This window comes from Marinobacter sp. EVN1 (assembly GCF_000475375.1).
In the GTDB taxonomy this organism is placed as follows: domain Bacteria; phylum Pseudomonadota; class Gammaproteobacteria; order Pseudomonadales; family Oleiphilaceae; genus Marinobacter; species Marinobacter nauticus.
Window position 1 is genome coordinate 396,996 of record NZ_AXCB01000070.1, and the last position, 115,343, is coordinate 512,338.

The window sequence follows — 115,343 nt, forward strand, 5'->3', positions numbered from 1 at the left end:
CCGGCATCCTCATAGGGGGTAAGCGAACAGATGTGGAAGCCGCATCGTTGGTAAAAACCAGTGGCATGTTCCTGGGCTGAGAGCCGGAGTTCCTGGTAACGGCCGGCAGACTCGGCGATCAGGTGCCTGAGCAGGGCTTCTCCAACACCTTTGCCCCGGGCTTCCGGTAACACGGCCATGCGGCCGATGTAGCCGGTTTCTTCCAGGGCGGAAAACAGGCGGGCGGTGGCCACGGGTTGGTTGGACGCATCGACGGCAAGATAATGATCAGCAATCTCGTCGCTGTCATCCCACTCAAGCTCTGGCGGCACCTTCTGCTCATCGATAAACACCCGCTGGCGAATCTCGCGAACCGACCCGGGTGCCAGTTGCCAGCTGTATTTGCGAAATCTCAGATCCATGGCTTACTCGAAATAGATCGAGCCCTGGTTGTAGAGGTTGGTCAACAGCCCCAGCAACGCTTCGTCGCCGGCAAATTCTGCCAGTGTCGCCATGTCAATACGGGAGCGGGCGCAGAGCAGGGGAGCCAGCGGACGGGCGTCGCCCTTGAGCAGGAATTGTTCGCCATCAACAAACAGAGCGGTCTCGTTGTCCAGCTCATGGTAGGCGAAACGGGAGCCTTCATTCCAGCGCAGTTGTTCACCGGCCCGAATGGCTTCGGCCAGATCTTCGGCCTCCGCCGGCTCCTCGGCTGGAACGACGATGTCCATGCTTTTGGGGGCGGTGGCGAACTGCCCGAACCAAAGGGCCAGATTACGCCGATCACCGAGTTGCTCCCGAATTACCGCGTCGAGACGTTCAACCACGTCGGCGCCGATAGTCCCGGGGTTCTCCTGAACCTGAAGGTCAGGGTCATCCAGATGTTCAGCCGCTTTTTCCTTCTGGCTCAGGTAGTCGGTAAAGCTGGTCAGTACGTCGTCGACCGTAGGTGCCCGAAAACCCACAGACAGGGTAATGCAGTCGTCTTCCGCCACCCCATGATGGCCAACGCCTGGTGGCAGGTAAAGCATGTCACCCGGCGCCAGGGTCACAGTTTCTTCGCCGTCCCAACTGCTCAGAATCCGTAAGGGTGTACCTTCTACCCGTGGCGATCTGTGGTCACAGTGTCCGCCGAAGGTCCAGCGGCGGTGGCCCTGGGCCTGCAGCAGAAACACGTCATACATATCGTAGTGGGGCCCAACGCTACCGCCTGTCGGTGCGTAGCTGGCCATAATGTCGTCCAGCCGCCAGTTAGGGATGAACCGGAAGTTGTCGAGCAGATCAGCAATTTCCGGTACCCAGTGGTCCAGGCCCTGGACCAGCAAGGTCCAGTCCTGCTCCGGCAGCTCGCTGAAACGATCCGGAGTGAACGGGCCATTGTGAAGCTGCCAGGGTTTTCCGGCATCGTTCTCGATGACGATGCGGGATTCAACGGCTTCTTCGCAGGCCAGTCCGGCCAGCTCATCCTGGCTGACCGGGCACTGAAAACCGGGAAACGCCTGGCGGATAACCAGTGGCTTTTTCTGCCAGTAGTCGCGCAGAAATTCATTGGCTGTCAGCCCGCCAAGCATATCCATGGTGTTGCTCCTGCCTAGATGTCTTTGGCCTGGTCGATCGCGTTACCGATGTAGTTGTCCGGGGTCAGGGCGCGCAGCTCGGCCTTCGCCTGTTCCGGGATCTCCAGGGTTTCCACGAAATTCTTTATGACTTCGGGCGTCATGGCCTTGCCGCGGGTCAAGTCCTTGAGCTTTTCGTAGGGTTTCTCGATGTTGTAACGGCGCATCACGGTCTGAATCGGCTCCGCCAGTACTTCCCAGGCGTTGTTCAGGTCTTCGTTCAGACGGGCCGGGTTGATTTCCAGCTTGCCCAGACCTTTGAGGGTGGCTTCGTAGGCAATCAGGCTGTGGGCAAAGCCAACGCCCAGGTTGCGCAAAACGGTGGAGTCGGTCAGGTCACGCTGCCAGCGCGAAATCGGCAGCTTGGCTGACAAATGGCCGAAGAGGGCATTGGCGATGCCGAGATTACCTTCAGAATTCTCGAAGTCGATCGGATTCACCTTGTGGGGCATGGTAGAAGATCCGATTTCACCGGCCACCGTTTTCTGTTTGAAATAGCCCAGGGAGATGTAGCCCCAGATGTCCCGGTCCAGGTCGATCAGGATGGTATTGAAGCGAGCAATGGCATCATAGAGTTCGGCGATGTAGTCGTGGGGTTCGATCTGGGTCGTGTACGGGTTCCAGTCGAGGCCCAGGCTCTCAATGAATTCTTCGGCGTTGGCAGCCCAGTCCACGTCCGGGTAGGCAGACAGGTGGGCGTTGTAGTTACCCACCGCACCGTTGATCTTGCCCATGATTTCCACTTCGCGGATCTGCATCAGCTGGCGGCGCAGGCGATAGACCACGTTGGCCAGTTCCTTGCCGACCGTGGTCGGGGAGGCGGTCTGACCGTGGGTGCGGGACAGCATGGGCTGTTCAGCGTGCTCCCGGGCCAGCTCGGCCAGCTTTTCGACCAGGTTTTCCATGGCCGGCAGCAGGCCGTGATCCAGGCCTTCGCGCAGCATCAGACCATGGGACAGGTTGTTGATGTCCTCTGAGGTGCAGGCAAAGTGAACAAATTCGGTCACCGCGTGCAGCTCAGGCACGTCGGCAATTTTTTCTTTGATCAGGTACTCAACCGCTTTGACGTCGTGGTTGGTGGTTCGCTCGATTTCCTTGATTCGCTCAGCATCGGCCAGACTGAACTCGTTGACCATCTTGTCCAGAAACGCATTGGCTTCGGCGGAAAACGCGGGCACTTCGGTAATCGCCGGATGGGCAGCCAGTTTCTGCAACCAGCGGATTTCGACGGTTACCCGGTTACGGATCAGGCCGTATTCACTGAAAATACTGCGAAATACACTGACTTTGCTGCCGTAGCGGCCATCGACCGGAGAAATAGCGGTCAGGGCGGTGAGTTCCATCGAAAACCTCTCAGTTCATCAAAGAAAAAGCGGGACAGGAAAATGAAGCTGCTAATGATACACCAGCCGGCTCGCTGAATCAGCGCAGCAACTCCCGGGCATGGCTGATGACCTTCTTGCGGGTGAAAATGAGTTGCCAGCGGTGGCCGCCACTTTGCCTCCACAGCACGGCAGATCGGATGCCGGCCAGCAACAGGGCCCGTACCTTGTCTGCATTTTCATTACGCTGGAGTATCTGCGGGTTGCCGGTTACCTGAATGCGCAAACGGAAGGTGCTGATGGTGTCGGCATAGATCGAGGCGAGATTGCCCAGAAGGTTGCTGTGACTGTAACCGAAATGGCTGGCGGTATGCCGGGCCTGCTCGATCCTGTTCCCGATAACGTCCAGCATGTCCGGGGAGCGTTTGAGTTTGGCTTCAAGCTGGATCAGGTTGAACACGTACCGCAGGATTTCTACGTCCTGAGGTTGGCCGTGCTGGGCCAGTACCGTTGAAAGTACCGTCAATCCTTCCCGTATGTCAGACAATTCGCCGCCGTAGACATCCAGGGTGGAGGCTGGATTGGTTGCAAACAGTGAGCGAATGCAGGTTTCCAGGCTGTCTTCATTGCAGTTGCCGTTATGGGCAATCTGCTGCACCAGGGTCGCAGCCTGACACAGGCCGGCCAGCGCCAGGGTCTGGTCATGCAGGGAGCGGCTCATGTGTCAGATCCTTCACTTGCCAGGCGCTCAAGTCTTGCAGGTAAAGCTTCGTTATCGCGCCAGGTTTGCTCAATAACACCGCCGCCCAGGCACACCTCACCTTGATAGAAAACCACGGATTGACCGGGAGTTACGGCACGCTGGGCGTCGTCGAAGATGACCTTCACGCCACCGTCTATGACGGTAACCTCGCAATCCTGATCCGGTTGGCGATATCGGGTTTTCGCCTTGCAGCGGAACTTCTGTGCCGGAGGTTCGCCGGCAACCCAGTCAACAGGGCCCGAGACCAGTCCCCGCGAAAACAACAGTGGGTGATGCTTGCCCTGGACGGCAATCAATACGTTCCGGTTGAGATCCTTTTCTGCCACATACCAGGGGTCGTCGCCAAACTCCGCAAGACCGCCAATGCCAAGGCCCTGACGTTGCCCGATGGTGTGATACATCAGGCCTTGATGTTTGCCAATCACCGTGCCGTCGGGCGTTTCAATGTTGCCGGGCTGAGCGGGCAGGTACTGTTTCAGAAAATCGGTAAACTTCCGTTCCCCGATAAAACAGATTCCTGTCGAATCTTTTTTATCGTGAGTAACGAACCCTTGCTCTTCAGCAATCCGGCGAACCTCCGGCTTTTCCAGTTCGCCCACCGGAAACAGGGTGCGGGCGATGCGCTGGCCGGAGACGGCATGGAGGAAGTAACTCTGGTCTTTGTTGGGGTCCAGCCCCTTGAGCAACTGGGCCTTGCCGCTACCATCGTTGAGCGGGCGCTGGCGTGTGTAATGGCCGGTCGCGATATAGTCGGCGCCCAGAGTAACGGCGTAATCCAGGAATGCCCGGAATTTTACTTCCTTGTTGCAGAGGATGTCCGGATTGGGGGTTCGGCCGGCACTGTATTCCGACAGAAAATGCTCGAATACCCGGTCCCAGTACTCCGCGGCGAAGCTGGCGGTGTGCAGTTTGATGCCGATGGCATCGGCAACAGCCTGGGCATCTGCCAGATCAGTCATTGCAGTACAGTATTCGGTCCCGTCGTCCTCGTCCCAGTTTTTCATAAACAGGCCTTCCACCTGGTACCCCTGATCTTTCAGGAGCCAGGCCGCAACGGAGGAATCCACGCCGCCGGACATGCCGACGATCACGCGGGTGTGCTCGGGGGATTGGGGCTCAGTATTCTGGGTCATTTCGTCTGGGAACCGGTCAAAAGCGCGAATTTTAACATCATCCGGTGATTACGTCTGTCCATCCACAACCACATCAAGGGGGAATTTGCGTCCGTTTCGGTAATCCTCGATGCACTGGAGCACCAGGGGGCTTCGAAGCTGGTCACCGAGTTTCCGGATTTCCTCCGGCGTCAGCCAGTGTGGGCCGATGATGCCGGTATCCAGCTTGTCGGTGGCGTGCCGGAGGGCTTTGGCGGCATAACAGAACCGGTAGTAGGTGACACCATTGGCGGGGGCCTTGTAGGTGTAGATGCCGAGGAAATAAACCGGTTCTATCTCCCACCCGGTCTCTTCGAGGGTTTCCCGGCGTACGGCATCCAGAATGGCCTCGTTCTCCTCGATATGGCCTGCGGGTTGATTGAAAACCACCTTCCCGCCACTGACTTCCTCAACCAGAAGAAACCGGCCCTGATCGTCTTCAACAACCACCGCCACGGTGGCATGGGGTTTCCAGGTCATGATCGGTGACGCCTCCTTTTGGGCCTGGTTGATAGTTTCGGGGGAGTGTCGGGCAGATTGACCGTAACACTTCGGTATTCGCCGGGCTTCAGGTTATCCAGGGTCCAGTCCCCGATGCGGACCCGGATCAGTCTCAAGGTAGGGTAGCCCACCGCCGCCGTCATTCGGCGAACCTGCCGGTTTTTGCCTTCGGTAATCGTCAGCGCCAGCCAAGTGGTAGGCACATTCTGTCGAAATCTCACCGGCGGATTGCGGGGCCACAGGTCGGGTGTTTCAAGTCGCTCCGCTCTGGCCGGCCGCGTGATTCCGTCTTTCAACACGACACCTTTGCGAAGCTTGTGCAGGGCCTCGTCTGTGAGCTCACCTTCGACCTGAACCCAGTAAGTCTTGGGCATTTTGTTGGTGGGCGATGCGATACGATGCTGTAACGCGCCCTGGTCGGTGAGCAGTAAAAGCCCTTCGGAATCGTAATCGAGTCGACCGGCCGGATAAACGCCGGGTTGGTCAATCCAGTCGGCTAGGGTAGCTCTGGGATGGCTGGCGCGCTCGTCGGTAAACTGACTCAATACGTGAAACGGCTTGTTGAAGAGAATCAGCTTCGCCATAGGTGAAGTCCTGTGCCGGAAATGCGCGAAAGCGCCAAGACTACTGCAATCACCGTTGATTAAAAAGCACGAAGCCTCACCACCGGCAGAACCGGCGGGAAAAGGAAAGAAATGGCAGGCTGCCGGCGTTGGCTGAGGGCTTCAGGCAACGCCTGGCATCAGCCGTTTACAGCACGGGGCGTGTAGCTCTCGTTGCTGTTGCTGGATTGAGCCGCCTGATCCGACGAATTCGATGCCGTTTTTGCCCCGGTCTCTCTGGACGGAACCTCGTCCGGGACAATGTTGATGGCGTGAACGCCCTTGTCGCTGGGCTTCTTGTCGAACGTTACCGTCTGACCGGCCTTGAGGGTTTTGTAGCCATCCATCTGGACTGAGGAGAAATGGGCAAACAGGTCATCGCTGCAGCCATCTTCAATGATGAAGCCGTATCCCTTGGCATTATTGAACCATTTGACTTTGCCTCTTGGCATGATGAACTCCCCTGTTCCTTTGCTGTCACTTTGGGAGGCGCTGACTGCTCCTCTGTTTTGGTGCCCGTGTATGGCGGGCGAGTTCCAGAGGCTTGGCAGGTGCTCCCTTATTATTGGTTTTGTGTGTTGAATTCACAGCGCCCTGGTGGCGCCGGAACTGTTGCCAACAACGTGAAACCGGTATTGGATGTGGCTTTGGGTTACACGCTGAAGCATGAGTTTACATTCTTTAACAATGCACATTAACTGTCGGCCAAACCGGCGCCCGAGTCAAGTGCCGGATACTGCGGAACAGGTGGTTCTGGCAGGTCTGGAAGCGGTATCATGTTCGTATTGATAAACAACGCACGCTTGTGGGCAGTGTTGGCTTGAAAACACGCTGCCACGCATCCACATTTAAGTCAGGAACCGAATAACCGGTATATGGAACCATGCGGACAATTGAGAATTCTCTACTAGTATTCAATCAGGGGGAGGATGAACAACCCGGTCGCCATGAGGGGGTCAGTGTTGCGCCGGAGAAGCCTGCCCTGAAGCGCCCGGCGCGTTACCGGGTTGTGCTCCTAAATGATGATTACACACCCATGGATTTTGTGGTGGACGTACTGATGAAGTTCTTCGCCATGAACGAAGAAAAGGCGACGCAGGTGATGCTGCTCGTCCATACGCAGGGAAAAGCCGTATGTGGGGTATATACCCGAGACATCGCGGAAACAAAGGCAGCACAGGTGAACCAGTATTCCTCGGAATGCGAACATCCGCTCCTTTGCGAGATTGAACGTGCGGACTGACAGACGTTGGGGTGGCCCATGCTGAGTAAAGATCTGGAAATTACGCTGAATACGGCCTTCAAAAATGCGAGGGACAAGCGTCATGAATTCATGACGGTAGAGCATTTGTTGCTGGCCCTTCTCGACAACGAATCGGCAGTGGGTGTCCTGAAAGCCTGTGGTGCAGACCTGAAGCGCCTTGAGGAAGAGTTGGTAGAGTTTGTGGACTCCACCACCCCCCTGATCCCTAGCTCCGACAGTGAGCGCGAAACCCAACCCACTTTGGGGTTCCAGCGGGTACTGCAGAGAGCGGTATTCCATGTGCAGTCGTCTGGCAAGAAGGAGGTAACCGGAGCAAACGTACTGGTAGCCATCTTCAGTGAGCAGGAAAGCCAGGCGGTTTATGTGCTGAAAAAACAGAATATTGCTCGGATTGACGTGGTTAATTTCGTATCCCATGGTATCTCCCGGGTTCAGGGAGCAGAAGACCAGGAAGGCGCGGATCACGCTGCCCAGGACGAAGCAGCGGAAGAGGGCGGTCATTCCCGTCCGCTGGAGAGCTACGCCACTAACCTCAACGAACAGGCACGGCAGGGTCGTATTGATCCGCTGATTGGCCGTGAGCATGAGGTTGAGCGGGTGGTACAGATTCTGGTTCGCCGCCGCAAGAACAACCCCTTGCTGGTGGGCGAGGCCGGCGTTGGCAAGACAGCCATTGCCGAGGGTCTGGCCAAGAGGATTGTGGACGGGCAGGTGCCGGAGATTATTTCGGATGCCGTCGTCTACTCACTGGATATGGGCGCGTTACTGGCCGGTACCAAGTATCGTGGCGATTTTGAAAAACGCCTCAAGGGCCTTTTGAGTGACCTGAAGAAGCAGAATCATGCCATTCTGTTCATCGATGAGATCCACACCATCATCGGTGCCGGATCTGCGTCGGGCGGCGTGATGGATGCCTCCAACCTGCTTAAACCTATGCTCAGTTCAGGCGAACTCCGTTGCATTGGTTCGACCACGTTTCAGGAGTTCCGCGGTATTTTCGAGAAAGACAGCGCCCTGGCGCGTCGCTTCCAGAAAATTGATGTCAACGAGCCGAGCGTTGAGGACACTTACCAGATCCTCAAGGGTCTCAAGCCGAACTTCGAGAAACATCACGATCTCAAGTACACCGACAAGGCGTTGCGGGTAGCCGCAGAGCTGGCAGACCGGTACATCACCGACCGGCACCTGCCGGACAAGGCCATCGACGTGATCGACGAAGCCGGTGCACGGCAGCGGCTGCAGCCGGAAGACAAGCGTAAGAAGACCATTGACGTGACCGACATCGAAGACGTGGTCGCCAATATTGCGCGAATTCCGCCGAAGAATGTTTCCACCAGCGACAAGGATCTGCTGCGCAATCTTGAACGCGATCTGAAAATGGTGGTGTTCGGTCAGGATCCGGCGATCGAATCCCTGTCAACCGCCATCAAGCTGGCGCGGGCAGGCCTGAAAGCGCCTGAGAAGCCGGAAGGTGCCTTCCTGTTTGCCGGGCCGACCGGTGTCGGTAAAACGGAAGTCACCAAGCAACTGGCGAAGGTGCTGGGCATCGAGCTTGTTCGCTTCGATATGTCAGAGTACATGGAGCGTCATACTGTCTCACGCCTGATTGGTGCACCTCCGGGCTATGTCGGCTATGACCAGGGCGGCCTGCTGACCGAAGCGGTCAACAAGCATCCGCACTGCGTGTTGCTGCTGGATGAGATCGAGAAGGCGCATCCTGAAGTCTTCAACCTGCTGCTGCAGGTGATGGACCACGGTACCCTGACGGATAACAATGGCCGTAAGGCGGATTTCCGCCACGTGATTCTGGTGATGACCACCAACGCGGGCGCTGAAAGCATGGCCCGCCGCTCGATCGGCTTCAATGAGCAGGATCACAGCACCGACGGCATGGAGGTGATCAGCAAAACCTTCACGCCGGAGTTCCGCAATCGACTGGATGGCATTATCCAGTTCGCCGATCTGCAGAAGGACACCATCACTCACGTGGTGGACAAGTTCCTCACCGAGCTTCAGGCTCAGCTGGACGAGAAGCACGTTGTGCTTCACGTTGATGATGCGGCCAAGCTCTGGCTGGCGGAGAAAGGTTACGACGTAACCATGGGTGCCCGACCGATGGCGCGGCTGATCCAGGACAAGATCAAGCGCCCGCTGGCGGAGCAGATCCTGTTCGGTCGGTTATCGGAGCACGGCGGTGATGTATTCATTCAGCTCAAGGACGACGAGCTGACCTTTGATTATGAGGACGAGCCGGCCGAGGCGGTCTGACCTCACCGAACCTCATGGAACCGCTGGCCGGGCCACCCGTCCAGCGGTTTTTTTGTGTCCGATCGTTCCTGGCCCTGAATACCCGTTGGCCATATTCTGCATAAAACATTGGCGGAACCGTCAATTCATTGGTCGTGAACATCTGTCATTTTTGTAGGTGTCCGCGGCCCGACTCGCGGTATGCAAACAACAATAAGGATGCAGCCGTTGATGACTAAGAATATCCCTTCAATTTTTGCGTTATTGGCATTTGTTTCTATTGCTGTGGCAAGTCCTGCAAAAGCCTCAACTGACCCCAAAGCGTTCTGCGTGTTTGATGTTGCCGGGGCCAGCGGATTTGTTTACCAGTTGCTTCGGGAGTATCAGCGAAGTGCACTTCAGAACAGAGTGCTTCTGAACATGCAGCCCTATACCGATGAAGATGCGGCGGTCAGGGATTTTCGGGAAGGCCGCTGTGATCTCGTTGCCGTAACCGATATGGGAGCCCGGAACTTTAACGATTTTACCGGCTCGATCAGCGCAATCGGTGCCATACCATACTACGAAGATCTTCGGGTTCTGTTGTACGGCCTGTCGCGACCAAGGCTCGAACCTTATTTAACGCAGAATGGCTATCAAATGCTTGGAGTGGCGCCAATGGGCGCTGCTTATCTATTCGTGAAAGACAGGGCGATTGATCATGTAGATGCACTCAAGGGCAAGCGCTTCAGTGTTTTCCAGGGACATCACGATGCCCGCCATATGGTTAGTTTCGTTGGTGCTGAGCCGGTTGAGGCCAAAATTTCCAATTTTGCCAATCTGTTCAATTCCGGCGCGGTGGACATCAGTTATGCACCCGCGGCGGCGTGGGAGGTGTTGGAGATGTTTCGCGGCGCAGGTGAAAACGGGGGAATAGTTCGTTATCCGGTTGGTCAGGTGACAGTTCAGCTCTTTGCCAGGGAAGGAACCTTTACCGACGGCTTTGTTCGTGATTCCCGAAAGACGATGGCCCGTTTGTATCCCGAAGCCATCCGGATCATCCGCCAGTTCGAAGAGCGTGTCCCCGAGGACAGGTGGATCGATATAGCTGCCAAAGATAAGCGGGATTATCAGGAAATGCTCAGGCAGGTCCGGCTGGATCTGTTGTCTTCATCGGACCCGGAATCCCGGTTAGCGGCCGCGGTGTATCACGAGGACATGATGACCATCCTGAGAAAAATCCGCTGCTACACGAACCCCGGGGGTCGTGAGTGCTCGGATCAGAACCGGGAATAACGGATGGTATTAATCAAAAAAGCCCCGCATTTGCGGGGCTTTTCAGATGTCAGCCTGGCCGATTAACGGGCGCGGTAAACGATGCGGCCCTTGCTGAGGTCGTAGGGAGTCAGCTCAACCTTGACCTTGTCACCAGTCAGAATGCGGATGTAGTTCTTGCGCATTTTTCCGGAGATGTGTGCAGTCACAACGTGGCCGTTGGACAGCTCAACGCGGAACATGGTGTTGGGAAGGGTGTCGATAATAACGCCTTCCATTTCAATGACATCTGATTTCGCCATTCAGTAGAAACCTCGTTCGGAATACTTTTCGGTGATTTTAAATTGCGCAATTCTGCCTGAATTCTCCACGTTTGGCAAAACTCAGTCGGTCGACATCTCGCGCCAGTGGCCATCCCGCAAGGCCTCAATGGGTTTAAATCGGGTTTTATAGTTCATTTTCCGACATTCTTTTATCCAGTACCCCAGATACAGATGCGGCAATTCCCGCCGTTTGGCTTCCTCAATCTGCCAGAGCACTGCGAAAGTGCCCAGGCTCCGGTGCTCCAGTTCCGGCGCGAAGACGGTGTAGATGGCCGAGAGGCCATCATCCAGCAGGTCGACGGCTGCCAGTCCCACCAGGTCACCATCAAGAGACATTTCGAGGAACCAGGAGTCGGTAGCCCCCTCCACGAGGAACGAGGTAAATTGTTCTCTTGAAGGTGGATACATGTCACCGTCGCGATGACGCTCCTCTATATAGTGGGCATACAGCCGGTAATAGCGTTCACTGAATGCTGCTGGCACCAGCTTGCAGTCGAGGTCGGCATTTTTGCGAAGCACCCGGCGTTGATTCCGGTCTGGCTCGAATTGGCCTACCTGCAGGCGTACCGGAACACACGCGTTACAGCTTTCGCAGTGCGGACGGTAGTAATGTGAGCCGCTGCGACGGAACCCCAGTGCGGTTAACTGGCTGTAGAGCTTTCTGTCGATGTGGGCGCGAGGGTCCACAAACATGGTGGTCGCTTCACGGTCTGGCAGGTAACTGCAATCGTGAGGAGGGGTGGCAAAGAAAACGAGCGTTCTGAGATTACTCATTTCACCTCCGGGCAGGGCCATTGCCAGCTGAAGTCCCAGTCTGGCTGGTCCGGTTTCCGATCGACACATGCCCTGAGTATAGATAAAAACTCCGCCCTCGGAATACTGCGCGCGCCCATCGTCAGCAAGTGGTCGCTCTCTACCTGGCAATCCATGAGCTGGTAACCCCATTCGCCGAGCTGGTGGGCCAGATGCACCATCAGTACTTTGGAGGCGTTGGTTTCCAGTGAAAACATGGATTCGCCGAAGAAACAGCGGCCGATAGCCAGACCGTACATGCCGCCTGCGAGCTCATTGTTGCGATTCCAGACTTCAATGGAGTGGGCGATACCACGTTTATGCAGCTCGGTATACGCTGCCATCATGTCGTCAGTAATCCAGGTGCCCTCAGCGCGGGTGTTTGCGCAGAGCCGAATGATGCGGCCAAAGCATTGATCGGTGGTGATATGGAATCGACGCTGGTTCAGCGTCCGGCGCAGGCTCCGGGAGATGTGGATGTCAGAGGGAAACAGCACGCAACGAGGGTTCGGTGACCACCAGAGAATGGGCTGGTCGTCACTGAACCAGGGGAAAATGCCATTCCGATAGGCCAGAATCAGGCGTTCCGGAGACAGGTCGCCACCCAGGGCAAGCAGTCCATCGGGATCCTCCAGCGCTTCTTCTGCGGGAGGAAACCAGAATTGATCAGGATCCAGCCAGGGTAGCGACGTCATTCTGCTCCTGAGTAGTTAGCCTTGTTGATCAAGAAACTTTTCGGCGTCGAGCGCAGCCATGCAACCAAACCCGGCGGACGTCACAGCCTGCCGATAGACGTGATCGGCTACGTCGCCAGCCGCGAACACGCCTGGAATGCTGGTCTGGGTGGCCATGCCGTCGAGGCCGGAGCGAATCCGGATGTAGCCGTTAGCCATATCCAGTTGCCCTTCAAACAGGCTGGTATTCGGCTTGTGGCCGATCGCGATGAATACGCCGGCCAGCTCCAGATCCTGGGTGCTGCCATCTTTGGTGTTCCGGATGCGCATGCCGGTAACACCGGTGCCATCGCCGAGCACTTCGTCCAGGGTGTGGTCCCAGATGATGTTGACGTTGCCGTTTTCTGCTTTCTCGAAGAGTTTGTCCTGAAGGATCTTCTCGGCCCGAAGCTTGTCACGGCGATGAACCAGGGTCACTTCATCAGCGATGTTCGAGAGATACAGCGCCTCTTCCACAGCGGTATTGCCGCCGCCGATAACCGCGACTTTCTGCTTGCGGTAGAAGAAGCCGTCACAGGTGGCGCAGGCCGACACGCCCTGACCCTTGAACTTCTCTTCCGACTCAAGCCCCAGATACATGGCAGAGGCGCCAGTGGCAATGATCAGAGCGTCGCAGGTGTATTCGCCGTTGTCGCCTTTGAGCCGGAACGGGCGGTTGTTCAGGTCAGCTTCGTTGATGGTGTCGTACACGATGCTGGTTTCAAAACGCTCGGCGTGCTTCTGCATGCGCTGCATGAGCTCGGGGCCCTGAACGCCGTCATTGTCGCCCGGCCAGTTGTCTACGTCAGTGGTGGTGGTCAGCTGGCCGCCAACTTCGATACCGGTGATCAGGGTCGGGTTCAGGTTGGCGCGCGCGGCATAGACTGCAGCGGTGTAGCCGGCCGGGCCGGAGCCAAGAATGATCAGTCGGGAATGTCGGGTTTCGCTCATCTGTGTCTCACTGAAATGAAGTATGCGTATTCGACGGCTCTCCTCTGTCCCTGCGGAGGGCAGAACAGGAACCGCTCATCTGAAATCTGGCAAAAGGCTAACATGAAATGACCGGACTGCCATTTGTTTACGCCAATGCGGCTTATAAAACCTTGCTATGTGGTCAGACCCGGATTATTCAAGCACCGATACGGTCGTTAACAGCTGGCGCACGCGCTCCCGGGCTTTACCGGATTCTCCCTGTTCCAGCCGGTGCTCGGCTAAGGCGGGGAAGACGGCCTGCACGTCGTCGGGCAGTACGTGATTACGACCTTCCATCAGTGCCCATGCTTTGGCGGCTCTCAGCAGGCCGAGGCCCGCCCTCGGGGACAAGCCGTAAAGCAATCCGGGCATGCGCCGGCTCTGCTCAAGAAGGCGTTGCAGGTAATCCAGCAAAGCCGGGCTGGCGGATACCTTTTCCACGGCCTGCTGCAAGGCCACCAGCTCATCGTGCGGGAGTATGGCCTGCAAACGATCGGTAAGGTGTTTGCGGTCTTCGCCCTCCAGCAGCTCCCGTTCCGCTTTCGGGTCGGGGTAGCCCAACCGAAGGCGCATCAGAAACCGGTCAAGCTGGGATTCAGGCAGGGGAAAGGTGCCGCCTTGCTCTATCGGGTTCTGGGTTGCGATCACAAAGAACGGGGTAGGTAGTGGTCGGGTTTCCCCCTCAATGGATACCTGCCTTTCTTCCATGGCTTCCAGCAGGGCGCTTTGGGTGCGCGGTGACGCGCGGTTGATTTCGTCTGCCAGAACCACCTGGGCGAAGATGGGGCCGGGGTGAAACACGAGCCCGCCGGCCTGCTTGTCATACATGGAGTAGCCGAGGACGTCTGCAGGCAGCAGGTCATTGGTGAACTGGATTCGCTGATAGCTTAACCCCATGATTTTTGCCAGCGCATGGGAGAGGGTGGTCTTGCCCATGCCCGGAATATCTTCAATCAACAGGTGGCCGCGGGCAAGCAGGCCGCAGAGCGCCAGACGAACCTGATTCTCCTTGCCCAGCAGTACCTTGTTAAGGGCGCTGACGACCGTGTCCATTTTCTGTTTCATGCCGGTTTCAGTCCCTTACCCGTTTCAGAATGTCGCCGTAGGCATCGATGCGCCTGTCCCTGAGGTACGGCCAGATTCTCCGGATGGATTCGGTGCGCTGGCGGTTCAGGGTTACCGACAGGATACACTCGTCAGTCTCGTTGCCGCGGGCCAGAAACTCGCCCTGAGGGCCACAGATGAAACTGTTCCCCCAGAACCGGATGCCATCGCTTTGGCCGGAAGGATCTGACTCGGTCCCAACGCGATTCGGGGCGATAACCGGAAGGTTGTTGGCTACCGCATGGCCACGCTGAACGGTCACCCAGGCGTCCAGTTGCCGGGCCTGTTCGTCTGGATCGTCGGTCACATCCCAGCCAATGGCGGTCGGGTAGATCAGTATTTCCGCGCCGGCCAGTGCCATCAGCCGGGCCGCTTCCGGGTACCACTGGTCCCAGCACACCAGCACGCCCAGTTTGCCAACCGACGTCTGGATAGGTGTAAACCCACTGCGACCATCGTTGAACGTGGCATCGCCGGGGGTAAAGTAGAATTTCTCATAAAAGCCCGGGTCGTCCGGGATGTGCATTTTCCGGTACAGCCCGGCCAGGCTGCCATCGGTGTCGAACACCACAGATGTGTTGTGGTAAACGCCATTCATGCGCCTTTCAAAAATAGAACCCACAAGCACAACGCCTAATTCTTTTGCGAGACCAGACAGATAGTTGCTGGTGGGCCCGGGAATGGGCTCGGCAAGCTCAAAAATGGCGGTGTCTTCGGTCTGGCAGAAATACTGGGTGGCGTGCAGCTCCTGCAGGACAATCAACTGCGCGCCATCCGCCGCAGCCTGCCGTATCAGGCGTTCGGATGTCGCGAGACTCTGGTTCTTGTCGGGACTGCAGGTTTGCTGAATGGCGGCGACCTTCAGGTTGGAGCTGGTGTTCGTGCTGGTCATACCGTTACCACCCCCGCAGGAATTTGCATGGTTACGCAGTGCAGACTGCCGTGTTGGTAAATAAGCGGGCGGCAGTCAATCGGAATAATCTCCCGGTCTGGGAAGATGCCCGCCATGATGCGGACGGCTTCTTCGTCCTGCGGCACATCGTAGACTGGCAGCAGAACTGCGCCGTTGATGATCAGGAAGTTGGCGTAGGTCGCTGGCAACCTTTCGCCGTCCTCATCGTAAATCGGGTCGGGCCAGGGCAGGGGCGTCAGGCGATAGGGGGTGCCGTCGGCCTGACGGAATTCCTGCAATTCTTCTTCCATCGCCGCCAGGGCGCTGTAGTGCTCGTCCGCAACATCCGGGCAGGTCACATAGCAGATATGATCAGGCGCGCAGAACCGTGCCAGGGTATCGATGTGGCTGTCGGTATCGTCGCCCGCCAGATATCCGTGGTTGAGCCAGAGAATACGATCGACCCCGAGGACCTCCTCCAGCAATTGCTCGATAGCCGTCCGATCCATGGATGGGTTTCTGGACGGAGTCAGCAGGCACTCGCTGGTAGTGAGCAAGGTGCCGGCGCCATCGGATTCTATAGAGCCGCCTTCCAGGACAAAATCCACTGGCTGCAGTGGGTGTTTGCCGAAAACGCCCGCGTTCGCCAGGTGCCGGTTGAGGGCATCGTCTTTTTCCCAGGGAAATTTGTCTCCCCAGGCATTGAACCGGAAGTCCAGCAGAGCGGGGCCGTCAGCGGTATCCACGGTGATGGGGCCGTGGTCCCTGGCCCAAGTGTCGTTGGCCGGGGCTGGCACAGTGATTACGCGACCTGGTAACCCGTTGCCTTCGGCATAAGCGTTCAGCTGCTGGCCAAGTTGCTGGAGACGTGCCACGAACTCGCAGCTGATCACCAGGTGTTCAAAACGGAGGACCGCTTTGGCAATGGCCTCGAACACGGGCTCCACGTCGGCCATGCGCTTTGCCCAGTCGGTTCCGGGATGAGGCCAGGTCAACATGACTGCGCTTTGGGAAGCCCACTCCGCAGGCAACGTACGTCTGGAAGTCACTGTATAAGTCACCTTGGTTTGCAAAAGCCGCCATTCTATCTGAGCAATGCAGCCCGTGCATTGTCATTCCTTGGCCGGTGTTTGATGAAGCGGGTGTTTATCAGTCTTTGTGTTGCTTTGCCACTGCATGTATTACGCGGTTACCTTCGAAATAGACGACAAAATCCTGATAATGCCACTGACTGATGGGGGGTTCTCCGACCGGGCCTTTGATGTTCTGGGGGGCGCCCCAGCGATTTCGGACGGAGTCTTCACTCATGCCGTTCGCGGGCAGGCTGATCTGGCTTCTGTCGGCCTGGCTGCCGACCGGTACCCTCAGTTCCTCAGCAAGGGCCAGTGGCGCTGAGCCGGCGAATACAGCCGTAGCCAAAACGGCGGCAGCCATCACATTGCGGTAGTTTGTCATAGAGGAGTCTCCAATAATGCATGATTACTGCGCACTGTCTGCGGCAGATGAATAAAACGTAATATCCCGAAAAGCTTAGCAAAAGTCAGCACTTTTTCAGTATCTTACTCTTTTTGGCGTTGCCGAATCTGCCAACGCATCACATGCCGGGCAATTTGCTGACGGTCGCTGTCATCCAGTTCAACAAACAGCGTGTGAACCCGTGTGCCGCCTTGGTTGTCGTGCTCGGTATCCAGTACTTCAGCAATGGCTCTTGGCTGGTATAGCTCTGGTGGTAGAGTCATCCGAATGGCCAGTCGGTCACCCGCGCCAAAGGTTGCTGTCGGCCAGCGGAATGAGAGGCCGCCCTCACTCAGGGTTACATCCTGCCAGTCCTCCGGTTGCAACGGATTTTGCTCAAAGGCGATAATGCGCGCCAGCGTATCGACCTTGCTGTTCAGGGATTTGACCAGCCCGGCCAGCAGGCGGTCGCGCTCAGCCAGGCTTGCCAGGTGTGCACGTACGTCCTGGTCCAGCCTCCGGAACTCGGCTTTCAGGGCTTCCAGTGGAGAGTTATTGAACGGATCGTCGCCGGGATGGGCGTCGTCCAGGCGGCGTACCTCAAGCCCGATACGGTCGTCTATCCGGAAGAACTCCCGGCGCTCCCGCTGGCTGTCTCCGCTCGGTGGCGTTTTATTCTGGCTTGGCATCCTGTCTCCGGACGGGTTTTTATTGATTATAGAACAGTTTAGCAGTTTCCCAACGGCTGGTAAGAGGCCTGGCAAATCTCCGGGCCAGGTAATGATCGAGGCCAGCGGGGATTCAATAATCGACGGACCGCAAGGTAGCGACAGGCACCCCTACATGTTCAGACCCTTATCGTTTTATATTGGCCTGCGATATACCGCCGCCAAACGACGTAATCACTTCATCTCCTTTATCTCCCTGACCTCAATGATTGGCCTGATGCTGGGCGTTGCGGTATTGATCATCGTGCTCTCGGTCATGAACGGGTTCGATCGCGAACTCAAGCAGCGCATTCTTGGGATGGTGCCTCATGCCACGATTCAGGGGGCTTCCGGTCCCCTGGAGAACTGGCAGGAGATTGACCAGAAGGTTGAAGCCTACCCGCGAGTGCTGGCGGCCGCTCCCTTTATCCAGGGCCAGGGCATGGTAACCGGTGGTGGAAACGTCCGGGGCGTGATGCTCAACGGTGTCCTGCCGGAGCAGGAGGCCAGCGTTTCGATTATCGAGAACCATTTCATCGAAGGCAGCCTTGAGGAGCTTCGGTCCGGGGAATTCGGAATCATCATTGGCCGGTTGATGGCAAACAGCCTTCGACTGGGGGTAGGCGATAAACTCACGGTGGTATTACCGGAAGCCTCGGTAACGCCGGCCGGCGTGTTGCCCAGGCTCAAGCGCTTTACCGTCAAGGGTATTTTCAGCGTTGGTGCTGAGCTTGATGGGAACTACGCGCTGATTCATATGGATGATGCGGCGCGTTTGATGCGTACCGGTGGCCGCGCGGAGGGTATCCGGCTTTTAATGGATGACCTGTTTGCGGCGCCCAAAGTTGTCAATGATGTTGCCCGGACCCTGGGAGGCCGCTATTACGTATCGGACTGGACCCGCACCCATGGCAACCTGTTTCAGGCAATCCGCATGGAAAAAACCATGATCGGGTTGCTGTTGATGTTCATTGTCGCTGTGGCGGCCTTCAACATTGTGTCAACGCTGGTCATGGTGGTGACCGACAAGACCGCTGATATCGCCATCCTGCGAACCATGGGCGCCACGCCCGGGCGCATTATGAGGATCTTTATCATCCAGGGTGCCGTGATTGGTGTGTTTGGCACGCTCACAGGTACTGCATTGGGGATCTTTGGCGCTCTGAACATCAGCGGCTTCATTTCCTGGCTCGAATCCGCACTGGGGCATCAGTTTCTCAGCGCTGATGTTTATTTCATCAGCTACCTGCCGTCGCAGCTCCAGTTGCAGGATGTACTGATTATCAGCGGTGCGGGCCTTGCCATGAGCCTGCTGGCAACTATTTATCCGGCCTGGCGTGCGTCGCGGGTCGAACCGGCGGAGGCATTGCGTTATGAGTGACGGGCAGACGACATCTCTGGTGATTGATTGTCAGAAGGTTACCCGCACCTACAGTGAAGGGCCGGAAACATTGACGATTTTCTCGGACATCTCACTTCAGGTTAAGGCCGGCGAGACGGTTGCCATTGTGGGCAGTAGCGGGGCAGGGAAAACCACCTTGCTGAACCTGCTGGGCGGTTTGGATCGCCCTTCCTCCGGGCATATCCGGATTTGTGGCAAGGATATTCATCAGCTATCGGAAGCAGGCCGGGCGAGGTTCCGGAATCAGCACCTGGGGTTTGTGTATCAGTTCCATCATCTGCTGCCGGAATTTACCGCACTTGAGAACGTCATGTTGCCCTGCGCGCTGGGTGGCATGGCACCCAGGCAGGCCCGCCCGAAGGCGGAGCAACTGCTGCAACGGGTGGGGCTGGGTGAGCGGCTCAGGCACAAACCCGGCGAGTTGTCCGGTGGTGAGCGTCAGCGGGTAGCGATCGCCAGAGCGCTGGTTAACAGCCCGGAGTGTGTGTTAATGGATGAGCCTACCGGCAATCTGGATGAGCACACAGGGGAGGGTATCCGTGCCCTGATCGGCGACCTGCGTGATAATTCCGGGACGTCATTCATCATGGTTACCCACGACATGACCATGGCCCGGAGCCTGGGAAGGGTGCTGCGACTGGAGCAGGGGCGATTGGTTCAGGAGGCCTGATTGCTCGCGGGCGTTCGCTTGTTGCGCTGGCGACGCCGTAATTGCCATTCAGTGCGGATCTTGCGGCGCCATAGATACTGGATGATCAGGTAAGCGACGCAGGCGGTCACCGTGGCCAGAACCAGAGAACCCAGGTACAACGGCACGCCGATATCGATCAACCTGTGGCTGATCCAGTCCCAGGAAAGCTCGAATTCGAACGCCAGAACCGGCCGATTGAGTATCCAGGCCCCCACCTTGTAATTGAAGTAGAACATCGGGGGCATGGTCAGCGGATTGCTGATCCAGACCAGAACCACGGATAAAGGCAGGTTGGCGTTAAACCAGATGGCGCAGAATGCGGCTGCCAGCATCTGGAAAGGCATCGGAATAAAACAGAACCAGACGCCCACCAGGAAGGCCCTGGCAACACAGTGCCGGTTGATGTGCCACAGGTTGGGTTCATGGAGGATATCGCCCAGAAAACGCAGCGATTGCATCGACTGCACCTTTTCAGGGGTGGGCAAATACCGTTTCATGAACTTCTTCGGCATAGGAAGTTCGGCCTGTTTCCTGGCTTTGAGTAATCACTGGAGCCCAGAGGCTGCCAGCGCTATCGAAAATCGGAGGACAAGGATTGTCCGAAAACCCAGTTTCCAACCGGGTCAGCAGGCTCGGTGTTGGACTCGCCAGCATTCTCGCCTTCTCTTGCGGCGTTATCTTACTGTATCGGCTCGCAACCTTGCCACCATATCCATGGCTGTTTGTGCTGGTTGGGTTAATGTTGCTGGCTATGGCCTGTCGATACCAGCGCATACAGAGGCTCGGGCCCGTGGTGGTTGCTGCGACGCTGGGGTTGGTCTGGGCCGGCTGGAATGCCGATATGAGACTGGCCGAGCGCCTGCCTTCGGAGTGGGAAACCAAGCGCATTGTGGTTTCCGGGTATCTCTGTGATTTGCCGACGCCGGGAAGCTTTGACAGTCTGAGATTCGGATTCTGTGTCCTGCACTGGCAGGCACCTGGCGTGTCGGTAGATAACAACTTGCCCCGCGTCCTGCGACTATCCTGGTACGGCAGGGAGGGGCGCAGGCTACCCGACCATCGCCTGACACTGGAGGTCACTCTCAAGCGTCCTCAGGGCAACCTGAACCCAGATGGGTTTCGCTACGAAGACTGGTTGTTCCGTCACGGCTATCGGGCGACCGGTTCCGTTAAACAGGTCTCTGCGGCACCGGAGCTGTCATGCGCACTGCAATGTCAGTACCACGCCTGGCACTGGCGAGCATCAAAGAGGTTGCAGCATTGGTTTGGTGAAGCGGAATACTACCCCCTGATTGCGTCTCTGCTAATGGGTAACCGGGGTTCTCTGGAAGATCATCACTGGCAGGTACTCAAGTTGACCGGCACCATTCATCTGGTGGCTATTTCTGGTTTGCATCTGGGTCTGGTGGCGGTCGGAGTTGGTCTGTTGGCGCGCTGGGGTTTGCTATTGCTGCCGGTTGGTGGTCTGAGTGAGCAGGGGCGGCGTTCTCTGGTTTTTCTGGTGGTTGTTCTCAGCTGCCTTGTCTATTCGCTATTGGCCGGTTTTACCGTACCAACCCGGCGGGCCCTGGTGATGGTGGTTGCCGGCGGCTGGTATTTGCTCAAGGCAAGACAACAGAGCGGCTGGCGACCCTTTGTGCTGGCTCTGGCAGTGGTGCTTCTGATGGATCCGTTTGCGCCTCTGGACCAGGGTTTCTGGTTGTCTTTTGGAGCTGTCGGGGTGCTGCTGGCGGTATTTTCAGGGCGTCTGGGGTCGTCGGGTTGGTTATCGGCTTTGTTGATAGCCCAGTTGGCGGTCTTTGTCGGGTTGTGGCCAATGTTGATGCTGGTGCATCAGGGCCAACCTTTTGCAGGCTTCGCGGCCAACCTGTTGGCGGTGCCCTGGGTGTCTTTTGCCGTCATGCCGGTACTGTTCCTGGGGGCCATCATCGCCCTTTTTTCCGGGGGTTGGCTCCTGCCCTGGGTGTCGGCCGGGTTTGACCTTGTCCTGGGGGCGCTATGGTGGTGGCTGGAGCTGGTGGCCCGGTTCCCGGCAGGACAGATGCAGCCTCTGCCGCTGCCATTGGCAGCGGGTTTGGCGTTGCTGGCGCTTTGGGGGATTCGCTGGAGGGACTGGCGATGGCGGGCATTGCTGGGCGTTACCTTCCTGTTGCTCAGTGTTCCCTGGTCAGGTACGGGAGCAGGCAATTCCGTGGCACGGGCACCTGAAGTCCGGGTGTTGGATGTGGGTCAGGGGCTGTCGGTTGTGGTTCGCGCCGGTGGCCGGGTGATGGTGTATGACACCGGGCCCGAAGTTACGGGCGTCTACTCCGCCGCCGATTCGGTGCTGGTGCCGAATCTTCGGGCAATGGGCGTCGAGGTTATTGATCTGCTGGTCTTGAGCCATGCGGATAATGACCACGCCGGCGGTCTCGAGACGTTGTCTGAGCACTTCGCGATCAAAAGGGTGATTTCCGGAGAGCCTGCTCTTATTACCGGGCGGGTGCCGGTGACGGTGGAAGGTTGTCGCCCGGGGAATATCCGGTGGCCGGGTCTGGTGATGTCGCTGTGGCAAAATCCGTTGCCTGCGGACGGGAATGACGCTTCGTGCGTGATACGCGTGTACCACCCGTCCAGCAACAGCGATTTCGTATTGACCGGGGACATCAGCCGGAAGGTTGAGCAACTGATGCTCGGTGGCGGCGGCCCAGAGTGGCTTGAGAACCGCGTTGCGCAGCGGGTGGTGCTGGCGCCACACCATGGCAGCAAAACCTCATCTTCAACACGCTGGGTGCAGGCGGTGGCGCCGGATCGGGTGATCTATACGGCGGGCTACCGGCACCATTTCGGGCATCCGCATGCGGAAGTAACCGGTCGATACCGCGCCAGCGGTGCAGTGCCATTGAATACGGCCTGCTCCGGCCAGATCACACTCAGGTTCACAGATTCAGGTCTGCTTATGAGTGAGCTCTGGAAGACGCAGCCTTTCTGGATAGCGTCTCCGGGGCTTGCCAGGAGTGAATGTAAAATACCGTGACAATCCGGGTGTGGCCTGCACCGGCAGCTATGCTAAAGTAGCGCGGCTTGTAACTAATCAGGGAGATCAAGCGTGTTCGAGCTGTTGAAAGCCGGTGGCATCCTGATGGTGCCCATTGTTGCCTGTTCCATCCTGGCACTTGCCATCATTCTGGAACGAATCTGGACCTTGCGGGCCTCTCGGGTTGCGCCCCCGCAGTCTATTAACGAGCTCTGGCGCTGGATCAAAAAAAAGGAGCTTAACGGCCGCAAACTGAAGGCGCTGCAGGCATCCTCTCCGCTTGGCCGAATATTGGCCGGCGGCCTGATCAACGCCAAGCATGGTCGCGAGATCATGAAAGAAAGCATCGAACACGAGGCCAGCCAGGTTATCCACGAGCTGGAGCGTTTTCTGAATCCCCTGGGTACTATCGCCACAATCACGCCGCTGTTGGGCCTTCTGGGTACCGTTATCGGGATGATCAAGGTGTTTGCCGAAATCCAGTTGGCCGGCGTTGGCAATGCCGGTAACCTGGCCGGAGGCATTTCCGAGGCATTGATTACCACCGCGGCTGGCCTGAGTGTCGCCATTCCTGCTCTGGTCTGTCACCGCTATTTCATCCGTCGCGTGGATGAATTGGTCGTCAACATGGAACAGGAAGCCATCAAACTGGTGGAAGTGGTCCACGGAGACCGCGAAATCGACGTTGAAGGAGCCTGAACGCCGTGAAGTTCAAGCGTCAACGAAGCCAGGAAGTCGGGGTAGATCTGACGCCACTGATTGATGTGGTGTTCCTGCTGCTGATTTTCTTCATGGTGTCGACCACATTTACCCGGGAGAGCCACCTGCAGGTGGAGCTTCCGGAAGCCAGTGCAGAGCCGGCAGCTCCGTCTGAAGTCTGGCAGATTGATGTGGTGATTAACGCCGAGGGCCAGTACTTTCTGAATGACCGCCCCCTGGTCAATAATCGCCGGGAAACCCTGGAGCGTGGTGTCAGTGAACTGGCTGAGGGCGACAACAGTCTGCCGTTCATTATCACTGCAGATGCCCGAACCCCCCACGAATTTGTGGTGCGGGCCATGGATGTTGCCGGTCGCCTGGGTTTTGCCAAGCTGAGCATAACCACAGAGCGGGAGGCTGAGAGCCAGTGATGCAAACAAGGCCGGAGCCGCTCAATACGCCACCTGCCGGTAGCTGGACCACCTACAAACGCCTGCTCAAGTACGTCAAGCCCTTCTGGTTTGCGTTCTCCCTCGCCGTGTTCGGAAACATCATTTACGCCGCTGCATCCACCGGGATGGCCGCGGCGATGGAATATGTGATCACGGCGATCGAGAATCCGTCCGACCAGAACCGGATGTTGCTGACCGGGCTGATTGTGGGTGTTTTCGCCTTCAGAGGCGTTGGTACGTTTTTTAGCCAGTATTTTATCAGTTACGTCGGGCGAAACGTGATCAACGCCTTGCGCAACGATGTGTTTGATCGCCTGATGTCTTTGCCGTCCCGGTACTATGATGAAAATGCATCCGGGCGTCTGGTCTCGAAGCTCACCTTTAACGTTGAGCAGGTCGCTGATGCTGCGACCAATGCGGTGACTATCACCCTTCGCGAAGGCCTGACCATACTGGGTCTGCTCGGCTTTATGCTGTACACCAACTGGAAGCTGACCCTGATTTTTCTTACTGCCGGTCCGGTCATTGGTCTGGTCGTGAATTATGCCAGCAAACGGTTTCGTCGAATCAGTAAGCGTATTCAGGGCTCCATGGGCGATATCACCCATGTGGCCTCCGAGTCGATCACCGGATACCGGGTGGTGCGCACCTTCGGAGGCGAAGATTATGAACGGGAGCGGTTTCGTGAGGTCAGTGCCCGAAACCTGAAACAGAGCCTGAAAATGGCTTCTACTCAGGCGATCAGTGTCCCGGTCATTCAGGTGCTGGTGGCTTTTGCTATCGCCGCGCTGGTGTGGACCATGCTTGCGCCGGAGATTCGGGGTGAGATGTCGACTGGTCAGCTGATTGCGTTCATCACCGCGGCGACGACCATGGCCAAGCCCATTCGCCAGGTCACTTCCGTGCACGCCAAGATTCAGAAGGGTGTGGCGGCTGCATTTGATGTGTTCGAGACCATGGATGAAAAGCCGGAAGAGGACCCAGGCTCCTACAACCCGCAGCGGGTCAAAGGCGACATCACATTTGACCAGGTGTCTTTCCGATACCGGGATCAGCTCGACAATGTGCTTGAAGGGATAACCATCGATATTCCGGCCGGCCAGAGCGTTGCACTGGTGGGCCGGTCAGGCAGTGGTAAGTCGACCATGGTTAGCCTGTTACCCCGTTTCTACGAGTACACTGGGGGAGCTATCCGCATTGATGACCATGAACTGAAGGAGTTTTCGCTTCAGTCCCTGCGTGCCCAGATTGCTCTGGTGAACCAGAACGTGGTGCTGTTCAACGATACCATTGCCGCCAATATTGCCTATGGCGCCTTGCGCGACTGCAGCCGGGAGGAAATCATGGAAGCGGCTGAGAAGGCCCATGCGCTTGAGTTTATCAACCGCATGCCGGAGGGGCTCGATACCATGATCGGCGACAATGGCGTGATGCTTTCCGGCGGCCAGCGCCAGCGCCTTGCGATTGCACGGGCCATCCTCAAGGACGCACCGATCCTCATTCTGGATGAGGCGACATCGGCTCTGGATACAGAATCCGAGCGCCATATTCAGGAGGCGCTGGAAACCGTTATGCAAGGCCGTACCACGCTGGTGATCGCACACAGGCTATCCACCATTGAGAAAGCCGACCGAATTCTGGTCATGGATAATGGCCGCATTGTCGAATCCGGCAGTCATGGTGAGCTGCTGGCTGCGGGGGGTGCCTACGCCCAGCTGCATCAGATTCAGTTCAGCGAGCACGCATGAGTACCAGCCTGGTTGACCGGCTTTGGTACGGGCAGGGCAGACCTCTTGCCCTGCTCACACCACTGGCCTGGTTGTATCGGGCGGTGTCTGAGTCCAGACGCCGAAAGGCCTGGCATGCGCGCAATGAATCGCTGCCGGTGCCGGTTGTGGTGGTGGGCAATATCACCGCTGGCGGGACCGGCAAGTCGCCTCTTACTGCCAGTCTGGTTCAGTGCATGAATCAACACGGCTGGAAACCGGTGATTCTCAGCCGTGGCTACGGTGGTAAGAGTTCTCAGTATCCCTTGCTGGTCGCTGACGGGACCCCGGCGGGTGTCTGTGGTGATGAGCCTCTGATGCTGGCCCGGGCCACCGGATGCCCCGTTGTAGTGGACCCGGATCGCTGTCGAGGGGCCCGTTGGGCGCTGGAGAATGGCCTGGGCGATGTGTTGATCTGTGATGATGGCCTGCAACACTACCGCCTGCCCCGGGATATCGAACTGGCTGTATTCGATGCCCGGCGCGGTACCGGAAATGGTGCCATCATTCCGGTAGGCCCGCTGAGGGAGCCGGTTGAGCGCTTGAACAGTGTCGACTTTGTCGTTCTTAACGGAGCTGAGTTTCCTGAGGCCGGAGAGACCATAGAGAGTTTTGCCGGCGTTGATCATCCGGAGATTCATGCCATGGAGCTGGTGCCTTCGGCTCTGGTGAACCTGAATTCCGGTGAGACCCTGTCTCCGGAGCAGCTCAAAGGCAAGCCGGTACGGGCAGTAGCGGGTATTGGTAATCCCGGTCGATTTTTCGAAACCCTCCGGAACCTTGGCGCCCACGTGAATGAAGTTCCCTTTCCCGACCATCATCATTTTCGCCCCGAAGACCTGGCGTCCGGTGCTCTTGAATGGTTGGTGATGACGGCCAAGGATGCGGTGAAGTGCCATGGCTTTGCGCCGGACAACGCCTGGGTCTTGACGGTTCAGGCCCGGTTGTCGGAACCTTTTGAACAGCATTTTCTGGAACGGCTCAGAGCCAGCTCTGGCCAGTTGCAAACTGATATCAGCGAGGAATCGAACCATGGATAAGAAACTGCTGGCCATGCTGGCCTGCCCGGTGTGCAAGGGAGAGCTCAAGCTCAACGACGCCCGTACCGAGTTGATCTGCTACCAGGATGCCATGGCGTTCCCCATTCGTGAGGGGATTCCGGTTATGCTGGCGGTTGAAGCCCGCACCCTCAGCACAGACGAGCGCCTCGACAAACACTGAGTCACCCGCAGGACGCAACCATGTCATTTACCGTTGTCATTCCCGCTCGATACGCTTCCAGCCGTTTGCCCGGCAAACCTCTGGCCATGATTGCCGGCAAGCCGATGATCCAGCATGTCTGCGAGCGGGCGAATGAGAGCCGCGCCAGCCGCGTGGTGGTCGCGACCGACGATGCCCGTATCGAGGAGGCGTGTCTTGGTTTTGGTGCAGAAGTCATCATGACCTCGCCCCATCATGCCAGTGGCACAGACCGCCTTGAAGAAGTGGCGAGGAAGCTGCAGCTGGATCCGGATCATCGCGTGGTCAACGTTCAGGGGGACGAGCCTCTGATACCGCCTGAACTGATCAATCAGGTTGCCGATAACCTTGAACAGTACCAGGAGGCCGCCATCGCAACACTGTGCGAGCGGATTCACGATGCCCGCCAGGTGTTCAACCCCAATGTTGTGAAAGTGGTCTTCGATGCCCGGGGCATGGCTCATTATTTCAGTCGGGCACCGATTCCCTGGGCCAGGGACTTCTGGCCAGCGGGGGCTGCTACCCAGGACGTGGACCTTCCGGATGGCATCGGCTATTTCAGGCACATTGGCATCTATGGTTATCGTGCCAGTGTGCTCAGTGAGTTTGTTACCTGGCTGCCGGCCCCCACCGAACGGGTGGAATCCCTGGAACAGTTGCGGGCACTCTATAACGGCGCTCTTATTCATGTGGATGTGGCGGACCGGCCTCCTGCTCCGGGGGTAGATACCGAAGAGGATCTGGCCCGTCTGCGGGCGCTGATGGAAAAAGGGGGTGCCCGTGGCTGATCGTGTAAGCGTGCTGTTTGTCTGCCTGGGCAATATCTGTCGTTCTCCCAGTGCTGAGGGCGTTTTTCGCCACCTCGCCCGGGAACAAGGCCTGTTCGGCAGACTGCATATTGATTCCTGCGGCACCGGCAACTGGCATATCGGTAAATCTCCGGACGAGCGGGCAACTGCCGCCGCGGCGCGCCGTGGTATCGACATCAGCGACCTTCGTGCCCGCCAGTTCCGTGCAGAAGATCTGGATCAATTTGACTATGTGCTGGTGATGGATCGGTCTAATCTCGCGGATGTTCGAGAGGTCTGGCACCAGAATGGGGGCACGGAGCCGCGCTTGTTTCTGGATTACGGTGACTCCCGGTTGGCCGAGGTGCCGGATCCTTACTACGGCGGAGAGGATGGATTTGAGCACGTGCTTGATCTGATTCATGACGCCAGTTCCGGCCTCCTGGACGAAATCCGGGGGCGGCTGGCTTGAGTCAGGATCTGCAGATTCAGGAGTGGGCCAGCCTTCAGGGATTGAATACCCTGGCTGTGCCGGTAACGGCCCGATACCTGGTGGAAGTCGAAAATCCGGATCAGCTCAAACAGGCGCTTTCCTGGGCCTGTAACCACGAACAGTCCATTCTGGTACTGGGCGGTGGCAGTAATCTGGTGTTTGCCGGCGATTATCCCGGCCTGGTCATCCGGATGGCACTGCGTGGCCGAAGCTGGGAGCAGGTAGACGATCACGGCGCGGTGCTGGTGTTGAAAGCCGGTGAGAACTGGCACGAGGCTGTGCTTTACGCCGCCCGTTCCGGTTATCGCGGGGTCGAGAACCTGGCGTTGATCCCGGGCACCGCCGGTGCCGCCCCGGTACAGAACATCGGGGCTTATGGCACCGAATTGGGTGACTGTCTTGACAGTGTCACGGTACTGAACCGCCAGACTCTGAAGGTTGAAACCCTGCCTGCAAGCGCCTGCGAATTCGGTTATCGCGACAGCCTGTTCAAGCACCGGCCAGGCCTCTACATCATCCTTGAAATCCGGCTCCGGTTGTCCCGTAATGCGCCTTTGAAGGTTGCTTATCGGGATCTTCAGGATTACTTTGGCGACGTTAACGAGGCTGAGTTAACACCCCTGGCGGTGGCCGAGGGCGTGATGGCCGTCCGTCATCGCAAACTGCCGGATCCTGCGGTATTGCCGAATGCGGGCAGTTTCTTCAAGAACCCGGTAATCGGATTGCCCCAGTTCCGGGAGCTTCAGGCCCGGTTTCCGGACGTTGTGTTCTATCCTGCTGATAGTCAGGTCAAACTGGCGGCAGCCTGGCTTATTGATCAGGCCGGATGGAAAGGGTTTCGTAACAGCCGGGTCGGGGTCCACAACCGCCAGGCGCTGGTGCTGATCAATCATTCCGGTGGAACTGGCCAGGATGTACTGTCCCTGGCTGATGACGTGCGCCAGTCTGTGCTTGAGAAATTCGGCGTTGAGCTGGAAATGGAGCCGGGGATTGTGGGCAACGCCTGATCTGCGGAGACGTCGTTAACACACCGGAAGGCTGGGGACAGCCTTCCGGTGTGTATGGTTCAGGGTTACAAGCCGCCTTTGGGCGATGCCTTCACCAGGAACGACAGAGCCTCATCCACAGGAATGTCCTGTTTTTCCTCGTCCCGTCGACCCTTGTATTCCAGGGTTCCGGCGCTCAGGCCGCGTTCTGAGACCACGAAGCGGTGGGGGATGCCAATCAGCTCCATATCTGCGAATTTCACACCCGGGCGTTCGTTGCGGTCATCCAGCAGAACATCGTAGCCAGCCTGGCGAAGCTGTTCGTAAAGCTTGTCGCCAGCCTCGGCCACCACCGGAGATTTGTGACCATTCAGGGTAACAATGGCCACCTCGAACGGTGCGATGGCATCCGGCCAGATGATGCCCTTCTCGTCGTGGTTCTGCTCGATGGATGCCGCGACGATGCGGGAAACGCCAATACCATAACAGCCCATTTCCATAATCGAAGTCTTGCCGTGTTCATCCAGAACCGAGGCGTTCATGGCCTTGCTATACTTATTGCCCAGCTTGAAAATGTGGCCAACTTCAATACCGCGACGGATCTCCAGTGTGCCGTTCCCATCCGGGCTGGCATCGCCCTCGACCACATTGCGAAGATCTTCCACACGGCTGATTTCGGCATCGCGTTCCCAGTTTACGCCAGTCAGGTGATAATCATCCTTGTTGGCGCCGCAGACAAAATCTGCCAGGTGTGCTGCGCTGCGATCCACGATAACCGGCACCGGCAGCTTGACCGGGCCGATGGAGCCTGGCTTGCAGCCGATGGCTTTTTCGATTTCCTCGTCGGTTGCCATGGTCAGCGGCTCGGCAATGCCGGGGAGGTTCTCAGCCTTGATCTCATTCAGGGTGTGATCGCCGCGCAGAATCAGGGCCACCAGGCCGGATTCACCATTCTCATCCGCCTCTGCCTTTACCAGCAGTGTTTTCACACTGCGCTCAGCCGGCATGCCCAGGAACTGGGAAACTGCGTCGATGGTGCGTTGACCCGGTGTGTGAACCTCTTTCAGTTCCTCGCCGGGGGCAGGGCGCTCGCCGGCAGGTGCTACCGCTTCGGCTTTTTCGATGTTGGCGGCGTAGTCACCGCTGGTGCTGAATACGATGGCATCTTCGCCAGAGGAGGCTAGCACGTGGAATTCATGGGAGGAGCTGCCACCAATGGAACCGGAGTCCGCCTGTACCGGACGGTAGTCGAGCCCCAGTCGGTCGAAAATGTTGCAGTAGGTCTGGTGCATCACCTTATAGGTTTCATCCAGGGATTCCGCGTTCAGATGGAACGAGTAGGCATCCTTCATGATGAACTCGCGGGCGCGCATCACGCCAAACCGCGGGCGGCGCTCATCGCGGAACTTGGTCTGGATCTGGTAGAAGTTGGCCGGCAGCTCTTTGTAGCTTTTCAGTTCGTTCCGGATCAGATCGGTGATAACTTCTTCATGAGTGGGGCCAAAGCAGAAATCGCGGCCATGGCGGTCGTTCAGGCGCAGCAGTTCTCCACCGTACTGTTCCCAGCGGCCGGATTCCTGCCACAGCTCGGCGGGTTGTACCGCCGGCATCAGAACTTCCTGGGCGCCGCTCTTGTCCATTTCTTCACGGACGATTCGCTCCACCTTACGCAGGGTGCGCAACCCTAACGGCAACCAGGTGTAAAGGCCGGCGGCCAGTTTACGGATCATGCCCGCCCGCAGCATCAGCTGATGGCTGATAATCTCGGCGTCGGAAGGGGTCTCTTTCTGGGTAGCTATCAGGTAACGGCTCGCTCGCATCGTGTCTTCCGCTGTCATCAGAAAAGTGGGAGTCAGACTAATTGGCAAGGCGGGATGCCCGCCACAGCCTTTCATTGTCGTAGAGTGGGCGTTATTGTACGGAGCCTGCATCACAAGGTACAGATAATGACTGACGAATCCATCGATGTGTCACCCCGCCGGCGCCCGGTTCAGGCCCGCAGCCGGGAACGGGTGAACACCATACTGCAGCATGCTGCCGGGATCTTTCACGAGCAGGGCGTCGACAGCACCAGTATGTCGGCCATCGCCCGGCAGTCCGGCATGTCTCTGGCATCGCTTTACCGCTATTTCCCGAATAAAGCGGCGATTGTCAACGCTATTGCGGAGCGACATGTTGAGAAGATGGAGCAGGCGCTGAGGGTCAAGCTCCCGCAGCTGAGCCTGAGCGACGCGGTGGATGTCCTGATTGATCTGTTTTACGACTTCTACCGCACCGAGCCCGCCTATTCCGCGATCTGGAGCGGTGTGGAAGCCATGCCGGAACTGAGGCAGTTGGATCTTCGCGAACTCTACAGCAACGCCCGGGACCTGGATGCCCGTCTGCAGGAGGAGTATCCCGATTTGCCGGCAGATCGCCGCTGGACAGCCAGTTTGCTGTTACCCCGTTCTGCGGGCACGATTCTTCGGCTGGCGGCCACCCTGCCGGATGAGCAGGGCGTATTGTTGGTACAGGAAATGAAAACCATGGCCCGCGCTTATCTGGACAACCTGGTGGCTCAGGACAAATAGCCCAGCGGCAGTGCGGTGCTGTCGATGACGCGCCGGAGAACAAAGCTGGAGTGAACACCGCTAACACCGGGAATACGGGTTATCCTGTTCAACAGGAAGTGGTGGTAGTGGTCCATATCCGGCACGACCACTTTGAGCATGTAATCCGCACTCTGACCAGTGATCAGATAACACTCCTGAACCTCCGGGTATTCCCCCACCTGTTCCTCAAACGCGGCAAAGCGCTCTGGTGTATGCCGGTCCATGCCAATGAGAATAATGGCGGTGAGCGACAGCCCCAGTTTTTTGTGATCCAGAATGGTGACCGTTCGCACGATAATGCCCGCCTCCTCGAGGGCGCGAACTCGCCGAAGGCAGGGGGAAGGGGATAGGCCGACCTTCTCGGCCAGTTGCTGATTGGTCAGTGAGCCGTCTTTTTGCAATTGTTCGAGGATTTTTCGGTCGAGCTTGTCAATTTTGACAAGCGTTTTCTCGGTATCGGGCATTTTCTGTCTCTTATTAAAGATTTTATGAAATTATATGGCATTATCTGGTTGTGCGGCCAGAAAATGGCAACCAAATAGCTCGCTCCAGCCTTTACACTGTGTGTGTTCCAATCACTGTTTGATATCGGAAGGAATTTTCATCATGGCTTTTGACCATCGCAAATACGTTGCTTTCCAGCCGGTCGCCAAGAAAGACCGTCGCTGGCCCGATCAGGTTATCCAGAAAGCCCCGGCCTGGTGCGCTGTAGATCTTCGGGACGGCAACCAGGCCCTGGTCAAACCCATGTCTGTTGCCCAGAAGCAGCGCTTATTCGATTTGCTGGTCAAGCTGGGTTTCAAAGAGATCGAAATCGGTTTCCCGGCAGCCAGCCAGCCGGACTTTGATTTCTGTCGCAAGCTGATCGAAGAAAACAGGATTCCGGATGATGTAAAGATCCAGGTGCTGACCCAGGCTCGCCCTGAATTGATCGAGCGGACTTACCAGGCCCTTGAGGGTGCCAAGCGGGCGATTGTTCACGTTTACAATTCCACCTCGACCGTGCAGCGTGAGCAGGTGTTCGGGCTGGACCGGGACGGTATCCGCGATATCGCGGTCCACGGCGCCACCATCGTGCGGGATATCGCCGCCCGCTATCCGGACACGGAGTGGACCTTCCAGTATTCGCCGGAGAGTTTTACCGGTACGGAGCTGGACTTTGCGGCCAGTGTGATTGATGCCGTCAACGATGTCTGGCGCCCGGACCAGGGGCAACCGGTTATCATTAACCTGCCGGCGACTGTTGAAATGGCAACGCCCAATGTCTTCGCAGATCAGGTGGAGTGGATCTGTGACAACATTCGCTATCGGGAGCACATCAGCATCAGCCTGCATACCCACAATGACCGGGGCTGCGCGGTGGCCGCTGCCGAACTCGGCGTGATGGCCGGGGCAGACCGGGTGGAAGGCACCCTGATGGGCAACGGCGAGCGCACCGGTAACATGGACCTGGTCACCATGGCTATGAACCTGTATTCCCAGGGGATTGACCCTACCCTGGATCTGTCCGGCATGGCCGAAATCACCGAAGTGGTGGAGGCGTGCACCGAAATTTCCACTCATCCGCGTCATCCCTATGCCGGTGAGCTGGTCTTTACCGCTTTCTCCGGCAGCCATCAGGACGCCATTCGCAAGTGTCTCTCCCGTCGGAAAGAGGGCGATGCCTGGAACGTGGCTTACCTGCCCATCGATCCGTTCGATGTCGGTCGCCGATACGAGGAAGTGGTTCGTATCAACAGTCAGTCCGGCAAAGGCGGCGTCGCTTACGTACTCGAGCGCGACTACGACATTACCTTGCCGCGGTGGCTGCAGATCGAGTTCAGCAAGGTGGTTCAGCGCGAGGCTGAAACCAATGGGGGCGAGATCGACTCACACACCATTCACCGTTTGTTTGAAGAGCGATATCTGAAGGTGCACAGCGATTGGGCTCTTCGCTCCTATGACCTGCATCGGGATGACAATGGGGTGCGGGCCGAGGTGGTTGTTGGGGGTGATGCCTCGCCGGTTACCCTTGAAGGTCGTGGGTTGGGAGCCGTTGAGGCCGTTTCCGATGCACTGTCCCGGCAGTTTGGGGTCTCGGTGGCGGTTGAAGCCTATGATGAGTTTGCGCTGGGCGAGGGTACCAATGCCAATGCTCTGGCATGCATACGGCTCACAGCCAATGGCAAGCACTGCAGTGCGGCAGCCCTGGCAGAGGATACCTCCTCGGCAACGTTGCAAGCTCTGTTCTCGGCTGTAGCCCAGGTGCTCGATGATAGTCGGTCCGAGTCTATTTCTGCAGAAGCAGCCGAGACTGCCTGAACGGATAATCCCTTAAACAAACAGAAAGGCCGGTAATCCCAGGATTACCGGCCTTTCTTGTTTCTGCCCGTGAGGGACATCAGGACGTTAACATAACGGCTTAGAGCGGCGTTACGTTTTCGGCCTGCGGGCCTTTCGGGCCCTGGGTTACGGTGAACTGTACCTGCTGACCTTCGGCCAGAGTACGGAAACCGTTTGCGTTGATTGCACTGTAGTGAACGAAAACGTCACTGCCGCCTTCCTGGGCGATGAAGCCAAAGCCCTTGGATTCGTTGAACCACTTTACGTGGCCGGTTTTGGTATCGGACATCGATCTTTCCTGTCTTACTGATAATTTTCCCTCACGGGACCTTCTTTCGAGCTGGGACATCCGGAGCGCACTGAGGAAGGGGCAACGAAAAGCCAAGGGCAGGACGTTGTAACGCATTCGCCAAATAACGCTGCAGAAGTACACAGCAATTTTCAGTATAGACCGACTTTGAAAGGCGTCAATTGTTTTTTTTATGATCAGCAAGTGTTTTTTAATTGATAAAAAACAATAGGTTGTAATCAAAGTGAAACCCGGGGCTGCTCTTGATCAAGAGCGCCCCGGGTGTTCTGTGGCTCAGCGGATGGAGGTTTGATCAGCGACCGAATTTCTCGCTGATTTCTTCCAGAATGGCCGGGTCATCGATGGTGCTGGGTACCGTGTACTCCTCCCCATCGGCAATCTGGCGAATAATACGTCGCAGGATCTTGCCGGAGCGGGTTTTGGGTAAACGGTCAACAACGATAGCCCGGCGGAAACAGGCAATAGCCCCGATCTTCTCGCGAACCATCTCTACCAGCTCCTCCTCCAGTTCATCCTGGTCAATGGTGGCGCCATCTTTGATCAGCACCAGGCCAACCGGAATCTGACCCTTCATATCGTCATGAGCGCCCACTACGCAGCATTCCGCGATCGCCGGATGGGATGCAACGACTTCTTCCATCTCGCCGGTAGAGAGCCGGTGCCCGGCGACGTTAATTACATCATCCGTCCGCCCCATGATGAAGACATAGCCGTCATCATCGATAAAACCACCGTCGCCGGAGCTGTAGAAGCCAGGGATTGGCTTGAGGTAGCTGTTCTGGAAGCGCTGGTCGTCGCCCCATACGGTCATCAGGCAGCCCGGGGGTAATGGCAGTTTGACTGCAACCTGGCCCTGTTCGCCCGCGGGTACCTGGCTGCCTTCCATGTCCACTACCTGAACGTTGAAGCCGGGTGAGGGTACGGTTGCAGAGCCGGGTTTCGTAGTCATCATTTCAATGCCGACCGGGTTGCAGCAAATGGCCCAGCCGGTTTCAGTCTGCCACCAGTGATCAAGGATTGGCAGCCCGGTGTGCTCCTTCAGCCACTCATAGGTGGGCGGATCCAGGCGCTCGCCGGCCAGGAAAATCCGTTTGAGGGAGGAAACATCGTAGCGGCTCAACTGATCTGCTTCCGGGTCTTCCTTGCGCACTGCACGGAATGCGGTGGGCGCGGTAAACAGCATATTGACCTTGTGGTCCTGAACCACACGCCAGAATGCGCCGGCATCCGGGGTTTTTACCGGTTTGCCTTCGTAAAAAATGGTGGTGCAGCCAGTAAAGAGAGGCGCATAAACAATGTAGCTGTGGCCCACCACCCAGCCAACATCTGAGGCCGCCCAGTAAACGTCGCCGGGTTTGGCATCGTAGACCAGCTTCATGCTGTAAGTGAGGGCAACGGCATGGCCACCGTTGTCACGGACAACACCTTTGGGTTTTCCAGTGGTTCCGGAGGTGTAGAGAATATAAAGCGGGTCGTTGGCCTTGACGGGTACCGGATCAGCCGGGGTGGCGTTGGCCACGATCTCGTTCCAGTCAAAGTCTCGGCCTTCCTGCATGGTTGCCTTGACCTGCGGCCGCTGGAATACCACGCAGGCTTCCGGTTTGTGGCTTGATTGCTCAATGGCCTTGTCTACCAGCGGTTTGTATTCGATCACCTTGGTAACTTCGATGCCGCAGGACGCGGTAATCAGGGCCTTGGGCTTGGCATCTTCAATGCGAACGGCCAGTTCGTGTGCGGCAAAACCGCCGAAGACCACCGAGTGGATAGCACCCAGCCGGGCGCAGGCCAGCATGGCGATGGCTGCCTGAGGAATCATCGGCATGTAGATGATGACGCGGTCACCTTTTTCGACTCCGCGGGCGCGCAGGGCGCCGGCAAACAGGGCGACTTCATCGCGCAGTTCGTTGTAGGTGAATGACTGCTTGGTATTGGTGACCGGGGAGTCGTAAATCAGGGCTTTCTGGTCGCCTCGGCCGGCACGGATATTGGCATCGAGAGCAACGTCGCTGGTGTTCAGTTCCCCGTCTGGAAACCACTCGCCGTGGCCGTTATCGAGGGCGCGCCAGATCGTATTCGGTGCTTTGATCCAGTCGATGTACTGCGCCTGCTCGCGCCAGAAATCATCCCGCTGGTCAATGGACCGGCGAAATTCGGAGTTGTAGCTCATTGTGCTCCACCTCAGTTGTGCGTGTTGTTGTTTTATCGTTGTTATTGACAACTTTAGGAGCTTTGAAATCCGGGGCTAGTAGACCATAGGCGTAGTCGCCAGGCTCTGCGGCACTATTCCGACGAAGAATTGATCTCCGTCACCCGGGCCGACACCGAGCCGCGTCCAAGTCTTGCGGTAATCTGATCGCCGGTTTCCAGGTCGCCGGCCTTGCGAACAATACGGCCCTGGTCGTCCCTGACGATGGCGTAGCCTCTTCCGAGGGTGGCCAGAGGGCTGACAACATGAAGGGTTTGTGCAATATGCTGTAATCGCTCGTCTTTTTGGCGCAGCTGGTGACGGGTCGCGAGTGTCAGGCGCTCCTCGAGACGTTGGGTCTGTTCTTTTACCGTTTTCAGGGTTCGGCGTGGGGATTGTGCGCTCATCCTTTGAAGCAGGTAATCGGTTTTCTGCTTCTGCTGGTCCAGTCTGTCACGGATCGCCTTGTTCAGCCGCAGCTCAAGCTCATCCATGCGTTGCGCCTTTTCCAGTAGTTCCCGTCGAGGATCCCGGAGCCGGGCAGACAGGTGCCCCAATTGGTTATGCAGTCTTTGCAATAACCGGCGTGCAGACAGGCCAAGCCGCCCCTTGTGCTCGGCCAGGCGGCGGAGCCAGTCCTGCTGGTCGGGCGAGATCTTTTCAGCGGCGGCCGACGGCGTGGGAGCTCTCAGGTCCGCGACAAAATCAGCAATGGTGACGTCAACCTCATGGCCAACGGCGCTGACGATCGGGATGGGGCAGGCGGCAATGGCCCGCGCGACGGCTTCTTCGTTGAAGCACCACAAGTCTTCCAGGGAGCCGCCACCCCGGCCGATGATCAGGACATCGGCCAGACCATGCTGCTGCGCCCGGTCAATGGCCTGGACAATATCTGCGGTGGCCGGCTGGCCCTGGACGGCGGTGGGATAGAGCGTGACCGGAATAGCCGGGCAGCGCCGCTTGAGTACCGTCAGAATATCGTGGATGGCGGCGCCAGTTGGCGAGGTAACCACACCAATATGTCTGGGCGTGGCGGGAATCGGTTTCTTTCGGGCCGGGTCAAACAGGCCTTCGCCCTGGAGCCTCGCTTTGAGGGCCTCGAAAGCCTGCTGGAGGGCACCGAGGCCGGCGGGTTCGAGGTGTTCCACGATGATCTGGAAATCGCCGCGGTTCTCGTACAGGGTCACCTTGCCGCGAATCCGGATCTGATCTCCTTCCCGGGGTAAGGTGCGGATGCGCTGGTTGGCACCACGGAACATGGCACAGCGGATCTGGCATTTCTGATCCTTGAGTGAGAAATACCAGTGCCCGGAGGATGGTCTTGAAAAGCCGGAGAGTTCCCCCTCCACCCAGACCTGCATAAAGCTTGTTTCCAGCAGATGGCGCGCCTGGTGGTTGAGCTCACTGACTGTGAGTGCTCGTGGGCGGGTGTCCGGATAAGGGGTGCTCACAGGGCGGGCTCCAGGATTATTCATAAGCAATAGCCGAAAGAGATGGCCAAAAATAACGGAAATTCAAAAAGATGCAACCAAATGGCAAAAACCGCGCGGTTTACTGTCCTTACGCACCACTTTATAATAGATCGATTAAGGATTTTGCTTTGTCGCACCGCCGCGGGTGCGGCACGGAAATTCCCAACTTAGCATGTTCAAAAGGCGGATCCCAATGCTGCGTATTGCCGAAGAAGCCCTCACGTTTGACGACGTTCTGCTCGTGCCCGGATATTCTGAAGTTCTCCCTCACCAGGTCGACCTGAAAACCCAGCTGACCAAGGGTATTACCCTGAATATTCCGCTGGTGTCGGCGGCCATGGATACGGTAACCGAGGCGGAGCTGGCCATTGCCATGGCCCAGGAAGGCGGTATCGGTATCATGCACAAGAACATGACGGTGGAGCAGCAGGCGGCTGCTGTCCGCAAGGTCAAGAAGTTCGAAAGTGGTGTGGTCAAGGATCCGATCACCGTATCTCCGGGTACCACCGTACGTGAGCTGGTCGATATCACCATGGCCAACAATATCTCCGGCCTCCCGGTTGTCGATGGCAATGACCTTGTCGGTATCGTGACTGGCCGTGATATCCGTTTTGAAAGCCGCATGGATACCCCCGTCCGGGACATTATGACGCCCAAGGACAAGCTTGTTACCGTCAAGGAAGGCGCCGATCTGGAAGAAGTAAAAGAGCTTCTGCATCGTCACCGCATTGAAAAAGTTCTGGTGGTAAACGATGAGTTCCAGCTTCGTGGCCTGATCACGGTAAAAGACATTCAGAAAGCCAAGGACTATCCGCTGGCGTGCAAGGACGAGCAGGGGCGCCTGCGAGTTGGCGCGGCGGTCAGCACCGGTGGTGACACCGAAGCTCGCGTAGCCGCACTGGCAGAAGCCGGGGTGGATGTGATCGTGGTGGATACCGCCCATGGCCATTCCAGGGGCGTGATCGATCGGGTTCGCTGGGTGAAACAAAACTACCCGGATGTTCAGGTCATTGGCGGCAATATCGCCACCAGTGATGCTGCCATCGCCCTGGCCGAAGCTGGCGCAGACGCCGTGAAGGTAGGTATTGGCCCCGGTTCCATTTGTACCACCCGGATCGTCGCCGGCATTGGTGTGCCCCAGATTTCTGCGGTTTCCAATGTCGCCGCTGCCCTGAAGGACCGCGGTGTGCCACTGATTGCAGACGGCGGTATCCGCTTCTCCGGAGACATCGCCAAGGCCATTGCTGCTGGCGCTCACTGCGTCATGATCGGCAGCCTGCTGGCAGGCACCGATGAGGCTCCGGGTGAAGTCGAACTGTTCCAGGGTCGCAGCTACAAAGCGTATCGCGGCATGGGCTCTATCGGCGCCATGGGGCAGGGTTCCAGCGACCGTTATTTCCAGGATGCCAGCAAAGGCATCGAGAAACTGGTGCCGGAGGGCATTGAGGGCCGCGTGGCCTGTAAAGGCCCGATGCGTAATATCGTGCATCAACTGGTTGGCGGTATCCGGGCCTCCATGGGCTACACCGGTAGCGCCACCATGGACGAAATGCGTACCAAGCCCGAGTTTGTTCGCATTACCAATGCCGGTATGCGTGAGAGTCACGTCCACGATGTGACCATCACCAAAGAAGCGCCCAACTACCGAATCGGTTAATCTTTGCCTGATCAGACGCGGCCCGGTTTCCGGGCCGCGTTGTTTCTTTACAGCCCGAGGACTCCATGGCCCAGAACATTCACGACCACCGTATCCTGATTCTCGATTTCGGTTCCCAGTACACCCAGTTGATCGCTCGTCGCGTTCGTGAAATCGGGGTTTACTGCGAGATCAAGGCATTCGATATCACCGATGACGAACTTAACGAGTTCAATCCCAAGGGTATTATTCTGGCGGGCGGCCCGGAATCGGTCACCCAGCTCGGTGGCCCGCGTGCCCCGGAAGGTCTGTTCGATCGTGGTATTCCGGTGCTGGGTATCTGCTACGGCATGCAGACCATGGCAGAGCAGCTTGGCGGTCGGGTTGCCAGTTCCGAGAAGCGGGAGTTCGGTTATGCCCAGGTGAAGGTTCGTGCCAAGGGCCCGCTGCTGGCAGACATTACCGACCACCTGACGCCGGCTGGTGATTCCCTGCTGGACGTCTGGATGAGCCACGGCGACAAAGTGGTCGCCATGCCGGAAGGCTTCGAGCTGTTGGCCTCCACTGAGAGCGCGCCGATTGCTGCCATGCAGGACCTGAGCCGCAACCTGTACGGCGTTCAGTTCCACCCGGAAGTGACTCACACCCTGCAGGGCAAGCGCATCCTCGAGCACTTTGTCCTGACCATCTCCGGCTGTGAGGCTCTGTGGACCCCGGCCAAGATCGTCGACGATGCCGTTCGGCAGATTCGCGAGCAGGTGGGTTCCGACAAGGTGCTGTTGGGCCTGTCCGGTGGTGTGGATTCTTCGGTTACGGCGGCGTTGTTGCATAAAGCCATCGGTGACCAGCTTACCTGCGTGTTCGTGGACAACGGCCTGCTGCGCCTGCACGAAGGCGATCAGGTGATGGACATGTTTGCCAGTAACATGGGCGTTAAGGTTATCCGTGTAGACGCTGAAGACCTGTTCCTGTCCAAGCTCAAGGGCGTGAACGATCCGGAGCAGAAGCGCAAGATCATCGGTAATACCTTTATTGATGTGTTCGATGCGGAAGCCGCGAAGATCACGGATGTGAACTGGCTGGCCCAGGGCACCATCTATCCGGACGTGATTGAATCCGCTGCGTCCAAAACCGGTAAAGCCCATGTCATCAAGTCCCACCATAATGTGGGTGGCTTGCCGGAAACCATGAAGATGAAACTGGTAGAGCCGCTGCGCGAGCTGTTCAAGGACGAAGTCCGCAAGATCGGCCTCGAGCTTGGCCTGCCGTACGACATGGTCTACCGCCACCCGTTCCCGGGGCCGGGGCTGGGGGTTCGTATCCTCGGCGAGGTCAAGAAAGAGTATGCGGACATTCTGCGTCGTGCCGACGCGATCTTCCTGGAAGAACTGCATCGTGCTGACCTGTACCACAAGACCAGCCAGGCCTTTGCCGTGTTCCTGCCGGTGAAATCCGTGGGTGTAGTGGGTGATGCCCGCCGCTACGAATACGTGATCGCGATCCGTGCCGTGGAAACCGTGGACTTTATGACCGCACGCTGGGCGCGGCTCCCGTACGAACTGCTGGAAACCGTATCCAACCGGATTATCAACGAGATTTCCGGTGTATCACGGGTGACCTACGATATTTCGTCCAAGCCGCCCGCAACCATTGAATGGGAATGAGTCGGGCAGGCTAGAGCCGGAAGGCGGCAAGCAGGGATGCTTGCCGCCTTTTTTCGTTTTCAGGTCGTCATTCGGCGGTCAGCAACATCTTGACTGCTTTCTCCTTCGCCGCCTGGCTGAAGATGTCGTAGGCTTTTTCGATATCGTTGAGCTTGAGGCGGTGTGTGACCAGGTCCTCCGGCTTCACATCGCCACTCTCGACGACCTTCATCAGCACCGGAATGGTGTTGGTGCTCACCAAGCCGGTGCGTACCGTGATGTTTTTGATCCACAGGTCCTGCAGCCGGAATTCCACGCTTTTGCCGTGTACGCCGATGTTCGCGATGTTGCCGCCAGCGCGAATGATGCTCTGGCAGATATCGAAGGTCTCAGGTATGCCGACCGCCTCCATGGCAACGTCTACACCCTCACCGTTGGTCAGTTCTTTGATGGTTTCGATGGGGTCTCGGGCGATGGTGTCTGTGGCCCCCAGCATCCTGGCCATTGCCAGGCGGTTCTCGTCCGGATCAATCATGATGATACGCGCCGGTGAGTAGAAGCGGGAGGTCATTACGGCGGCCAGTCCGATGGGGCCGGCGCCGATGATGGCGACTGTGTCCCCCAGTTTGACTTCGCCGGCGAGAGCGCCAATCTCGTGTCCTGTGGGCAGGATGTCGCTGAGCATCACCGCGGCAGCTGGGTCCATTCCTGAAGGCAGGTGGTACAGGCTGTTGTCGGCATGGGGGATGCGTACATACTCGGCCTGGGTGCCATCGATCAAATGCCCCAGAATCCAGCCGCCGTCCCGGCAGTGGGCATAGATGCCGCGCTTACAGTAGTCGCAACGCCCGCAGGAGGTGACGCAGGAAATCAACACTTTGTCGCCAACCTTGATGTTACTTACTCCGTCACCCACTTCTTCGACCACTCCCACGCCTTCGTGGCCGAGAGTGCGACCTTTCGTGACCGCTGGCACATCGCCTTTCAGGATGTGCAGGTCGGTGCCGCAAATGGTGGTATGGGTGATGCGCACCACGGCATCTGTGGGTTTCTCGATTGCAGGCTGTGGCTTGTCTTCCCAGCTACGCTTTCCTGGTCCGTGAAATACCAATGCTTTCATAATGTTCTCTCCTTGAAGGATCTGCGGCTGCAGATGCGATTCAGGTCCTTGTAAGTCTTGCACGGACTGCACTGATTGAAACATGACGTATGTCAGTATAGGCCCCGAAAGGTAAAACGGTATGACAGTTGTCTGAGTAAAAAATCTTCTTTCAGTGCGGGTGCGCCCGGGGCCGTCGCTTGGTTAAGACGGCGAATAATGGTATTTTCGTGGCGCTTTCGGGGTTGGCCACTATCGTAGTTGTATAGGGCGCTATCAGTAGAGCCGCATTTATGTCGGATTCACCAAAGAATGATCAATACTGGATGGCCCGTGCACTGATGCTGGCGGAGCGGGCGGCCTCGATAGGCGAAGTGCCCGTTGGCGCGATTGTTGTCCGTGATGGTAAGGAGCTGGGCGTGGGTTACAATGCGCCCATTACCGGTTGTGATCCCACAGCCCACGCGGAGATTCGGGCTTTGCGGGATGCCTCCGCCAGGGTGGGGAACTACCGGCTGACCGGGGCAACTTTATACGTCACCCTTGAGCCTTGCACCATGTGTGTGGGCGCCATTGTGCACAGCCGAATCAGCCGCCTTGTTTATGGTGCCCGCGAGCCCAAAGCGGGTGCGGTAGAATCTGCCCGGCGTACGCTGGACGAGGCCCACCTTAACTGGCAAGTAGAAGCGGAAGGCAGTGTCCTGGAAGGCGAGTGCGGCCAGGTTATCAGTGATTTTTTCAGCCGGCGGCGGGCAGAGATTCGGCGGCGGCGTAAACAGAATTCAGGGAAGGAGTAACTCTGCGTGAAAGTACTTGTTACCGGCGGTGCCGGATATATCGGCAGTCACGTTGTGCGTCAGCTGGCGGCGGCAGGTCATGACATTGTCGTTTTTGATAACCTGTCTACCGGTTATCGCTGGGCCGTGACCGCCGGCGAGTTGGTGGTGGGCGACCTTGCCGATGAGCAAGCCCTCAGTGCGGTTTTTTCGCAGCATAAGTTCGAGGCGGTACTGCACTTTGCCGCCAATATCGTGGTACCGGAATCCGTTTCCAACCCCCTCAAGTACTACAGCAACAACACCCGGAACACCCTGAATCTTCTCAAGATGGTTGAGCACTATCAGGTTCCCTACATGGTGTTTTCCTCCACCGCAGCGGTTTACGGTATGCCCGAGCAAACCGTACTGACGGAAGACCTGCCGCTGGCTCCCATCAACCCCTACGGCGCCTCGAAAATGATGAGCGAGCGCATGATGATGGACCTCGCCGCTGCCAGCAGTCTGAATTACGTGATCCTTCGCTATTTCAATGTGGCCGGCGCCAACCCGGACGGCTTGTTGGGGCAGGCAACGCCGGAGGCAACGCACCTGATCAAGGTAGCCTGCGAGTGCGTGACCGGGCAGAGAGACGGCATGAGCGTGTTTGGCACTGACTACGAGACCCGTGACGGCACCTGTGTCCGCGACTACATCCATGTGGAAGATCTGGCCAAGGCCCATGTTATGGCGCTGGATTATATGGCCAAAGGTGGAGAGTCCCAGGTACTCAATTGCGGTTATGGCCGTGGTTTCACCGTGCGTGAAGTGATCGATGTGGTGAAAGCCGAGTCCGGCGTTGATTTCCTGGTACAGGAAACCGGACGCCGAGCCGGCGACCCGGCTGCGCTGATGGCCGATAACACACGGATCAAGAATGTTCTGGGCTGGCAGCCGGATTTCGATGACCTGAATACCATTGTGCGGACCGCACTGGCCTGGGAAAAGATCTGGCAGCAAAAGAAAGCAGGCCACTGACAGTTTTTATTCTAAATTTTCAGGAAGAGTTGCATGAAGATTACGATTTTCGGAACCGGTTATGTCGGCCTTGTGACTGGCGCCTGTCTGGCGGATGTCGGGCACCACGTGCTGTGCATGGATGTGGACCAGGGCAAGATCGAAAAACTGAAGAACGGCCAGATTCCTATTTACGAGCCAGGCCTGGACAACATCGTCAAGCACACCGTTGAGGCTGGTCGCCTGGCATTTACCACGGACACCGAGGAAGCGGTCAAGCACGGTACCCTTCAGTTTATCGCCGTTGGCACGCCACCGGATGAAGATGGTTCTGCGGACCTTCAGTATGTTCTGGCAGTGGCGAAATCCATTGGGCAGCACATGGAGGATTACAAGGTGGTGGTGGACAAGTCCACCGTACCGGTCGGGACTGGCGACAAGGTAAAGGCGGCGGTTCGTGCCCAGCTGGACAAGCGGGGGTTGGAACTGGATTTTGATGTGGTGTCCAATCCGGAATTCCTGAAAGAAGGTGCTGCCATCAACGATTTCATGAAGCCGGACAGGATTGTGGTCGGCACCGAGAGCGAAAAGGCGGCGGATTTGTTGCGGGAAGTGTACTACCCGTTCAACCGCAACCACGATCGCATGATCTTCATGGACATCCGTTCTGCTGAGCTGACCAAGTACGCGGCCAATGCCATGCTGGCCACCAAGATCAGCTTCATGAACGAAGTGGCAAACCTGGCCGAGCGGCTGGGCGCGGATATTGAAGAAGTGCGCCGGGGTATCGGTTCTGATCCGCGTATCGGTTACCACTTTATCTACCCGGGTTGCGGTTACGGCGGTTCCTGCTTCCCGAAAGATGTGCAGGCCCTGGCCCGCACCGCCCGAGACTGTGATTACGAATCCAAGCTGCTGAATGCCGTAGAAGCCGTCAACTATGCCCAGAAGCACGTGCTGTTCGACAAGGTCTCGCACTACTTTCAGGGTGATCTGAAGGGCAAGACCGTGGCGCTCTGGGGTCTGGCGTTCAAGCCCAACACAGATGACATGCGCGAAGCATCTTCCCGCACCCTGATGGAAGATCTCTGGAAAGCTGGTGCGAAGGTGCAGGCTTTCGATCCGGAAGCCATGGAGGAAACCCAGCGCATCTACGGGGATCACGACGGACTGACTTTGTGCGGTACCAAGGAACAGGCGTTGAAGGGTGCTGACGTATTGGTGATCTGCACCGAGTGGAAAGAGTTCCGCTCACCGGACTTTGATGTGATTGCCTCCACCTTGAGTGAGCCGGTGGTGTTTGACGGCCGCAACCTGTACGAGCCGGAAATGCTGGAGCGTCATGGCCTGATCTACTACGCCATTGGCCGCGGCCGTAACCAGTTCCATTCAGCGGTCTGACGGCCGGGGAGGGGTGTTGATGTTCCAGCTTCATGAGCGTTTGGCGGCGGATACCTACAAGCTGGGAGAGAGTCGTCTTTGCGATATCTTGCTGATGAACGACAGCACCTGGCCCTGGATCATTCTGGTGCCCCGGGTATCCGGCATCCGGGAAATCTACCAGTTGGCGAGCGAACAGCAGCAACAATTGCTGGCGGAGTCCTCGGTGCTGAGTGAGGGGATGATGGATCTGTTTGCGGGAGACAAGATGAATGTGGCAGCGCTGGGCAATATGGTGCCCCAGTTGCACTTGCATCATATTGTCCGCTATCAGGGCGACCCGGCCTGGCCGGGCCCGGTGTGGGGCAAGCAGCCTCCTGTACCTTACACAGAAGAGCAGCTAGCCAGTGTGAAAGCAAAGCTGCAGCCGCTACTTGAGCAACTTGCCTAAGATTTAGTAGCTCAATCCAGACCCTGCTGCCACTGGACCAGGGTCTGGGAACCCACCAGAATCATTCTCAGCTCGGTTTTCAATTTCTGCTTGAGTTCTTCTCGCTCTTCCGGGGTTGCATCCAGCGCCTCGGCGCCTTGATTGAAGACCAGTGTGACCATGGCTTCGGCGACAATCCTGGCTTCCGCCAGGGGTTTGTTCTGTTCGTCGGCAAACCGGCCAAGATCGTCGGCCAGCTCCGTTACGAAATGGTCGATTTCTGCTTTCACCGCCGTCCGGAAAGGCTTGGATACGCCGGTGCGCTCCCTCAGCATCAGGCGGAACAGGTTGGCGTTATTACCCAGGTACTCCATGAAGGTGTCCACCGAAGTGGAAATCGCACTGCCGTCCCGGGCAATACGTTTACGGGCCTGGCGCATCAGCTGCCGCAGGGCCACGCCGCCTTCGTCCACCAGGGCCAGGCCAAGCTCGTCCAGCTCGGCGAAGTGCCGATAAAAGGATGTGGGGGCAATGCCGGCCTCCCGGGCGACTTCCCGCAAACTCAGGCTGCCAAAGCCCCGATCTGCGCTCAGTTGGGCGAGGGCAGCGTCCATCAGTGCTCGACGGGTTTTCAGTTTCTGTTCCGCTCGGGTGGCCAACGTCTTACTCCATGGTCCGGTCAAACCATGCATTCTAGCCCCCGGTTTTTTGATAGTCATCCCGATGCCGGATATCCGGTGTCAATTCTGTTTCGGGACGCCTGATTTTCAAAGTCATTGTGTTTATAATGGGCGGCTTTTCGGCTATAGCCGCCCAAATTCTTTGATTCAACGCGAACACATTCAGAACGAACGGGAACCGATATGCGCAGCCATTATTGCGGTGGGATTAACGAATCTCACATCGATCAGGAAGTCACACTCTGCGGATGGGTACACCGCCGCCGTGACCACGGTGGGGTCATCTTTCTGGATCTGCGAGATCGGGATGGCATGTCTCAGGTTGTGGTCGATCCGGACACCCCTGAAAGTTTTGCTCTGGCGGAGAAAGTCCGCAGCGAATTTGTTATCAAGGTGACCGGCCGCGTTCGTCGTCGCCCCGCGGGTACCGAGAACAACAACATGCCCACTGGCCAGGTCGAGCTGTTGGGCAAAGAGCTGGTCATTCTGAACGCAGCCGCCACCCCGCCGTTCCCGCTGGATGAGCACGTCGACGTGGGCGAGGATGTTCGCCTGCGCTACCGTTTCGTAGATCTGCGTCGCCCGGAGATGATCAACCGTCTGCGGTTCCGTTCCCGTGTGACCAGTTACATCCGGAACTTCCTGGACAGCCGCGGATTCATGGATGTGGAAACCCCGATCTTGACCCGTGCCACCCCGGAAGGTGCCCGTGACTACCTGGTACCGAGCCGTACCCACGAAGGTTCCTTCTTCGCTCTGCCACAGTCGCCGCAGCTGTTCAAGCAGTTGCTGATGGTGTCTGGTGTAGATCGCTACTACCAGATTGCCAAGTGTTTCCGCGATGAAGATCTGCGTGCCGATCGTCAGCCCGAGTTTACCCAGGTGGACATCGAGGCTTCTTTCATCGATGAAGAAACCCTGATGGGCCTGAACGAGGAAATGATTCGTTCCCTGTTCAAGGATGTGCTGGATGTTGAGCTGCCGGAGTTTCCGCGCATGCCGTATTCTGAAGCCATGCAGCGTTACGGCAGCGACAAGCCGGACCTTCGTATCCCTCTGGAACTTCAGGATGTGGGTGATCTGGTGGAAAGCGTGGACTTCAAGGTGTTCGCTGGTCCCGCCAAAGATCCGAAAGGCCGTGTCGCCGCCCTTCGCGTGCCCAAGGGTGCCGAGCTGACCCGTAAACAGATTGATGACTACACCAAGTTTGTTGGTATCTACGGTGCCAAGGGCCTGGCCTACATCAAGGTAAACGAACTGGCCAAGGGTGCCGAAGGCCTGCAGTCGCCAATCGTGAAATTCCTGGGTGACGACGTTGCGCTGGCCATCATGGAGCGCGTAGGTGCGGAAGATGGCGATATCGTCTTCTTCGGCGCTGATAAGGCTACCGTCGTGAATGAAGCCCTGGGCGCCCTGCGTATCAAGGTAGGACACGACCTCAACATGCTTACCTGCGAGTGGGCACCAATGTGGGTTGTAGACTTCCCGATGTTCGAGGAGCTGCCGGATGGCAATCTGACCGCCATTCACCACCCGTTCACGGCGCCGTCCTGCAGTCCGGAAGATCTGGCAGCAGACCCGGCGAACGCCTTGTCCCGTGCCTATGACATGGTGCTCAATGGTACCGAGCTGGGCGGTGGTTCTATCCGTATCCACGACGAGAAAATGCAGGAAGCGGTGTTCCGTATCCTGGGTATCGGAGAGGAAGAGGCTCGTGCCAAGTTTGGCTTCCTGCTGGATGCCCTGAAATTTGGTTGCCCGCCTCACGGTGGTCTGGCCTTTGGTCTGGATCGTCTGGTGATGCTGATGACCGGTTCTTCGTCAATCCGCGACGTCATCGCTTTCCCGAAAACCCAGAGCGCCACCTGTCTGATGACTCAGGCGCCGGGCGAGGTAGACGAGAAGCAGCTGAAGGAGCTGCATATTCGTCTGCGCCGTTCTGCTAAAGCCGTTGAAGGCAACAAGGCAGAAAATAAAGAGTAAAGGCACGATGCCGGAGGTGGCGCGCCATCTCCGGCACGGCCAGACTCTCTCACTTCCGAGGGCAGGCGGATGGCAATCATCCTGGGGGTAGACCCCGGCTCCCGCATCACCGGTTACGGTCTTATTCGTTCTGAAGGCCGGCTTCTTGAGTACCTCGACAGTGGCTGCATCCGAGTAGGTGAAAAGCCAATGGCGGAGAGGCTGCAGACTATTTTCCACAGTCTCGCCGTGCTGATTGGCGAATATCGCCCGGAGGAGTTCGCTATTGAGCAGGTGTTCATGGCGCGCAACCCGGACTCGGCCCTGAAGCTCGGTCAGGCAAGGGGAGCTGCAATCGTCAGTGCCGCCAACAGCGGCCTGGCAGTCCATGAGTATTCTGCCCGGCAGGTGAAGCAGGCGGTGGTGGGTACTGGTGGAGCGGATAAATCCCAGGTGCAGCACATGGTGCAGGCGCTTCTGGGGCTGTCCCGAAAACCACAGGCGGATGCCGCCGATGCCCTGGCCATTGCCCTCTGCCATGCCCATATGAACCAGAGTGTATTACGTATGGCCAGGACCGGAGGTAAGGTCAGAAGCGGCCGCGTACGCCAACCATAAGCGGCGGTTTGCCGCGACAGGAGAGCCCGTTTGATTGGTCGAATCCGAGGAATGCTGATTGAAAAGTCTCCCGGGCAGGCGCTGGTGGAATGTTCCGGCCTGGGTTACGAAATTGACATTCCCTACACCACGTTTTTTCATCTGCCCGAGACCGGGCAGGAAGTGACCCTTCATACCCATTTCGCCGTTCGTGAAGACGCCCAGAGCCTTTATGGTTTTGCCTCCCGTCTGGATCGAAATCTGTTCCGGCTGCTGATCAAGGTTAACGGTGTTGGCCCCAAACTTGCGGTGGGCATTCTGTCGGGCCTGGATGCACAGCAATTCATCCGCTGTGTCGAGGCTCGGGACGCGAATTCGCTGGTCAAACTGCCCGGTGTCGGCAAAAAAACGGCCGAGAGGCTGTTGATTGAAATGGCCGACAGGATAGGGCAGCTGGAAGGGCAGTTCGTCCCGTCTCAGCTCGATGTGCCGACTGGAGCCGGGGCGGCTACCGCGAATCAGGCTGGGCCTGACCCTCGGGAGGAGGCTGAGGCCGCATTGATTGCGCTTGGCTACAAGCCCCAGGAGGCGGCCAAGGCGATCAGCAAGGTGGCCGGCCCGGATATGAACAGCGAAACGCTGATACGTCTGGCCCTGAAGAATATGATTCCCGCCGGGTAACAACCCGGCGTTTTTGTGTCGGCTATGGCCACAGAACCATGACACCAATGTGTATAGAGCGTAACGTGACTCACAAGCGCCCCTTTGTACAATTGGTGCAACCTGACTTACAGGGTGAGCCAGCGGGCATGTTGTTTATTCCCAGCAAGCGGATAATGCCATGATTGAATCGGACCGATTGATATCGGCCAAGGCCGGAGAATATGAGGAAGTGCATGATCGGGCCATCCGTCCGACGTTGCTTTCCGAGTATGTGGGCCAGCCTACGGTACGCGAACAGATGGAGATTTTTATCTCCGCTGCCCGGGGCCGCCAGGAAGCGCTGGATCATGTGCTGATTTTCGGCCCTCCCGGGCTTGGTAAAACCACTCTGGCCAACATCATTGCCAATGAGATGGGTGTCTCGATCAAGACGACGTCCGGCCCGGTACTGGAAAAGGCCGGAGACCTGGCTGCCATGCTCACCAACCTCGAGGAAGGTGACGTCCTGTTTATCGACGAGATTCATCGCCTGAGTGCGGCGGTGGAGGAAGTGCTCTATCCGGCCATGGAAGACTATCAGCTGGATATCATGATTGGTGAAGGGCCAGCTGCACGGTCTATCAAGCTGGATCTGCCGCCGTTTACGCTGGTGGGGGCAACCACACGTGCTGGTCTGCTGACGTCTCCGCTGCGAGACCGGTTCGGCATTGTCCAGCGCCTGGAGTTCTACAATCATCAGGACCTCACCCATATCATTACCCGTTCGGCCCGGCTGTCGTCGGTGGAAATCGACGAGGCAGGGGCGTTCGAGATTGCCCGTCGGTCCCGGGGAACGCCAAGGATTGCCAACCGGTTGTTGCGGCGAGTCAGGGATTTTGCCGAAGTGCGCTCCAACGGCCATATCACTGCGGATATCGCCGACCAGGCACTCAACATGTTGAAAGTGGACAGCCAGGGGTTCGACCACATGGACCGTCGCTTGTTGCTCGCCATGATCGAGAAATTTGATGGTGGCCCGGTGGGTGTGGAGAGTCTGGCGGCCGCAATCAGTGAGGAGCGGGGTACCATTGAGGACGTACTGGAGCCATTCCTGATTCAGCAGGGATACATGGTGCGTACACCGAGAGGGCGTATGGTGACGTCGAATGCCTACCAGCATTTCGGAGTAGTGCCGCCCAGATCCGGCCGGGAGGACGACCTTTTTGAGTGATCCCTCTGCCAGCTTTGAACTGCCGGTTCGGGTCTACATAGAAGATACGGATGCCGGTGGCATTGTTTTTCATGCCAAATACCTGCACTACATGGAGCGTGCCAGAACGGAGTGGGTCCGTAGCCAGGGCGTTGGGCTTCGTGCGGGGCTGGAGCACAATATCAGTTACGTGGTGCAAAAGATGAATCTGCACTTCCGGATGCCCGCGAAGCTGGATGATCAGTTGCTGGTTACAGCTGAACTGAAAGCCGCATCCCGGGTCTGGATGGGCTTTCGGCAATGCGTGTATCGGGCGGATGATCGGCAGTTACTGTGTGATGCAGACGTCCGTGTGGCCTGTGTTGCACTGGATACCGGCAAACCCCGGCGTCTTCCGGAAAATATGCAGGAAATTCTTAAGAATTTCGTATAATTTGTTGAAAGATTTACAAAACTACTTGGGAGTGAACAGTGGAAACGGAACTGTCAGTCTGGCATCTGATTGCGAATGCAGGGATATTGGTGCAGTTGGTCATGCTGTTGCTGATGCTGGCATCGGTCGTCTCCTGGGCACTGATTTTCCAGCGCCTGCAGGTCTTCCGGAAAGCCCGTCAGGCTCAGCTGGAATTTGAGGACCGGTTCTGGTCCGGCATGGATCTGGGCCAGCTCTACAAAGAAGTGAGTGCGGAGCCAACGCCGTTTTCCGGTATGGAGTCTGTGTTCCGGGCAGGGTTCAAAGAGTTCTCCCGCCTTCGTCAGCAGAGCCGGGATGCCGACGCCGTGATGGAAGGTACCCAAAGAGCCATGCGCGTGGCTTTTTCCCGGGAGCAGGAGCGCCTGGAAACCCATCTGCCGTTCCTGGCCACGGTCGGTTCCACCAGTCCCTACGTTGGCCTGTTCGGCACCGTGTGGGGCATCATGAACTCCTTCCGCGGTCTGGCGCAGGTGCAGCAGGCCACGCTGGCTACGGTGGCGCCGGGTATCTCTGAGGCGTTGATTGCCACGGCCATGGGCCTGTTCGCGGCCATCCCTGCGGTCATTGCCTATAACCGGTTCTCGGCCATGTCCGACGCCTTGCTGAAGAACTATGAAACCTTTGCGGAAGAGTTTTCCAGCATTCTGCATCGCCGGGTCCACAACAGCGATCAGGCCGCAGCATAAGTTGCCATCTGGCGGTAACAGGAGTGTAGCGAGATGAAAGGTATGGGAATGATGCCTCAGCAACGGCGCAAGCCGATGTCTGAGATCAACGTAGTCCCCTACATCGATGTGATGCTGGTGCTTCTGGTGATCTTCATGGTGACGGCACCGATGCTCACCCAGGGCGTGAAGGTGGATCTACCGGAGACAACCTCCGATCCGATTCAACAGGACAAAGACGTGGAGTCCATCACCGTGTCTGTCGATAGCAATGGCGCCTACTATCTGGAAGTGGGTGACGACGCCAGCGAGCCGATGGCGCTGGACGAGGTGCGCGACCAGGTGGCAAAGATTCTGTCCCAACGGAGCAACGGTGAAGTGCTCGTCCGGGGCGATGAGTACGTGGACTACGGTGTGGTGGTGCGCCTGATGGCTGAGCTGCAGGCTGCCGGGGCCACCGGGATTGGCCTGATTACCGACGCGCCCAATGATAATCAGTAATTGGATGATGGTGACATTTTGAAGGGCCACAAGCGGGACATCGTCAGTACCGGAAAAGCTCCTCTGAAATCGCCGGTGGCGGTCTCGGTAGGGCTGCACCTGCTGGTGTTCGGTATTGCTCTGGCCGGGTGGTCGTGGAATACGCCACCAGAACCGGAGCCCAGAAGTATTTCGGCCCGGCTGATCAGTCCTGAACCAAGGCCGACACCGGTGGTGGAAGAGCAGGACGAGGCGGATAAAGAGCAGGAGCGCAAGCAGGCACAGGCGCGCGAGCAGGAAGAAGCTGAACGCCAGCGCCAGGCTGAAGAAAAAGCCCGGCAGGAGGCGGAACGGAAGGCTCAGGAAGAAGCTCGCAGGCGCGAAGAAGAGCGTCGTCAGCAAGAGGCGCAGGCAAAGGAGCTGGCAGAGAAGCAAGCCAGAGAGCGTGAAGCGGCGCGCCAGAAAGCGGAAGCCGAAGCCAAAGAGCGGGAACGGCAGAAAGCTGAGGAAGAGCGCAAGCGGCAAGAAGAAGCTAAACGCCGGGCCGAGGAAGAAAAGCGCCGTCAGGAAGAGCAGCGAAAGAAAGAAGAGGCTGAACGCCAGCGCCGCGAAGAGGAAGCTCGCAAAGAGGCGGAGCGGAAACGTCTTGAGGCTGAGAGGCGCCTGCGTGAACAGCAGCTGGAAGCGCTGGCGGATCAGGCCAGGCAAGAGCGTGAAGCGGAAGCCCGCCGCCAGCAGGAAGCCGCGGCAGCGCGCGCAAGAGAAGCACAGATGCAGAGCGAGAGTGATAAATACCAGGCGTTGATTCGCGAGCGGTTAAAGCAGGCGTGGTATCCGCCGTCCTCAGCGAATGAAAACATGACGGCGAGGTTGCAGATCACACTGTTGCCCACCGGTGAACTGGCCAGTGTGAAGTTGGTCGGTAGCAGTGGCAACACTGCGTTTGATAACTCGGCCCTGAGTGCGGTCCGATCATTGAACCGCTATCCCATTCCGGATAATCGTGACACGTTTGAGCGTTATTTCCGCCAGTTCATGATTGAATTCAACCCGCAAAGACTGCGGTGAGGTTGACAATGTTTATGAAAAGCAGATCCCGTTGCTCTGGTAGCTTTCTGAAGACACCGGTTATTGCCTGCCTGGTGCTGTTTTTGACGGCATCCCTGGGCGCCCGGGCGGAACTGTTGATCCGCATTACCGAAGGTGCGGGGTCGGCCATTCCGATTGCCGTTGTACCGTTCGCAGAGAGTGGCAGTATGCCCGCCGGGGACAAGGTGGGCAGTATCGTGCAGGCAGATCTGACCATGAGTGGTGAGTTTCGCCCGCTAGAACCATCGAAAATGCTGAGCCTTCCCTCTGAACGCTCCGAGGTGTATTTCCGGGACTGGCGCATGCTGGGACAGCGCTATGTGCTGGTAGGTCAGTTGACCCGCAATGGCGATCGGATTCAGGCCCGCTACGAGTTGTTTGATGTTAACCAGGAGAAGCGGATTCTTGGTGAAACGGCGGCAGTTCCTGCCTCTAACCTGCGATCGCTGGGCCACCACATCAGTGACCGGGTGTATGAGGCTATTACCGGAGCTCCCGGTGTATTCTCCACCAAGCTGGCTTACATCACCGTGTCTGGTGAGGGCGAGCAGACCCGTTACCGGCTTCAGGTCAGCGATGTGGATGGTAAGCGCTCCAAAGTCCGGTTGGAAAGCCGGGAGCCGATTCTGTCACCGGCCTGGTCGCCGGATGGAAAGAAACTGGCCTATGTTTCCTTTGAGACGGGCAAGCCGGTTATTTTTGTCCACGAACTGGCTACCGGTGAGCGCCAGAAGGTCGCAGACTTCCCGGGGCTGAACTCGGCACCGGCCTGGTCGGCCGATGGCCGTTCCCTGTTGATGACGCTTTCCCGTGACGGTAACGCCGAGATTTACCGAATGGACCTTGCCAGCCGCAATCTGACGCGTTTGACCGACCATTGGGCGATTGATACCGAAGCCGCATGGGACCATGCCGACCGGGGTATCTACTTTACCTCTGATCGCTCCGGTGGTCCGCAGCTCTATCACATGGAACGCCCGGGGGCTGAGCCGCGTCGAATTACCTTTGGCAGTCGCTACAACGCAAGGCCGCGACCGAGCCCCACGGGTGACTATGTCTATTACGTTCATCAGCGCGACAGTGCCTTCCATATTGCCAGAACGAACCTGGAGACCGGCGAAGAGACGGTTATTACCCGCACCGGCTCCGATGAATCACCCAGTGTGGCTCCCAATGGCAGGTTGCTGATCTACGCAACCCGTCAGAACGGGGAAGGCGTACTGACCGTGGTATCCGCAGACGGAGGTGCGGCGTATAGCCTGCCGGCCTCCGAGGGCGAAGTGCGGGAGCCGGCCTGGGGGCCGGTTACCCGCTGAAAATGTACTGAACTGAATTAATTCAACGAAGACCTGAAAAGAGGAAATAACGTGATGAAGATGTCTTTCTCTACAAAAGCGTTTGCCATGCTCCTGTCCGCCGGCCTGGTTGCTGGTTGTAGCTCCACCGGTGAGAACATGGAAGAGGGTGCTTACGGTTCTGACGTGGCCGCGATTGATCAGGATGGCGGTTCTACCGTTTACGGTGGTGCGGATGGCTCCGGCGTTTCCGCCTCCGAGCTGACTGATGACGAGCGCCGGGCCGCTCAGGAGCAAGCCGAGCAGGAAGCCCTGCGTGACATCACCACCTTCTACTTCGATTTCGATACGTCCGAAATCAAGCCGGACGCCCGTGACGTGCTGGTTGCCCACGCTCGCTACCTGGCGGACAACCCGCGTCAGCAGGTACGCCTGGAAGGTCATGCGGATGAGCGTGGCACCAAGGAATACAACCTGGCTCTGGGTGAGCGCCGCGCGAATGCCGTACAGCGCTTCCTGATCGTAAACGGCGCTTCCCGTGGCCAGATTGAAACCGTAAGCTATGGTGAAGAAAAGCCGGCCGTGCGTGGTTCCACTGAAAGTGCCTGGGCACAGAACCGTCGCGTAGAGCTGGTATTCCAGTAAAACCGACCTAGACGGACGTATCCATGAGAAAACAGCTCATGGCGGCCGTGCTGATCCCGCTGGGCCTTGGCCTGGCGGGAGTCGCCCATGCACAGTCGTCCACACCCGCATTCCAGAACAACAGCTCCGAGGCCCAGCGTAAGGCTGGCAACAACCAGGCCACGGCAGAGCTGTTCTACATGATTCAGCAACTGCAGCGCGAAGTGCGAGACCTGCGTGGCCAGGTTGAAGAACAGCAGCACCAGATTGGTCGCCTGCAACAGCAGGGCAGGGACCGCTATGTGGATCTGGATCAGCGGATACTGGAGCTGTCCAAGGCCGTCGAGTCCGGGGCCAGTGCTGCACAGCAGCCGGCTGCAGCGGGAGCTTCAGCAGACAGTGGAAGACTGAAGCCGACCCGGGTGTATCGTTCGCCGGAACCGGAAGAGCAGAAAACCTATAACGACATTATCGACCTTATCCGCAACAAGAAAGACTACGACACGGCGATAACCCGCCTGTACGAGTTTGTGGATACCTATCCCGAGGGCGACCTCACCGTTAATGCCTATTACTGGCTTGGTGAAGTCTATCTGGCGAAACCCCAGTTGGAGCAGGCCCGTCAGGCTTTTACCATCGTTGCGACGCGCTATAGTGATCATCGCAAGGCGCCGGACGCTGTGTACAAGCTGGGGGTGACTCTGGATCGCCTGGGCGAAAAAGACGAGGCACGGCGTCGGATGACCTCCGTTGTCGAACAGTACCCCGATTCAGGGGCGGCAGAGTTGGCGAAGAAGTATCTTGATTCCGCCCAGGGTTGATCGGTATCTGGTCAACTTGCACGGATCTTGATCGGTCATTGAAAAAAGTTGGTCGACCATGAAAAAAAGGGGTTGATCACCAAAAAAATATCAGTAATATGTGCGCCTCGTTTGGGTCGTTAGCTCAGTTGGTAGAGCAGTTGGCTTTTAACCAATTGGTCGAAGGTTCGAATCCTTCACGACCCACCAAATTCAGAGTGCGAGGTTTTGGCCGCGCGTTCGCTGGATGAAAAGCCAGCACAGCCAGTTAGGGGTCGTTAGCTCAGTTGGTAGAGCAGTTGGCTTTTAACCAATTGGTCGAAGGTTCGAATCCTTCACGACCCACCAACAAGGCAAGCCTTCACCACGGGGTTTGCGGAAAAAAGAGCCGAAAGGCTCTTTTTTTTTGCCCGCAAGAACCCACCTATACCCACAGGACGGACGCTATCCTGCAATCTGGCATACCCACATTGCAGGATCATGAAACCAAAGGCAGAAGTGATATACTCTGGCCGTTAACGTCAATCAGAGAATAAGTGATGACTAAAGCGCAAGACCGCATTCTGGTTCAGGAACATCTCGCCCATCAGGCGGAGCCCAAGCCCCTGAGCGCCTCAGAGAAAGCTGATCTCGAGGCCAGGATCAAGGTGGCTCTGAAGGAGAAGGATGCCGTTCTGGTAGCGCATTATTACACCGACCCGGACATCCAGCGGCTGGCAGAAGAGACCGGTGGTTGTGTGGCGGATTCCCTGGAAATGGCGCGCTTCGGTAACCAACACCCGGCCTCCACCGTTGTCGTTGCCGGCGTTCGTTTCATGGGAGAGACGGCAAAGATTCTGAATCCGGAGAAAAAGGTTCTGATGCCGACTTTGGAGGCAACTTGCTCGCTTGATGTTGGTTGCCCGGCAGACGAGTTCTCCGAGTTCTGTGATCAGCACCCGGATCGCACCGTCGTGGTTTATGCCAACACCTCGGCTGCGGTGAAAGCCCGGGCCGATTGGGTGGTCACCTCCAGTTGCGCCCAGGCCATTGTTGAGCATCTGGACGCCAAAGGTGAAAAAATCCTGTGGGCGCCAGACAAACACCTGGGCGGCTATGTACAGAAAACCACAGGCGCAGACGTTCTGCTGTGGGACGGCTCCTGCATCGTGCACGAGGAATTCAAGTACCGTGGCCTGGAAGACCTCAAGGCTCTGTACCCGGATGCAGCAATCCTGGTGCACCCGGAGTCACCCGATGCGGTGGTACAGATGGCGGATGTGGTCGGTTCAACCTCGCAACTGATTCATGCGGTGCAAACGCTTCCGAACGAAGAGTTTATCGTTGCAACCGACAACGGCATTTTCTACAAGATGCAACAGCTGGCGCCCAACAAAACGTTGATTGAAGCGCCCACCGCGGGCAACGGCGCAACCTGCCGAAGCTGTGCCCATTGTCCCTGGATGGCCATGAACGGTCTGGAGAATCTGCTGCACGTGCTTGAGCATGGCGACCAGGAAGTGCATGTGGATGACGAGCTGCGAGAAGACGCGCTGCGCCCGCTGCGCCGGATGCTGGACTTCACCGCCAACATGAACCTCAAGGCTGCCGGCAACGCCTGAAGGCTTCGGGGTTATTCCTAACCGGCTTCGCGCGCCTGAAGCCGGTTAGTCAGCTCACCAAGGCGCTCACTCACCACCTGGCGTTCGGCGGAGCCGGCCGGCAGTTTCTCCTGGGCTTGGCGCAATTGCCGCTGTGCTGATTTCAGATCGCCCATCAGTACATCGTATTCCGCTCTCGCCCGGTGTACGCCGACAATATTTCGCGCCATACCTTCGGCTTCGGCCAGTCTCAGCCACAGTTGCTCCTGGCTGGGCAGGCGGCGAGTCAGCTCCCTCAGGTAGTCGGCAGCGGCGGCGCCGTTACCATCGGCAATCTCGATGGCCGCCAGCGTGGATGTTATTGGATAGTTGCCGGGATTGCGCGCCAGGGCCTCCTGCATAAGCGCTCTGGCGTCGGCATACCGTTTCTGGCTGAGCAGAACTTCCGCCAGTGATACCTGGAACGTGATGCGCCCGGGGTTGGCTTTCAATAATTCCCGCATTAGCTGCTCCGCCTTCTCATAGCGCCGGCTTTCCTGATAAGCCACCGCCAGGCCGTAGCGAATGGCATCGTTGCGCTGGGCGTCTTCCCGGGCCAGGTAAGCCTCGAACGTTTCTATCGCCGTTTCCGGGGATTCGCTGTAATGCACCTGCAGGCGGCTGCGAACCAGGTGATATTCCTGTCCGTCCTGCACCCGGGTATCAGGGTATTGTTCGGCCCGGTTGCGGGTGTCGGCAACCCGGTTCTGGGTCAGCGGGTGAGTGGAAAGGTATTCCGGCAGGCGATTTCCCTGCAGGCGGTTCTGTCTCATCATGATTTCGAACATCTCGGGCATACCTCTCGGGTCCATGCCGGCACTGGCCAGGATGTCCATGCCAACCCGGTCGGCTTCCTGTTCGTGGGAGCGGCTGTAGGCCAGCATGTTCTGCACAGCCATGGCCTGGGTGCCGGCGATGGCGGCAATGCCAATGTCTGACTGGGTAACCGCAGAAAGCACGATACCGGCGATCATGCCGGCCAGGGTTAACGGAGCGCTGGTTTCCTGTTGCTGCATTCGGCGAGCAAAATGGCGCTGGCTGAGGTGGGCCAGTTCGTGGGCCAGGACCGAGGCAAACTGTTGTTCGGTGGCGGCGTTCAGAAACAGGCCCCCATTTACGCCTACCACGCCGCCGGGCACGGCGAAAGCGTTGATGGCCGGGCTGTCAATCAGCACCAGTTTCAGGTCGCGATTATCCAGCGGTGCGGACGGCACCAGACGATAAATGATCGCGCTCAGGTAGTCGTAGACCAGTGGGTCCTGAAGTTGCGGGGCTGAACGGCGAATGGAGGCCATAACCTGTTGGCCAATATCAGCTTCCATTTGTCCGGAGATCAGGCCGCCGCTACCGCCGATGCTTGGCAGGTCTGACGACTGCGCGCGTGTGGCCGGGCTGGTGACCGCCATGCTGAGCGCCAGAAAAACGATCAGGGCCCAGGGGGAGCGGTGTTGGCCTTCGTTCTGGTACTTCATATGTCTGAGGATGCCTCGAATTCGTGTTGCCCGTTTGACAAGGCGGCAGCCGGCAAGTTCTCCGGAGTATTACCAACTCTTGTGATGCAATAGAGTAACACCAGCGGCATAATGCCTGCCTGATTACTGTATGAAACGTAATGGTAAATGCTGATTATGGCTGACAGAACCCTGGATGCCAGCGGCCTGCGTTGTCCCATGCCGCTGCTGAAAACCAAGCTGGAACTCAACTCCATGACGCCCGGGGAGGAATTGGTGGTTGTCGCCACGGATACCGGCTCACTGAGGGACATACCTGCCTGGCTGGCGTTGTCGGCCCATACGCTTGTCAGCCAATCGGAGAGTAATGGGGAATACCGTTTCGTGATAAAGTGCGGCGGTTAATTTCCGGAGTCATTCATGGTCAGAATTCTGCGCGGTCTAGCCCACAAGTATTTTTCAGACGAAGAAGCCGTCATCCTGTTTTTGCTGCTGGTGACAGGCACCGTCTTTATTATCTGGTTCGGGGCCATGCTGGCGCCGGCCATCGCTTCCCTGATTGTCGCGTTCATTCTGCAGGGCCTGGTGTCAAAGCTGAACCGGATGGGTGTGCCTGAGCTGATCGCCGTGATTGGCGTGTTTGTGGTGTTTCTGGGCGTGCTGGTGGGCTTCATCTTCGGCTTGTTGCCGTTGATCTGGACCCAGCTGAGTACCCTTGCCGGCGAAGCGCCACGGATCATCCGCGAGCTGCAGTCCTATCTGGAGGTTCTGCCGCAACAATATCCGCATCTGGTTTCTGCTGAATCTGTGAATACCATGTATCAGCAGATCTCGGCCGAAGTAGGGCACCTGACTCAATGGCTGGTGTCTTTCTCGCTCTCCAGCATTCCGGACCTTGTGGCCTTGCTGATCTACATGGTTCTGGTGCCTATCCTGGTCTTTTTCTTTCTGAAAGACCGTCGGGTCCTGGTGAACTCATTTGCCCGCCTGCTACCTCCGCAGCGACCAATGATGGTTCGCATCTGGCACGAGGTTAATCTGCAATGTGCCAACTACGTCCGTGGCAAGGCGGTGGAGATCCTGATAGTGGGTGGCGTCACCTATGTCGCCTTCAAGTTTCTCGGTATGCCATATGCGGCATTGCTTTCCCTGTTGGTGGGGCTGAGCGTGGTGATTCCCTACATTGGCGCTGCGGTGGTCACCATTCCAGTGGCAGTGATCGGCCTGTTTGCGTTCGGCTGGGGCAGCCATTTTATCTGGGTCATGGTCATCTACGGCATTATTCAGGCGCTTGATGGCAATGTCCTGGTACCGATTCTGTTCTCGGAAGTGAACAACCTGCACCCGGTGGCGATTATTGTTGCCGTACTGTTCTTTGGCGGAATCTGGGGCTTGTGGGGCGTGTTTTTTGCGATTCCGCTGGCGACGATGCTGAAAGCGGTCTTCGCCGCCTGGCCGGTGAAGGAGTCGCCTCCGCCACCAGCCATTGCGGAATAGGGCGTTAAAGGGCTTTGACGGCTTCCAGCACCTCGTCGGCGTGCCCTTTTACCTTGACGCCGCGCCATTCCCTGCGCAGCACGCCTTCCTTGTCGATCAGGAAGGTGCTGCGTTCAATGCCAAGGTGCTCCTTGCCATAAAGCTTCTTGAGCTTGATGACGTCGAACAGCTTGCACAGGGATTCGTCCTTGTCGGAAATCAGGTGGAACGGAAAGTCGTATTTTGCCCGGAAGTTATCATGGGCTTTCAGGCCATCCCGCGAGACGCCGAAAATCTCGGTGTCCTCGGCAGCAAAGGCTTCCATTCTGTCCCGGAAGTCCTGGCCCTCGGTGGTGCAGCCCGGTGTATTGTCTTTCGGGTAGAAGTAAATAACGATGTTCCGGCCTTTCAGGTCGCTCAGGCGAACGGTCTGGTCGCCAGTGGCCTCAGCCTGAAATTCTGGCACGGGTTGATTCAATGCTACGGATGACATGACATCTCCTTTAATTCCCTTGTGTCAGTTCGAGCCCAACATTACCATATCGGTTTTATTCGGACGGAGCTTTTATGATTACGGGTAGCCTTGTCGCACTGGTCACGCCCATGTATCCAAACGGTGATATTCACTGGGAGGATCTGGACAAGCTGGTGGACTTTCATATCGAAAACGGCACCCATGGCATTGTTGCTGTGGGCACCACTGGCGAATCCGCAACCCTGGATCCGGAGGAACATATCCGGACGATCGGGCACATCATAAAACGTGTAAACGGCCGGATTCCCGTTATTGCAGGTACCGGTGGTAACAGTACGCGCGAAGCCATCGAATTGACCACCGAAGCCCACAAACTCGGTGCCGATGCCTGTCTGCTCGTAGTGCCTTACTACAACAAGCCGACCCAGGAAGGCCTGTATCAGCACTTCAAGGCCATCGCGGAAGCAGTACCGGGCATGAGCCAGATTCTCTACAACGTACCGGGCCGCACCGCCTGCGATATGCTCAACGAGACGGTCGTCCGCCTGGCCGATATCCCCAATATCGTTGGGATCAAGGACGCGACCGGGAACATTCCCCGTGGCGCCGAGCTGATCGAAGCCCTGGATGGACGCCTTGCGGTTTACTCCGGTGACGACGCCACGGCGGCAGATCTGATGCTGGCGGGTGCGAAAGGTAATGTTTCGGTAACGGCCAACGTCGCTCCGAAGGCCATGGCTGAGCTCTGTGAAGCGGCCATTGCGGGCAACGAAGACGAAACCCGCCGCTTGAACGAACTGCTGATGCCGCTTAATCGCAAGCTGTTTCTGGAGGCCAACCCGATTCCGGTAAAATGGGCGCTTTACCGCATGGGCATGATCGGTGAGGGCATTCGTCTGCCTCTGACGCCGCTCAGCGAAAAGTTCCACGGCGAGGTGGAAGACGCGCTCAAGGCCTCAGGTGTTCTCTGAGGCCACCGTTACCGTTAACCGGAGTAACCCGATGCAGGTTCCTGCAAGAGCCCGTAAGAAAACCGTTTTGTTCGCTCGACCTGTTTCGGCATTGGTGCTTGCCAGTGCCCTGGCCGGTTGCAGCCTGATCGATGATCGTTCCGAAGGCTATGTCAACGCACCGGAAGGCGAGCCGATTCAGGTGCCTGAAGGCCTCGACAGCTCCCGGCTGAGCGAGACCATGCCGATACGGTCAATCAACACCGCCGATTCCCGCAATCTTTACCCGTCGTCGATTCCCCGTCCGCCGGATATGACATCCGAGATTCTGGACGAAAACTATGTGATTGAAGAGTTGGACGGCCGTATCTGGCTGCTGGTCAATGAGGTGCCAGGACGACTCTGGCCCGTGGTCAGTGCCTGGATGAATGAGAGCGGCCTGGGCATTGCCCATGACAGTCCTCAACTTGGGATTATTCAGAGTGAACTGGCGAACTTCAGCAAGCGCAGCCGTACGCTGCTGGGGCTCGCCGATAATCCGACCGCCACAGAACCCAAGGTGGTGATGCAGGCCCGCCTGGCCCCTGGCATTCGGCGTAAAACCACCGAAATCCGCGTGCGTATTCTGGAGCTGGAGCAAGCTCCGGAAGAGCTTCTGCCCTGGGACAGTGGCACGGTGACCAATGCAACCTTCGAGCAACAACAACGGGTGCTGTTGGCCGAGCTGGGGGATTTCCTCAAACAGCGTGAGGACAACAAATCCTTCTCGCGGGCGGCCTCAGGCATGGTGTCCGAGCCGCTGGTGCGCCTGCAGTCGGAACAGGATGAAGCGGTTGCCATTCGGGTGGAACTGGATTTCGGCCGCACCTGGGCAGAGGTCAATCGGTCCCTGGAGGAAATGGGGCTGCCGGTACTGGATCTGAATCGCAGTGAAGGCTGGTTGCAGGTGGATTTCCGCACGGAAGACGAGCGTAGTCCGGGCTGGTTCTCGTGGTTCAGTGATGCTGAAAAGCCGGTCCACACCCACACAATCCGGATTCAGCAGGGTGCCGACGCCATGAGCGTTACCGCCGAGCAGCATGACAGCTACGAGGGTGAACGCAGTTCTGCAGATCTGCTCACCCAACTCTTTGAACATCTGTATTGATTAACGGGGTGGCCGTGGCCACCGGCCGTTTGGAGAAAGTAATGGAAAAGCGCGACGAGCTTTACGCCGGCAAGGCAAAATCGGTTTACCGCACGGACGATCCCGAGCGGTTTGTTCTGGTATTCCGTGACGATACCTCTGCCTTTGACGGAGAGAAAAAAGAACAGCTGAACCGCAAGGGCATGGTGAACAACAAGTTCAATGCCTTCATCATGGAAAAGCTGGAAGCGGCCGGCGTACCTACCCATTTCGAAGGGCTACTCTCTGATACCGAGTCCCTGGTCAAGAAGCTCGAGATGATCCCGGTTGAATGCGTGGTGCGCAATGTGTCTGCGGGCAGCCTGTGCCGTCGCCTTGGCGTGGAAGAGGGTCAGGAGCTGAACCCGCCCACCTTTGAGCTCTTTCTGAAAAACGACGCGCTGCACGATCCGATGGTGAACGAATCCCTGGCGGTCAGCTTCGGCTGGGCCAAGGCCGATGAGCTGGCCCGGATGAAAGAGCTGACCTATAAGGTCAACGACGTGCTGAAAAAACTGTTTGACGACGCCGGCATGCTGCTGGTGGACTATAAGCTGGAATTTGGCCGCAGTGGTGGTCAGATCGTTCTGGGTGACGAATTCAGCCCCGATGGCTGTCGTATCTGGGACAAGGAAACCCGCAAGAAGATGGACAAGGATCGCTTCCGCCAGGGCCTTGGCGAAGTGATCGAAACCTATGAAGAGGTCGGTCGTCGTCTCGGCATAAAGTTTGACTGACCGGGCAATACAACCACAAAAAACGGGTGCGTTATGCGTAAACTGATGATTGTTGTAGGTGGCTCACTGGCTTTGGCCGCGCCGCTGGCCAATGCTGATGTACTGGGCGTTGGCGCCAACGTTAGCTATTGGGATTCCGATTTCTCCGGCGAAGTGGTCAACAAGGATTCGGCCGTTGATATTGAAAAGGATCTCAACCTCGACAGCGACAGCAACGCGAACTTCACGGCGTTTTTCGAGCATCCGATTCCGGTGCTGCCGAACGTACGGTTGAATTACACCAGCATTTCCCAGAGTGGGCGTGGTGAGATCGGGCTGGAAGCATTTGATGGAATTCTGCCAGGGGCTCCTGTTCGTTCGGATCTGGATATCGACCAACTGGACGTCACCCTGTACTACGAAGTGCTTGATAACTGGGTGAACCTCGATCTGGGCCTGACCGCCAGAAATTTTGATGGTGAGCTGGTTTTACGGGACGTGAATGATATTGCCAATGTCAGTAAAACCTCCGTCGACGCCGTCGTTCCTATGGGCTACCTCGCCGCCCGTTTTGACCTGCCGTTAACTGGCGTGTCCGTAGGTGCAGAGGGCAATTTCATCAGCTACAGCGGCGACTCTCTGCACGACTTCAACGCTTATGGCCAGTACGAATTCGCCATGCTGCAGCTGCGGGCGGGCTATCGTCAGATGGCCATCGACTATGAAGATGATGACGACAAACTGGATGTCGAAATGTCCGGACCCTTCGCCAGTGTTGGCGTGGCGTTCTGACCAGGACCGCTAAAAGGCGCCTTCGGGCGCCATTTTTCATGGAGAACAGATCTTGAAAATCCTCGTTACGGGAACCGCCGGCTTTATCGGCTCGCATCTTGCTCACCGTTTGCTCGATCGTGGCGATGAAGTGATTGGCGTGGACAACGTCAACGACTATTACGACGTCAATCTCAAGGAAGCACGCCTGGCCCGGCTGCTGAACAAGCCCGGTTTCACCGAAGTACGCCAGGACGTGGCCGACCGCGAGGCCATGGAAGCGGTTTTTCGTGAACACAAGCCCGAGCGGGTAGTGCACCTGGCAGCCCAGGCCGGAGTCCGGTATTCCCTGGAGAACCCTCATGCCTATGTGGATGCCAATCTGGTCGGCTTCATGAACATCCTTGAGGGTTGCCGTCATAACGAGGTCAAGCACCTGGTGTATGCCTCCAGCAGCTCCGTGTACGGGGCCAATGAGACCATGCCATTCTCCGTGCACGATAACGTGGATCATCCGCTGAGCCTGTACGCGGCGTCCAAGAAAGCCAACGAGCTGATGGCCCATACATACAGCCATCTGTACAACCTGCCCACCACCGGGCTGCGGTTCTTTACTGTTTACGGCCCCTGGGGCCGGCCGGATATGGCGCTGTTTATCTTTACCAAAAAGATCCTGGCCGGTGAGCCCATCGACGTGTTTAACCACGGGCATCACAAGCGGGACTTCACCTACATCGACGACATCGTCGAAGGCGTTATCCGCACTCTGGACAACGTAGCCCAGCCGAGCCAGGACTGGAGCGGTGCCCAGCCGGATCCGGGCACCAGCAAGGGGCCTTACCGAATCTACAATATCGGCAGTAATAACCCGGTGGAGTTGTCCCGTTTTATCGAGATTATTGAGGAGCGGGTGGGCAAGAAAGCTGAGAAGAATCTGCTGCCGTTGCAACCGGGTGACGTGCCGGCCACCTACGCCAATGTCGATGACCTGATCAACGATGTGGGGTACAAGCCGTCTACCACGGTGGAAGAGGGCATTGCCAACTTCGTGGACTGGTATCGGGATTTTTACAACGCCTGAGCGTCCATCATCGCTTATGAATAAGGCCAGCTGAGACGCTGGCCTTATTTGTTTATGGTCGCTGTTCCGGAAGCCTGAATACCTGTGCTTTCCGGGTAACAGGACATTGGAAAGCCAATTCAACGGCGGTGAGTTGCAGGCCACCCGCAGATGCCGCGCCATACAGCCGGTCTCCCACAATCGGGTGGCCAATGCCGGCCAGGTGTCGACGGATCTGGTGTTTACGGCCGGTTTCGATTCGTACCTGCACGTCCGTTGTGTCTGATTCCTCATCCCGGCTCAGTGTCGTCACGCGGCTGATTGAGTCCTTGCCATCCAGTGGTGTGTCGAGGCGAAGATCATCCGCCATCAGGTTGCCGGCGACCCGCGCCCGGTAGATCTTGGTCATGGCTCGCCCGGCAAACAATTCTGAAAGGGCCGCCGCAGCCTTGCCGTCATGGGCAATCAGCATCAGACCTGCAGCGTCGGCGTCCAGGCGGTGTACCAGAAAGCAGGGTGTGTTCAGTTCGATTTCCGCCAGGCGCAGCAGGCTGCAGTGGTCGCCCCATTGAGACCCTTGTGATAACAGCCCGTGGGGCTTGAACCAGACACTGTAACGTCCTTTGTTCTCCAGCAGCGTCGGTGTTTCCGGCTTGCGCGCCAACACCTGATCATCGTAGAACAGCTGAATACGGGTGCCGGGTTTCAGTTCCCGCTTGGCCTTGCGTAAACGTACCTGCTTTCCCTTCTGTGTCCACCAGCACGCGCCCTTGGCCATGGCATCCTTGATGCGCTGCTTGGGCAGGCCCGAGGCGCCTGCAAGCGCATCCACAGCCGTCATGCTCTGGTCTACGGTGACATCAAACTGTTTGCGCATCGGCGTTTTTATCCGGAAGGAGAAGATCCAAGATGATTGCCGGCAATAATACGGAGCGGGGAAAGTATCGACAAGGCGCTTGTACCTCAAGGCACATTGATGACAGTGAGCGCTGAGGGTGTACACTGATGAAAAGCCACCTCAAGGAGATATCGACATGCCAATGATTGGCTGGCTGTTTATACTCGCCGCATTCGCGATGATTGTGGGAAGCCTGCTGCTACTCAGAGATGGGGCCAATATGAAAATCCCCAAAGAAAAGCTTGAGAAGATTCGTCAGCGCAAAGCAGAACAGGACGCGAAAGATAAAAAAGAGGGGGATAGCTGGTAGCGCCAGAACCATGAACCAGTCCACGACTTTTGAGTCTGCCCCCGCCTGAACCTTTCGCGACCTAACGATATGTCGCATGATTAGACATCACTGCCCGGATATGGACTAGACGACACCGGATGTCGCCGCTACGAGTGCGCAATTCCTGCAAGAGTTCTCCCGTCTTTTTCATCAATGCCGCAACCAGAAGCGCACAGACTGTGTCGCCTCGGGAATGGCAGTGATCGTGCCTGAAGAATAAGCCTGAAATCATAAGAAAAAAGGAAAGAACATGATCCAGTTGAGCCGTATTGGATGGGGGCTCGTGTTGCCCATGGTGCTTGTATTATCTGCCTGCGGTGGCGGAAGCGGGGGTGGAGGTAATGATCAGCCTGAAGAGCAGACTGGGCCTCAGTTGAGCTACGACAACAAGAACTTTGCCCAAAAATCAGTATCGATAACCAGAGATAGCGGTGCTGAAGGCTTGATACGCCTCCGCGACGATCTTGCGTTGGGGTGGTCAATTATTGATGAGTACACGTCGGCTATTCAAGATATGTCGGTCTTGGAGCAGGGCACTTACCCATGTGCGGGTGGTGGTAACCTGGAAATCCGCTGGACAGAGACTGAGAACTCCCTGGAGGAGACCACCCGATTCAGCAGATGCGTACTGGATACCCCGACCCATGGCCCCATTATGATCAGTGGCAGCACCATCTACGAAAGCGTCCTGATCGCCGAATCGGAAACCGCTGCCAGTTGGAAGAGTTCTTACACGGACGATCTGTCCGGAACAATCCAGCGCACGGGTGAGTCGCTTCGTTTCAGTGGCGCACTTCGTATGAGCGATTATCTGAATGAGAATGGTGGAGTCACGAGCTGGCGCTACGTTCGGGATATCAAACGATACGAGATGATGCTGGGTAAGCGCTACGTCGCCATTGCCGACGCTCAGAACCGGGATTCGGGAACGGATGCAGATTCGGAGTATTCGGTTCGCGCCACCATTGTCGGCTCGGCGATTGGTGGTTACATGAAGCTGGAGACCCCGGATCCGGTGGAGTTTTCCTCCAATCTGGAGTGCCCGGTGTCCGGTATCGTAAAACTGTCCAGCAACGGTAAGGCCGAGGTTCGCTTTGGTAGCAGCGCAGGCGGTACCGCCAAGGCAGTTGCGGTCTGGGTTGATGGTGCCGTTGTCGAGAGTTATAACGATTGCAGTGAAATAGGTGTGGTTCTGTACTTCTGACCGGAGGAGGGCAGGCTTCTCTGGTCTGCCCTCTACGACTGCTAACAGCAAATGCGAGACACAAAAAAAGCCGCCCAGCAAAGCTGTAAGCGACTTCTTCTGCAGGATTGGTAGGACCACGCGGATTCGAACCGCGGACCTCTACCATGTCAAGGTAGCGCTCTAACCAACTGAGCTATGGTCCTGTCCTGCAACGGGGTGGAAATATACGGATTTCGGGTGCCCTGGTCAACCTCTTTGCCGGGGATTTTTCGCTTTCATCAGGGCCTTGATGGCGCGGCTCAGGGCGTTCCAGCGATTGACCAGAAGCGCGGCAAAAATCAGCGCGCAGCCGGCTATTTGCAGCAGGGTCATGGTTTCGCCGAACCAGGCAACCGCGAAGACAGCAACCCACACCGGTTCCAGTACCAGTATCACTACACCGTGGCTGTTAACCGACAGGCTCTGGGCATAGGTCTGCAACAGGAAACGTCCCGCTGTGGCAATCAAGGCACTGGCCAGTACCCAGACATAGAGCATGGGTTCGGGGTTGGTCAGTATGTGAGTCCAACGCTCGCTGATGGCGGACTCCGCCAAGGTCACGGTCCCAACGGTAAGCAGGGCAATGGCCGTCAGCGGCAGTGCCGGTACTTTCTTTTTCTCCACCGTTTTGCCTTGCTTGTCGACCACAATGCGTTGGTTGGCGGCGCGGGTATTGAGCGTGAAGTACAGGGCAAAGATGGTTGCCGCCAGAACGAAATAGAGCTGCCCCGGGTCTGGCCTGAAGCCGTTTTCGAGGGACAAAAGCGCCAGACCGGCCACCGCAATCGGTATCGCCAGCCAGGTGCTCAAAGGCTGCTGTTCGCCAAATACTGTGCGGGCAATGATCGGGACAATCACCACGCCCAGGCTGGTCAGAAACGCGCCCTCGCCCATGCTGTCGGTGTGATACAGCCCCATGATCCAGCAGGTCATGGCAATGCCGAACACAAAGCCCACGCCCAGGCTTCGGAGTATCTGGTCCCGGGTAAGCCTTAACAGTGAGGGTAAGGCCAGCAGGGCGAGAAAGGCGCCGGCAATCAGAAAGCGAGCCGCCATGAACATCAGGGGCGGCATCATTAAAACCGCCTCTTTAGACAGCATCCAGCCAATCGCCGCCAGCAGGGTAACGAGTACCAGGTAAAGATCAGATTTGTGGGCGTCAGACATGATTGAACCGGCATCAATAGAAATCAGAGGGCTCAATCTATAGTTTGCGAACTAAAAAAGATAGCAGCGAAAACCGAGGGAGTGGCTCATCCCTGAGCCTTTGCAACAACGATCGATCAGTTGTTGAGTGTGGTGTAGACAAGATTGGACAGACTGGTCTGGCTGGAGTTCGGCACTTCAATGTACTGATCGCCAGAGCCCCAGAACTGCCACCACGCACGCTGATTGTAGGTGCGGCTGGCGAAGTCCACACGCAGGCCGTTCAGGGTGGTGTTGTTCACCACGGGGACAGCGGTGTTGCCGGTCTGGGTATTGATCACGTCGCCATGGTTGGCGCCCTCGCTCATCAGCACCGGGTAGTGGTTGTAATACAACCCGGACGGGCCGTTCTGTCCGCTGACTTTACCGGCCAGGCTGATGCTGTTGGAGCAGGAATCAATACCGCTGGCACTGGTTGCTCCGCAGGCTGAATGGGTGGGAACAACGCCATCGTCGGTGCCATCAATAAAGGGTTTGGTGATACCTCCGTAGGATGAGCCACCGCCAACGAACCGCAGGCGCGGAATGCTGTTGGGGCTGACGGCCAGGTTGCGGGCAACGTTGGTCTGCAAGTCGTTGACCACACCCAGATTATCCGGCTCCGGGTCAATGCCGGTAAAGGCTTTGACCGCCTGTTTCACCGGCCAGTTGTACCAGCTGTCGTTGTAGGCAATGCTCACGGCCAGGTCGGCCAGTTCCGTGCCACCACCGGCACCGGCCATGTCCAGTACTGCCAGGATTTTCAGCGGTTGCAGGCCTTCCGATTGCAGCCAGCGCGCCTGGTTTTCCAGCAGATGGCGGGTTACCAGATCGCCGGTGGAGTGGGTAACAACAACGCAGTAGTCATTACACAGCCCTTGCTGACTGATCTGCCGCAGTTGCTGAAAAGCCTGCTGGGCGATCTGGCCTTCTACCCGGCCATTGCTGGCCCAGTCGATACGGGCTTCGGCCCGGTTCAGCCAGTATTCCCGCCAGTTATCTTCGCCGGCCTGCTGGACTTCCTGGAAGTTGGCCGGTGGATTGGACAGATCATCCATCATGAAGCCGTGAACCAGAATCACATTGTGGCCGGCCAACTGCGCACTTGCGCCAGTGGCAAACAGGCCGCCAGCCAGCGCTGTCGCGAGGGCGGTTTTCGTCAGGCATCCTCTTCTTTTCATTGTCATTGGTTGCTCCGTTTCTTTCCGATTTATTGTTGTGGTGTTATCAGAACTTGTCCGCCAGCTGCCGTAGCAGGGCAGCCCGTTGTTCTGATTCGGGATTCATCGCCGGCTGGTTTTGGAGGCCGTCCAGATCCGGCGGTGAAAATTCATAGCCTTCCTCGGGACCGAAGGCGTAGTCGGTGCGGTCGCCCGGGGCGGCGGGTAACCGGCGTATCTGCAAATGCCTAAGTTGCAGGGTGCCCTGAATGTCGCGATTGGCTAACACGCTGCCATGGGCTTTCAGGCGAATGACGGCCGAGCTGCTGCCCAGAGACGTTTCCTGTTGCAATTGGGCCAGCGGGGTTTCGCCGCTGTAGAGCTGTGCAGAGAGGGCGTAATAGCCAGACTGTTCCGGGTCGAAGCGCACAGGGATGACGAGGTTGTTCCCAGACACATAGGCGGTTTCCAGACCCTCGAAGCTGCCCAGATCGGGTTCGATGGTCAGTGAAGACACATGTCGAACGGGCTTGCCGTCTACCCGGGCCTCCACAATCAACCGGTACTCGCCGGGGGGATGATCGGAACTGACGGTGCCCTGGTAATAACCGGGGTCTGCATTCTCCAGCTCGGCAGAGGCTACCCGGCCCCGCTCTCCGGCCGTCTCCAGGGTGGCGGACAGAGACTGGCCGAACACCTGACGACCATTCAGTGACGCCACCACCAGAATCGGCTCACCCTGGCTGAAGCGGAATTTGTCCAGCGTCACCACAAAGCGGCCATCACCCTCGAGCGGGAGCACGACCGGGTGGTAGCGGTTGCCCTGGTAAGCCTCTGCCTGAGCTTTGGTCAGCGGCACCGAATAATCCGGGTACCGAATGGTCTGTTGGTATTCCTCTGCAACACTTGCCAGCATGAAGCCCAGCGCATTTTCAGAGGGTGGCTCGGGAACAGGCCCGGCAGGTGTGGCCGGAGCTACGGTATCCTGGTTAGCAACCATTTGGGGCGCGGAAGAGTTGGTGTCTTGCAGCAGGCCCCGGAAGCTGCCCTCGTTCTCGGCAGAGAGCAGCCACACGGTGCCGGCCACACCGGCGGTGATGGCCAGGGTTAGGCTTAATGCCCGGTACGGCATTGTCAGACCCCGTTATTGTTGTTGATGGTTGGGTTAACTTTTAACCATAGGGTCGGATTGTCCTAAACGGCAAAAATTTAGGCCGGAATTGCGGAGGTTTTGTGTCGTTTTGAGAGGCGGTTCTCAAAGTCAGAACCAGCCACTGTCTTTGATGGCCTCAAAGCCGAAGCGCAGCTGTACCTCATCTCCCACCAGCCCATTTTCCAGGCCGTAGGTCATGCCCCAATCGCTGCGGTTGATGACAGCCTCCGCGCTTATGCCCAGGGTGTAGTCTTCATGGCCGATGGGATACTCCGCGGCCTTGTTCAGGGTGACATTCACATCGACCGGTCGGGTCTGCCCCAGCAAGGTCAGGTCGCCGGTCACTACGCCAGTATTGTCACCGGTTTTTTCAAAGTCACTCACCACAAAGGTAATCTCCGGGTATTTGCTGGCGTCCAGAAAATCGGGCTTGCGGAGGTGGTCGTCCCGTTTATCGTGGTTGGTAAAGACACTGCTGGCTTTGAAAACCAGCTTCCCGGAATTCAGTTCTCCGGTTTCTTCGTTGTATTCAAACTGGCCTTCAATATCCCGGAACATGCCCATCACCGGGGCATAACCGATATGCATGATTTCGAAGCTCATGGAAAAGTGCTCTTCGTCCACTTCGAACTTAGCCGGCTCTGCAGACACACTGGTAGCGGTGGCCAGCAGGATTGAGGTTGTCAGAGCTTCAGGAAATGACAGTTTCATGATTTTGTCTCCTTTGGTAGAGCCAGCGCACGTCCAGATAAAAGGACCAGGCAAGCAACGCCAGAGCGAACCCGAGCGTCAGGCTGGCGAACAATGCAGGGGTAATGGGCACAACGGCGACCATCAGTGTGACCACCTGCCAGACACAGATGGTCTTCCGTCGGAAGCTGTCTGGCAGCGGGTTATTCAGCCAGGGCAGCGGCCAACTGGCCAATATGAACAGATAGCGCATCAGGCCCAGGGCAAGTACCCAGCTACCGGCTTTCTCCAGAGCCAGTGTGGCAACGCACAGCCCGAGGATAAAGAGCGCGTCCAGCTCCATATCGAAACGGGCACCGAAGGCGCTATGGCTTCCTGTTGCCCGGGCGATTTTGCCGTCGACACCGTCCAACAACAGAGCGATCAGGCTGATAACCGCATAACTCCAGAGCGCGGGTGAGGCTGCTGAAGAGGAGTGGTCACCGAGGAACGGAGCCCAGCCAACCAGTGCCAGCACCAGAACCGAGCGCAGCAGCGTGGCGCGGTTGGCCCAGCCGAAGTCGGCTCTCCAACGCCAGTGCCGGAGGACAAGGACACTTTGCCCGAGATAGAACGCAAAGGTGATTAACCAGAAGCCGGTTGGCAGATCAAAGGCTTTGGCCAGAAAAAACGAAACGCCAGCCAGGCCCAGCATTCCCAGGATCAGATCACTGATGGGGCTGAAACTTCCTTTCATTGAGGTGCTGGTGGAATCCATACGCCATTGCGTCCGTATAGCCTGTGAGTGGCGTTAGCAAGCTCCCATTCTATGACTATAGTTTGGAGAGACTGCTTTTGCGTACGCGGCCATTCATCAAATGGACTATTCATGGACGTTGAGAACAACACTGCCTTTTGGATTACCGGGTATCAGGAGGCCAGGTTAGGGCCAGTGCCCGAGCCGACATTTCCCGCTTCTGAAACACCGTATGTGATCGTTCGTTCCCGCTATTCCGGCATCAGCCGGGGGACGGAATCCCTCGTCTACAACAACCAGGTTCCTGAAAACGAATACCAGAGAATGCGGGCACCGTTTCAGGAAGGCGAATTTCCGTTTCCGGTGAAATACGGCTATGCCAGTGTAGGAGAGGTTGTGGACGGGCCGGAAGCCCTGCTGGGGCAGAACGTATTCTGCCTCTATCCTCACCAGCAGCGATACGCGGTGCCCGCATCCGCGGTTCTGCCTTTGCCAGCCAAGGTTCCAGCCGAGCGAGCAGTGCTGGCGGCCAACATGGAGACCGCCGTTAATGGAGTCTGGGATGGGCAGCCTGCGGTTGGTGACCGGGTCGCGGTGATTGGTCTTGGCGTGGTGGGCTTGTTGGTGGCCTGGCTGGTCAATCGCATTCCCGGCGTGGAATTGATTGCGGTTGATACCAATGAAGGGCGAAGATCGGTGGCTCAAGCCCTTGGCGTACGGTTCACCACCGAGCCGGACATCCAGAACTGTGACCTGGTATTTCATGCCTCCGGGCACCCCTCGGGGTTGGCCAAAGCCTTGTCGCTGGCGGGGCCGGATGCCCGGGTGGTTGAATTGAGCTGGTATGGAGACACGCCTGTTTCCGTGCCGCTGGGACACGCCTTTCACCCGAACCGGCTGACTCTGAAATCAAGCCAGGTGGGCCAGCTATCGCCGGAGCGCAGGCCGCGCTGGAACCATCGCCGCCGCCTGGAACTGGCGCTTTCCATGCTGTCAGAGCAGGCTCTGGATGCGTTGATCAGCGGAGAGTCACGCTTTGAACAGCTTCCGAAAGTCGCCAGAGATATCCTGATGCCGGGCGCCGATGCGCTTTGCCACCGAATTGTTTACTAACCCAGGGAGAGACTATGTTCAGCCTGACCGTTCGTGATCACATGATGATCGCCCACAGCTTTAACGGTGAGATCTTCGGGCCTGCCCAGGGCGTTCACGGCGCAACCTATGTGGTGGATGTTACTTTCGAGCGCCACGTGCTCGACAACAACGACCTGATTGTCGACATCGGGCAGGCTTCGGCGTTGCTCAAGGACGTGTTGTCGGAATTCAACATGAAGAACCTGGATGATATTCCCCAGTTTGCGGGACGAAACACCACCACAGAGTTCATGGCCAAGGTGGTGTTCGACCGCATGGCAGCGGCCATTCACGCCGGGCGTCTGGGTGAGGACGGTAAAGGCGTGGTCAGCTTGAAAGTGACCCTCAGCGAGTCGCACATCGCGTGGGCCAGCTACCATGCCGGCATCTGAACTCTGGTTCGTGGTGCCGGGAGACCCCGGCCAGAACACCGGCGGTTACCGTTATGTTCGGCGCCTGGTCGAGGCATTGGCCAAGGCGGGCATTCCGGTACAGTTAACCGGCCTGGAGGGAATGTTTCCCAAACCGGATGATATTGCCCGGCAGTCGCTGAATCGGTTCCTTGCGGACTTGCCGGACGGAACCCGGGTCGTGCTGGATGGCCTGGCGATGGGCGGCCTGCCTGAGGTTTTACAGCGACACCAGAGCCGGTTGAACCTGATGGCGCTGGTGCATCACCCGCTGGCGGATGAGAACGGCCTGAGTGAGCAGGAGCAAGCCTGGTTCAAGCACTCGGAATCGACGGCATTGACCTGTGTCGGCGCCGTTTTTACCACCAGTCACTACACTGCGGAACGGCTGCAGGCATTCGGGGTGACGCCGGCGCGGGTGACCACTGCCTTGCCCTCTGTCGACGACGCTTTTTTTCAGCAGTCGCCCCGGATTAAACGGCATGATGCCACCAGGCCGATTCACCTGTTGTGTGTCGGTCATCTGTCGCCACGAAAAGCGCAGCATCAGTTGATTCAGGCGCTTGCTCAACTCACACACCTGAACTGGCGCTTGAGGCTGGTTGGCAGTGCCGGGCGAGCCACGGATTATGCCTCGGGAGTTCGTGCCCTGGTCCGTGAATCCGGGCTGGAAAGCCGCGTTGAGTTTGCTGGCGAGTTGGGAGAAGCAGATGTGCTGAAGGCTTATCAGCAAGCCGATCTGTTTGTGTTTCCCTCGCTTTACGAGGGCTATGGCATGGTCATCGATGAGGCCCTCGCAGCCGGTCTGCCGGTGTTGAGTTCCGACGGTGGCGCGCTGGCTTTGACTGGCGCCAAACCAGGGGTTGAGTTGTATGAAGCGGGCAATGTAGCGGCTCTGGCCAACAGATTGACCCGGCTGATTGCGGAACCGGATGCCGTTGAAGCACTGGTCGCCGGCGTCATGCAGGCCCGGTGCGAGATCCGTCGCTGGTCTGAAACCGCGCAAGATTTCATTGCCGGGCTGGAAAAGGGCAGGCCGCGTAATCCGGTTCAATTTGCCGCGGATTGGCTGGAAGCAAGGGAGCCCGCCGATCACCAGGCCCGTGATGATGGGCTGACGGCCCGACTCGCCGAATGGCTTACCGAACGATATGACTGTCGGGCGTCGGGTAGTAAACCGGGGGCGCCCCTTCACCTTGTGGATCTCGGTACCGGTCGGGGCTCCAATCCCGTCTACCTTAGCCCGAAACTACCGGTACCCCAGCGTTGGACTCTGGTTGAGCCGGACCAAACCCTGGCCGGGATCGCCCTTCAGCGGGTTGAAAAGCTGGATGCACCGGCTGTGCTGGAAACAATGGTCTTGACGAAAGATAACCTCAGTACGGCGTTGCCCGCAGACGCCGACCTGGTGACGTCTTCGGCCTTGGTCGACCTGGTTTCCGAACCCTGGTTGAGCGCCTTGTCTGCAGCGGTGGCCAAACGTCAGGCGGCATTGTTGGTCGTCATCACTTACAGCGGCTTTTTTACCCTGGAACCTGCACATCCCTTCGATGACGAACTGCGCGCTCTGGTCAATGCCCATCAACATCGGGAGAAGGGCAGTGGCGCTGCGCTCGGCCCGGACGCCACGGCCTGTTTGAGCCGTCTGATGTCTAACAAGGGCTATCACATCCAAACGGCAGATAGTCCCTGGGTATTGACGGGTGAGCAGGCCAGCCTCGCCGCAATGTTGCTTGAGGGCTGGGCGGAGGCTGCCACAGAACAGCAGCCGGAACAGGCGAACGATATCCAATCCTGGCTCGAAACCCGTCGGCAACAGCTGGATACCGGCGCCCTCGTCATTACCGTGAGCCATACGGATCTGCTGGCATGGCCGAAGCAGGTCTGAACCCGGAGAGGCCGGTCCCCGGCTTTGGGCGAGGGGTGTTTCGCTGGTGCGTCACCTTGCTGCTCCTGGGGATTGTTTTTGTTTTCGTCGACATCGATAGGCTAGCCCAGAGGCTGGCGATGGTTCCGCCAACGATCGTCCTTGCGGTATTGGTGGTCTCGCTGATTCAGATCGCACTGTCGGCCTGGCGCTGGCGGTATACCGCGAACCGGCTCGGTGTAGTCATGGGCTTTGGCTTTGCCTTTCGGGAGTATTACCTGGCCGGGTTTCTGAATCAGGTGCTTCCCGGGGGCGTGATGGGGGACGTAAATCGAGCCTGGCGCCACAGCCGTTCGGCGAAGCGTTTGCAGCAATTAGCGATTGTCCATGCGGTTGTGCTGGAGCGCCTGTCAGGCCAGTTGGTGCTGGTACCGGTTGTACTGATTGCGGTGTCCGGGCTTTGGTGGACCGGGCAGTTAAATAGCCAGGTCGGTGACGCAGGCGTATCCCTGAACCTGGGCTATTGGCTGATTCTGCCCGCGTTGGCCGTGCTCGGGGTTTTGCTGGTCTCTATGACGGGGTTCGGGGCCCGGTTCAGGCGTTATGTCCGACGATTAAGCGGGGATGTGCGTCGGGCTTTTCTGGGTTGTCGGAATGCCCTGGTGCAGGTTGGTACCTCGGTTCTGGTTTTCCTGACCTATATGGCGGTGTTCATGTTGATGGCCACGGGCATGGACTTGTTTGCCGACGGCACACCCTGGCTGTTGGTCGTGGCCCTGTGCCCGCTGCTGCTTTTGGCCATGGTTATGCCGGTAACGGTGTCCGGCTGGGGCGTCAGAGAAGGTGTAGCGGCCATTCTATGGCCATTGGTGGGGTTGCCCGCAGAGCAGGGCGTGGCGCTGAGTGTTGGCTATGGTGCTGCGGTGTTTCTGGTGAGCTTGCCGGGCGCGCTGGCGCTGCTTGTCCGCCGGTAATCAGGGTTTGGCGGTGTCGAACGCCAGATCAAAGAGCATGTCGCTACCAAGGTTAACCAGCTGGGCTTTGGGGCGAAGCGCTTCATCCAGCTGGTCAATCTCCGGCAGGGAGAACGCTGGCCGGCCGCTGCCGATGATCATGGGGGCAACCATCACATGTAAGCGGTCCAGTAATCCCGCCTTCAGGAAAGACGAGACGGTAACGCCTCCGCCCTCGATAAAAATCTTGCGAAGTCCAAAATCCTGTAACACCTGCAGGATACGTTCGGGAGAAGCAGGGGTTTCGTTTTCTGCGGAGCCCAGGCAAGGCACTGTTGTAACCCCGGTCGGATCCAGCGTTTTGGGGCCTGGCTGATAATCGCCGGCAATCAGGTGCAGGGTAGGAGCATCGCCGTCGGTGAACAGGTGGTGGCTGGCAGGCACCCGCTGCCGGCGGTCGATCACGACGCGCACCGGGTTGCGGCCAGAGGTTCGGCGCACGGTCAGGCGCGGATTGTCGGTGCTGGCCGTTCCGGCACCGACCACCACGGCGTCACACAGGGCGCGGATTCGGTGCAGGTGGGTGATGCCGTCGTCACCGTTGATAAACCGGGAGCAGCCGGTGACCGTGGCGATCCGTCCATCCAGGCTCTGGCCAAGCTGGCCGATCACCCGGCTGTTATTGGTGACGGGCTGGCACAAGGGCAGGAACAACGATAGCAGGTTCCTCGCCTGTTCGGATGCCGGCTGAACGAGTTCCCAGCTTTTGCCGTTGATCTTCACCGCGGGTTGATCAGAACCGGGCACGGGCAGGGTGATATTGCTCCGGTTGATCGCGCTGAGTACCAGATCCCAGGCGTTATCGGTGTCCAGTGCGTCATTTGCCATGTGGTACCTGCTCGTTCGTTGTTCGTTTCAGTATAGGCAGATTGTGTCCAAAGCTATATGTACGATACATTTCCGGTTTGATTCACTTTTTCGGCCAACTTTTCAGGGGCACGGAGCCATGCGGTACCTGCAATCTTTTAACCGTCGTCTGCGTCGTATTCGGGAGCAGGGCCAGTTGTCCCTGGGGGATGTGGCCGAAATGTGTGGCGTGGACGAGGCCCGTGTCCGCAGCTGGGAGGCGACGGACGCACGCCAGAGAGGGTACCCCGGGGTTAGTGAATTGCTGGATTTTTGCCTGAAAACCGAAACACCTCTGGAACGTCTGCTGGATATGGACGATGACGGTGAGGATGGGCAACTGGAACTGCCGGGGCTGGCGTTCAGCAACAGTGATGATCTGTCAGTGGCCCTGAAAGAGCTTGAGCAGGAGATCAATCGAATCCAGCTCAGTGATGACGAAATCGAGCTGTTGCGCCGGTTCCGCAAGGCAAGTGCAGATAACCGGCGCATGGTGTTGCAGCTATTGGGGCGCTAAAGGGCCCGGGTCGCCTCTATTTTCCCTTCTTGTAGATGTTCTCGTACACGAAGTTGGTGGCCTCCACGAAACCGTCGATGCTGCCGCAGTCAAAACGCTGACCTTTAAACTGGTAGGCCAGCACGCAACCATTCTTCGCCTGCTCCAGCAGGGCATCGGTAATCTGAACCTCACCATTCTTACCCGGCGGTGTACGCTCGATAATGTCGAAAATGTCCGGGGTCAGGATGTAGCGCCCGATAATCGCCAGGTTGCTGGGCGCGTCTTCCGGTGCTGGTTTCTCCACCATGTCGGTAATACGGTAAAGGCCATCCTTCATGGATTCACCCGCGATTACACCGTACTTGTGGGTTTCGTCTTCCGGTACTTCTTCGATGGCCACAATGGAGCAGCGGAACTGGTTATACAGTTTGACCATCTGGGTCAGAACGCCGTCACCATCTTCCGGGCCCACGCAGAAGTCATCCGCCAGCACAACGGCGAACGGGTTGTCGCCCACCAGGTTGCGGCCAGTCAGGATGGCGTGGCCCAGTCCCTTCATTTCATTCTGACGGGTGAAGGCAAAAGAGTTGTTGTTGATCAGATCCCGGATAGAGGTAAGCAGGCCTTCCTTGCCGGTACCGGCAATCTGGTGCTCAAGCTCGTAACTGATATCAAAATGATCTTCGATGGCGCGTTTGCCGCGGCCGGTGACAAAGCCGAATTCATGAATGCCGGCATCTGCGGCTTCCTCCACCCCGTACTGCACCAGTGGCTTGTTAACGATCGGCAGAATTTCCTTGGGCATGGCCTTGGTGGCCGGAAGGAAACGGGTGCCGTATCCGGCAACCGGGAAGAGGCACTTTTTGATCATGATTGTTCGTCCTTAATCAGGTGGTTTACCGCTTTGTTTACCCACAAAGCGTGCCAAGTGTAACCAAGTTGTATGCTGAGTTGGAGGGTTTCATTTCCGAGTGTTGATTTCTGGTAATTCTGTCGACTGGTTCCGATCTGTCCGGGGTGACTGAAATGCCTAGAAAATTGTTTCAGTCCCGCTTTTAACTACATGATTTTACGTAACATTAAAATTGTAAATTTATGATGATAATGGTGGCCTGAGAGCGGCCTATCTTTTAAAGTTGCACCGAATTAATGGGTTTACATGAAATTGACATTGCTTCGGGTTTTCCAGAGTGCCGCCATTGATCTTCAAACTGCCTGTTCGTCACTTCTCATTGTCTGCACTGTTTTTGTGCGCGACGGCGAGCTTGTGTCTGCCAGCCTATGGTTCAGAGACGGCGCTCGATGGTGATACCCCTGAAACCAGCCGGCAGGCGTTGCTTCCCGAGAACAGTCTGAAGCTGACCCGTGAACACTGGCTGCGCTCCAAGATGAAGTTTTCCGGGCGTACCAACCGGGACACGGATCATCGAGATGGGGCGCTGAACGTGGGCCTGAATGGTCTTTTCTGGGCGAATCATCGTGCCGGCGTGCGCTACAGTGACGCCAAGACCTATCGGGTGGGCAATGAGCGCCGAGTACTCGGCTTCAGTTATGGCCTTCCGGTAGGGCGTAACCATCTGGATATTGAGCTCCGGAATACCGCTTATGAAGAGGTGTCCAGGGCAGACGGTTCCCGTTTTCAGAAAGAAGGACGCACCCGGGATCTCACTATCACCGGCAGGCGAGCCCTGTTCTCTACGTTCGGCTATCAGTTCCTCGGCCGTGCCGGATACTCTTCCGTAAACCAGTATTGGACCCGAAGAACGGATGAAGTGCATCGTTCCAGTTACCAGTTATCGACTGTGGGGTTTGAGGCTAACGGACATCACAATCTGTACGGTGGTTTTGACCTGAGCAGCGGACTGCGGGCGGTCACGGGTATTGAGGCCGAGATAGAGCGTGCAACCGATTCGGAACAGGGGCGGCGTGAAGAGCAGTTTGGGCGCATGGTTCTCAGTGCATCGCTTGACCGAGAGTTGCTGGCCTGGCAATGGGGGCTGGACGGGGAATACCAGTTGGCGTCTGCCGATATTCCGGGTTCTCAGCACCTGAGGGTTGCCGGGTCAGGGCTGGTGGCGGGTTTCAATGGCCAGTCACTTAGCGTAGCCGAAGGTGGGTGGCTGCGCCTGGGTAGCCGTAGCCCGGAATTCGACGTTCCGTTCTTTCCCCGGTTTTCGTCGAGTGTTCGTCTTTCTGTCCTGCGCGGCTGGATTCCTGATGAATCATTCCAGCAGCATCAGGCAGGACATGTGACGTCGGGAGAGGTCTCATGGGGGCTATCTGCGCGGCAGTTCAGCGCCGATGTCAGCCTGGGGCGGGTGCTGAACACAACCACAGATGCCATAGCCGTACCTGATCAACCGGATGTCCGCTTTACCATGAGCTTGCAGATCTGAAGCAACTCTGCCTCACGTCGTTTCATTTGATTTCGATTCGCTTACGAACTTGTCACTTGTAGCAGCCCTCGGGCGCGGTGCTACATTGAATGGACAAACCGTGAACCGAGGAAGGAAACGATGCACGCAGGGAAAGTAGGTCTGGTGGTTCTGGGATTGTTCTTGTTTGCTCCCCTTTATGCCCAGGCGTTCCAGTTTCAGGATGTTGTGGAAAAAGCGAAATCGAAGGCGAGTGCGGCGTACGAGCCGGTCCCTGGAATTCCCGACTTCATGGCAGGCCTGAGCTACGACGAATACCAGTCTATCCGCTTTGATCCTTCAAAAAGCCTCTGGCGAGAAGGGGATTCCCGTTTCCAGGTAATGCTCATTCCCGCTGGTAAATTTTACACCCGTCCAGTAAGCATCCACGTAGTGGACAGCGAGGGCGTCCATCCACTGTCGTTCGATAAGAGTCTGTTCAATGTCGACGACGAGGCGCTCAGAAAACGGGTGCCGGCCGATCTAGGCTATGCCGGACTCAAGTTGACGTTCCCTTTTGATGGTCCCGACGTAGCCAATCAGTTCCTGGTGTTCGCGGGCGCAAGCTATTTTCGCGGCGTCAGTAAGGAAACCTCTTTCGGGCTATCTGCGCGGGGTATCGCTGTAGACACGGGTTTGCCGACCGGTGAGGAGTTTCCTGATTTCACGGAGTTCTGGTTGGAGCGCCCCGCTCCCGACAGCGACCATGTTCGTTTCTACGCATTGTTGGATGGTCCAAGCCTGACCGGGGCCTATGAGTTCACGGTCTACCCCGGGGAGCAGACCCGGGTAGATGTGAAAGCCCGCCTGTTTATGCGGGAAGATATCGAGTTGCTGGGGCTCGCACCACTCACTTCGATGTTCTATTACGGGGAACATACTCCCAGGCCGCTTGGTGAGTGGCGCCCCCAGGTGCACGATTCGGACGGATTGTTAATCCATGATGATGCAACCGGCGAGTGGCTATGGCGCCCGCTGATGAACCCGGATCGACTTGCCGCAAGTTTCCACAGTGTCCGTCGTGTCGGCGGCTTTGGTCTGATTCAGCGTGATCGGGAGTTTCGTCACTACGAAGATCTGGAAGCCCGCTATGAGCGCAGGCCCAGCGCCTGGGTGAGCGCCGAGGGGGACTGGGGGAAAGGAAATGTGGTTCTCGTGGAGATACCTACGGACGACGAGACCAATGACAACATAGTTGCGTTCTGGAGCCCGGGAGGTGAAGTGTCCGCAGGCACGTCACGTGATCTGAACTACTCGATTCAGTTCGGCGGTCCCGGCGTGGCGCCACATCCTGGTGGCAAGGTGGTAAACACCTTCGTCGGCGCAGGGGATCGTATAGGTGGCGGTGATCAGGCGGGTGCCTATCGGATCCTGGTGGATTTTGCCGGCGGTCCCTTGTCGGATCTCAACGCGGAGTCTCCCGTAGTCAGCAAAGTGACCGGGGGCGAGGGTGTTGAAGTGCTTGAACACTTTGTGGAGTGGGTGGAGCCAGAGAATCATTGGCGATTGTCGATCCTGGCCAAGCCCGCGCCGGATCAGATACTTCAGCTGCGGGGTTTTCTGATGGTGGATGATGAGGTCGCCACGGAGACGTGGAGCTATTCCTTGCCGCCCGGGACAGGCCTGCGGGCAGAACCCTGATCCTGGAGGATCGTATGGACGCGCAAACCTCTTACCAGTTGCTGGGAAAGCTGTTGGTGTACCTTGAATTGAGTGGCGCCAGTAACGACCGTAAAACGTTCAATGGCGCGCTGGCCTTGCTCGCGGACGGCGTCGCCGGAAACGAACACAGCGTTCGGTTTGAGGACCTTTTGGCCCGCATTCCTGACTACTTCGAGTTGGGTGAGCCAAGTATTCCGCCGGTAGCTCCGCCGATTCGCCGCAGCAGTATCGGGTATTTCACCGATGACTGAGTCAGCGACTGCGTCCCGCTCCTGGCACCTGCAGGCGACGATCCGACGCCTGGTGCTGACTGCGTTTGTGGCTGGCCAGACGGGGCTGGCATCCTGGTTTCTGCTCCAGGTGCTGCCTTATCACGGCGGCAACCTGGTGGAGTGGCTGATTGTTGCTGTTTTCGCGGTACTTTACCTCTGGATTGCCTTTGGCTTCTGGATCGCAGTATACGGCTTCCTGCTGCGTTTGCTGGGCGGAGATCGGGCATCGTTACTGAAGCGCCATACGCCGAATGAGCTGGCGGCAACGCCGCTATCGAAAACCGCAATTGTCATGCCTTTGTATCACGAGCCGGTAAGCTGGACGCTGAAGGGGCTCAAAGCCATTTACCTCGATCTGGCGCGATCAGGCCGCCTGGATGATTTTGATTTTTATATTCTCTCAGACAGTCAGGATCCTGATGTCTGGCTGCAAGAGCAGCAGGTCTGGTTGAAACTGGTGGAAGAGCTCGGCGCTCACGGTCGGCTCTTCTATCGCCGGCGTCGGGTTAATCTCAACTACAAAAGCGGCAACGTGGCTGATTTCTTGAGGCGCTGGGGAAGTCAGTATCAGTATATGGTCGTTCTGGATGCCGATAGCCTCCTCGCCGGTGACACTATTCGGACCATGGTGCAGGTGATGAACCGGGAACCGCAGGTTGGTATCCTTCAGACTGCTCCTACCATTATTAACGCCCGTTCTGCGTTTGCTCGTATCCAACAGTTTGCCAATCGGCTTTACTCGCCGCTTTTCGCCACGGGCCTGGCTGCCATCCAGATGGGGGATGCTGCATTCTGGGGCCACAACGCTGTGATACGCGTTGCTCCATTCATGGCGCATTGTGGTTTGCCAAAGCTCAAAGGCGCTGGTATCTGGCAAGGGCCGATCATGAGCCATGATTTCGTAGAGGCGGCGTTTCTGGGTAGAGCAGGGTATGAAGTCTGGTTGGAACCGGTTTTGGGGGCCAGCTATGAAGAATCTCCGCCCACGCTTGATGACGAACTTGCCCGAGATCAGCGCTGGTCGAAAGGAAACCTGCAGCACGCAGCGCTGATGCTATTCTCGCCTCAATTGCGCCTGGCACATCGTTTTGCCTTTTTGAATGGCATTATGGCGTACGCATCGTCACCGTTATGGTTGTTGTTCCTGGTACTGACAACGATTGCTGCTGTGCAACTGACCGTCGCGCCTATCGATTATTTTCCAGACGGGCGTGAGAGCCCCTTTCCTTTGTGGCCAGAATGGCGGCCGACATGGGCCATCACCTTGGTCGTCAGCACCATGGCGCTGTTGTTTTTGCCCAAGTTTCTGGCCATTGTTGATGTCGTCGCCCATCGGGCTCTGAGTGGATTTGGCGGCTTTTTCAGGTTGTTGTCGAGCGTGTTGCTTGAAATCGTCGTCTCAGTGTTGCTGGCCCCCATCCGGATGCTTGCCCACAGTCATTCCGTTGTTTCGGCCTTGTTAAACGTTCGGCTGAGTTGGGCTGGCCAGAATCGTACCGAGGAGACCGGTTGGCGGGAGGCTGCTGTGCGACATCTGCCCGGACTTATCATCGGTAGTGCCTGGTCGGCCTTTGCCTGGACCCTGGACCCGATGTTCTTTTTATGGTCATTACCCGTGTCTGTCCCTCTGGCACTGGCAGCGCCAACAACGGTTTGGTTGAGCCGGTCAAGCAGCGGTGAGTCCCTGAGTCGCAGGGGCTTATTGTTAACACCTGAAGAGCGAACCCGTATGCCGATGCTTGATGATGCACGGGGCTTTCGAGAGGAGGCAGAGAGTGAGGTTGCTCTCACACCGGTGGAACAGGCGGTACTGATCCCTGCGGTCAATCGGCTGCACCGCAAGCTTGCCGGGCGTAGCGCCAAGGGCCTGAAGAAAGAAGTCATTGAGGGTGAGCTGGATGTCTGTGTCAGCCGAGGCTACCGGGGAATCGAAAAGGGCCGGCTTTCGCTTTTGCTGGAAGACCCGCAGGCACTGACAGCCCTGCATCGGCGAGCCTGGAGTGCGCCTTCGGACTCATTCTGGGGGCGACGTGTTCGCAATCTCGTACTGCACGCGCAAGGTTTGCAGGATCTGTAAACAATCATACTTAAGCCTAACTCAAAATTGTTGACAATCAGAGAAGTCAGGCGTAGTTTCACGCTAAATAACTTCTGGATTGTTAACAAAATATGATTCAGGCACAGTTGCAAACCCTAACCCGCGCCGATGAGGCCTTTGATTGTCTGCAAACGGCGATTGTGAAGGGCGATCTGGCGCCGGGCGAAAAAATCGGCGAAGTCGAGCTCTGTTCCCGCTTTAACCTTACCCGAGGCCCGCTGCGCGAAGCGTTGGGCCGCCTTGAATCCCGTGGATTACTGGTCAGGCGCCCTCACGCCGGTGTGAAGGTGGTGTCCGTTAGTGCCGCAGAGCTTCTTGAGTTGTACCGAATTCGCGAAGTCATGGAGGGGCTGGCAGCCCGTCAGGCGGCCGAACGCATGCCCGATGAAGAAATCCGTGATCTCCTGGCCACGCTCGATAGTCATGAAAAAATGATTGAGGAAGCTCAGGGCCAGGCCTACTACCAGGCCGAGGGTGACTACGACTTCCACCACCGGATTGCCACCGGCAGTCGCAATACCAAGCTGGCCCAGATGCTTCTGGGTGATCTTTACTACATGGTGCGGATGTACCGTTACCGGTTAAGCACCTCGGCCGGGCGCCCCCATCTGGCGCTGGGTGAACACCGCCGTATCGTCGAGGCCATTGCCCAGCGCGATGGCGAACTCGCCGAATTCCTGATGAAACGACACATTAATGCAGCACGCCAGAACATCGAGAAGAAAATCGAAGAAGGCGTTCTCACCATCTGATAAGAGAGGAAAAACCCATGGCTAACAAACTCTCCCCGGGCGCCCGTTTTCGTAAAGCCCTGAAAGAAAACCAGCCACTGCAGATTGTTGGTACCATCAACGCCTACGCGGCCATGATGGCCGAGCGGGTAGGGCACCAGGCCATTTATCTGTCTGGTGGTGGTGTAGCGAACGCCTCCTATGGTTTGCCGGACCTGGGCATGACCACCATGAATGACGTGGTGGAAGACGTGCGCCGGATTACCGCCGCGGTTGATGTTCCGCTGCTGGTCGATATCGATACTGGCTGGGGTGGCGCGTTCAACATTGCCCGGACCATTCGCGAGATGGAGCGTGCCGGTGCCGCTGCCGTGCACATTGAAGACCAGGTCGCCCAGAAGCGCTGCGGCCACCGCCCGAACAAGGAAATCGTTTCCAAAGAGGAAATGGTAGACCGCATTAAAGCTGCAGCCGATGCTCGTGAAGACAAAGACTTCTTCATCATGGCCCGCACCGATGCGTTTCAGAAAGAAGGTCTGGACGCGGCCATCGATCGTGCCAAGGCCTGTATTGAAGCCGGTGCCGATGGCATTTTTGCGGAAGCCGTACACGAACTGAGCGATTACAAGGCGTTCGCCGAGGCGATCGATGCGCCGATTCTGGCCAACATCACCGAATTTGGCGCCACGCCGCTGTACAACCGGAAAGAACTGGCGGATGCCGGCGCGGCGATGGTGTTGTACCCGTTGAGCGCCTTCCGTGCCATGAACAAGGCGGCGCTGACGGTATACCAGAACATTCTGGAAAAGGGTGACCAGAAAGACGTGGTTGACCTGATGCAGACCCGTATGGAGCTGTACGAGTTCCTCAACTACCACGATTTCGAGCAAAAGCTGGACCAGCTGTTCGCTCAGAAAAAAGACTGATTGCGTTAAACTGAACAAAATATAAACAGAAAATCTGGGAGACCAACATGGCTGAAGCAAAGAAACTCGGTGGCGCTGGCCTGCGTGGCCAGGTAGCTGGTGAAACCGCCCTGTGCACCGTTGGCAAAACCGGTACCGGCCTGACCTACCGCGGATACGATATTACCGACCTGGCGGATAACGCCCAGTTCGAAGAAGTGGCTTATCTGTTGCTGCGAGGCAAACTGCCGAACCAGGCCGAGCTGGATGCCTACAAAAGCAAGCTCAAGAGCCTGCGTAGCCTGCCGGAAGCCCTGAAACTGGTGCTGGAGCAGATCCCCAAGGACGCGCATCCGATGGATGTGATGCGTACCGGTTGCTCCATGCTCGGTAACCTGGAAACCGAACAGGATTTCAGCGAGCAGGACGACAAGATCGACCGCATGCTGGCGGTGTTCCCGGCCATCATCACCTACTGGTACCGCTTTGCCCACGAAGGCATTCGCATCGATACCGCCAATACCGAATGCGATTCCATTGGTGGCGTGTTCCTGGAGCTCCTGCATGGCAAGAAGCCCAGCGAGCTGCATGAGCGGGTGATGAACGTCTCCCTGATTCTGTACGCGGAGCACGAGTTCAACGCCTCCACCTTCACGGCCCGTGTATGCGCCTCCACGTTGTCTGACATCCACAGCTGCGTGACCGGTGCTATCGGCTCCCTGCGCGGCCCGCTGCACGGCGGCGCCAACGAAGCGGCGATGGAACTGATTCAGAAGTTCAAGACCCCGGAAGAGGCCGAAGCCGGCCTGATGGGCATGCTGGAACGCAAAGAAAAAATCATGGGCTTCGGACACGCCATCTACAGCGAATCCGACCCGCGCAATGCCATTATCAAAAAGTGGTCTGAAAAGCTGGCCAAGGAAGTGGGCGATACCGTGCTGTACCCGGTTTCCGTCCGCTGTGAAGAAGTCATGTGGCGCGAGAAGAAGCTGTTCTGTAACGCCGACTTCTTCCACGCCTCGGCCTATCACTTCATGGGCATTCCGACCGAGTTGTTCACGCCCATCTTCGTGATGTCCCGGGTATCCGGCTGGACCGCCCACGTGAAAGAGCAACGCGCCAACAACCGAATTATCCGCCCGAGCGCTGAGTACACAGGCCCTGAACACCAGGACTGGTTGCCCATCGACAAGCGGAGCTGAGAGAGACTATGAATACCCAATACCGTAAAGCCCTGCCGGGCACGGAACTGAAATACTACGATACGCGCCAGGCGGTAGAAGACATCCAGCCGGGCGCTTACGCCAAGCTGCCTTATACCTCCAAGATTCTGGCGGAGCAGCTGGTGCGCCGTTGCGATGCGGAGTCTCTGACGGATTCCCTCAAGCAGCTGATTGAGCGTCGCCGCGACCTGGATTTCCCCTGGTACCCGGCGCGGGTGGTGTGCCATGACATCCTGGGCCAGACCGCCCTGGTGGACCTGGCCGGCCTGCGTGATGCCATTGCCGAGAAGGGTGGTGATCCCTCCAAGGTTAACCCAGTGGTTCAGACCCAGCTGATTGTTGACCATTCCCTGGCCGTTGAAGCCCCGGGTTTCGACCCGGATGCCTTCGAGAAGAACCGCGCCATCGAAGACCGCCGTAACGAAGATCGTTTTCACTTCATCAACTGGACCCGCACCGCATTCAAGAATGTGGACGTGATTCCGGCCGGTAACGGCATCATGCACCAGATCAATCTGGAGAAGATGTCGCCGGTGATTCAGAACCGCCCGGATGAAGACGGTCACCCGATTGCCTTCCCGGATACCTGTGTGGGCACCGACAGCCATACGCCGCACATTGATGCGTTGGGTGTTATCGCCGTTGGCGTGGGTGGTCTGGAAGCGGAAACTGTGATGCTGGGCCGCCCGTCCATGATGCGTCTGCCGGATATCGTGGGTGTGAAGCTGACTGGCAAGCGCCAGCCGGGCATTACCGCCACCGATATTGTTCTGGCGATTACCGAGTTCCTGCGCAAGGAGCGTGTGGTCGGCGCCTACCTGGAATTCTTCGGCGAAGGAGCGTCGAGCCTGACCATCGGCGATCGGGCCACCATTTCCAACATGACGCCGGAATACGGTGCTACGGCCGCGATGTTCTACATCGACGAGCAGACCGTTGACTACCTGAAGCTGACCGGTCGTGAGCCAGAGCAGGTAGACCTGGTTGAGAAGTACGCCAAAGAAACCGGCCTGTGGGCCAGCGAGATGACCGGGGCCCAGTACGAACGTGTGCTGGAGTTTGATCTGTCTACCGTGGTCCGCAACGTGGCCGGCCCGTCCAACCCGCACCGCCGTGTCGCCACGTCCGATCTGCACGATCGCGGCATTGCCGTGAATCTGGACAAGGCACTGGAAGAAGAGAAAAAGGGTCTGATGCCGGATGGCGCGGTCATCATCGCTGCCATTACCTCCTGCACCAACACCTCCAACCCCCGCAACGTGGTGGCGGCTGGCCTGCTGGCCAAGAAAGCCAACGAGCTGGGGCTGGTGCGCAAACCCTGGGTAAAATCTTCCTTTGCACCGGGATCCAAAGTGGCCCGCCTGTACCTGGAAGAAGCCGGTTTGTTACCAGAACTGGAGAAACTGGGTTTTGGTATCGTGGCCTATGCCTGCACCACCTGTAACGGTATGTCTGGCGCCCTGGACCCGAAAATCCAGCAGGAGATCATCGACCGGGATCTGTATTCCACCGCCGTTCTCTCCGGTAACCGGAACTTCGACGGCCGGATTCATCCGTACGCGAAACAGGCCTTCCTGGCGTCACCTCCGCTGGTTGTCGCCTACGCCATCGCCGGTACCGTTCGGTTTGATATCGAACAGGACGCCCTGGGTTACGACAAGGATGGCAACCCCGTCACCCTGAAAGACCTGTGGCCGTCTGATGAAGAAATCGACCGCATTGTCGGCGAATACGTGAAGCCGGAGCAGTTCAAGCAGGTGTACATTCCGATGTTCAACCTGGATGAAGCCGAGCAGGCCAAGAGCCCGTTGTACGAGTGGCGCCCGCAGTCCACCTACATCCGTCGGCCGCCATACTGGGAAGGTACCATGGCCGCCGAGCGCGCGCTCAAGGGCATGCGCCCGCTGGCGATCCTGCCGGACAACATCACCACAGACCACCTGTCACCATCCAACGCCATCATGATGGACTCGGCTGCCGGTGAGTACCTGCACAAGATGGGCCTGCCGGAGGAAGACTTCAACTCCTACGCCACCCACCGTGGTGACCACCTGACTGCCCAGCGAGCGACCCTGGCCAACCCGAAACTGTTCAACGAAATGGTCCGGGACGAAAACGGGGAAGTGGTGCAGGGTTCCCTGGCCCGTGTGGAGCCGGAAGGCAAGACCATGCGCATGTGGGAAGCCATTGAAACCTACATGGAACGCAAGCAGCCGCTGATCATCATTGCCGGTGCAGACTACGGGCAGGGTTCTTCCCGTGACTGGGCGGCCAAGGGTGTTGCCCTTGCAGGTGTAGAGACCATCGTCGCCGAAGGCTTCGAGCGGATTCACCGCACCAACCTGATCGGTATGGGTGTGATGCCGCTGCAGTTCGAAGAAGGCACCACGCGCCACACGCTTCAGCTGGATGGTACCGAGACCTACGACGTGGAAGGCAAGCCCGCCCCCGGCGCCAAGCTGGAACTGGTCATTCACCGCAAGAGTGGTGAAGTGGACCGGGTGCCGGTGATCTGTCGTCTGGATACCGCGGAAGAGGTCACCGTGTACTCTGCCGGTGGCGTACTGCAGCGCTTTGCCCAGGATTTCCTGGCGTCTGAAAGCGCCGCCTGATCGCCATGGCAAGGTCAGGCGGGAGCTGTTCCCGGCTCCCGCCTGAAACATTCATTCAAGTGAGGCTCGCTCAATGAGTTTTGCTCCCCAAGTTCGTATTCCTGCCACCTACATGCGTGGCGGTACCAGTAAAGGCGTCTTCTTCCGCCTGCAGGATCTGCCCGAAGTCTGCCAGGTACCCGGTGAAGCGCGAGACAAGCTTTTGCTGCGCGTAATTGGTAGCCCCGATCCCTACGAAAAGCAGATCGATGGCCTGGGCAATGCCACCTCCAGCACCAGTAAATCGGTAATCCTGGCAGCGCCCACGCAACCGGATCACGACGTCGATTATCTGTTTGGCCAGGTGTCCATCGACAAACCCTTCGTTGACTGGAGTGGTAACTGCGGCAATCTCACCGCCGCCGTAGGCGCATTCGCCATTAACGGCGGCTTTGTGGCCAGAGAGCGTATTCCTGAAAACGGCATCTGTACCGTTCGTATCTGGCAGGCCAACATCCGCAAAACCATCGTGGCCCACGTGCCCATCACCAACGGTGAAGTGCAGGAGACCGGTGATTTTGAACTGGATGGCGTAACCTTCCCGGCGGCGGAAGTGCAGATCGAGTTTATGGACCCGGCCGATGGCGAAGGGGCCATGTTCCCCACGGGTAATCTGGTGGATGAGCTGGAAGTGCCGGGTGTCGGCACCCTGAATGCCACCATGATCAATGCCGGTATCCCGACCATTTTCATCAATGCCGAAGACATTGGCTACAAGGGCACCGAGCTGCAGAATGACATCAACAGCGACCCCAAGGCGCTGGCCATGTTCGAAACCATTCGCGCCCATGGCGCGGTGAAAATGGGACTGATCTCGGATATCGCGGAAGCTGCCAGTCGCCAGCACACTCCGAAAGTGGCGTTTGTGGCCAAACCTTCGGATTATGTGTCTTCCAGCGGTAAACAGATCAATGCCGCCGATATTGATGTGCTGGTTCGGGCGCTGTCCATGGGCAAGCTGCACCACGCCATGATGGGTACGGCGGCGGTGGCTATTGCAACGGCCTCTGCAATTCCCGGCACGCTGGTTAATCTGGCGGCTGGCGGCGGAGACCGTACCCATGTGACTTTCGGTCATCCGTCCGGAACCCTTCGGGTGGGGGCGGAAGCGAAGGAAGTAAATGGTCAGTGGACTGCCACCAAGGCGATCATGAGCCGCAGTGCGCGGATTATCATGGAAGGTTGGGTGAGGGTACCTGGCGACAGCTTCTGATGGCTCCTATAGTTGGGACAGGAGGGCCGTAATATGTCTGCCACTTACGATCTCAACGAACGCCCGGACTACGACGACGTACTGCAACAAATCGCCGACTATGCCCTTGATTACCGCATAGAAAGCGAAGAAGCCTGGGAAACGGCCCGTTATTGCCTGATGGACACCCTGGGCTGCGGTTTGCTGGCGTTGCGTTTTCCGGAATGCACCAAGCACCTGGGCCCGCTGGTGGAAGGCACGATCGTTCCCCACGGCGCCCGGGTGCCTGGCACTTCATACCGCCTGGACCCGGTGAAAGCCGCCTGGGACATTGGCTGTATCGTCCGCTGGCTGGATTACAACGATACCTGGCTGGCGGCCGAATGGGGCCACCCCTCTGATAATCTCGGCGCCATTCTTGCAGTTGCCGATCACCTCTCTCAGAAGCGCGTTGCCGATGGCCAGGCGCCACTGGCCATGAAGGCCGTTCTTGAGGCCATGATTCTGGCCCATGAAATTCAGGGTGTACTTGCCCTTGAGAACTCGTTTAACCGGGTCGGGCTGGATCATGTTGTGTTGGTGAAGGTGGCGTCTACCGCCGTCAGTGCCAAACTGATGGGCGCCAACCGGGAACAGATGCTCTCCGCGCTGTCTCATGCCTGGGTCGATGGCCAGGCCCTGCGCACCTATCGCCACGCGCCCAACGCGGGTTCCCGCAAATCCTGGGCGGCCGGCGATGCCAGCTCCCGGGGTGTTCGCCTGGCAGATATTGCCATGCGAGGGGAGATGGGCATTCCCGGGGTGCTGACGGCGCCACAATGGGGCTTCTACGACGTCCTCTTCAGCAAGACCAATCGAGATCAGGCCCTGAAACCCGAATCATCACGTAGCTTCGCATTACCACAGTCTTTCGGCTCCTACGTGATGGAAAACATCCTGTTCAAGATCTCTTTCCCGGCAGAGTTTCATGCCCAGACCGCCGCCGAGGCAGCGGTATCACTGCACCCGCAAGTGAGGGGCCGACTGGACGACATTGATCGCGTAGAGATCACTACCCACGAGTCGGCTATTCGCATCATTTCCAAGCAGGGCAAGCTCGCCAACCCCGCAGACCGGGATCACTGCCTGCAGTACATGACGGCGGTGCCACTGATCTTTGGCAGCCTGACAGCTGAGCATTACGAAGACAGCTTTCACCAGGCCCATCCAGAAATCGACCGCCTGAGAGAAAAAATGCAGGTCATCGAGGATGAACGATATACCCGCGAATACCTCGAGGCCGATAAACGATCAATCGCCAATGCGATACAGGTTTTCTTCAAGGATGGCTCCAGTACCGACAAGGTTGCCGTGGAATACCCGATAGGGCACCGACGCCGGCGCAAGGAAGGTATGCCTCTGCTGGTAGAGAAATTCCGGGCCAATCTTCAGACACGCTTTCCTGCCCAACAATGCGACGCCATTATGGACAGTTGTGCTAGTCTGGGGCGGCTTGAGGTGATGCCGGTGCACGAGTTTGTGTCGCAACTATAAAATATTTGTAAAATTGAACGAAATGGGCGAGTGGCCCACATTGCAGTTTCAATGAATTGCCGTACAATCCCGTAACGGTTTGTTACAGTGTGTAGCAAAGGATGCTTGCAGTACAGGCAGTGTGAACCGCACAAGGAGTCGACGTGGCCCACGTCAGGTTGTTCAGACACTATATACACTTACCTTTTGTCATTCTCGGCCTGATCGATCTGATCGTCATGGGCCTTGCGTTCGCACTGGCGGTGTTTTTCCGCTTCTTCGGCGAGCTCGAATTCTTCCTCGATAATCTTGTTTTTGTCCTCCCTTCCATCACGATCTTTGCGTTGTTCAATCTGATCGTCATGATCGCCCTGGGCGTGCACCAGTCCCGTGTGGAAGAAGGCATGTCCGGCATGATGCTACGCACCATCATGGCCATGATTCTCGCCATACCGCTGCACGGCTTTGCCTATTTCGTGGCTGATGACTGGCTCTGGTATCTGGGCAGCTTCGGGTTACTGACATCGGCGACTGTGCTGGCGATATTTTCGCTGGGCATTGCCAGAGTGGTGTTCTTTGCTGTGGTCGGCAAGGACCGCTTCAAGCGCCGGGTTCTGGTGCTGGGTGCCGGCCGCCGGGCAAAACAGATGTTCGAGGACTTGACCACTCCCTTCAACCGCAAAGGTTTTTCACTGGACGGCTTCGTTCCCATGCCGGATGACACGGTGGAAGTGGATGAGCAGTACCTCATTAATCTTCCAACCTCCTTGCATGACTACGTTCTTCGACACCCGGTGAGGGAGATTGTGGTGGCGGTGGACGACCGCCGTCGGGGCTTGCCGATGGAAGACCTTCTGGAATGCAAAATGGAAGGTGTGCACATTATCGACGGTGCCAACTTCTACGAGCGTGAATCCCGTAAGGTGGCTCTGGAAATGATCACCCGGGGCTGGCTGGTGTTCTCTGACGGATTCACGGTTTCTTCGGTGTATGGCGTTGGCAAGCGGGCGCTGGACGTTCTGGCCTCCGGTACGCTCCTGCTGGCGACGTTCCCGATCATGATTCTCACCGCCATCGCCATCAAACTGGAAGACGGATTGAAAGCACCGGTGATTTACAGCCAGGAACGGGTAGGTCTGAACAACCAGGTGTTCAAGGTGCACAAGTTTCGGTCCATGATTACCGACGCGGAAAAGAACGGCGCGGTCTGGGCCAGGAAGAACGATACCCGGGTGACACGCGTTGGCGAATTTATCCGTAAGGTGCGGATTGATGAGCTGCCACAGATCTTTAATGTACTGAATGGCACCATGGCCTTTGTCGGGCCGAGGCCAGAACGGCCGGTGTTCGTTGAACAGCTGTCTGAAAAGATTCCGTTTTATGCAGAAAGGCACCGGGTAAAGCCCGGGCTGACCGGTTGGGCCCAATTGTGTTTCGCCTATGCGGACAACGAAGAGGACACCCGGGAAAAGCTGCGCTACGACCTCTACTACATCAAGAACCAGAGTTTACTTCTTGATCTGTTGATTATAATTCAGACAGTAGAAGTGGTATTGTTCAAAAAAGGATCAAGGTAGTTTCGGGAGTCAGCTGTTCCCGGAACATGGAATAAAGCACGGACCTCACAAGAGAGGAATAAAGATGTCACGGAAGTATCTCATCCAAGGGCTTATTGTGTCCCTCATGGCGGTAGCTTTGGCAACGGGTTGTGCCGGCCCTTCCGCTTCCTCTTCAGAACAGATCCAGCGTGCATTGGCCGTTGATACCCGGGATAGCGTGGACCAGTACATACTGGGCGCAACCGATGTCGTACGGGTTTCTGTGTGGCGCAACGAAGATCTCAGCATCTCCGTTCCGGTTCGGCCTGACGGCAAGATTTCCGTGCCGCTGGTAGGGGATGTTCAGGCCAGTGGCCGCACGCCCGAAGAGTTGGCCAGCTCCATTCGTACTTCCCTGACTGAGTACATTCGTGAGCCACAGGTGAGTGTGGTTGTGACCTCCATGGGCAGCCATGAATTCACAGACCGGGTGCGGGTAACTGGTGCGGTTCGCCAGCCCATTTCAGTGCCTCACCAGAGCGGCATGACGGTTCTGGATATCTTCCTGAATGCCGGTGGTGCGAACGAGTTTGCCGCGCTGAACAACGCCATGCTGTATCGGAAGCTTGAGAGCGAGGTGGTTGCCATTCCCGTAAAACTGGACGACATCCTTAACAAAGGCCGGGTTGAAACCAACTACGGCATGCGGCCGGGTGACATTCTTACCATTCCAGAGCGCAGTTTCTGAGTGGTTGCAGAGCTAAAAGGTCTGAAGGCGGGTTAGGTTATGGCATTACCGTTATCCCAGTTACCGCAGGAGATCATTCGCGAGGTCCGGGGCCGGAAGGGCCTCGCGTTTCTTGCGTTTGTGATTGTCAGTTTTGCTGTGCTTGGAGCAGGCTTTGTATGGCCCTATAAGTATCAGTCTGAGACCATCATCTTCGTAGACGACCGCAACATCATTGCGCCGTTGATGGAAGGGCGCGCCGTGGCCACGGAGATTAACGACCGTACCTCGGCTGCAAAAGAATTGCTGATGAGCCGGAGCCTGATCGAGAAAGTGGCTTTGGATCCTGAAATTTATCCGGATGCGCCCTCAGACCCGGCGGCACTTGAGTACCGGATTGCGAACATTCGCTCGGGTTTGTCGGTCAGGCCCCGGGGCGACAGTTATTTCAGTATTGGCTTTTCTTCCACTTCCCAGATGGAAGCATTCCGCGTTGCCCAGAAACTGGGGCAGGTCTTTATAGAAGAAACCAAAGACCGTAAGCGGGCCGAAAGCCGCAACGCCTACGATTTCATCGACAAACAGGTCAAAAGCTACGAGCAGCAACTGGCCCAGGCTGAGAACCGGCTCAAGGAGTTCCTCTCTGAAAACACCGATGGAACGGAGCAGGAGGCTAATGCCCGCATGGCGCAGCTTCGTAATCAGCTGGAGCTGGCCGAACTCGAGAAAAAAGAACTTGAAACCCGTGCGGCTTCCCTTCAGAGCCAGCTCGGAGGCATCCGGCCCACGATCACGCAAGGCCGAACTGAGGATGCCTACAGAGAGCGGATCCGGATCCTGGAAGAGCGCCTGGATAGTCTGCGGCTGCAATACCACGATACCTACCCGGATATCGTGATACTCCGGGAACAGCTGGCGGAACTGCGCAAACAACGAGATCAGGCGGCAGAACGGCCGACAGACGTGAGTTCACTTGAGGGCGAAGAAGCCGTTAACCCGCTCTACCAGGAACTGCGGGCAAACCTCTCTACCACGCGGGCGGATATGGCCACCGTGGATACACGAATTACTTCGCTTTCCCGCCTGCTGGAACAGCAAGCAAAGCGTATGGAGCGCATCCAGGCCAACAAGGCCCAGTACTCTGAGCTCACCCGCGACATGGAAGTGAACCGTGAGATTTACGATGACCTGCTCAAACGTCGGGAAAAAGCTCGGGTCTCCATGCATCTCGACATTGAAGGGCAGGGGCTCAACTACCGCATTAATGAAACCGCTCAGTTCCCGCGTACGCCCTCTGGTCCCCAGTTCTCCATGTTTGCTGCGGCTGGATTGTTCCTGGGGCTGGCGGCACCCTTTGGAGCGGTTGCGGGTCTGTTACAGGTAGATCCCCGAATTCGTGCCAGGAAGCAGTTGGAAGAAGACATTGGTTTGCCGGTTCTTGTTGAGATTCCGGAGGTACGAACACCCTACGAAAAGCGACGGGATCGAAAGGTTACGTTACTGATCGGGATTTTCGCGGTGCTCACGGTAACAGTGTATGTGACCATCGTTGTGCTAGCTCAAATGGGAGTGATCTGATGCCAGAACAACGAAATGATCGGTCCGGATTTGATCCCGAGGAATCCCAGGATTCTGGCAATGAGACAACCGGCAGCAGCCCGGCGGGCAGTGAAGAGCATTCCTTTTGGCTGAAGCGCAAGGAGCGTTTGAAACAAGAGCTGGATTTCCGGGATGACGAAGACTCCCGTATGCTGGTGCCAAGCTCTCTGGAACTGGGGCCCGGCGCGGTTGATAAATACGTTATCAGTAAGCAGATCGTGCGTATGCAGGAGCCCAGAAGGCTCACGCACGACGACCTCGACGAGCGTCGGATTATCTATCCCGAGTCCCGCAACCGCGCGCTGGTCAACCGCTTCCGGGATCTGAGAACCAAGCTGCTCGAGGTTTCCGGAGGCAATAACTTCACGCTGGTCGTGAGTGGTGCCAGCTCTGGTGCCGGTTCCTCGTTTGTAGCCCTGAATCTTGCGGCAGCCTTTGCCTTTGATCAGGCCAAGACGGCTTTGATCATCGACTGCAACCTGCGCGAACCGTCTTTGCACTCCACACTGGATGTGATGCCCGAGACAGGCCTGACCGACTTTCTGGATGACCCGGACTACGACATTTCCAGGATTCTCTATCCGACCGGTATTCCCAGGCTGAGGCTGATTCCGGCGGGTAGTCGCCGTGAAACACCGGCCGAGTTTTTTACCTCCTTCCGGATGAAGCAATTCCTGCAGGCAATCCGCCGTCGCTATCCGGACCGTTTCATCGTGCTGGACACGGCGCCGATATCCGAATCTCCGGATGCCCGCATTCTGACCGAACTCTGCGATTACGCCATGCTGGTGGTACCTCACGGCAAGATCACTGCGGCGACGGCCGAACAAGCTGCGACGGCTTTCAATCCGGACAAGTTTGTAGGAGCGGTGATCAATGGCTGATCAGCAGAGGGTAGGGACACCCGTTGCAGTAAAGGCAATACCAGTAATGTTACTGGCTGGTGCCTGCTCGTTCCCCGTGTTTGCGCAAAGTGAGGTCACGTTCGGGCTGGACAGCCGCTTCACCGACAATGCCCGCAAAGCAGATACGAATGAAGACAGCGATTTCGAGACCCGTGCCTACCTTACCGCTGGTTACCAGACAGATCCCGGACGCTGCAACGCTGATTTCCTGGGCACTCTGGGGTATTCCTGGTGGCAGGACGATAGCTTTGACAGCGAGAGCTTCGCGGAAATGGACTTCCAGGGCGATTGCGAGCTCGCCAACCAGCTTTACTGGGAAGTGGACAACAACCTTAGGGAAGTGAACCAGGACACTCGCCAGAGTGACACACCGGACAACCGAACCCGAAAAAACGTGTTCAGCACTGGCCCCAGATACCTCTGGCGTCTGAATGACACCAACTGGCTCAATCTTTCTGCCCGCTACGCCAACACCGAGTACGACGAACCGGAGGAAACGGACAGCGAACGCTATACCGGTTCTATCGCCTGGAACCACCTGTTCAGTTCAACATTCACCGGGGGACTGAGCGTTTCCCACAGTCAAACCGAATTCGACTACGGCGCAGAAGTGGATGTGAATAGTGCCCAGGTCACCTTCGAGAATCGGTGGGCGACCACTTCTCTTTCCGGTTCTGTTGGCGTGAGTGAGATCGAAACGGATTACGCCAATACCAACCAGTCAAGCGATGGGCTGGTAGGCCAGATAAACCTTACCCGGCAAATCAATCCGAGTACCGAATGGTACCTGAATGCCTCAAGGGAGCTGACAGACCGCACGTCCACGCTTGACCTTCGTTTTGGAGAGTTCGAGTTCAACCTCCGCGAAAGCATCACCGTTGAAAACAGCGTTTTGTCGACCGGCATCAACAAGCAGTTTTCCGACGCCTCCTCACTGAATCTTGACCTCTATGCTTATCGCTCGGATTACCTCGAGAGCGAGGAGAGAGAAGACAAAGCAGGCATTAATGCCCGCTATTCACGCCAGATGTCGGAGCTGACTACCGGATACCTGGCGCTGGGCTTCGACCACCTGAGTTATGAGCGCGACGATAGCCAGGACGAGGTCGCCCGGCTCGTTCTAGGGGCTAAACACCAGGCAACCCGGGATTTGAGCCTGTTGGCCAGGGTAGGGCACAACACCAAAACCAGCGATATTTCCAGCCGGGAGTACGATGAGAACTGGGTGTTGGTTGGTCTGGAATACCGACTGCGCTGATCAACACAGGAAGTGTGAGGCTATGGCCATGAAAGAACCGATACAGAACGCCCTGACAATTGATGTGGAAGACTACTTTCAGGTAGCTGCGTTGGCAGAGGCCGTTCGCTACGACGACTGGTCCTCCATGGAGTATCGGGTTGAAGCGAATACAGATCGCATTCTCGCGTTATTCGAGAGGGCAGGTGTAAAAGCGACCTTTTTTACCCTTGGGTGGGTCGCTGAGCGATCTCCAGAGATGGTGAAACGGATCGCGGCTCAAGGCCATGAAGTTGCCAGCCATGGTTACAGTCATCAACTGATCTATAACCAGACGCCGGACGTTTTCAAAGAAGAAACCCGGCGATCGAAGGTGATTCTTGAGGACATTCTCGGTGCGCCGGTAACAGGGTATCGCGCGGCCAGCTACTCCATTACCAATCAATCGCGTTGGGCGCTGGATATCCTTGCCGAGCAGGGGTTTACCTGGGATTCGTCCATCTTTCCAGTGCATCACGACCGCTATGGCATGCCCGGTACGCCACGCTGGCCCCATCGGTTGACCACCGATAAAGGATATGAGCTGGCGGAGTTCCCGCTAAGCACGTTCAAGTTGCCGGGTTACACCCTTCCAATTGCTGGTGGTGGATATTTCCGGCTTTTCCCGTACTGGTTCAGTCGATACGGACTGGGCTCCATCAACCGGCATGGACGGCCTTTTGTGTTCTACCTTCACCCCTGGGAAGTAGATCCGGACCAGCCGCGCCTGGATGTAAAGTGGTTCTCCCGCTTCCGTCATTACAACAATCTGGATGTGTGTGAACAGAGATTGGCCAGATTGTTGTCTGATTTCCGGTTTACCACCATGAGCCAGGTATTGGAAAGCGAAGGGGTTCTTGAGCCCTCATCGAACACCCTAGGTTCCAGCTCTGTGGCAGGGATGGCATGATGGTCGCAGTATTCTGGATATCTTTCCTGTTGTTGGCTTACATCTACTTCGGCTATCCCGTCTGTATCAGACTGCTGGCATCCGCACGACCCTTGCCCGTAAACAAAAGCGGCGCTGACCAGCCGAAAGTCTCGATTCTTATCGCCGCCTACAACGAGGCCAAAGATATTGAGGCTACGCTCAGAAACAAGCTGGCGTTGGACTATCCCAGGGAGCAATTGGAGGTCCTGGTGGTTTCCGATGAGTCGGAGGACGGAACCGACGAGATTGTCCAGGCGGTTGCTGCGAATGCGCCTTTCCCGGTCAAACTGTTTCGTCAGGTACCCCGTCAGGGCAAAACCGCAGGGCTCAATATGCTCAAACAGCATGCGGAAGGGGATATCCTGGCATTTTCGGATGCCAACTCCGAATGGGATCAACAAGCCCTGAAAGCACTGGTGAGTAACTTCAATGACCCAGCGGTGGGATACGTAACCGGAAAAATGGTCTACGTGAACCCGGAGGGCGCCCTGATTGGCGACGGCTGCAGCGCTTACATGAAGTACGAAAACTGGCTGAGAGCGCAGGAAACATTGGTGGGTTCGGTTGTAGGCGTTGATGGTGGCATTGATGCCATGCGTACAGCCTTGTATCAGCCACTTCGGGCCGACCAGTTACCAGACTTTGTGCAACCACTGAAGGTAGTAGAGCAGGGGTATCGGGTTGTTTACGAACCCGAAGCGCTGCTAAAAGAAGAAGCCCTCAGTGACGGTAGCAGCGAATTCAGTATGCGTGTCCGGGTAAGTCTTCGTGCGCTGTGGGCACTTAAAGACATGAAACACCTGATGAACCCAGCCCGTAACCTGTTGTTTGCCTGGCAGATGATCTCCCACAAACTACTGAGGTACGGCGCGTTTATTCCCATGCTAACTCTGGCGTACGCGGCACTTTACCTGGCTCCCGTAAAAGGATTCTACGCATTGGCGGCACTTGGGTACCTGGCCTTTCTGATTCTCGCCTGGAGCGGGCATAAAAAAGAATCCAGCGGTGAAACACTCTCAGCCATCTATTCCATTCCGTACTACTTTGTTCTGCTGAATCTCGCCTCTCTGCAAGCCAGCTTGGCGTTTTTGAAAGGAGAGAAGAAGGTAGTGTGGAATCCAAGGAAGGGATGAGTGTGGCTGCTGTCTCTATAGATGCTTTATCCAATAGCTCTGGAGTGTATTTTTGAAGGTTTTGCATCTAATTGATAGTGGTGGCCTTTACGGTGCAGAGAAGATGCTACTTGCCCTGGTTAAGGCGCAACTGGATCAAGGCCTGGATCCTATGATTTTAAGTGCAGGGGACCCGGACATTGAGGAAAAGCCTCTGGAAGCCGAAGCTAAGCGCCAAGGGCTTCCGGTTATTGCATGGAGAATGAAGCCGGGATTAAACCTTGTGCAAAGCCGGAAAATCCTTAAATGGGCCAGGGCTAATGGTTATCAGCTGCTTCATTCACATGGTTTTAAATTCAACGTATTGCTAGGTTGCTATCCCCGCTTTATTCGGGGTATTCCCATGGTTGCAACGCTGCATGGTTATGTTCACGCACCTCGATTTACTAAATTGTGGGTGTATGAGTTGCTAGACCGGCTGGCGATATCTTTAATGCAAAGGGTAGTTTTGGTTGGCGATGCAATGAGCGCAGAGTTACCAAGTCGCCTGGCGCTCTCTGAAAAGGTTTGCACCATACGCAATGGGCTGCCTATAGATGAAGTTGTAAAACGCTCTGAATCCGAATTGCCGGAAGATTTTCAGCAGTTCTTTAGGCAGCATAAAGCCGTCATCCTCGGCGTGGGTCGCTTATCTCGAGAGAAAGGCTTCGATCACCTGATTATGGCATTTCGAGAGATTCAGGCTAAAAACCCAAATGTAGGCTTAATGATTGTTGGCGAAGGAAATAAACGGCCGGAGCTCGAGGCGCTAGTTAATAAGTATGACCTCGGTAAGCATGTAGGAATGCCCGGATATTTCGATAATATTCCCGCTCTCATGGCCAAATCCTCTGTTTTAGCTATTTCTTCATTGACTGAGGGGTTACCTATTACGTTGCTTGAAGCCCTCGCTGTTCGATTGCCGATTGTTTCGACTTCTGTTGGTGAGATTTCGTTTGTGCTCGGTGATGGTGCCTATGGTGTCTTGGTGAGCGAGGGCTCGACGGATGGGGTTATAGCTGGGATTGAAGAAATAATCAAAGATCCTGAGGCCGCAAACTATCGAGCGGAGGAAGGCTTTAAGATGCTTTGTGATAACTTTTCAGCATCAGCAATGACTGGCCAGTACCTGAACATTTACGAGCAGGCCTTAGTTTTATGAAGGTATGGATCTTGTTGCGTTACCTAATCGCGCGCATAACTTTCATGGCATTGAGAATCCCCGTCACGCGGTTTGAGAAAGAAGTAGCCGAGCATTGGCGAGTTGGCGCTTCAATAAATAGAGAGGGATATCTGGATCGATGCCTTGCTCAAACTAGACCTTGCGGTGCAAATGGAGATGAGGTTTGTAGTTTAGACGAGCTAGAAAGACAGCTACCTCTCACTAAAAAACAGTTACGAGAGGCCACATTTAAGAACCAACCTGAGTCAACCGGTTTTGCAAGACACACCGCAGGTACGACTGGTGAGCCAACGAATATAAGCCTTTCCAGGGAAGAATTGGCCCGAATGCTTGCTGTTCGGGCGTATTGTTATCGAAAACACGGTCTGCGTCTCGGCCAGAGAGAGGCACGTATCTGGGGTAGGGCGGACGCTACGCTAGCGGCGAAATTACGGGATTTTCTGCTTAACCGAAAGGTCTTTTACCCTGCTGAAAACGGTGCGGATAAAGTCGTTTCTAGTTTGATAGACTGGCGCCCTGAATACTTATATGGATACAGTTCCCTGATACTTGAGGCAGCTAGAATTGTTACTAATAACAAGCTCCGTCCTGCTGGAATAAAAGCCATTATATGTACAGCGGAAGCTATCTTACCATCTCAAAAAGAGTACATAAGTAAAGCCTTTAATGCGCCTGTGTTGGAAGAGTATGGGTCTACCGAATTCGATATAATTGCATTTGAGTGTAAATCCGGTCATCTTCATTTGGTTAACCCCTGGCTTTGGGTTGAAACGTGGAATGGCGAGGCTTTGATAAGTGATGTGACAAGAACCTCCCAAAGCCTTGTTCGTTACCGCTTGGGAGATTCTTTCACGCTGGCCAACAGCGGATGCCGATCTTTGGGGAGCGAATGGGTGATTGATGAGTTGCGTGGCAGATCGATCCATCAATTTGCATATTTAAGCCCTTCGGAGAAATTTCATGCCGTGGTTTTTGGCCGTGCCATTGATCGTTATATGAGTGCTTATGGTGAGCACTTTATGTTCAATGTAAGGCAATTAGACTATGCCCGATTTGTGATTTGTGTATCTGAAGCGCCTGGGAGGGGGCTGAATCACTTTGAAGTTAATGTTATTGCTGAATTGCGAGAGTTGTTAAGTGTAGATGATGAGTTTGGCCTTGACCTAAGTGTTAGGGTTGATGAAGATGTTTTTGGTAAGGGTGGCCATAAATATACCTATTTTTTTCAGGATTTGGTTGTTTGATTTTGGTTTAAATAACTTTTTATTGTTTAAAATTATAAATTTTACGTGTCGGGGTTGATATGGGCGGGAAAGTTGTTTGGTTCGCGTGGGAGGATCATAGGCGCTCTAGGGAGCTGTCTTCTGAGTTTGAGGCAAAATATATACCGATGGTCTATCGCGGTGTAAAGATTTTTCGTTATCCCGTTTTGTCGTTATTAACAATTTATAAGATATTGGCAGAGCGTCCGACTCTCGTTTTTTGTCAGAACCCTTCGATTATCTTAACGTTTTTGTTAGTTATGACAAAAAGAATATTTGGTTTCAAATTGGTTGTTGATCGACATTCTAATTTTAAGTTTGAATATGAATCTTCAAAAGATATCAAATGGAAGATTTTTAGATTTGTTAGTAAATTTACTGTTAAGCATTCAGATTTAACTATTGTAACTAATGATTATCTGAAGTCTGTGTGCGAAGGGTTTGGTGGGGTGGCGATGGTTTTACCAGATAAATTGCCTGATATGTCTTCGGGGAACTTAGAGAAAAGCCGATTTCTAACGGATCCCAATAAAGTTCATGTTATGGCTGTCACAACATTTGATAGTGATGAGCCTATAGAAGAAATGATTGAGGCTGCAAGATGCCTTGGTGAGAATTATATTCTATATATGACTGGTAATTCTGATCGCTATTTTAATTCTGGTAATTTGAGAACAGATATTCCTAATAATTTGATTTTTACTGGTTTTGTGTCGGAGTATGATTACAAGTGTTTGATTAATTCTGTTGATGTAGTGGTTGTTCTTACAAATAAAGATTTTATATTGAATTGTGGGGCGTATGAGGCTGTTTCGGTAGATGCGCCTCTTGTTTTGTCGGATACTGAAACGCTTAGAGGTTATTTTTTCAAGGGGCCTGTTTTTGTTAAGAATAATCCTGAAAGTATAATGACCGGAGTTGTTAAGGCTGCTGAGAATAAGGTTTTGGGGGCTGGTATTTATCGTGATTTGAAATCCGAGCTTACGAGATCTTGGGGAGATAGTTTTTCTAAAGTTAGAAGTTTTATTTCGGATTTTGTTCTTTGATTTTATTATTATAGTTTTTTGTGAATAATATTTTTATTTTCTGTTGTTGAAAATTTCGGAAGATGAGCTAAAATTTTTACGTGGCTTCTCTATCATAAAGAGGGTTATATATTATGAATATAACAAACTGCCGTTTTAGATTGATTTTATTTTTTTTCTCTTTGGCATTCGGTGTTAGTGCAGAGCCCTTGGTAAAGGATGTTTTGTTAGATGAAGGGCGCTTGGTTATAAAGGGGGAAGGATTTGGAGAAAAAAAGAATCCCCATCCTGTTTTGTGGGCGTTCGGGTCTAGAGTGATAGAAAATGGTATCGATACTACTAAAGAGATGGGTGTTGTACCGGGGAAGCCGGTTCCTGTCGGAAGTGACGGTGAAGCTTTTGTCTGGTCTCGAGGTGAGGGTGTGGTTTTTAGTGAGAAGTCAAGAATACCCGAAGTATCTCATACATACCGGTCTGAGAATGATGGATGGCTTGGCTGGCCCCACGCCTTCGGTGGGGATGATACGCCATATGCTGATAAAGCTTATTTCTCATGGAGGGTTCAGAGTGACGGCGATATAGCTAATTATAAAACAATTGCTGTAACATCGATTAAGGGAGTATTTTTGGATGGAGGAGATCCGTTTTCCCCTGGTGAAAGTATAAGGGTCATGCCTATTGATCGAGGAGAAACCATTGGTAGGGTGGTTTATTACGATGCGGAAAAATCATGGATTCATATTGAAGTTTCCGGTTTGACTTCAGATCATTTTGCAGGTGCTGTAATTTCAGGAGTTGATTCAGGAGCTACGGCTCTTGTTGATAGTACTGTATTTTACCGATCTGGTTCCTCGTCTAAATATTTTAGATCCTATGAAACTGTGGCTGACGCAGGTACTCATGTTGTAGCAACGACAAATAGACTTATAACCGCACAACTTGATGAGAATGGAAAAGAACTTTCTCGTGCGTTTGAAAGTGAAGGAGATTCAGGTTATGGACTGCCTAATGTCTCTTATTCAAGTCAATGGCAGCTGATTGAAGTTTATATTGACTTGTCTGGGGATTATGGGGCAGGTTACTTCAAGCTTAACGGAAAGGATAGTAAGTCATTTAGCGGTTTGTATATTAAAGATTCAAAACCAAAAGATGCCGGCCCCACAATATCTAATATCGGTTGGGAAGCTGCCGGGGGGGTGGATATGGTTAACGTTGCCCTTAATTTTGGTGAGATTTATTTTGACACAAGCCCCCAGCGTGTTTTGTTTGCAAATACTCCTTCTGTTGTTGAAGCAGGAAGTAATGTGGAGTTTCAGTATTTAGTTTCATGGTCGGACAAAGAAATTGTAGTTGATAAAGGGTATGGCGCTTTAAATTTATCTAGTCCGATTTACGTTTTTGTTTATGATGAATATGATTCGGTGTCTAATGGATTTTGTATTTTGAATTGTTCGGGGGGGGAGTATCCGCCATCAAGAATCGGCTTAGATGTTGAGTGATTTTCAGTTAATATTTTGTAAAGCTTATGGATGGGTGATTTTTTTCTCATTGGTGATTTTAATTACTCTAGTTTTAGTCATTCTAGATATATTCGGGCTCGGTTGATTCTGTACTAGCTCAAAATTATAATAATTTTGAGCTTATTATTGCTAGCAATGGCTAAGCAGATGGAATCTTGAGACTCTTCAGGAATATGAATCTGCTTTTAAATTGAAGCTGTTGGCACATTCGAACCGGGAAAACTGTGGGCAATCTGCGACTCTTAATGTTGGATTTGGGGCCGGGAACCGGCGATTACATCGTGATTCTCGACAAGTGAAGAGTTGACTCATCTGAAAAAATCTAAAATCAGGTTGAGTTTCCGGGTAAGAATCCTGAAATCGCTGTGGTGTATCGCCTGACTAGCGCTGTTTTTTATCATGTAGTGACTCTCTTGTATTCCTCTGTCGGGGGGGGCGAGATTGTCCTTGGTTTTCATAGAGGTTATTTTCGTAGGCATCTGGTAAGCCATCTTAAGCTAGGCGCCGTAGCCGCTTTTTGCGAAAATTCAATGCCCGGATTGTTGTCAATGCCTGAAATTCGGTGCATTTGTTTCCCAGGTCACGCTGGGTAATGGGTTTAACGTCAATATGGTGCGGTGCTGGATCAATTAGGCGTGTCGCTCACCGAAAACACCGACGACACGCCGGAATCTGTATAGGGCAATCTGACCATCGAACCACTGGATTTGGGGGCAGTCCAAGACAAAGCCCAGGCCACGGTTATTCCGGTGTTCGGTCAAGTTAGGCCTTGCTGTGCCTACATACCCTCCAGTAAACGGGGCAACCGGAAGAACGTCGGTTTATCCAGAAAGGTTGGATATCTGTCTGTGCGCCCTCCGGCGGATGTCGCGGAAAAATATTACCGTTTGTGGCGATCTAAAAGTCAGTAAGTTCATGTTTAGGTTGATCTGAAGCTAGACGGCGCTTTTTCGTGAAAGCGCAAGGTATTGTTGTTTACAAAACGATACAAAATAGAAGATGATGAAAGTCGAATTTGTTGGTGTGCCGCTGGCAGCGCATTGATTGAGAATGGATGCTTGGAGAGTAGTAAATGCGATTAGATTCAGAGAAGCCTTTGGTCAGTGTCATCACCCCTACATTCAATCGCGTCGCACTTCTGCAGGACACAGTCCAATCTGTAGTTAGCCAGAAAGACTGTAATTTCGAGTATTTGATTATTGATGATGGGTCGACTGACAGTACACTCGATTGGCTTGATAGTCTTAACGACCCTCGTATCAAAGTTCTGACGCATCCCGGTCACGCGAACCGCGGCCAGGCTTCTTCCATTAATTTGGGGCTAAAAGAAGCTGTTGGTCGTTATTTTGTGATTCTTGACAGTGATGATTTGTTGGCTGATGGCGTACTTGAAGCGCACTCGAATTTTTTAGACATGAATACTGAATGTGGAATGGTTTATGGAGGGGGGAGTGCAGTTGATAATAATCTTGACTGCCTGTATCCGCTCTTCGGAAAGAGTCATGTAGAGAAAAATGATCCAAATGATTTACTTCTAGACTGTTATATACCTTCGCCTGGAGTGTGTATGTTCAGAGCGGAGGTGGTTAACAAAGTGGGATTTTTAGAAGAGTCGTTCCGTGCAGCTCAGGATCATGATTTTGTATTGCGTGTTGCGGAAAACTTCCCAATTGCTTTTTCTGGATTTCATGGTTTTTACTATCGGAAACATGAAGATTCAATCAGTCAGCGTGGGCTTGAAAAGCGTTGGCGAACTGGATTTGAGATATTAAAAAGGGCTGAAGCTCGTTACCCCTACCGGCGATCAACTATCCGTAAACGTCGTGCGTTGCTAAATTACAGAATGGGGCAAGTCTACCGGAGTCAAGGCAATGTTTTGCGCTCAGCTCTTTCACTGGCGCGAGCTGGGTTGGGTGATCCTGTACGTTCGGTAAGGGTTATCCTTGGCGTTGAAAAATCTGGATAGTGGCATTATGGAAATGGAGAGCCCTGTTCGCATTCTTTTTGTGATTGATCAGTTTGCCAGCCCTTATGCGGGAACCGAGGGGCAGTTGCTTCAGCTTCTGATGAATCTTCCTGCCGATCAGTTTGTTCCGGAGTTGTTGGTGCTGCGCTCATCAGCGTACATCGAAGAGGGCTCAATGCCCTGTAAAGTGAGCACGTTGGGTAGTTCTAAGCTGTTCAGCATAAAAACCTGGCTGGCGATGTTTCGTTTTGCGCGCCTTCAGAAAAAGGAAGGCACAGCTTTGTGCCATGTGTTCTTTAACGATGCATCTGTCATTTGTCCTCCGATCTTTTATCTTTTTGGTATTCCCACGCTCATTTCCCGCAGAGATATGGGATATTGGTACACCCGAAAATACCTTAGTGTGCTCAGGCAAACCGCGCGTTTCGTGAGGGGTGTTGTTGCCAATAGTGAGGCAGTAAAGGGTGTGACAGCCCAAAAAGAAGGGTTTTCTGAAGGGGATATTTCCGTCATCTATAATGGGTACCCGGCTCCCGAAGTGGCGTTGCATCCACTCCAGGGAGAGGCAAGGGCGCGTTACCTTGAATCTCTTGGCCTGCCTGAACAGGGCAGGTTTGTGGTGTTGGTCGCCAATCTTCGTGAAATTAAGCGTATAGGTGACGCAATAAAAGCCATGGGGATTGCCTCTCGGGCTTTTCCGGATTGTCATTTGGTGTTGATCGGTGCAGGTGATCAACAGGCGTACCGTGATCTGGCTGAAACCGAGGGGGTTGCTGAGCAGGTTCACTTTCTTGGGGCTCGCCCGGATGTAAAGGATATTTTGCGGGCAATGGATATTGGTTTGCTTTGCTCGGAATCGGAAGGTTATTCAAACGCTATTGTTGAGTACATGCAGGCCAGGCTGCCGGTTGTAGCTTCAGAAGTGGGCGGTAACAGCGAGGCAGTGCAGCATGGGGTTACGGGGTATTTATTTCCGAAGGGCAATACTGAGCAAATGGCAGAGTATTTGATGACCCTTCTTGGCGACGATGAAAGCATGAACGCTATGGGTGAGGCTGGTTGCAAACTCGCCAGTCAGCGGCATGCCCTGGGCGCTATGATTGAGTCTCACTGTGCGCTGTACACCGACATGCTGACTCGCGCCGGTGCCCGTAACCGGGGGAAGGGGGTTAAGTGAACATCTCTAAGTGGGTAAAAATAGCCGGCGAGTACGGGGGCTATGCGTTAGCTCGTGAAATGACCGGAGGCCACCCGCGTATTCTGATGTATCATCGGTTCTCCCGTTTGCCCAAAAAAGGGTATGTTGGCGCGGATGAGTTTGAATGGCAGGTTCGTTACATTGCCGAGCATTTTAACCCTGTAACCGTTTCGGAGGTTGCCTCTTCTCTTTACGGCACCCAAAAACTCCCAAGAAAAAGCATCGCTATTACTGTTGATGATGGGTACCGTGATTTTTATTCGATTGCGTGGCCAATACTGAGGAAGTATGGCGTTCCAGCCACCTTTTATGTGACGACAGGGTTTGTGAATGGTGAGCTTTGGTTATGGCCGGATCAGTTGCGGTACCTGTTGGAGAAAGCACCTGTAGCGCAGGGAAGGCACGATTTCGGGCTGTTCAGTATTGAAACGCCTATAAGGGCTGGCGATTTTGAAGCGGAGTTTTGGAGAATTAACCAGATTCTTTTGAAAGCGGATAATTCAGAAAAGCTTGAGTGTCTGGCTGGTTTGGCCCGGGCGTGGAAGGTGGAGCTACCCGGGTGCGCCCCGGGCCGCTTCCAGTCTGTTACCTGGGCCCAGTTGAAAGAAATGCAGTCTGAAGGGCTTGAAGTAGGGGGCCATACAGTTACTCACCCGTCCCTCGGCAGAGTGAGCGGTGATCAGGCCAGTAATGAAATTCTGGGGTGTGCGGAAGCACTCACGCAGAACCTGGGAGAGGCCTCACGCTCTTTTTGTTACCCGAACGGAACGCCAGATGATTTCGTTGGTGACCAGGTTCAGTTTGTGCGTGAAGCCGGCTTTTCTTGTGCAGTGGTGGCTTTTGCCGACAGCCGTGAGCATATTCAGAGATATGCTATGCGCAGGCACGCGAGTTCATCGGATCAGTTTCAGTTTCTAAAAGCGGTGGCCGGTATTGAGCTGCTGGGCATGAAGTTCAGGAAACATGCGTTAGAGACCCCTTATGAGTAGCCTTCCTATGGTCGCCCGGCAAGCATCCCATAAAAATGGGCCGGCAAACCCGCCAAGGGAGCAGGTCAGCGCGGTTACATTTGGGCTGTTTATTTATTTTTTAATCGATTTCTTTCTGCACCTCTCTGCGCGGATACCGGGCTACGGTGTTATCAGGCCTACGCTTCTACTCGTTCTTCTTATATCGGTAAGCCTTTTTATTCAACGCGAAAAGTTCAGGGGCTGGTCGAAAGACCCGATTGTCGCGTCTTTATTTGTGTTGGTTGTTTATCTGGTGGTATCGCTGCCTCTGGTTGAATGGCCGGGTAGTGTTGTGAAAAACAATCTGGGTGATTTTGTTAAAGCTATTGTTTTCTTTTATTTTACGGTGCTTTTAGTCGATTCTAATCGGCGCCTTAAAATTTTCTTGGTGGTTTTCATTGGTTGTCAGGTTTTTCGTGTTCTTGAGCCGTTGTTCCTGAACCTGACAGATGGATACTGGGGCAGCCGAACTCACCTAGGCCATGGGGAATTTTCACAAAGGTTAGCCGGGGCACCTTCGGATGTTATTAACCCAAATGAGTTGGGTTTTGTGATTGTTACGGCCATACCTCTTTTGCACTATCTTTTGTGGCCTTCAGGGCTTAAGGCCAAGCTTCTTTATTTGGTGTTGGTGCCGCCACTGTTGTATGCACTCATTCTGACTCAGTCACGCGGGGCGCTTCTGGCACTGTTCGTGGTCGCTTTTTTTGTGTTCAAAGAATCGAGCCGGAAATTCAGTTTGATTGTGCTTGCGGTTTTCATCGCGATGGCTGGGTGGCAGGTGATGAGTGATGAACAGAAAGATCGTTATCTGTCACTTATTGGCCAGTCCGAGACATCGAATGCGGCGACGGTTGATGGCAGGTTTCAGGGTATGATGCGCGAGTTCGCGCTGGGCCTCGAGCGACCGATTGTCGGGCATGGGCTTGGCACCACACCAGAAGCTAAGACGCACATACTGGGTAGCCGGCAGGCCTCTCACAATCTTTATGCGGAATTATTAATTGAGCTCGGTTTTATTGGTGCAGTGATTTTTTTACGCTTTCTTCTGAAGGTGTACCAGGGGCTTTCCGAAAATCAAAAACGAATTGAAAAATTGTCAGACAGGACCGGATCTTTCTATGTCAATCTGAACAAGGCTCTGATTGCCTTGTTCTGGATGTACGCAGTTTATAGCTCAAATTACTGGGGGCTTTCCCAGTACTACTGGTACCTTTTTGCCGGGGCGGTTGTTGTTTTTCACCGCCTGCTTCTTCTGGATGTGTCGGGTTCAAATAATGTCGAGGAAGTTTCTGAAGGGGCTGACCTCAAAAACCGTTTCAGTAATTTGGTGAGCCTGGCCGACAGGCGTTAAGTATTTTTATAAAGGGATTTTTTTGATGGACGTTGTTGTATTTGCAAGGCACCCCGGTGGAGGAATTCGAACCTATTTCTCGTATGTTTATGGGGATAAAGCATTAAAGGATTTTGATTTTAACCTTATAACACCGGAATCTTCGGCTTTGGAGTCTTTGGTAAAGCCTATAGACAATGTTTACGTGAGAGAGCAAACCGCTGAAAGTAACGTGAAGCTGTTAATTGCACTCTTGAGGTTTGTATTGAAAAAACGGCCAGCATTTGTTCACTCTCATGGCTTTACCGCCGGCCTGATCTCGGCATTGCCGCTTTGGATACTGCGTATCCCCCACATCATTACAACGCATGATGTTTTTATGCCCGGGCACTTTTCAGGCAGGCTAGGGGGGCTTAAAAAGTTCATTATGGCTCGTTTGTTTTCCCTGGCAAATGTGGTGAACCCCGTAGGTGAAGATGCCGCAGAGAACTTTTGGGAAACCTTCCCCGCCCTTGCTGCGAAGGGGCGGGTGCAGGCTGTAAGAAATGGCATCAGTAGCCAGGCATTTCTTGGAGACAATGCCAGAGATCTCCGGAAAGAGGCCGGCATACCCGACAACGCCTTAGTCGTTGGCTTTTTTGGTCGATTTATGGCCCAGAAAGGGTTTGGTTTGTTGGTTGATGCTGTTGAACAGTTGAATCGTCCCAGTAGTGAGACGCCGGTTCACGTCTGTTGCTTCGGCTGGGGAGGTTTTATCAGGGAGGAGCAGGCAGATATCCGCAGCCGGGGTTTGGATTCTTTTTTTCATTTCTTTCCGGCGACAGACTCGATGGCCGAAGCCATACGGGGAGTTGATGTCGTTGTTATGCCTTCGAAGTGGGAAGCGTGCCCACTCCTACCGATGGAGGTTATGGTATCCGGTCGGCCGCTCATTGCATCCAATTGTATAGGAATGAAGGAGGTGGTCGCTGATTCTCCAGCAATGGTGTTCGAGGTCGGTTCGTTGGGTGGGCTTCTCGAGAAGATCCAGTTGTTTGAGGCAAATCAGAATGCTTTTCAACTTGAATCGGACAGATTCAGGGAGGAAGCAGCGTTAAGATTTGATGTTAGCCAAACCTCCAGCAAGTTGGCACATCTTTTTGATGGTGTGTTGGCGAATATGGAGTCCGGTAGGTGATTCGTATTTTATTAGTCAACACCGGCTCAAATGTCCTGGTGATGCTCGTTAAACTGGTCATCACCTTCATTATGACCCCCGTTTTCGTTCACAACCTTGGGAAGTACGACTACGGTCTGTGGGAGATGATTGGCGCTGTAATCGGCTACATGGGGATATTGGACCTGGGCCTGCGGCCGGCCATCAGTCGGTATGCCGCGAAACACCACGCCGAGCAGGATTCACAGGCACTTGAGTCTGTGTACATGTCCGCCTTTGCGTTCATGATGATGGTCGGTCTGCTCCTCTTCGCCTTTTTCTTATGCTGGGGAATATGGTTTTCCGGTGCGATCGCCCCGGAGGGAGAGCCATATCAGAAGTACACGCTGTTTCTGATCATTATCGGCGCCCACCTGTTAATCTCGTTTCCCGGATATGTTGCAGAGAGCTACTTGGAAGGTTTCCAGAAGTACTACCTAAAAAACAACATCACGATTATCAATTCGATCGTGGGCTCCACGCTCCTTTACCTGTTCATCACTCCTGAAAACGGTCTGGTGCTCTTGGCAGGCATCAACGCCATTGGGATTTCCATAAAGTACATCCTCTTCATGTGGTTGCTGTCCCGCCCTGCCTTTGGTGCGATCAGAGCCCGTTGGCGTTCATACTCCTGGGTGCGTCTGAAAGAGCTGATTGTTTTCGGTTTTAAATCATTCGTTCAAGGTATTGCCACCCGTGTTGAAAATGCTACGGACGTTTTGGTGATTGGTTTGATTATGGGGCCTGCTATGGTTCCGTTCTACAGTATTCCCGCGAACCTGACTCAGCACATCCGAAACCTCGGGTGGACACTAACTCATGCCTTTATGCCGTTGTTCAGCGGCTTGAGTGCGAGGGCTGAGAACGACACCATCCGGCGGGTTTTTCTGATTTCGTCCCGTTACGTTGTCAGCATTCTTTTGGCCATGGGCACGGGGGCTCTGTTGTTGGGAGTGCCTTTTATCTCAGTATGGCTGGGGCCAGAGTTTGGTGAGAAGGCGGAATGGCTTATCGTGTTTCTGGTGTTCTTTACGGTGCTGCCTTTTATCAATCCGTTCGCCAGCCGTTATTTGACGGCGATTGACAAACACGGGATTTTTGCACGCCTCACTCCTTTGGCCGCCGCACTGAATATTGGCCTGAGCCTTGTTCTTGTTCACCCGTTTGGCCTTGAGGGCGTAGCTTTTGCTTCCGTCGTTCCCGGGTTGATCTTTGTCCCTTTATATCTCCGATATACCTGCCGCCATCTCGAACTTCCCGTCAGAGAGTATTTGCGCTCGTCTGTGCTGCCTGGGTTCGTGCCGGCTGGGTTAATGGCAGTTATTATTCTGGGTGTTGGTCAATATCTGATGTACGACAGTTACCGCCATATTCTGTTGGGTGCGGTTCTGGGGAGTATTGGCTGGCTGGCAGCCTTCTGGCTGCTGGTGTTGAACCGAGAAGAACGAGATTACGTGGGCGCTCGACTGGCTCGCATCGCAGGAAG

110 protein-coding genes and 3 tRNA genes (2 of these 113 cut by a window edge) are annotated in these 115,343 nt (G+C 56.1%); 77 read left to right on the top strand and 36 right to left on the bottom strand.

The window, feature by feature from the left end; translation table 11 throughout:
* The 8 genes from Q674_RS41580 to Q674_RS41620 form a co-directional block, all read right to left on the bottom strand.
* A protein-coding gene (locus Q674_RS41580) for a GNAT family N-acetyltransferase (RefSeq protein ID WP_023009995.1) crosses the window boundary here: on the bottom strand, window positions 1-401 show its 5' portion. The gene continues 568 nt to the left of window position 1, outside the view; the window shows 401 of its 969 coding nt (coding positions 1-401); it begins with the start codon at window positions 399-401; its stop codon lies off the left edge, out of view.
* A gap of 3 nt (window positions 402-404) precedes the next feature.
* Complete coding sequence (locus Q674_RS39065; protein WP_014421217.1) at window positions 405-1,556, bottom strand: cupin domain-containing protein; 1,152 nt, start codon at window positions 1,554-1,556, stop codon at window positions 405-407.
* A gap of 14 nt (window positions 1,557-1,570) precedes the next feature.
* Window positions 1,571-2,938, bottom strand: a complete 1,368-nt coding sequence (gene purB, locus Q674_RS39070) for an adenylosuccinate lyase (protein WP_023009996.1) — start codon at window positions 2,936-2,938, stop codon at window positions 1,571-1,573.
* A 79-nt stretch (window positions 2,939-3,017) separates the two neighbouring features.
* Window positions 3,018-3,638 carry a high frequency lysogenization protein HflD gene (hflD, locus tag Q674_RS39075; protein ID WP_023009997.1) on the bottom strand — a complete coding sequence of 207 codons (621 nt, stop codon included), beginning with the start codon at window positions 3,636-3,638 and terminating at the stop codon, window positions 3,018-3,020.
* On the bottom strand, window positions 3,635-4,813 hold the full coding sequence (gene mnmA, locus Q674_RS39080; protein ID WP_023009998.1) for a tRNA 2-thiouridine(34) synthase MnmA: 1,179 nt from the start codon (window positions 4,811-4,813) through the stop codon (window positions 3,635-3,637). Before mnmA ends, hflD begins: the two co-directional genes overlap by 4 nt.
* A gap of 48 nt (window positions 4,814-4,861) precedes the next feature.
* Window positions 4,862-5,311 carry an NUDIX hydrolase gene (locus Q674_RS39085; RefSeq protein ID WP_014421221.1) on the bottom strand — a complete coding sequence of 150 codons (450 nt, stop codon included), beginning with the start codon at window positions 5,309-5,311 and terminating at the stop codon, window positions 4,862-4,864.
* Window positions 5,308-5,916, bottom strand: coding sequence for a pseudouridine synthase (locus Q674_RS39090; protein ID WP_011785240.1), 609 nt, complete (start codon window positions 5,914-5,916; stop codon window positions 5,308-5,310). Before Q674_RS39090 ends, Q674_RS39085 begins: the two co-directional genes overlap by 4 nt.
* Before the next feature lie 158 nt (window positions 5,917-6,074).
* Complete coding sequence (locus tag Q674_RS41620; protein WP_014421222.1) at window positions 6,075-6,386, bottom strand: cold shock domain-containing protein; 312 nt, start codon at window positions 6,384-6,386, stop codon at window positions 6,075-6,077.
* Between the two features lie 431 nt (window positions 6,387-6,817).
* Here Q674_RS41620 and clpS point away from each other — a divergent pair, with 431 nt between their 5' ends.
* The 3 genes from clpS to Q674_RS39110 all read left to right on the top strand — a co-directional run bounded on the left by clpS (window position 6,818) and on the right by Q674_RS39110 (window position 10,720).
* Window positions 6,818-7,177, top strand: coding sequence for an ATP-dependent Clp protease adapter ClpS (gene clpS, locus Q674_RS39100; RefSeq protein ID WP_011785238.1), 360 nt, complete (start codon window positions 6,818-6,820; stop codon window positions 7,175-7,177).
* 18 nt (window positions 7,178-7,195) lie between these two features.
* Window positions 7,196-9,466, top strand: coding sequence for an ATP-dependent Clp protease ATP-binding subunit ClpA (gene clpA / locus Q674_RS39105; RefSeq protein WP_022991058.1), 2,271 nt, complete (start codon window positions 7,196-7,198; stop codon window positions 9,464-9,466).
* Between the two features lie 210 nt (window positions 9,467-9,676).
* A complete protein-coding gene (locus Q674_RS39110; protein ID WP_023009999.1) occupies window positions 9,677-10,720 on the top strand; it encodes a putative solute-binding protein in 1,044 nt (347 codons plus the stop codon).
* 62 nt (window positions 10,721-10,782) lie between these two features.
* On the opposite strand, the gene infA is transcribed toward Q674_RS39110, so the two are convergent.
* From infA to Q674_RS39155, 9 genes are all read right to left on the bottom strand, one after another.
* Complete coding sequence (gene infA / locus Q674_RS39115; RefSeq protein ID WP_014421226.1) at window positions 10,783-11,001, bottom strand: translation initiation factor IF-1; 219 nt, start codon at window positions 10,999-11,001, stop codon at window positions 10,783-10,785.
* 81 nt (window positions 11,002-11,082) lie between these two features.
* A complete protein-coding gene (locus Q674_RS39120) occupies window positions 11,083-11,796 on the bottom strand; it encodes an arginyltransferase (protein WP_014421227.1) in 714 nt (237 codons plus the stop codon).
* Complete coding sequence (gene aat / locus Q674_RS39125; protein ID WP_023010000.1) at window positions 11,793-12,509, bottom strand: leucyl/phenylalanyl-tRNA--protein transferase; 717 nt, start codon at window positions 12,507-12,509, stop codon at window positions 11,793-11,795. Before aat ends, Q674_RS39120 begins: the two co-directional genes overlap by 4 nt.
* Window positions 12,510-12,524: 15 nt before the next feature.
* Window positions 12,525-13,478 carry a thioredoxin-disulfide reductase gene (trxB, locus tag Q674_RS39130; RefSeq protein ID WP_022991061.1) on the bottom strand — a complete coding sequence of 318 codons (954 nt, stop codon included), beginning with the start codon at window positions 13,476-13,478 and terminating at the stop codon, window positions 12,525-12,527.
* 174 nt (window positions 13,479-13,652) lie between these two features.
* Window positions 13,653-14,564 (bottom strand): AAA family ATPase, encoded by a 912-nt coding sequence (locus Q674_RS39135; RefSeq protein WP_023010001.1) that lies wholly within the window; start codon window positions 14,562-14,564, stop codon window positions 13,653-13,655.
* A gap of 7 nt (window positions 14,565-14,571) precedes the next feature.
* A complete protein-coding gene (locus Q674_RS39140; RefSeq protein ID WP_023010002.1) occupies window positions 14,572-15,495 on the bottom strand; it encodes a carbon-nitrogen hydrolase in 924 nt (307 codons plus the stop codon).
* The gene (locus tag Q674_RS39145; RefSeq protein ID WP_081698959.1) at window positions 15,492-16,544 is read right to left on the bottom strand and encodes an agmatine/peptidylarginine deiminase; all 1,053 of its coding nucleotides are present in this window, start codon (window positions 16,542-16,544) and stop codon (window positions 15,492-15,494) included. The genes Q674_RS39140 and Q674_RS39145 overlap by 4 nt, the downstream gene beginning before the upstream one ends.
* Before the next feature lie 100 nt (window positions 16,545-16,644).
* Window positions 16,645-16,950, bottom strand: a complete 306-nt coding sequence (locus Q674_RS39150) for a hypothetical protein (protein WP_023010003.1) — start codon at window positions 16,948-16,950, stop codon at window positions 16,645-16,647.
* 104 nt (window positions 16,951-17,054) lie between these two features.
* Window positions 17,055-17,639 (bottom strand): PilZ domain-containing protein, encoded by a 585-nt coding sequence (locus Q674_RS39155; RefSeq protein WP_014421234.1) that lies wholly within the window; start codon window positions 17,637-17,639, stop codon window positions 17,055-17,057.
* A gap of 154 nt (window positions 17,640-17,793) precedes the next feature.
* On the opposite strand from Q674_RS39155, the gene Q674_RS39160 reads away from it, so the two are divergent.
* Window positions 17,794-19,038, top strand: coding sequence for a lipoprotein-releasing ABC transporter permease subunit (locus Q674_RS39160; RefSeq protein WP_014421235.1), 1,245 nt, complete (start codon window positions 17,794-17,796; stop codon window positions 19,036-19,038).
* A complete protein-coding gene (locus tag Q674_RS39165; RefSeq protein WP_023010004.1) occupies window positions 19,031-19,729 on the top strand; it encodes an ABC transporter ATP-binding protein in 699 nt (232 codons plus the stop codon). The genes Q674_RS39160 and Q674_RS39165 overlap by 8 nt, the downstream gene beginning before the upstream one ends.
* Here Q674_RS39165 and Q674_RS39170 read toward each other — a convergent pair.
* The gene (locus tag Q674_RS39170) at window positions 19,717-20,262 is read right to left on the bottom strand and encodes a DUF2062 domain-containing protein (protein ID WP_022991069.1); all 546 of its coding nucleotides are present in this window, start codon (window positions 20,260-20,262) and stop codon (window positions 19,717-19,719) included. The two genes, Q674_RS39165 and Q674_RS39170, sit on opposite strands and share 13 nt — an antisense overlap.
* A 188-nt stretch (window positions 20,263-20,450) precedes the next feature.
* Here Q674_RS39170 and Q674_RS39175 point away from each other — a divergent pair, with 188 nt between their 5' ends.
* The 9 genes from Q674_RS39175 to murB all read left to right on the top strand — a co-directional run bounded on the left by Q674_RS39175 (window position 20,451) and on the right by murB (window position 29,210).
* On the top strand, window positions 20,451-22,766 hold the full coding sequence (locus tag Q674_RS39175) for a DNA internalization-related competence protein ComEC/Rec2 (RefSeq protein WP_227501263.1): 2,316 nt from the start codon (window positions 20,451-20,453) through the stop codon (window positions 22,764-22,766).
* A gap of 72 nt (window positions 22,767-22,838) precedes the next feature.
* Window positions 22,839-23,465 carry a MotA/TolQ/ExbB proton channel family protein gene (locus tag Q674_RS39180; RefSeq protein WP_011785226.1) on the top strand — a complete coding sequence of 209 codons (627 nt, stop codon included), beginning with the start codon at window positions 22,839-22,841 and terminating at the stop codon, window positions 23,463-23,465.
* A 5-nt stretch (window positions 23,466-23,470) separates the two neighbouring features.
* Window positions 23,471-23,896 (top strand): ExbD/TolR family protein, encoded by a 426-nt coding sequence (locus Q674_RS39185; protein ID WP_011785225.1) that lies wholly within the window; start codon window positions 23,471-23,473, stop codon window positions 23,894-23,896.
* Window positions 23,896-25,665: a lipid A export permease/ATP-binding protein MsbA gene (gene msbA / locus Q674_RS39190; protein ID WP_023010006.1), complete on the top strand. Its 1,770-nt coding sequence runs from the start codon at window positions 23,896-23,898 to the stop codon at window positions 25,663-25,665. The genes Q674_RS39185 and msbA overlap by 1 nt, the downstream gene beginning before the upstream one ends.
* Window positions 25,662-26,723, top strand: a complete 1,062-nt coding sequence (lpxK, locus tag Q674_RS39195; RefSeq protein ID WP_011785223.1) for a tetraacyldisaccharide 4'-kinase — start codon at window positions 25,662-25,664, stop codon at window positions 26,721-26,723. Before msbA ends, lpxK begins: the two co-directional genes overlap by 4 nt.
* Window positions 26,716-26,904: a Trm112 family protein gene (locus tag Q674_RS39200; protein ID WP_011785222.1), complete on the top strand. Its 189-nt coding sequence runs from the start codon at window positions 26,716-26,718 to the stop codon at window positions 26,902-26,904. Before lpxK ends, Q674_RS39200 begins: the two co-directional genes overlap by 8 nt.
* A gap of 20 nt (window positions 26,905-26,924) precedes the next feature.
* Entirely contained in the window at window positions 26,925-27,710 is a 786-nt protein-coding gene (kdsB, locus tag Q674_RS39205; protein WP_014421244.1) for a 3-deoxy-manno-octulosonate cytidylyltransferase, read from the top strand.
* The gene (locus tag Q674_RS39210; protein WP_031210507.1) at window positions 27,703-28,182 is read left to right on the top strand and encodes a low molecular weight protein-tyrosine-phosphatase; all 480 of its coding nucleotides are present in this window, start codon (window positions 27,703-27,705) and stop codon (window positions 28,180-28,182) included. Before kdsB ends, Q674_RS39210 begins: the two co-directional genes overlap by 8 nt.
* Window positions 28,179-29,210: a UDP-N-acetylmuramate dehydrogenase gene (gene murB / locus Q674_RS39215; RefSeq protein ID WP_023010007.1), complete on the top strand. Its 1,032-nt coding sequence runs from the start codon at window positions 28,179-28,181 to the stop codon at window positions 29,208-29,210. The genes Q674_RS39210 and murB overlap by 4 nt, the downstream gene beginning before the upstream one ends.
* A 65-nt stretch (window positions 29,211-29,275) precedes the next feature.
* Here the strand turns inward: murB and Q674_RS39220 are convergent, their stop codons facing one another.
* On the bottom strand, window positions 29,276-31,009 hold the full coding sequence (locus tag Q674_RS39220; protein ID WP_023010008.1) for a proline--tRNA ligase: 1,734 nt from the start codon (window positions 31,007-31,009) through the stop codon (window positions 29,276-29,278).
* Between the two features lie 126 nt (window positions 31,010-31,135).
* Here Q674_RS39220 and Q674_RS39225 point away from each other — a divergent pair, with 126 nt between their 5' ends.
* The gene (locus tag Q674_RS39225) at window positions 31,136-31,759 is read left to right on the top strand and encodes a TetR/AcrR family transcriptional regulator (RefSeq protein WP_023010009.1); all 624 of its coding nucleotides are present in this window, start codon (window positions 31,136-31,138) and stop codon (window positions 31,757-31,759) included.
* Here Q674_RS39225 and Q674_RS39230 read toward each other — a convergent pair.
* A complete protein-coding gene (locus Q674_RS39230) occupies window positions 31,747-32,244 on the bottom strand; it encodes an Lrp/AsnC family transcriptional regulator (protein ID WP_011785216.1) in 498 nt (165 codons plus the stop codon). The genes Q674_RS39225 and Q674_RS39230 overlap by 13 nt on opposite strands.
* A gap of 142 nt (window positions 32,245-32,386) precedes the next feature.
* On the opposite strand from Q674_RS39230, the gene leuA reads away from it, so the two are divergent.
* Window positions 32,387-34,081, top strand: a complete 1,695-nt coding sequence (gene leuA, locus Q674_RS39235) for a 2-isopropylmalate synthase (RefSeq protein WP_023010010.1) — start codon at window positions 32,387-32,389, stop codon at window positions 34,079-34,081.
* Between the two features lie 100 nt (window positions 34,082-34,181).
* Here leuA and Q674_RS39240 read toward each other — a convergent pair whose 3' ends face one another.
* The 3 genes from Q674_RS39240 to xseA form a co-directional block, all read right to left on the bottom strand.
* Window positions 34,182-34,391, bottom strand: a complete 210-nt coding sequence (locus Q674_RS39240) for a cold-shock protein (RefSeq protein WP_011785214.1) — start codon at window positions 34,389-34,391, stop codon at window positions 34,182-34,184.
* Window positions 34,392-34,704: 313 nt separating this feature from the next.
* Window positions 34,705-36,630 (bottom strand): propionyl-CoA synthetase, encoded by a 1,926-nt coding sequence (locus tag Q674_RS39245; RefSeq protein ID WP_081698960.1) that lies wholly within the window; start codon window positions 36,628-36,630, stop codon window positions 34,705-34,707.
* A 62-nt stretch (window positions 36,631-36,692) separates the two neighbouring features.
* Complete coding sequence (gene xseA / locus Q674_RS39250) at window positions 36,693-38,072, bottom strand: exodeoxyribonuclease VII large subunit (RefSeq protein WP_036199870.1); 1,380 nt, start codon at window positions 38,070-38,072, stop codon at window positions 36,693-36,695.
* Between the two features lie 190 nt (window positions 38,073-38,262).
* Here xseA and guaB point away from each other — a divergent pair, with 190 nt between their 5' ends.
* Together guaB and guaA are read left to right on the top strand one after the other, a co-directional pair.
* A complete protein-coding gene (gene guaB / locus Q674_RS39255) occupies window positions 38,263-39,726 on the top strand; it encodes an IMP dehydrogenase (protein WP_022991076.1) in 1,464 nt (487 codons plus the stop codon).
* Window positions 39,727-39,791: 65 nt separating this feature from the next.
* Window positions 39,792-41,369 carry a glutamine-hydrolyzing GMP synthase gene (guaA, locus tag Q674_RS39260; protein WP_023010013.1) on the top strand — a complete coding sequence of 526 codons (1,578 nt, stop codon included), beginning with the start codon at window positions 39,792-39,794 and terminating at the stop codon, window positions 41,367-41,369.
* A 67-nt stretch (window positions 41,370-41,436) separates the two neighbouring features.
* Here guaA and Q674_RS39265 read toward each other — a convergent pair whose 3' ends face one another.
* Window positions 41,437-42,468 (bottom strand): zinc-dependent alcohol dehydrogenase family protein, encoded by a 1,032-nt coding sequence (locus Q674_RS39265; RefSeq protein ID WP_011785196.1) that lies wholly within the window; start codon window positions 42,466-42,468, stop codon window positions 41,437-41,439.
* Between the two features lie 272 nt (window positions 42,469-42,740).
* Between Q674_RS39265 and tadA the strand changes: the two genes are divergently transcribed.
* Genes tadA through Q674_RS39285 form a run of 4 tightly spaced genes read left to right on the top strand, consistent with a single transcriptional unit; the run spans window position 42,741 to window position 46,050 of the window.
* Window positions 42,741-43,244 (top strand): tRNA adenosine(34) deaminase TadA, encoded by a 504-nt coding sequence (gene tadA, locus Q674_RS39270; RefSeq protein WP_011785195.1) that lies wholly within the window; start codon window positions 42,741-42,743, stop codon window positions 43,242-43,244.
* A 6-nt stretch (window positions 43,245-43,250) separates the two neighbouring features.
* Window positions 43,251-44,240 carry a UDP-glucose 4-epimerase GalE gene (galE, locus tag Q674_RS39275; protein ID WP_011785194.1) on the top strand — a complete coding sequence of 330 codons (990 nt, stop codon included), beginning with the start codon at window positions 43,251-43,253 and terminating at the stop codon, window positions 44,238-44,240.
* A gap of 33 nt (window positions 44,241-44,273) precedes the next feature.
* A complete protein-coding gene (locus Q674_RS39280) occupies window positions 44,274-45,620 on the top strand; it encodes a UDP-glucose dehydrogenase family protein (protein ID WP_023010014.1) in 1,347 nt (448 codons plus the stop codon).
* A gap of 19 nt (window positions 45,621-45,639) precedes the next feature.
* On the top strand, window positions 45,640-46,050 hold the full coding sequence (locus tag Q674_RS39285; RefSeq protein WP_031210509.1) for an HIT domain-containing protein: 411 nt from the start codon (window positions 45,640-45,642) through the stop codon (window positions 46,048-46,050).
* Between the two features lie 11 nt (window positions 46,051-46,061).
* On the opposite strand, the gene fabR is transcribed toward Q674_RS39285, so the two are convergent.
* Complete coding sequence (gene fabR, locus Q674_RS39290) at window positions 46,062-46,688, bottom strand: HTH-type transcriptional repressor FabR (protein WP_023010016.1); 627 nt, start codon at window positions 46,686-46,688, stop codon at window positions 46,062-46,064.
* 204 nt (window positions 46,689-46,892) lie between these two features.
* Here fabR and aspS point away from each other — a divergent pair, with 204 nt between their 5' ends.
* From aspS to nadA, 14 genes are all read left to right on the top strand, one after another.
* Window positions 46,893-48,692, top strand: a complete 1,800-nt coding sequence (gene aspS / locus Q674_RS39295; protein ID WP_023010017.1) for an aspartate--tRNA ligase — start codon at window positions 46,893-46,895, stop codon at window positions 48,690-48,692.
* Window positions 48,693-48,761: 69 nt separating this feature from the next.
* Window positions 48,762-49,289, top strand: a complete 528-nt coding sequence (gene ruvC / locus Q674_RS39300; protein ID WP_011785189.1) for a crossover junction endodeoxyribonuclease RuvC — start codon at window positions 48,762-48,764, stop codon at window positions 49,287-49,289.
* Window positions 49,290-49,319: 30 nt separating this feature from the next.
* Window positions 49,320-49,949 carry a Holliday junction branch migration protein RuvA gene (gene ruvA / locus Q674_RS39305; protein WP_031210510.1) on the top strand — a complete coding sequence of 210 codons (630 nt, stop codon included), beginning with the start codon at window positions 49,320-49,322 and terminating at the stop codon, window positions 49,947-49,949.
* 160 nt (window positions 49,950-50,109) lie between these two features.
* A complete protein-coding gene (ruvB, locus tag Q674_RS39310) occupies window positions 50,110-51,141 on the top strand; it encodes a Holliday junction branch migration DNA helicase RuvB (protein WP_011785187.1) in 1,032 nt (343 codons plus the stop codon).
* Window positions 51,134-51,553: a tol-pal system-associated acyl-CoA thioesterase gene (ybgC, locus tag Q674_RS39315; RefSeq protein ID WP_011785186.1), complete on the top strand. Its 420-nt coding sequence runs from the start codon at window positions 51,134-51,136 to the stop codon at window positions 51,551-51,553. The genes ruvB and ybgC overlap by 8 nt, the downstream gene beginning before the upstream one ends.
* A 38-nt stretch (window positions 51,554-51,591) precedes the next feature.
* Window positions 51,592-52,281 carry a protein TolQ gene (gene tolQ, locus Q674_RS39320; protein WP_011785185.1) on the top strand — a complete coding sequence of 230 codons (690 nt, stop codon included), beginning with the start codon at window positions 51,592-51,594 and terminating at the stop codon, window positions 52,279-52,281.
* 33 nt (window positions 52,282-52,314) lie between these two features.
* Window positions 52,315-52,761, top strand: coding sequence for a protein TolR (gene tolR / locus Q674_RS39325; protein ID WP_023010018.1), 447 nt, complete (start codon window positions 52,315-52,317; stop codon window positions 52,759-52,761).
* An 18-nt stretch (window positions 52,762-52,779) separates the two neighbouring features.
* Window positions 52,780-53,808, top strand: a complete 1,029-nt coding sequence (gene tolA, locus Q674_RS39330) for a cell envelope integrity protein TolA (RefSeq protein ID WP_226610678.1) — start codon at window positions 52,780-52,782, stop codon at window positions 53,806-53,808.
* Between the two features lie 14 nt (window positions 53,809-53,822).
* On the top strand, window positions 53,823-55,145 hold the full coding sequence (gene tolB, locus Q674_RS39335; RefSeq protein ID WP_031210512.1) for a Tol-Pal system beta propeller repeat protein TolB: 1,323 nt from the start codon (window positions 53,823-53,825) through the stop codon (window positions 55,143-55,145).
* Between the two features lie 54 nt (window positions 55,146-55,199).
* A complete protein-coding gene (gene pal, locus Q674_RS39340) occupies window positions 55,200-55,769 on the top strand; it encodes a peptidoglycan-associated lipoprotein Pal (RefSeq protein ID WP_011785181.1) in 570 nt (189 codons plus the stop codon).
* Window positions 55,770-55,792: 23 nt separating this feature from the next.
* Complete coding sequence (ybgF, locus tag Q674_RS39345; RefSeq protein ID WP_022991086.1) at window positions 55,793-56,569, top strand: tol-pal system protein YbgF; 777 nt, start codon at window positions 55,793-55,795, stop codon at window positions 56,567-56,569.
* A 113-nt stretch (window positions 56,570-56,682) separates the two neighbouring features.
* Window positions 56,683-56,758, top strand: a tRNA-Lys gene (locus tag Q674_RS39350).
* Between the two features lie 62 nt (window positions 56,759-56,820).
* Window positions 56,821-56,896, top strand: a tRNA-Lys gene (locus Q674_RS39355).
* A 191-nt stretch (window positions 56,897-57,087) separates the two neighbouring features.
* Window positions 57,088-58,149, top strand: coding sequence for a quinolinate synthase NadA (nadA, locus tag Q674_RS39360; protein ID WP_011785179.1), 1,062 nt, complete (start codon window positions 57,088-57,090; stop codon window positions 58,147-58,149).
* 17 nt (window positions 58,150-58,166) lie between these two features.
* On the opposite strand, the gene Q674_RS39365 is transcribed toward nadA, so the two are convergent.
* Window positions 58,167-59,639, bottom strand: a complete 1,473-nt coding sequence (locus tag Q674_RS39365) for a M48 family metalloprotease (protein WP_011785178.1) — start codon at window positions 59,637-59,639, stop codon at window positions 58,167-58,169.
* 156 nt (window positions 59,640-59,795) lie between these two features.
* Between Q674_RS39365 and Q674_RS39370 the strand changes: the two genes are divergently transcribed.
* A complete protein-coding gene (locus tag Q674_RS39370) occupies window positions 59,796-60,023 on the top strand; it encodes a sulfurtransferase TusA family protein (protein WP_011785177.1) in 228 nt (75 codons plus the stop codon).
* 15 nt (window positions 60,024-60,038) lie between these two features.
* Window positions 60,039-61,115: an AI-2E family transporter gene (locus Q674_RS39375; RefSeq protein WP_011785176.1), complete on the top strand. Its 1,077-nt coding sequence runs from the start codon at window positions 60,039-60,041 to the stop codon at window positions 61,113-61,115.
* Between the two features lie 4 nt (window positions 61,116-61,119).
* Here Q674_RS39375 and Q674_RS39380 read toward each other — a convergent pair whose 3' ends face one another.
* On the bottom strand, window positions 61,120-61,587 hold the full coding sequence (locus Q674_RS39380; protein ID WP_011785175.1) for a peroxiredoxin: 468 nt from the start codon (window positions 61,585-61,587) through the stop codon (window positions 61,120-61,122).
* Between the two features lie 74 nt (window positions 61,588-61,661).
* Between Q674_RS39380 and dapA the strand changes: the two genes are divergently transcribed.
* The 5 genes from dapA to Q674_RS39405 are packed head-to-tail and all read left to right on the top strand — an operon-like array spanning window position 61,662 to window position 66,252.
* A complete protein-coding gene (gene dapA / locus Q674_RS39385; RefSeq protein WP_011785174.1) occupies window positions 61,662-62,540 on the top strand; it encodes a 4-hydroxy-tetrahydrodipicolinate synthase in 879 nt (292 codons plus the stop codon).
* A gap of 31 nt (window positions 62,541-62,571) precedes the next feature.
* Entirely contained in the window at window positions 62,572-63,666 is a 1,095-nt protein-coding gene (bamC, locus tag Q674_RS39390) for an outer membrane protein assembly factor BamC (RefSeq protein ID WP_023010020.1), read from the top strand.
* Between the two features lie 41 nt (window positions 63,667-63,707).
* A complete protein-coding gene (purC, locus tag Q674_RS39395) occupies window positions 63,708-64,421 on the top strand; it encodes a phosphoribosylaminoimidazolesuccinocarboxamide synthase (RefSeq protein WP_031210513.1) in 714 nt (237 codons plus the stop codon).
* Between the two features lie 33 nt (window positions 64,422-64,454).
* Window positions 64,455-65,192 carry a TIGR04219 family outer membrane beta-barrel protein gene (locus Q674_RS39400; protein ID WP_023010022.1) on the top strand — a complete coding sequence of 246 codons (738 nt, stop codon included), beginning with the start codon at window positions 64,455-64,457 and terminating at the stop codon, window positions 65,190-65,192.
* 52 nt (window positions 65,193-65,244) lie between these two features.
* Window positions 65,245-66,252, top strand: a complete 1,008-nt coding sequence (locus tag Q674_RS39405; RefSeq protein ID WP_023010023.1) for an NAD-dependent epimerase — start codon at window positions 65,245-65,247, stop codon at window positions 66,250-66,252.
* A gap of 52 nt (window positions 66,253-66,304) precedes the next feature.
* Here Q674_RS39405 and Q674_RS39410 read toward each other — a convergent pair whose 3' ends face one another.
* Window positions 66,305-67,108, bottom strand: coding sequence for an RluA family pseudouridine synthase (locus Q674_RS39410; protein WP_023010024.1), 804 nt, complete (start codon window positions 67,106-67,108; stop codon window positions 66,305-66,307).
* Between the two features lie 157 nt (window positions 67,109-67,265).
* Between Q674_RS39410 and Q674_RS40990 the strand changes: the two genes are divergently transcribed.
* Both Q674_RS40990 and Q674_RS0121035 read left to right on the top strand, forming a co-directional pair.
* The gene (locus Q674_RS40990) at window positions 67,266-67,439 is read left to right on the top strand and encodes a DUF2897 family protein (RefSeq protein WP_011785168.1); all 174 of its coding nucleotides are present in this window, start codon (window positions 67,266-67,268) and stop codon (window positions 67,437-67,439) included.
* 271 nt (window positions 67,440-67,710) lie between these two features.
* Window positions 67,711-68,664 carry a hypothetical protein gene (locus tag Q674_RS0121035; protein WP_023010025.1) on the top strand — a complete coding sequence of 318 codons (954 nt, stop codon included), beginning with the start codon at window positions 67,711-67,713 and terminating at the stop codon, window positions 68,662-68,664.
* Between the two features lie 108 nt (window positions 68,665-68,772).
* Here the strand turns inward: Q674_RS0121035 and Q674_RS39415 are convergent.
* From Q674_RS39415 to Q674_RS39440, 6 genes are all read right to left on the bottom strand, one after another.
* Window positions 68,773-68,849, bottom strand: a tRNA-Val gene (locus tag Q674_RS39415).
* Window positions 68,850-68,892: 43 nt separating this feature from the next.
* Complete coding sequence (locus Q674_RS39420; RefSeq protein ID WP_023010026.1) at window positions 68,893-69,852, bottom strand: DMT family transporter; 960 nt, start codon at window positions 69,850-69,852, stop codon at window positions 68,893-68,895.
* A 116-nt stretch (window positions 69,853-69,968) separates the two neighbouring features.
* Window positions 69,969-71,057, bottom strand: coding sequence for a hypothetical protein (locus tag Q674_RS39425; RefSeq protein ID WP_011785165.1), 1,089 nt, complete (start codon window positions 71,055-71,057; stop codon window positions 69,969-69,971).
* Between the two features lie 40 nt (window positions 71,058-71,097).
* Complete coding sequence (locus Q674_RS39430; RefSeq protein ID WP_023010027.1) at window positions 71,098-72,162, bottom strand: hypothetical protein; 1,065 nt, start codon at window positions 72,160-72,162, stop codon at window positions 71,098-71,100.
* Between the two features lie 129 nt (window positions 72,163-72,291).
* Window positions 72,292-72,894, bottom strand: coding sequence for a YceI family protein (locus Q674_RS39435; protein WP_023010028.1), 603 nt, complete (start codon window positions 72,892-72,894; stop codon window positions 72,292-72,294).
* Window positions 72,875-73,630, bottom strand: a complete 756-nt coding sequence (locus Q674_RS39440) for a CDP-alcohol phosphatidyltransferase family protein (RefSeq protein ID WP_023010029.1) — start codon at window positions 73,628-73,630, stop codon at window positions 72,875-72,877. Before Q674_RS39440 ends, Q674_RS39435 begins: the two co-directional genes overlap by 20 nt.
* Window positions 73,631-73,741: 111 nt before the next feature.
* On the opposite strand from Q674_RS39440, the gene Q674_RS39445 reads away from it, so the two are divergent.
* Genes Q674_RS39445 through Q674_RS39460 form a run of 4 tightly spaced genes read left to right on the top strand, consistent with a single transcriptional unit; the run spans window position 73,742 to window position 77,994 of the window.
* Window positions 73,742-74,722 carry a zinc-dependent alcohol dehydrogenase gene (locus Q674_RS39445; RefSeq protein WP_023010030.1) on the top strand — a complete coding sequence of 327 codons (981 nt, stop codon included), beginning with the start codon at window positions 73,742-73,744 and terminating at the stop codon, window positions 74,720-74,722.
* 14 nt (window positions 74,723-74,736) lie between these two features.
* Window positions 74,737-75,135 (top strand): 6-pyruvoyl trahydropterin synthase family protein, encoded by a 399-nt coding sequence (locus Q674_RS39450; RefSeq protein WP_023010031.1) that lies wholly within the window; start codon window positions 74,737-74,739, stop codon window positions 75,133-75,135.
* Window positions 75,122-77,041 (top strand): glycosyltransferase family 4 protein, encoded by a 1,920-nt coding sequence (locus Q674_RS39455; protein WP_023010032.1) that lies wholly within the window; start codon window positions 75,122-75,124, stop codon window positions 77,039-77,041. The genes Q674_RS39450 and Q674_RS39455 overlap by 14 nt, the downstream gene beginning before the upstream one ends.
* Window positions 77,023-77,994: a lysylphosphatidylglycerol synthase transmembrane domain-containing protein gene (locus tag Q674_RS39460; RefSeq protein WP_023010033.1), complete on the top strand. Its 972-nt coding sequence runs from the start codon at window positions 77,023-77,025 to the stop codon at window positions 77,992-77,994. Before Q674_RS39455 ends, Q674_RS39460 begins: the two co-directional genes overlap by 19 nt.
* Here the strand turns inward: Q674_RS39460 and Q674_RS39465 are convergent, their stop codons facing one another.
* A complete protein-coding gene (locus Q674_RS39465; RefSeq protein WP_023010034.1) occupies window positions 77,995-78,861 on the bottom strand; it encodes a RibD family protein in 867 nt (288 codons plus the stop codon). It lies immediately after the preceding gene.
* Window positions 78,862-78,979: 118 nt separating this feature from the next.
* On the opposite strand from Q674_RS39465, the gene Q674_RS39470 reads away from it, so the two are divergent.
* Window positions 78,980-79,396: a helix-turn-helix domain-containing protein gene (locus Q674_RS39470; RefSeq protein ID WP_023010035.1), complete on the top strand. Its 417-nt coding sequence runs from the start codon at window positions 78,980-78,982 to the stop codon at window positions 79,394-79,396.
* Between the two features lie 16 nt (window positions 79,397-79,412).
* On the opposite strand, the gene galU is transcribed toward Q674_RS39470, so the two are convergent.
* Window positions 79,413-80,249 (bottom strand): UTP--glucose-1-phosphate uridylyltransferase GalU, encoded by an 837-nt coding sequence (galU, locus tag Q674_RS39475; RefSeq protein WP_011785155.1) that lies wholly within the window; start codon window positions 80,247-80,249, stop codon window positions 79,413-79,415.
* A gap of 319 nt (window positions 80,250-80,568) precedes the next feature.
* On the opposite strand from galU, the gene Q674_RS39480 reads away from it, so the two are divergent.
* The 27 genes from Q674_RS39480 to Q674_RS39615 form a co-directional block, all read left to right on the top strand.
* Window positions 80,569-81,774: a ShlB/FhaC/HecB family hemolysin secretion/activation protein gene (locus Q674_RS39480; protein WP_031210517.1), complete on the top strand. Its 1,206-nt coding sequence runs from the start codon at window positions 80,569-80,571 to the stop codon at window positions 81,772-81,774.
* A 120-nt stretch (window positions 81,775-81,894) separates the two neighbouring features.
* Complete coding sequence (locus tag Q674_RS39485; protein WP_023010037.1) at window positions 81,895-83,433, top strand: glucan biosynthesis protein G; 1,539 nt, start codon at window positions 81,895-81,897, stop codon at window positions 83,431-83,433.
* A 14-nt stretch (window positions 83,434-83,447) separates the two neighbouring features.
* On the top strand, window positions 83,448-83,705 hold the full coding sequence (locus tag Q674_RS39490) for a hypothetical protein (RefSeq protein ID WP_023010038.1): 258 nt from the start codon (window positions 83,448-83,450) through the stop codon (window positions 83,703-83,705).
* Window positions 83,698-85,803 carry a glucans biosynthesis glucosyltransferase MdoH gene (gene mdoH / locus Q674_RS39495; protein ID WP_023010039.1) on the top strand — a complete coding sequence of 702 codons (2,106 nt, stop codon included), beginning with the start codon at window positions 83,698-83,700 and terminating at the stop codon, window positions 85,801-85,803. The genes Q674_RS39490 and mdoH overlap by 8 nt, the downstream gene beginning before the upstream one ends.
* A 92-nt stretch (window positions 85,804-85,895) precedes the next feature.
* Window positions 85,896-86,576: a GntR family transcriptional regulator gene (locus Q674_RS39500; protein ID WP_023010040.1), complete on the top strand. Its 681-nt coding sequence runs from the start codon at window positions 85,896-85,898 to the stop codon at window positions 86,574-86,576.
* 17 nt (window positions 86,577-86,593) lie between these two features.
* Window positions 86,594-87,481, top strand: a complete 888-nt coding sequence (gene prpB / locus Q674_RS39505; protein ID WP_023010041.1) for a methylisocitrate lyase — start codon at window positions 86,594-86,596, stop codon at window positions 87,479-87,481.
* Between the two features lie 47 nt (window positions 87,482-87,528).
* Window positions 87,529-88,662 (top strand): 2-methylcitrate synthase, encoded by a 1,134-nt coding sequence (gene prpC / locus Q674_RS39510; RefSeq protein ID WP_023010042.1) that lies wholly within the window; start codon window positions 87,529-87,531, stop codon window positions 88,660-88,662.
* Between the two features lie 8 nt (window positions 88,663-88,670).
* Complete coding sequence (gene acnD / locus Q674_RS39515) at window positions 88,671-91,295, top strand: Fe/S-dependent 2-methylisocitrate dehydratase AcnD (RefSeq protein ID WP_023010043.1); 2,625 nt, start codon at window positions 88,671-88,673, stop codon at window positions 91,293-91,295.
* A 73-nt stretch (window positions 91,296-91,368) separates the two neighbouring features.
* Entirely contained in the window at window positions 91,369-92,547 is a 1,179-nt protein-coding gene (gene prpF / locus Q674_RS39520; protein ID WP_023010044.1) for a 2-methylaconitate cis-trans isomerase PrpF, read from the top strand.
* 33 nt (window positions 92,548-92,580) lie between these two features.
* Entirely contained in the window at window positions 92,581-94,059 is a 1,479-nt protein-coding gene (gene prpD, locus Q674_RS39525) for a 2-methylcitrate dehydratase (protein ID WP_023010045.1), read from the top strand.
* Between the two features lie 143 nt (window positions 94,060-94,202).
* Window positions 94,203-95,615: a TIGR03013 family XrtA/PEP-CTERM system glycosyltransferase gene (locus tag Q674_RS39530; RefSeq protein WP_014421296.1), complete on the top strand. Its 1,413-nt coding sequence runs from the start codon at window positions 94,203-94,205 to the stop codon at window positions 95,613-95,615.
* Between the two features lie 106 nt (window positions 95,616-95,721).
* Complete coding sequence (locus Q674_RS39535) at window positions 95,722-96,324, top strand: XrtA/PEP-CTERM system exopolysaccharide export protein (protein WP_023010046.1); 603 nt, start codon at window positions 95,722-95,724, stop codon at window positions 96,322-96,324.
* 39 nt (window positions 96,325-96,363) lie between these two features.
* On the top strand, window positions 96,364-97,881 hold the full coding sequence (locus Q674_RS39540; RefSeq protein WP_011785142.1) for an XrtA system polysaccharide chain length determinant: 1,518 nt from the start codon (window positions 96,364-96,366) through the stop codon (window positions 97,879-97,881).
* Window positions 97,881-98,786, top strand: a complete 906-nt coding sequence (locus Q674_RS39545; RefSeq protein WP_022991123.1) for a polysaccharide biosynthesis protein — start codon at window positions 97,881-97,883, stop codon at window positions 98,784-98,786. The genes Q674_RS39540 and Q674_RS39545 overlap by 1 nt, the downstream gene beginning before the upstream one ends.
* Window positions 98,779-100,065, top strand: a complete 1,287-nt coding sequence (locus tag Q674_RS39550; protein ID WP_227501265.1) for an outer membrane beta-barrel protein — start codon at window positions 98,779-98,781, stop codon at window positions 100,063-100,065. The genes Q674_RS39545 and Q674_RS39550 overlap by 8 nt, the downstream gene beginning before the upstream one ends.
* Before the next feature lie 28 nt (window positions 100,066-100,093).
* Entirely contained in the window at window positions 100,094-100,993 is a 900-nt protein-coding gene (locus tag Q674_RS39555) for an XrtA system polysaccharide deacetylase (RefSeq protein WP_031210520.1), read from the top strand.
* Window positions 100,990-102,147 carry a glycosyltransferase family 2 protein gene (locus Q674_RS39560; RefSeq protein ID WP_031210521.1) on the top strand — a complete coding sequence of 386 codons (1,158 nt, stop codon included), beginning with the start codon at window positions 100,990-100,992 and terminating at the stop codon, window positions 102,145-102,147. The genes Q674_RS39555 and Q674_RS39560 overlap by 4 nt, the downstream gene beginning before the upstream one ends.
* A gap of 52 nt (window positions 102,148-102,199) precedes the next feature.
* Window positions 102,200-103,327, top strand: a complete 1,128-nt coding sequence (locus Q674_RS39565) for a glycosyltransferase (RefSeq protein ID WP_023010050.1) — start codon at window positions 102,200-102,202, stop codon at window positions 103,325-103,327.
* A 44-nt stretch (window positions 103,328-103,371) separates the two neighbouring features.
* On the top strand, window positions 103,372-104,592 hold the full coding sequence (locus Q674_RS39570) for a hypothetical protein (protein ID WP_227501266.1): 1,221 nt from the start codon (window positions 103,372-103,374) through the stop codon (window positions 104,590-104,592).
* A 59-nt stretch (window positions 104,593-104,651) separates the two neighbouring features.
* Window positions 104,652-105,656, top strand: coding sequence for a hypothetical protein (locus tag Q674_RS39575; protein ID WP_023010052.1), 1,005 nt, complete (start codon window positions 104,652-104,654; stop codon window positions 105,654-105,656).
* A 113-nt stretch (window positions 105,657-105,769) separates the two neighbouring features.
* On the top strand, window positions 105,770-107,134 hold the full coding sequence (locus tag Q674_RS41165; protein ID WP_152526098.1) for a hypothetical protein: 1,365 nt from the start codon (window positions 105,770-105,772) through the stop codon (window positions 107,132-107,134).
* A gap of 1,093 nt (window positions 107,135-108,227) precedes the next feature.
* Window positions 108,228-109,121 (top strand): glycosyltransferase, encoded by an 894-nt coding sequence (locus Q674_RS40995; RefSeq protein WP_081698961.1) that lies wholly within the window; start codon window positions 108,228-108,230, stop codon window positions 109,119-109,121.
* Window positions 109,099-110,298 (top strand): glycosyltransferase, encoded by a 1,200-nt coding sequence (locus Q674_RS39595; protein ID WP_227501267.1) that lies wholly within the window; start codon window positions 109,099-109,101, stop codon window positions 110,296-110,298. The genes Q674_RS40995 and Q674_RS39595 overlap by 23 nt, the downstream gene beginning before the upstream one ends.
* Window positions 110,295-111,308, top strand: a complete 1,014-nt coding sequence (locus Q674_RS39600) for a polysaccharide deacetylase family protein (RefSeq protein ID WP_023010058.1) — start codon at window positions 110,295-110,297, stop codon at window positions 111,306-111,308. The genes Q674_RS39595 and Q674_RS39600 overlap by 4 nt, the downstream gene beginning before the upstream one ends.
* Window positions 111,301-112,683 (top strand): O-antigen ligase family protein, encoded by a 1,383-nt coding sequence (locus tag Q674_RS39605; RefSeq protein ID WP_023010059.1) that lies wholly within the window; start codon window positions 111,301-111,303, stop codon window positions 112,681-112,683. The genes Q674_RS39600 and Q674_RS39605 overlap by 8 nt, the downstream gene beginning before the upstream one ends.
* Window positions 112,684-112,708: 25 nt before the next feature.
* Window positions 112,709-113,839 (top strand): glycosyltransferase family 4 protein, encoded by a 1,131-nt coding sequence (locus tag Q674_RS39610; RefSeq protein ID WP_023010060.1) that lies wholly within the window; start codon window positions 112,709-112,711, stop codon window positions 113,837-113,839.
* Window positions 113,836-115,343 carry the 5' portion of an oligosaccharide flippase family protein gene (locus Q674_RS39615; protein ID WP_023010061.1) on the top strand. The gene runs 7 nt beyond the window's last position, so only the first 1,508 of its 1,515 coding nucleotides appear in the window; it begins with the start codon at window positions 113,836-113,838; its stop codon lies beyond the right edge, outside the window. Before Q674_RS39610 ends, Q674_RS39615 begins: the two co-directional genes overlap by 4 nt.

Coding starts and splice junctions, on each gene's coding strand:
- Q674_RS39220 (WP_023010008.1), bottom strand. CDS start 31,009: ATGCGAGCGAGCCGTTACCTGATAGCTACCCAGAAAGAGACCCCTTCC.
- Q674_RS39445 (WP_023010030.1), top strand. CDS start 73,742: ATGGACGTTGAGAACAACACTGCCTTTTGGATTACCGGGTATCAGGAG.
- aat (WP_023010000.1), bottom strand. CDS start 12,509: ATGACGTCGCTACCCTGGCTGGATCCTGATCAATTCTGGTTTCCTCCC.
- Q674_RS39435 (WP_023010028.1), bottom strand. CDS start 72,894: ATGAAACTGTCATTTCCTGAAGCTCTGACAACCTCAATCCTGCTGGCC.
- guaA (WP_023010013.1), top strand. CDS start 39,792: ATGGCCCAGAACATTCACGACCACCGTATCCTGATTCTCGATTTCGGT.
- Q674_RS39110 (WP_023009999.1), top strand. CDS start 9,677: ATGACTAAGAATATCCCTTCAATTTTTGCGTTATTGGCATTTGTTTCT.
- Q674_RS39410 (WP_023010024.1), bottom strand. CDS start 67,108: ATGCGCAAACAGTTTGATGTCACCGTAGACCAGAGCATGACGGCTGTG.
- Q674_RS39605 (WP_023010059.1), top strand. CDS start 111,301: ATGAGTAGCCTTCCTATGGTCGCCCGGCAAGCATCCCATAAAAATGGG.
- nadA (WP_011785179.1), top strand. CDS start 57,088: ATGACTAAAGCGCAAGACCGCATTCTGGTTCAGGAACATCTCGCCCAT.
- Q674_RS39560 (WP_031210521.1), top strand. CDS start 100,990: ATGATGGTCGCAGTATTCTGGATATCTTTCCTGTTGTTGGCTTACATC.
- Q674_RS39280 (WP_023010014.1), top strand. CDS start 44,274: ATGAAGATTACGATTTTCGGAACCGGTTATGTCGGCCTTGTGACTGGC.
- Q674_RS39490 (WP_023010038.1), top strand. CDS start 83,448: ATGGACGCGCAAACCTCTTACCAGTTGCTGGGAAAGCTGTTGGTGTAC.
- Q674_RS39140 (WP_023010002.1), bottom strand. CDS start 15,495: ATGACCAGCACGAACACCAGCTCCAACCTGAAGGTCGCCGCCATTCAG.
- Q674_RS39365 (WP_011785178.1), bottom strand. CDS start 59,639: ATGAAGTACCAGAACGAAGGCCAACACCGCTCCCCCTGGGCCCTGATC.
- Q674_RS39450 (WP_023010031.1), top strand. CDS start 74,737: ATGTTCAGCCTGACCGTTCGTGATCACATGATGATCGCCCACAGCTTT.
- Q674_RS39460 (WP_023010033.1), top strand. CDS start 77,023: ATGGCCGAAGCAGGTCTGAACCCGGAGAGGCCGGTCCCCGGCTTTGGG.
- Q674_RS39430 (WP_023010027.1), bottom strand. CDS start 72,162: ATGCCGTACCGGGCATTAAGCCTAACCCTGGCCATCACCGCCGGTGTG.
- Q674_RS39165 (WP_023010004.1), top strand. CDS start 19,031: ATGAGTGACGGGCAGACGACATCTCTGGTGATTGATTGTCAGAAGGTT.
- Q674_RS41165 (WP_152526098.1), top strand. CDS start 105,770: ATGAATATAACAAACTGCCGTTTTAGATTGATTTTATTTTTTTTCTCT.
- Q674_RS39285 (WP_031210509.1), top strand. CDS start 45,640: ATGTTCCAGCTTCATGAGCGTTTGGCGGCGGATACCTACAAGCTGGGA.
- msbA (WP_023010006.1), top strand. CDS start 23,896: ATGCAAACAAGGCCGGAGCCGCTCAATACGCCACCTGCCGGTAGCTGG.
- infA (WP_014421226.1), bottom strand. CDS start 11,001: ATGGCGAAATCAGATGTCATTGAAATGGAAGGCGTTATTATCGACACC.
- Q674_RS39375 (WP_011785176.1), top strand. CDS start 60,039: ATGGTCAGAATTCTGCGCGGTCTAGCCCACAAGTATTTTTCAGACGAA.
- Q674_RS39555 (WP_031210520.1), top strand. CDS start 100,094: ATGAAAGAACCGATACAGAACGCCCTGACAATTGATGTGGAAGACTAC.
- Q674_RS39540 (WP_011785142.1), top strand. CDS start 96,364: ATGGCATTACCGTTATCCCAGTTACCGCAGGAGATCATTCGCGAGGTC.
- Q674_RS39545 (WP_022991123.1), top strand. CDS start 97,881: ATGCCAGAACAACGAAATGATCGGTCCGGATTTGATCCCGAGGAATCC.
- Q674_RS39575 (WP_023010052.1), top strand. CDS start 104,652: ATGGGCGGGAAAGTTGTTTGGTTCGCGTGGGAGGATCATAGGCGCTCT.
- Q674_RS40990 (WP_011785168.1), top strand. CDS start 67,266: ATGCCAATGATTGGCTGGCTGTTTATACTCGCCGCATTCGCGATGATT.
- Q674_RS39610 (WP_023010060.1), top strand. CDS start 112,709: ATGGACGTTGTTGTATTTGCAAGGCACCCCGGTGGAGGAATTCGAACC.
- Q674_RS40995 (WP_081698961.1), top strand. CDS start 108,228: ATGCGATTAGATTCAGAGAAGCCTTTGGTCAGTGTCATCACCCCTACA.
- Q674_RS39465 (WP_023010034.1), bottom strand. CDS start 78,861: ATGGCAAATGACGCACTGGACACCGATAACGCCTGGGATCTGGTACTC.
- kdsB (WP_014421244.1), top strand. CDS start 26,925: ATGTCATTTACCGTTGTCATTCCCGCTCGATACGCTTCCAGCCGTTTG.
- Q674_RS39065 (WP_014421217.1), bottom strand. CDS start 1,556: ATGGATATGCTTGGCGGGCTGACAGCCAATGAATTTCTGCGCGACTAC.
- hflD (WP_023009997.1), bottom strand. CDS start 3,638: ATGAGCCGCTCCCTGCATGACCAGACCCTGGCGCTGGCCGGCCTGTGT.
- purC (WP_031210513.1), top strand. CDS start 63,708: ATGGAAAAGCGCGACGAGCTTTACGCCGGCAAGGCAAAATCGGTTTAC.
- Q674_RS39470 (WP_023010035.1), top strand. CDS start 78,980: ATGCGGTACCTGCAATCTTTTAACCGTCGTCTGCGTCGTATTCGGGAG.
- prpB (WP_023010041.1), top strand. CDS start 86,594: ATGGCTAACAAACTCTCCCCGGGCGCCCGTTTTCGTAAAGCCCTGAAA.
- Q674_RS39155 (WP_014421234.1), bottom strand. CDS start 17,639: ATGCCAAGCCAGAATAAAACGCCACCGAGCGGAGACAGCCAGCGGGAG.
- xseA (WP_036199870.1), bottom strand. CDS start 38,072: ATGAATAATCCTGGAGCCCGCCCTGTGAGCACCCCTTATCCGGACACC.
- Q674_RS39400 (WP_023010022.1), top strand. CDS start 64,455: ATGCGTAAACTGATGATTGTTGTAGGTGGCTCACTGGCTTTGGCCGCG.
- mnmA (WP_023009998.1), bottom strand. CDS start 4,813: ATGACCCAGAATACTGAGCCCCAATCCCCCGAGCACACCCGCGTGATC.
- prpC (WP_023010042.1), top strand. CDS start 87,529: ATGGCTGAAGCAAAGAAACTCGGTGGCGCTGGCCTGCGTGGCCAGGTA.
- lpxK (WP_011785223.1), top strand. CDS start 25,662: ATGAGTACCAGCCTGGTTGACCGGCTTTGGTACGGGCAGGGCAGACCT.
- Q674_RS39240 (WP_011785214.1), bottom strand. CDS start 34,391: ATGTCCGATACCAAAACCGGCCACGTAAAGTGGTTCAACGAATCCAAG.
- aspS (WP_023010017.1), top strand. CDS start 46,893: ATGCGCAGCCATTATTGCGGTGGGATTAACGAATCTCACATCGATCAG.
- Q674_RS39160 (WP_014421235.1), top strand. CDS start 17,794: ATGTTCAGACCCTTATCGTTTTATATTGGCCTGCGATATACCGCCGCC.
- Q674_RS39440 (WP_023010029.1), bottom strand. CDS start 73,630: ATGGATTCCACCAGCACCTCAATGAAAGGAAGTTTCAGCCCCATCAGT.
- Q674_RS39420 (WP_023010026.1), bottom strand. CDS start 69,852: ATGTCTGACGCCCACAAATCTGATCTTTACCTGGTACTCGTTACCCTG.
- clpS (WP_011785238.1), top strand. CDS start 6,818: ATGCGGACAATTGAGAATTCTCTACTAGTATTCAATCAGGGGGAGGAT.
- dapA (WP_011785174.1), top strand. CDS start 61,662: ATGATTACGGGTAGCCTTGTCGCACTGGTCACGCCCATGTATCCAAAC.
- Q674_RS39225 (WP_023010009.1), top strand. CDS start 31,136: ATGACTGACGAATCCATCGATGTGTCACCCCGCCGGCGCCCGGTTCAG.
- ybgF (WP_022991086.1), top strand. CDS start 55,793: ATGAGAAAACAGCTCATGGCGGCCGTGCTGATCCCGCTGGGCCTTGGC.
- bamC (WP_023010020.1), top strand. CDS start 62,572: ATGCAGGTTCCTGCAAGAGCCCGTAAGAAAACCGTTTTGTTCGCTCGA.
- prpF (WP_023010044.1), top strand. CDS start 91,369: ATGAGTTTTGCTCCCCAAGTTCGTATTCCTGCCACCTACATGCGTGGC.
- pal (WP_011785181.1), top strand. CDS start 55,200: ATGAAGATGTCTTTCTCTACAAAAGCGTTTGCCATGCTCCTGTCCGCC.
- Q674_RS39170 (WP_022991069.1), bottom strand. CDS start 20,262: ATGCCGAAGAAGTTCATGAAACGGTATTTGCCCACCCCTGAAAAGGTG.
- mdoH (WP_023010039.1), top strand. CDS start 83,698: ATGACTGAGTCAGCGACTGCGTCCCGCTCCTGGCACCTGCAGGCGACG.
- Q674_RS39455 (WP_023010032.1), top strand. CDS start 75,122: ATGCCGGCATCTGAACTCTGGTTCGTGGTGCCGGGAGACCCCGGCCAG.
- Q674_RS39425 (WP_011785165.1), bottom strand. CDS start 71,057: ATGACAATGAAAAGAAGAGGATGCCTGACGAAAACCGCCCTCGCGACA.
- guaB (WP_022991076.1), top strand. CDS start 38,263: ATGCTGCGTATTGCCGAAGAAGCCCTCACGTTTGACGACGTTCTGCTC.
- Q674_RS39570 (WP_227501266.1), top strand. CDS start 103,372: ATGGCATTGAGAATCCCCGTCACGCGGTTTGAGAAAGAAGTAGCCGAG.
- ruvB (WP_011785187.1), top strand. CDS start 50,110: ATGATTGAATCGGACCGATTGATATCGGCCAAGGCCGGAGAATATGAG.
- tadA (WP_011785195.1), top strand. CDS start 42,741: ATGTCGGATTCACCAAAGAATGATCAATACTGGATGGCCCGTGCACTG.
- acnD (WP_023010043.1), top strand. CDS start 88,671: ATGAATACCCAATACCGTAAAGCCCTGCCGGGCACGGAACTGAAATAC.
- Q674_RS39150 (WP_023010003.1), bottom strand. CDS start 16,950: ATGACAAACTACCGCAATGTGATGGCTGCCGCCGTTTTGGCTACGGCT.
- Q674_RS39370 (WP_011785177.1), top strand. CDS start 59,796: ATGGCTGACAGAACCCTGGATGCCAGCGGCCTGCGTTGTCCCATGCCG.
- purB (WP_023009996.1), bottom strand. CDS start 2,938: ATGGAACTCACCGCCCTGACCGCTATTTCTCCGGTCGATGGCCGCTAC.
- Q674_RS39500 (WP_023010040.1), top strand. CDS start 85,896: ATGATTCAGGCACAGTTGCAAACCCTAACCCGCGCCGATGAGGCCTTT.
- Q674_RS39120 (WP_014421227.1), bottom strand. CDS start 11,796: ATGAGTAATCTCAGAACGCTCGTTTTCTTTGCCACCCCTCCTCACGAT.
- clpA (WP_022991058.1), top strand. CDS start 7,196: ATGCTGAGTAAAGATCTGGAAATTACGCTGAATACGGCCTTCAAAAAT.
- Q674_RS39135 (WP_023010001.1), bottom strand. CDS start 14,564: ATGAAACAGAAAATGGACACGGTCGTCAGCGCCCTTAACAAGGTACTG.
- prpD (WP_023010045.1), top strand. CDS start 92,581: ATGTCTGCCACTTACGATCTCAACGAACGCCCGGACTACGACGACGTA.
- Q674_RS39200 (WP_011785222.1), top strand. CDS start 26,716: ATGGATAAGAAACTGCTGGCCATGCTGGCCTGCCCGGTGTGCAAGGGA.
- Q674_RS0121035 (WP_023010025.1), top strand. CDS start 67,711: ATGATCCAGTTGAGCCGTATTGGATGGGGGCTCGTGTTGCCCATGGTG.
- Q674_RS39230 (WP_011785216.1), bottom strand. CDS start 32,244: ATGCCCGATACCGAGAAAACGCTTGTCAAAATTGACAAGCTCGACCGA.
- trxB (WP_022991061.1), bottom strand. CDS start 13,478: ATGAGCGAAACCCGACATTCCCGACTGATCATTCTTGGCTCCGGCCCG.
- Q674_RS39085 (WP_014421221.1), bottom strand. CDS start 5,311: ATGACCTGGAAACCCCATGCCACCGTGGCGGTGGTTGTTGAAGACGAT.
- tolB (WP_031210512.1), top strand. CDS start 53,823: ATGAAAAGCAGATCCCGTTGCTCTGGTAGCTTTCTGAAGACACCGGTT.
- galU (WP_011785155.1), bottom strand. CDS start 80,249: ATGATCAAAAAGTGCCTCTTCCCGGTTGCCGGATACGGCACCCGTTTC.
- Q674_RS41620 (WP_014421222.1), bottom strand. CDS start 6,386: ATGCCAAGAGGCAAAGTCAAATGGTTCAATAATGCCAAGGGATACGGC.
- tolR (WP_023010018.1), top strand. CDS start 52,315: ATGAAAGGTATGGGAATGATGCCTCAGCAACGGCGCAAGCCGATGTCT.
- Q674_RS39550 (WP_227501265.1), top strand. CDS start 98,779: ATGGCTGATCAGCAGAGGGTAGGGACACCCGTTGCAGTAAAGGCAATA.
- Q674_RS39265 (WP_011785196.1), bottom strand. CDS start 42,468: ATGAAAGCATTGGTATTTCACGGACCAGGAAAGCGTAGCTGGGAAGAC.
- Q674_RS39535 (WP_023010046.1), top strand. CDS start 95,722: ATGGCGGTAGCTTTGGCAACGGGTTGTGCCGGCCCTTCCGCTTCCTCT.
- Q674_RS39485 (WP_023010037.1), top strand. CDS start 81,895: ATGCACGCAGGGAAAGTAGGTCTGGTGGTTCTGGGATTGTTCTTGTTT.
- Q674_RS39380 (WP_011785175.1), bottom strand. CDS start 61,587: ATGTCATCCGTAGCATTGAATCAACCCGTGCCAGAATTTCAGGCTGAG.
- leuA (WP_023010010.1), top strand. CDS start 32,387: ATGGCTTTTGACCATCGCAAATACGTTGCTTTCCAGCCGGTCGCCAAG.
- Q674_RS39090 (WP_011785240.1), bottom strand. CDS start 5,916: ATGGCGAAGCTGATTCTCTTCAACAAGCCGTTTCACGTATTGAGTCAG.
- ruvC (WP_011785189.1), top strand. CDS start 48,762: ATGGCAATCATCCTGGGGGTAGACCCCGGCTCCCGCATCACCGGTTAC.